This is a genomic window from Halorubrum californiense DSM 19288, from assembly GCF_000336875.1.
GTDB lineage: Archaea > Halobacteriota > Halobacteria > Halobacteriales > Haloferacaceae > Halorubrum > Halorubrum californiense.
On record NZ_AOJK01000036.1, the window covers coordinates 113,215 to 226,199 of the forward strand.

Here is a 112,985-nt window from a genome sequence, read left to right on the forward strand (position 1 = left end):
TGATCCTCGCCAACGTCCGCACGCCGGACGAGCGCGAGGCGGACCTCCGAGCGCAGCGTGCCGCGAACGCCCGCGCGGAGGAGCGCGTCGGCGAACTCCTCGACGAACACGGAGCCACGCTGTTCGACGCCTTCGACGCCGTCATCGACTACTCCCGCGACCGGATCGAAGCCGAGGTCCGGGAACTCCCGGACGGCACCTATCGAGCACGAGACGTTCTGGAGGGGGACGGCGTCACCGACGCGGAGATCCCTGTCGCGGTCGCCGTCACCGTCGACGGCGCCGCGATCGACGTCGACTTCGCTGGCACCGCCGATCAGGTGGAGGGGAACCTGAACGCCCCGTTCTCGGTCGCGAAGAGCGCGGTGTACTTCGTCGTCCGCGCGATCACCGACCCGGAGATACCGCCGAATCACGGCTGTTACGAGCCCGTATCTATCTCGGCGACGGAGGGGTCGCTGCTCGACCCCCGGCCGCCGGCCGCGGTCGTCGGCGGGAACGTCGAGACGAGCCAGCGCGTCACCGACGTGACGCTGGAAGCGCTCGCGGCGGCGGTTCCAGACGTCGTTCCCGCCGGCGGACAGGGGACGATGAACAACCTGATCATCGGCGATCGCGGCGGCGAGTTCACCTACTACGAGACCATCGCCGGCGGCTTCGGCGGCCGGCCGACCAAGGACGGGATGGACGGCGTCCAGGTCGCGATGACCAACACGCTCAACACGCCGGTCGAGGCGCTGGAGACGGCGTACCCGCTTCGCGTCGAGCGCTACGCGCTGCGCCCGTCGAGCGGCGGCGACGGCCGCCACCGCGGCGGCCTCGGAATCGAACGGGCCGTCACCGTCGAGACCGACGCCACCGTCTCGCTGCTGACCGAGCGGCGGCGGACCGCCCCGCGCGGCCTCGACGGCGGCGGGGACGGCGCGCTCGGCGAGAACCTGATCGACGGCGATGCGGTCCCGGCGAAGGCGTCCGTCGACGTCGCGGCCGGGACGACGGTCTCGATCCGTACCCCCGGAGGCGGCGGCCACGGCGACCCCGCCGAGCGCGACCCGGAGGCTCGCGAGCGAGACCGGCGAGACGGGAAAGTCGAGGACTGACAAGTAGAGCGCGGACCCGGCGCCCGGCCTACTTGAACCGGAACGTCTCCAGGTTCTTCGGCGCGAACGTCCGCATGTTGTAGTCGTGGTACAGCGCCGAGGAGAGGTCCTGAACGGAGCTCTCGTCGCCGTGGACGCAGAGCACCTTCTCCGGGCGCGGGTTCATCGTTTTCACGAAGTTCTCCAGCCCCTGTCGGTCGGCGTGGCCGGAGAAGCCGTCGACGACCTCGGTGCCCATCTCGAGGGTGAGCGTGTCGCCGCGGCTCCCGCCGCCCCAGCCGTCGACCGGGATCTCGTCCCAGCCGTTCTGGATCCGGCGGCCGAGCGTCCCCTGCGCCTGATAGCCGACGAAGACGAGGTTCGAGTCCGGGTCGGGGCCGATGTGGCGGAGCCACGACATGATCGGGCCGCCCTCGATCATCCCCGACGTGGAGATGACGATACACTCGTCGCCGTCGGCGACCTCCTGCCGCTCGTCCTCGCCGGCGTCGATGTGGTTGAACTGGTCGGCGAGGAACGGGTTCTCGTCCTCGTGGAAGATGCGGTCGCGGAGGTCGTCGCGGAGGTACTCGGGGTAGGTGGTGTGGATCGCGGTCGCCTCCCAGATCATCCCGTCGAGGTGGACGGGCATCTCCGGGATCTCCCCCTTGCGCATCGCCTCCTCCAAGACGAGCATGATCTCCTGTGACCGCCCCACGGCGAAGGCGGGGATGACGACCTTCCCGCCCTGCTCGTACGTCTCGTTGATGACCTCCTTCAGCGCCTCCTCGGAGTCCTCCTGATCGGTCTGGTAGTCGTTGCGGCCGCCGTAGGTGGACTCCAGCACGAGCGTCTCCACGCGCGGGAAGTCGTTGACCGCGCCGTTGAACAGGCGGGTGTCCTCGTAGTGGATGTCGCCCGAGAACGCGACGTTGTAGAGGCCGTCGCCGATGTGGAAGTGGGTGACGGCGCTGCCGAGGATGTGGCCCGCGTTGTGGAACGTGAGCTTCACGTCCGGGGCCACGTCGGTCACGTCGCCGTACTCCAGCGGAATGGTGTGTTTGATCGCCTCGCGGACCTGCGACGACTCGTACGGCGGCGTCCGGCCGTCCTTGGCGGCGACGTCGAGGTAGTCGAGGGTGAGCAGGCCCATCAGGTCGCGGGTCGGCTCCGTCGTGTAGATGGGGCCGTCGTACCCGTACTTGAACAGCAGCGGGACCAGCGCGGAGTGGTCGAGGTGGGCGTGGGTCAGGATGACCGCGTCGAGCGTCGCCGCGCCCGCGCCGAGCGCCTCGGGCACCTGAAGGTACGGGACCTCGCCCTCGGCGCCGGGCTTGTCGCCGCAGTCGATGAGGATCCGCGTCTCGGGCGTCGAGAGGATGAAGGCCGCACGGCCGACCTCGCGGCAGCAGCCGAGCGTCGTGATCCGGACCCACTCGTCGTCGGACATCTCCTCACGGTGGATCTGCCGGCCGACGCGTTCGAGGATGTCGCGGCGCTCCTCGCGCTCGTTCTTCAGGAAGCCGCGGACGTTCGAGACGGTGGAGGACTCGATGGGCGGCGTCCGGACGACCTCGGGGGTCCACCCCACCTCTTGGGTGATCTCCCGGAGCGTCGAGCCGCGGCGGCCGATCACCATCCCGGGCTTTTCGGCCTCGATGACGACCTCGCCGGTGTCCTCGTGGAAGTCGAGGGAGGTCACGCCGGCGTCGTCGGGGATCACGTCGCGGACCTCGTCTTCGGCCCGCGCCGGCGGCGAGAGGGCGCTCGGGTCCGGGCGGACCGTGATCCGCTTGCGGAGCTTCGAGGCGAGCCGGCGGATCAGGTCGCCGTCGCCCGCGAAGCGCTTGGGGTCGCGCGTGTACACGACCAGCTCCGGCCCCTCGTATTTCACGTCGGTGACCGTGATGTCGTTCGGAATCTCCTGTTCGATCTCTGATTTCAACGTATCGAGTTGCTTGTCGACTTGACTCATATCTCACTGCGGGTCGTCGAGGCCGCCGTCGTCGTCGAATCGCGTCGCGCGTCGCGCGGCGACTCGCCGCCGATCGATCGACCGTGACGGGGTAGGCATAGTGGAAGTACTGTCCGTACTGGTTCCGTGCGCGGGAACAGCCAGCGAAAACCCGCTTGGATCAGGGTACTTCCCCGCCGTTATAAAACCCTTCGCAAAGGGCAAGCCGACGGCGGGCGAAGCCGCTCCATGCGCGTCACGCCGCAGACGGTCCGCGACGAACACGCTTGGGTCCGCGACCGCGCCGACGTCGTCGTCCCGATACTCAACGACACCCGCGACCGCCTCGGCCGGCTCTTCGAGACGGACGTAGACGCGGTGGCGCCCGACGCGTACCGCCGCGAGGTCGACGCCGTCTTCGCCGACGGCGAGGTCGCCGTCAACGTCGCCGCCTGCGTCGCGCTCCTCCGCGACCTCGACGTGGCCGGCGACTACCCCGGGTTCGTCGTCGACGAGGTCCTCGGCCGGGAACTGGCGGCGACGATAGCGGGCGGCCGACCCCTCTCGCTGCTCGCGCAGGCGACGTTCCACGTTGCCGACCTCTACGTGGACCGGGACGCCACGGCCGACGCGGACCGGGCCGGCGCCGGCACCGCCGGCGCGGACGACCTCGACGCCGCGCTCGCGGCGGGGTTCCAGACGCGGCTCCCGGGGTGGAACTGGCGGGAGGAAGAGAGCCCGTTCGCGGTCGACGCGGACGGTGACGCCGGTGATTCGGACTGAACCGGACTACGACGTGAAGTTCCTGACGAGCCGGTACGCCTTGTCGAGCAGCGCGTCGGGGAGGAAGCGCGCGAGGGCGCCGACGCGCGCGACGGTACCGGGCTGGACACGCGCCGGCGGTCGCGTCGCGCTCGCGGCGTCGTAGATGGCGTTCGCGACGAGTTCCGGTTCGACCGACCCGGGGCCGTCGCCGCCGATCAGCTGCGCGTCCTCGAACATCGCGTAGAACTCGTCGTACGCCTCGGTCCGCTCGATCCCCTCGCGCTCCTCGGGGTCGGCCTCCGACGCCGCGCGATCCGAGAAGTTCGTCTTCACGGGACCGGGCTCGACGACGACCACGTCGATCCCGAGGTCCGCGACCTCGTTGCGGAGCGCGTCCGACATCGCCTCCAGCGCGAACTTCGAGCCGCTGTACACGCCGCCGCCGGGCATCGACACCCGGCCCGCGACCGACGAGACGTTGACGATGGTCCCGTCGCGCTCGCGGCGCATCGCGGGGAGGACCGCGCGGATCAGCCGGTGGGGGCCGTACACGTTCACGTCGAACTGGTCGTGGACGCGGTCCGTGGTGACGTCCTCGATCGGTCCGAACTGGCCGTAGCCGGCGTTGTTGATCAGGGCGTCGATCGCGCCCTCCTCGTCCAAGACGCGGTCCACGACGCGGTCGATGTCGTCCTGGTCGGTGACGTCCAGCGTGGCGAGTTCACAGCCCGCCTCGCCGAGCGCCTCGATGTCCGCCGGGTTCCGCGCGGTGGCGTACACGGTCCATCCCTCGTCGAGGAACGCGTGCGCCGCGGCGCGGCCGATGCCCGAGGAACAGCCGGTGATGAGTGCCGTCTTCTGCACGCCTCTCCGGTCAGTCTCCGACGGCATAACTCTCCCGACCGGCGGCGAAACGCCTCCGGCGGCCGGGAAGAAGAGGCGCGTTACTCCTCGTCGCTCTCGCCGTCGTCGGCCTCGTCCTCGTCGGTCGCGAGCAGGCCGCGCTCGTCGAGGACCGACTCGATCTCGTCGGTCGATTGCTCGGTGTACTGCGGGTCGTCGACGGTGATCGTGGCGACGCCGACGCCGTCGGGCGACAGTTCGCCGTCGTTCGACTGCGCGAGGGTGTCGAGCGCGAGCCCGACCGCCTCCTCGGTCGAGATGCCCTCCTCGTACTCCGCTTCGAGGTAGTCGCGGAGGTCGCTGCGGTCCGAGCCGATGGAGAGCGCCTGCCACTCGTAGGGGGTGCCCGAGGGGTCCGTCTCGAACAGGCGCGGCTCGCCGTTCTCGACGCCGCCGACGATCAGCGCGACGCCGAACGGGCGCGCGCCGCCGACCTGCGTGTACTGCTGGATGTGGTCGGTGATGTTCTTCGTCAGCGTCTCGATGCCGACCGGCTCGCCGTACCGGAGCTGGTTCACCTGCGCCTGCCGGCGCGCGAAGTCGATCAGCTGGCGGGCGTCGGCGACGTGGCCCGCGCTCGCGACGCCGACGTGGTCGTCGGCCTTGTGGAGCTTCTCGATGCTCTCCGGCTCCATGAGGGGGGAGCGGGCGCGCTTGTCGGCCGCGAGGACGACGCCGTCCTCGGCGCGGACGCCGACGCTCGCCGTCCCTCGCTTCACCGCCTCCCGGGCGTACTCGACCTGGTAGAGTCGGCCGTCCGGAGAGAAGATTGTGATGCCGCGGTCGTACGCCTGCTGTTGGGATTGTCCCTGCATGGTATCACTCGGTGTCGAACGTCGTCGCGCCGACGCGCGCCGACTCGACCCGCAGGTCGCACGCGTCTCCGCGCGCGAATCCGGGCCGCTCGGCGCCCTCGAACGCGACGTCTCGCTGTGTCGAACTGGCGGTCGCGCGACCCATATATCTTTCTTCACAGGCACGCACCGTCCCCGAAATCCCGCGTACGCGGATTCCGACCGGCTCGCCGTCGACCTCGCTCACGCAGGCGACCGCCGCGCGCGCGTCGTCGACGTGCCCGTGTCTGACGCGGACGACGGCCTCGCCGGTCCCGTCCGCGTGCGCGAACGACAGGAGCGTGAGGTCGGCGTCGGCGCTGCCCGCGTCCCCGAGGAGGTTGCCGGCGCTGTACCACAGCGCGCGCTGGAACGCCCGCCGGCCGACCTCGGCGTCCGCCCACGACTCGATCCCGACCGCGAGGTAGCGCCACCGCGGCCGGAGGTGTTTGGGGAGGTGCTTCACGGCTGGATCACGCCGGCAGCTCGCGGATCCGCTCCGCGACGATCACCGCCACTTGGTCGTGGACGCGCTCGACGGCCGTCACCGCGAACCCCTCCGCGGTGAACGCCTCGACCAGCGTCCCGACCGTCGCCGGGTCGTCGACATCGGGGGTGTAGAACGGCGCGTCGGGGTCCGGCTCCTCGAAGAAGGCGACGTCGCCGAGGACGATCCGACGGGCGCCAGTCTCGGCCATCACGCCGATGGCCTCGCGCTTCTCGTCGTCCGCGAGGTGGTGGAGCGCGAAGTTCGAGGTGACGACGTCGACCCGCTGGCCCGGGTCGAGCCGGGGGTCGCGGAACTCGCCGTACGCGAACTCGACGTCGTCGAGGCCGCGCTCCGTGGCCTTCCGACGCCCCTCTTCCATCATCCCCTCGCTGATGTCCCGCGCGAGGACGCGCTCGGCGTCCTCGGCGAGCGCGAGCGCGATGGCGCCGGTCCCGGCGCCCAGATCGAGGACGACATCGTCCGCGTCGGGCGCCGCGTGGTCGATCACGAGGCTCGCGCAGGCGTGGTACGCGTCACTCTTCGAGTCGTCGTACTCGGCCGCCTTCTCGGAGAACCGCTCGGCGTGCTCCTCAACCGTCTTCTTCATACCTGCCACGTCGGACCCCCGGCTCTATGAAGCCCTCGGAGCGCCGCTCCCGGTTGCGCTCGACGAGGTCGCCCCACGCTCGGAGCCCCTCGCGGACCGCCTCGGCGTCGAACCCGATCGCCTCGCCGGCCGCAACCAGTTCGCGTGGTGCCCGGAGTTCGAGGTGCGACCGCGCGTTCGCGCTCACGACGTACGGTGCGTCGTAGTGGGCGACGATCTCGCGCAGCTTCCGGAGGTCGGCGAGCGCGCGGACCCGCTTCCCGCCCGTGGCGCGCAGCGCCGGCCCGAAGTCGAACTCCACGCGGACGCCGTTGTCGCGCGCCGCCTTCGCGAGGACGTGGTTGAAGTCGCCGCCGCTCGCCATCGGCCGGACGAGCACGTCGACGCGGGCCTGCTCGACCGCGAACCGGTTCAACGCGTCGTCGCCGCCGATCACGCAGACCACGCTTCGGTCCGACCGGTAGTTCCCGACCGCGCCCGAGGCGCTCGTCGGGTCGTCGGCGTCTATCTCGACCGCGTCGACGACGTCGATCCCGTACTCCTCGCTGAGCGCGGCCGGGTCGCGGACGGGACTCTCGTCGCGGGCCGCCGCGGTCGATCCGTCGCCGCCCGTCGCGGCCGATTCCTCCCCGCCGACGGCCGGATCCAGCGCGTCGCGCGTCCGCACCACGATCCCGTCGTAGCCGCGGCGAGCGGCGGTGGCGGCGTGGCGCGCGACGGTCGCCTCCCCGTCGGGGTAGGCGTGAACGGCCTCGTACATGGGGCCCCGTTTCGCGGCCGAGCGTATCGGCGTTGCGCTTTCGGGGTCGCGACGGCGCCCGTGTCCTGTCCCCTCGCCGCGTTCGCTTCCCTCCCATCGTCGACGCGACCGCGCCTCGCGTCGTCAGTCGTCTCCGACGGACTCCTCGTCCTTCTTCCAGTCGCGCCTGGCGTCCTCGCCCGTGAACCACGTCGCGATCCCGTCCGGGTCGTCCTCGAGGAAGGCGCGCCGCCGGCTCCACTCGACGGTCGCCTTCCCGAGCGCGATCGGGAGCAGGTACGGGAGGAGGAGGACCTCGACGCCGACCGCGTCGGCGACGGCGTCGAGCAGGCCGGGAGCGAGCGCCGCCTCGATCACGGCGATTCCGGCGGTCACCGAAACCCCCGTCAGTACCGCGACGACGAAGTAGAAGAAGACGACGCGCTGGGCGGCCTCGACGACCATGTACGGCGATTGCTCCTCGTAGGCGCGCTCCGCGAAGAACTCCCGGCGCACCTCCGCGACCTGCGCACCGCAGACGCTCAGCGTCGCCAGCCCGACCGTGGGCGTGAGGTACGAGAGCGCGTCCCAGCCGACAGGGAAGAGCGGGAACAACATGAACGCGAAGATCCCGAGCGACCGGCGGACGACGCGGAAGTTCCGGCGGTAGATCGGCGGGAGCCACGAGACGAGCCGGATCGGCTCCGGATCGCGCTCCCACACTTCGTCGCGCTCGGCGTCCTCGTCGTAGCCCGTGATGTAGAACGAGCGGTCTTCGAGTCGGATCGGTCGCTCGGCGAACATCGCGGCGGCGGCGTGGGCCACCACCAAGACGGCGACCTCGATCCAGTACACCGCGAGCAGTTCGCCGACGCGCCAGCCGAATCCGACGACACCGGCGAGCGGGAGGAGGTTCGTCGCGGCCACGAGCGCGAGGGCGGATCGACTCCCTGCGGGAGGGCGGGGCTTCATCGGTCGAGTCCACGGGGTCGCGAGAGGTAAAACTCTCGTCGCACCCCGGCCGCTTTTGCCTGCCCGACGGAAGGGACGCGTATGCCCGCCGACTTACAGGAGAAGACGGACCGCTACGAGCGGATGCTCGCGGACGCGCTGGCGGTCGCGGAGCCGCGTCCGCCGGCCGACACGCCGCTGGGCGAGGCCGCGGCCGACGTGACCGAGATGGCCGAGTCGTACCTCGACGACGGTCGACACTTCCGCGACGACGGCGACCCGGTGAACGCGCTCGCATCCTACTCGTACGGCTACGGCTGGCTCGACGCCGGGGTCAGGCTCGGGCTGTTCGCGGTGCCCGACGACACGGAGCTGTTCACGACGTGAGGGCCGGGCCGACCCGGCGCTCGCGCTCGGCGCGCGCCCGCGAGACCGGAGCGAGGGACGCGCTTAAGCGGTGACGGCCGCGACTGACGGCATGGACGAACTCGCGGACCTGACCGAGCGGCTCGTCTCGATCCCCTCCCACGAGGACGAGACGGCCGCCGGCGACGCCATCGAGGAGTGGCTGCGCGCGGAGACCGACGCGAGGGTCGAACGCGACGACGCCGGTAACGTCCTCGCGTTCGCGGGCGCGACCGACGACCCCGCCGCCGACTCGCTCGCCCTCGTCGGCCACCACGACGTCGTGCCGCCGGCGCCCCAGCAGACGACGGGCGAGGGGCTCGACGGCGAGTACGTCGTGGAACGCCGCGAGGGACGTATCTACGGCCGCGGCACCGCCGACATGAAGGGGTCGGTCGCGGCCGCGATGCTCGCGTTCCGGGACGCGACGCCGCCCGCTGACCGCGAACTGATATTCGCCTCGTTCGTCGGCGAGGAGGTCGGCGGCGAGGGCGCGCGGCACGCGATCGACGCCGGGTTCGCGCCGGACCGCGCGGTCGTCGCCGAGGGGTCGACGGACTACTCGAAGCCGGGCGTCACTGACGTCGTCGTCGCCCACCGCGGACGGCGGGGGTCGCGGCTCGTCGCGCACGGGGAAGCCGCGCACGCTTCCGAGCCGGAGGCGGGCGAGAACGCCATCTATCGGGCCTGCGACGCCATCGACGGCGTGCGGGAACTCGACACGCCGCGGGCGACGGTCTTGGGGAACGACGTGTCGGGGTCGCTCGCGGTCACCGTCGTCGACGGCGGTGACACGTGGAACGTGATCCCGGAGCGCTGCGAGGCGACGGTCGACGAGCGAACCGTCCCCGGCGGCTACGCCGACCTGTCGGGCGTCGCCGACTCGGTGCCGGGCGTCGAACTCGTCGTCGATCAGGACCTCCCGCCGATGGCCTGCGGTGACGCCGCGTTCGCCGACGCCGCGCTCGACGTCGCCCGCGCGGTCCACGACGAGCGCGGCCTCGACGCGCCCGACCACGTCACCAAGCCGCACGCGACCGACGCGGGATGGCTCGCGGAGGCCGGGACGGAGTGTCTGGTCTGCGGCGCCTCCGAGCCGGGGGAGGCCCACACCGACACCGAGAGCGCGAGCCTCGACGTTCTCGACCGCTGTTACCGGATCTACGCCGGGATCGCCGAGCGGGAACTGTAGCGGTCTCTGAGGGAGTCGCGGTCGGCGCCGCTGTGTCTCGCGTTCGGCGGCCGCCGGTCGGGCCCGACGAACGCGTCACGCGGCGGCCCGCGGCCGTCTCGCGCGACCCCGTATGGAAGGGGTTTTATGCGCTCCGCGGAAAGTGTGCGCCACTATGGGAGACAAGTCGAAGGCTCAAAAGAAGCGTCTGGCGAAGGCGGAGCGCCAGAACACCCGCGTCCCCGCGTGGGTCATGATGAAGACGGACATGAACGTGACGCGAAACCCCAAGCGGCGCAACTGGCGCCGGAACGACCTGGACGAGTAAATGTCGACGAACGACTTCGAGGAGCGCGTCGTCACCGTCCCGCTCCGCGACGCGAAGGACAAGCCCGTCCAGCAGCGCGCCGACTACGCCATGAAGATCACGCGCCAGCACCTCGCGAAGCACTTCTCCGTCGACGAGGACGACGTGATCATCGACGGCTCCGTCAACGAGGCCGTCTGGAAGAACGGGCGACAGAACCCGCCCAGCACGGTGCGGGTCCGCGCGGCTCGGTTCGTCGAGGACGGCGAGCCGGTCGTCGAGGCCGAACACGCCGAGTAACGTGTTACGGGCGACCTTCACCGGCTCGTCGTACGTGGGCGTGTTCGCCCGCGCCGTCGACGACCTCCTGCTGGTCCGACCGGACGTCGACGAGGAACTCGCCGAGGACCTCGGGACGGAACTCGGCGCAGAGCCGCTGCTGACGACGGTCGGGAGGTCCAACACGGTCGGCGCGCTCGCGACGGGCAACGAGAGCGGTATCCTCGTCTCTTCGCGCGCGACCGAGCGCGAGAAGGACCGCATCGCCGACGCCGCCGGGACGCCGGTCCACGAACTGCCGGGCGAGATCAACGCCGCCGGCAACGTCGTCCTCGCGAACGACTACGGCGCGTACGTCCACCCGGACCTCTCGCGCGAGTCGGTCCAGACGATCAAAGACGCGCTCGACGTCCCCGTAACCCGAGGTGACCTCGGCGACGTCCGCACGGTCGGCACGGCGGCGGTCGCCAACAACACGGGCGTGCTCTGTCACCCGCAGTCGACGGAGTCGGAGCTTCAGGCGGTCGAGGACGCGCTCGACGTCCGCGCCGACCTCGGCACCGTCAACTACGGCGCGCCGCTCGTCGGCTCCGGCCTCGTCGCCACCGACGAGGGGTACGTCGTCGGCGGGGACACGACCGGTCCGGAACTCGGCCGCATCGAGGAGACGCTGGGCTACATCGACTGAGCCCCCTTCTTCTCGCCCGAGCCGGCTGTTCTCCTCGGTTGAGCCGCCCGCTTTCCTCCGCGTACTCTCACATTTAAAGGCCGCAGCGGAGTTGGGGGCGGTATGCCCGCTATCGAGTGTCGCGGCCTCTCCAAGTACTACGGCGACGTCCGAGGGATCGAAGACGTCTCCTTCAGCGTCGACGACGGCGAGGTGTTCGGCTTCCTCGGCCCGAACGGCGCGGGGAAGACGACGGCGATCCGAACGCTGCTGGGATTCCTGTCGCCGACGAGCGGCGGCGCGACGCTGCTCGGCCGCGACGCGACCGACCCGGTGGAATCGCGTCGCGCCCGCGAGCGGATCGGGTTCCTCCCCGGGGACCCGGGACTCGACCGCGACCGCACCGCGGGAGCGTTCCTCGACCACCAAGCGGCGCTGCGCGGCGAGTCGAGCCGCATCGCCGACCTCTCACGGGGGAACCGGCAGAAAGTGGCGCTGGTGGCGGCGTTCATACACGACCCGGACCTGCTGTTGCTCGACGAGCCGACCTCCGGGCTCGACCCGCTGCTTCAAGAAGAGTTCGCCGCCTTGGTGCGCGAACGAGTCGACGACGGGGCGAGCGTCCTGCTCTCGTCGCACGTCCTCGGCGAGGTGGCCGCGCTGTGTGACCGCGTCGGCGTCCTCCGACAGGGCCATCTCGTCGCGGTCGAGTCCGTCTCCGAACTGCGGTCCCGAGGCGGGAAGCAGGTCCGCGTCCGCGTCGCGGAGGACGTCGAGCGCGCCGACTTCGAGGTCCGTGGGATCATGAACCTCCGCGTCGGCGACACCGTCTCGTTCACGTGGACCGGCGGAGTCGCCCGCGGGGTCGGGGGGTGACGCCCGATGAGCGACCGCCGGACGCCGTGGCTGGCGATCGCGCGGTACGACGCCGCGGGCCGGGCCCGTGGGTCGGCCGTGGTGACGGGCCTGCTCTCCGCGTTCCTCCTGCTGTTCCTCGCCTTCTTCCCGTCTCTGGCGACCGCGGACGTCGACCTCGATGCGTACGTCGAGGCGTTCCCGCCAGCGCTCCGGGAGGCGTTCGGGATCATCGCCATCTCCTCGATAGAGGGGTTCCTCGCGGTGGAGTTCTATCAGTTCGCGTGGCTGCTCTTGGTGGGCCTCTACCTCGCGTACCTCGCCGGCGGGACGATCGCCGGCGACGTCGCCTCCGGCCGGGTGGACCTCACGCTGTCGGCGCCGGTCGCGCGCCGCGACGTGGTAGTCGGGCGGTTCCTCGGACTGGTCCCGCTCGTCGTCCTCCTGAACGTCGTGCTCCCGCTCGTCGCGTACGTCGGCGTCCTCGTAGTCGGGGAGACGATCGCGGTCGAGCGGCTGCTCGCGGTCCACGCGCTCGCGGTACCGTACCACCTGACCTGCGTCGCGGTCGGGGTCGCCGTGTCGATGCTCGTCTCGCGGCCGGGGATCGCCCAGCGCGTCGCCCTCGGCGCGCTGTTCGCGTTGTTCATGTTCGAGTCCGTCGTCGCGAGCATGGACTACGCCGAGGGGGGGAGACCTCAGCCCGACGGCGCATTACGACCCCTCCGCGGTCCTCGTGCTGGGCGAGTACGACCTCACAGGGGCGGCGGTCCTGCTCGCGGCGACGACCGTCCTCGTCGCCCTCGCCGTCGTCCGGTTCCGCCGCGCGGATCTCTCGGGATAAAAATCCGGGATTCGAGGCCGCTCCGTGCCGTCCGCGGCGGCGTCGTCGCCTGTCCCTTTTTAGGAAGATACTTCCCTGTCCCTGCCGGATCGGGGAACATGAGTACCTACACGGTGAGTGGACGGTTCCAGAGCCGAGACGGCGACCAGCCGTTCACGAAGGACGTTGAGGCGGAAAACGAGGACCTCGCCCGCGAGCGGATCTACACCACGGTCGGGAGTCAGCACAACCGCAAGCGTACCCAGATCGACATCGAGGAGGTGTCCGAGGCATGATGGGTGGCGGACAACAGCAGCTCCAGCAGCTCTCGCAGGAACTGCAGGAACTCGACGAGGAGATCGAGGCGCTCGAAGCCGAGATCGCGGACTACCGCGAGGAGAAGGCCGATATCGACGACGCGATCGAGGCCATCAAAACGCTCGACACGGGCGCGACCGTTCAGGTCCCGCTCGGCGGCGGCGCGTACCTCCGCGCGGAAGTACAGGACATCGACGAGGTCATCGTCTCGCTCGGCGGGAACTACTCCGCGGAGCAGGAGCAGGACGACGCCATCGACGTCCTCCGGCGCAAGCAGGAGGCGCTCGACGACCGCATCGAGGAGACGCAGGAAGAGGTCGACGAGCTCGAGTCCGAGAGCGACGAGCTCGAACAGCAGGCCCAGCAGATGCAACAGCAGATGCAGCAGCAGCAGATGCAGCAGATGCAGCAGGGGCAGGAAGACGACGGGGAGTAACACGAGGACCCGACCGTGTTCGACGGACTGAAAGACAAGCTCTCCGGCTTCCGGGAGGACGTCGAGGAGTCGACCGAGGCCGAGGAGGAATCGGCGCCAGACGACGAGTCGGCCGCCGAGAGCGACGCGACCGACGCTTCGGCCGACAACGTCGGAGACGAGGACGACGTCGCCGCGGTCGAGACCGACGCCGACGAGACCGCGGACGGCGACTCGTCGTCGAGCGACGACGAGCCGAGTACCTTCCAGCGCGCGAAGGCGTTCGCGACCGGCCGGATCATCATCGAGGAGGAAGACCTCGAGGAGCCGCTGTGGAACCTCGAGATGGCGCTGCTCGAAAGCGACGTGGAGATGAGCGTCGCCGAGCAGATCCTCGACAGCGTCCGTGAGAGCATGCTCGGCGAGTCGCGCAAGCAGGTCGAGACGACCGGCGAGCTCGTCGAATCCGCGCTTCACGACGCCCTACTCGACGTTATCGCAGTCGGGCAGTTCGACTTCGAGCAGCGGATCGCCGAGGCGGACAAGCCGGTCACCATCGTCTTCACCGGCGTCAACGGCGTGGGGAAGACGACGAGCATCGCGAAGCTCTCGGAGTGGCTCGCGGACCGCGGCTACTCCTCGGTCCTCGCGAACGGTGACACGTACCGCGCGGGCGCGAACGAGCAGATTCAAGAGCACGCTGACCGACTCGGTCGCGACCTGATCAGCCACGATCAGGGCGGCGACCCGGCGGCCGTCATCTACGACGGCGTCGAGTACGCGGAGGCGAACGACATCGACGTCGTCCTCGGCGACACGGCGGGGCGGCTCCACACGAGCGACGACCTGATGGCGCAACTGGAGAAGATCGACCGCGTCGTCGACCCGGACATGACGCTGTTCGTCGACGAGGCGGTCGCGGGCCAGGACGCCGTGAACCGCGCGAAGGAGTTCAACGACGCCGCCGCCATCGACGGCGCAATCTTGACGAAGGCCGACGCCGACTCCTCGGGCGGCGCCGCAATCTCCGTCGCGTACGTCACCGGCAAGCCGATCCTCTTCCTCGGCACCGGACAGGGGTACGACGACATCACCCGATTCGACCCCGAGGACCTCGTCGAGAGCCTGCTCGACGGGGAGTAGCGACCGTCAAGCAGCGTTCGCTTTCTCGCGTCGTTTCCTTTCTCGACTCGGAGCGGCGCGACAGCGAACTCACGACGCGTCGGTCGCGTCAGTCGTCGTCGGAACGCCCCTCCGGCGTCGCGCGGTCGAGGGTATCGATGTCCGCGACGACGGGGGAGGTCTCGACGCGTGACACCAGCCGCGTCGCGGCCGCGAGCGAGCCGACCCCGAGGGCGACTCCGACGACGCTGTCGGCCGCCCAGTGGATGCTAGCTAGACGCGGTGTGCGGGCGATCCTCGTGCGATCCTCGGCGGTTCGTTCCGTGCCCAGCGTTGATCTCTTCCGGTCCGAACTGCGATAAAAAGGTTTTTCACGCTTTTTTATTACTCGCAGTGCCGATGAGTATAGTGGACAATTATTTATGTTATTCAGGGACCGGTTAGTTTGAGGCGAACGTTATGTCAGACAGCGATAACCACGGGGATGGGTCGACGCACAGCCCAGAAAAAACCGCGTCCAATCGCGGATCGCAGCGCCGCGATATTTTAAAAATGGGCGCCGGGGCAGTAGGGATCGCCGGACTCGCTGGGTGCCTCACCGACGACGGCTCGGATGGCTCGGACGGCTCTGATGGTTCGGACGGCTCGGACGGCTCTGATGGTTCGGACGGCTCGGACGGTTCCGACGGCGGAAGCGAGACGACGAACGTCGCCATCGTCTCCAGTCCGGCGGGGTTCGGCGACCAGGCATTCAACGACCTCGCGCTCGACGGCCTCCAGAATGCGGCTGAGGAGTACGACATCGAGATCCAGCAGGTCGAAGAGACCAACCAGTCGAACTACCAGACGGTCCAGTCGCAACTCGCCGAGAGCGGCGATCCTGACTACGACCTCATCGTCTTGGTCAGTTACAACCACACGCAGGCGCTTCAGACGAACGCCGAGGAGTACCCTGACCAGAACTGGATGCTGATCAACGCGTCGGTCGATCAGCCCAACGTGGCGGGGTACACGTGGGCGAACCACCAGATGTCCTTCCAGGCGGGCGTGTTGGCGGGGACGATGACCACGCGCGAACTCTCCCACGAGGGCAACTCGCTCGACCCCGAGGAAAACGTCGTCGGGTTCGTCGGCGGCGTCGACGGGTCGCTCATCAACGCGTTCGAGCGGGCCTACCGCGCCGGAGTGGAGTGGGTCGACGAGGGGATCGAAGTCAACGTCGGCTACATCGGGAATTACACCGACACCCAGACCGCGAACAATATCGCCACCTCGCAGTACGACGCGGGCGCCGACATCGTGTATCACGCCGCCGCGGCGGCCGGCCAAGGCGTTTTTCAGGCCGCACAGGAGACCGATCGGTTCGCGATCGGCGTCGACGCCGACCAGTCCGTGACCCTCCCGGACTACCAAGACGTCATCATGGCGTCGGCGGTGAAGTACATCAACGAGGGGACCTACGAGGTCGCCGAAGCGGTCGTCGAGGACGACTGGTCCAGCGTTCAGGGGTCGAACGTCCTCGGCCTCGAATCCGAGGCCGTCGACGTCGTGTTCGGACAGGCCATCGGAGACAGTCTCCCAGCCGTCGCGGCCGAGAATCTTGAAGAGAGCAGGCAGGCGATCATCGACGGGGAGATCACGGTCCCCTGTAGCGCCGGCGGTTGCTGACAGCGGGCGGTGCCCGCGAGNATCTTGAAGAGAGCAGGCAGGCGATCATCGACGGGGAGATCACGGTCCCCTGTAGCGCCGGCGGTTGCTGACAGCGGGCGGTGCCCGCGAGTATTTTTCCACTATGCCAGAACCCACAGACAACACGCCCGCCGTCGAACTCACCGACATTACGAAACGGTTCGGCGACGTCGTCGCGAACGACAGTGTCGACTTCTCCCTCGCGAACGGGTCCGTCCACGCCGTGGTCGGCGAGAACGGCGCCGGGAAAACGACCCTGATGAAGGTGCTGTACGGTCTTTATGACCCCGACGAGGGGACGGTGAGCGTCGACGGTGAGCCGCGGACCTTCGAGTCGCCGCGCGACGCGATCGGCGCCGGCATCGGAATGATCCACCAGCACTTCCAATTAGTGGACACCATGACCATCCTCCAGAACATCGTCTTAGGTCACGAGCCGTCGAGAAACGGGCTCGTCGACGATCGCGAGGCCCGCGAGCGCGTCGGGGAGATCTGCGATGCCTACGGATTCTCCGTCGACGAACACCTCGACACGGATGTCGAAGACCTCGGTCTCGGCGTCCAGCAGCACGTCGAGATCGTAAAGAGCCTCTACCGGGGCGCCGAGACGCTCATCTTCGACGAGCCGACGGCGGTGTTGACCCCACAGGAGGTCGAGGGCCTGTTTGACGTCATGGACGCGCTCACCGCCGACGGGCGGTCCCTCGTCTTCATCACGCACAAACTCGACGAAGCGATGGCAGCGGCCGACGAGATAACGGTTCTCAGGGACGGTAGCGCCGTCGGTACGGTCGACGCCGACGAAACGTCGCGGAACGAACTCGCCCGGATGATGGTCGGTCGAGAGGTGCTCTTCGACGTCGAACCGCGGTCGCAGTCCCCCGGTGAGGTCGCGCTCTCCGTCGAGGGCGTCTGCGCGGACGACGAGCGGGGGATCCGCCAGGTCGACGGCGTGAACTTCGCCGTCAGGGAAGGAGAGATTCTCGGTATCGCCGGCGTCGAGGGCAACGGACAGCGGGAGTTGATCGAGACCATAACCGGCATGCGGGGCACGGAACGGGGCGCCGTGGCTTTGTTCGGGGACGACATCACGGGGCTGAGTCGGCGGGAGCGTATTGAGTCCGGAATCGCGTACGTTCCCGGCGACCGAACGCGGGAGGGGCTCGTTCAGGAGTACAGCCTCGTCAAGAACGCGCTGCTCGGCAACCAGACCGTCGAACCGTTCGCGGACGGCGCCTTTCTCGACTGGCAGGCGATCACCGACCACGCAGACGCCGTCGTCGAGGAGTACGACGTCCGGCCGGCCGACGCGGACGCGACGGCCGAGTCGCTGTCCGGCGGGAACCAACAGAAGTTCGTCGTTGGTCGCGAACTCGAACGAGACCCGTCGCTCCTCGTCGCGGCGCATCCGACGCGAGGCGTCGACATCGGGTCGATCGAGTTCATCCACGAGCGACTCCGCGAGATGCGCGACGACGGAGTCGCCGTGATACTGGTCTCCTCGAAGCTCGACGAGGTCAAACGGCTCTCCGACCGAACGGCAGTCATGTACGAGGGAGAGTTCGTCGACGTGGTCGATCCCGGCGACGTGACCGAGGAAGAACTCGGGCTGATGATGGCCGGGCGGTCGCTCGAGGAGCCTGACACCGTCGCGCTCGATGCGGGGGGAGACGCGTGAGCGACGCCGGTGCTTCGCACGTTCGGACCGCACTCGATCGGATAGTTGATCGTATGCTCCGAGCGACCGTGCTGGAGCGGATCGTCATCGCGATCGTCTCGACGACGCTCGCGCTCGTTATCGGCGCGGGCATCGTGGCTCTCTCCGGGTACGACGCCGTCGAGTTCGTCTACTCGCTCGTGTACGGGGCGGTCGGTGAGCTTTCGAACGTCGCCTTTACCCTCCGGCAGTCGACGATGCTCATCTTGGCAGGCGTGGCCGTCGCCGTCGCGTTCCGCGCCGGCGTGTTGAACATCGGCGTTCAGGGGCAGTTTGTGGTCGGTGGATTCGCTGCCACTCTCGCGATCCTGTTTTTGACGCCGCTGCTGCCCGAGAACATGTTCGTCGGTGTCGTTCTGATGACCGTCGCCGGCGGAGCCGCCGTCGTCGCCGGCGGGGCGTACGGCGCGCTTCCCGGGTTGATGAAGGCGTACGCGGGGGCGAACGAAGTCATCACGACGATCATGTTGAACTTCATCGCCTCCGGGGTCGTCTACTTCCTCTTGGACGCGTATCTGCGTCCACCGGGGGCGGCGGCGCCGAACACGGAGTCGTTCCCCGACTACGTCGACCTACCAGGATTCGCCTTCGGGAGCCCGTCGTTTTCGGTCATCGGGTTCGGGATCGCGCTGGTGACCGTCGCCGTCGTGTACGTGTACATGACGCAGACGGGCTCCGGCTACGACCTTGTCACCAGCGGCTACCAAGAGCCCGCCGCGAAGTACTCCGGCGTCGATCCGAATCGAATGATCGTCCGGACGATGACGCTCTCCGGAATGATCGCTGGACTCGCCGGGGCGCTGTTCGCCGTGATGATCCTAGGGTACTACAGCGACCCGAACACGTTCCCGACGTTCGGCTTCGACGCCATCGCTGTGAGCCTCCTGGCCGCCAACAACCCGCTCGGGGTGATCCCGGCCGGGCTCCTCTTCGGCGGGCTCGACGCCGGCGGACAGTACATCGGCTTCACGCTCGACGTGCCCAGCGAACTGGTCGACGGCGTGATCGGGCTGATCGTCCTGTTCGTCGCGGCGCCGGAGCTGTTTCGCGCCGCCGGACGGTACACGGGTCTCGGAGGTGACACCGGATGAGCGCCGTCCGCGACGCGACAGGCGGCCGTTCCACGGTTATCGGCGGTTTCGCGCTGCTTGTGGCGGCGCTGCTCGCGTTCCTCATCGCCGACATTCCCGGCTCCGACCTCGTAACGATCGGCGCGATAGAACGGGCGCTTCAGGCTGCGACGCCGATCGCGTTGGCCGCCATCGGCGGGCTCTACGCCGAGAAGAGCGGCGTGTTCAACATCGGGCTGGAGGGGTTCATGATATTCGGCGCGCTGTTCGGAGCGGTCACGGCCTGGGCCGTGTCCGGCGGCGACGGCATCGGCCAAGCGGACCTGTGGCTCGGCGTGTTGGCCGCTGTTCTCGTTTGCGGCCTGCTGGCGGCGCTGTTCGCGGTTCTCCTGATCCGCTATGAGGCCGACCAGATCGTTGCCGGGCTGGCGGTGTGGTTCATCGGGCTGGGCTTTGGTCCATTCATCTCCACGGTCGTCTGGGGCGGCGTTTCGAGCCCGTCCCTCCCGAACATCGACAACGTGGTCGTGCCCGTCCTCTCCGAGGTCCCGATTGCGGGACGGCTGTTCTTCGACGCGTCGCCGCTTGTCCTGTTCACGATCCTCGTCGCGGTCGGCGCGTGGGTCGTGCTGTTCCGGACCCGATTCGGCTATTGGGTACAGGCGGCCGGAGAGAACCCGGAGGCGCTCGACACGGCCGGGGTCGACGTGAACCGCGTCCGCTACGCCACTCTTATCTTCTCGGGAATCATGGCCGGCCTCGGGGGTGCGGTGCTGTCGATAGGTATCGGAAGCGGCTTCACCGGCACCGGGGTGACGATGGTCGACGGTCGCGGCTGGATCGCGATCGTCGCGTACCTGTTCGGCAACTACAACCCGCTCGGTACGTACGGAGCGTCCCTGCTGTTCGGTGCGATGGACATGCTCCAGATTCAGCTACAGACCATCGGCATCTCGCTTCCCGGAAGCATCACGGGGCTGTTCCCGTACGTCGCCGTCCTCGTCGTGCTCGTCGTTGTCGGGTACACGCGGGTTCCGGCAGCCGTCGGCGAACCGTACACGAAGGAAGACTGACGGTCGGTCCGAGTTCTCGGACCGTCCGGGCACTTCATTACCTGCCCTGTCGAAAGGCGGCGTCATGAGCGGATCCGATCCCGGACTCCGGGACCAACTGAAGTCGTTCGGGTTCTCCGACAAGGAGGTCGACACGTACACCACTATCCTGACTCTCGGCGAGGCCAAAGCGAGCGCGATCGCCGAGGGGGCCGACGTGTCCAAGCGGTACGTCTACAACGTATTGGGGGAGTTTGAAGACCGCGGGCTCGTCGAGATACACGACCACGAAACGCCGACGACCGTTCGGGCGCTGGATCCGTCGGCCGTCGTCGACCGACTCTCCGACACCCTCTCGACACTCGAACAGAATCTCGACGCGCTCTACGACCCCGGCCCAGAAGTCGACCGGCGATACGAGGTTATCAAATCGACGGCAACGGTCAGAAAGCGTATCTCGCGGCTGCTCCGAGAGGCGGAAAACGAGGTCAGTCTCTCCGTCCACGCGTCGATCGTCTCCGACCTCGCCGCCGACCTCAGGTCCGCGGTCGACCGCGGCGTGCTCACTCTCGTACTGGTCAACGATAACGGGACTGACGCGGTCGAGAGAGACTGCTTCGACGGGCTGGGCAGCGTCGTCCGGATCTGGGACCACACCGGACCGATGATACTCAGCGTCGACCGAACCCATGGCCTGTTCTCTCCGCCCGAGGTCGTCGTCGGGTCTCCCACCGACCAGCAGGCCATCGGCTTCACCGAGGACCGACTTTCGCCGGCGCTGGTCGGCTCCTTTCTCGGAAACTACTGGCCCCTCGCGACGGAGGTCTACGTCGACGAGCCGAGCGAGCCTCCGGAGACGTACGATAGGTTCAGACACGCGGTGTTGGACGCGACGCTCCACCGCCGCCGCGACCGCGAACTGATCGCGGAGGTGTCGGTGCGTCCGTCCCGGTCCTCCGAGTCATTCGAGACACGGTGCGGACGAGTAACCGCTGTGCGGCAAGGGCTCGTCGAACCGACGACGAACAACATCCCCATCGAGAACGCGTTGGTGCTGGACGACGGAAACGAGGAGTTCACCGTCGGCGGCCCGGGGGCGATCATGGAGACCTACGAGGCCAGACGGGTCAGCCTCAAAATCTCCGAGACGACCGATCAGTCCGTCTCCGAACTGCTCGCCTCCTCCTCGAAGGTGTAGTCGAGAGTCCGTCTGTTTCGCGGCCTCGTCCCGCACCCGACCACTCGGCGCGCGTTTTCGGCCATTCGACATCCGTGCGAGCCCCTGTGGCGCCCGCTGCCATCGAACCGTCGCTTCGAACGGTGTCACTCAACCTGCCCGGTTCAGCGCCCAAACGAGCCGCTCCGGTTCGGCGCACTCGCCCCAGATTTGTGTATCGCGATATGCCATTTATTAGTCTCATGCCATACAAATATCTGACCGATCGAAATCAACGAAAATATACCGAGTCGGTGACTCGCTCAGATACCCAGTCGATAAACGTTCGCCTCGTAGACCTCTCGCACCTGATCCCCCCAGTTGTGCGTGTAGGTGTCGATCACGTCGTCAGCGACGTCGCCGCGCAGGTACTTCACCACGCCGCGGTCGCCGGTCCTGTCGCGGAGGTGCGTCGTGAAGAAGTGCCGGAAGTAGTGGGGCGTCACGTTCTCGTCGGCGCCGCCGCCCGTCCGGTACCAGCCCTCCTCGCGGGCGTACCGCTCGACGGCGTGTCTGACCGCTTGCGGACGAAGCCGCTCACCCCATCCCTCCGCCGTGCCGACGAACAGCGGCTCCGTGGGCGACGGCGAATCCGGACGCACTGCGAGCCACCCTTTGAGGGCCCGACGGAGCTCGTCGTCGACCGGGATCACGGTCCCGCGCTTTCGCTTGTTCGCGGCCGTCCGGACCTCGCCGTTCAACTCCTCGCCGACGGTCGCCTCGGCGGTGACGAATATCGAGTCCGGCCGCTCGGACAGCGCCGGACGCCCGCCGAGCGGATACGCCGCTTCGAGTTCCGGATCGGCAACCGACAGATCCCGGAGGTCGAGGTTACACAGCTCGCCGACCCGCATTCCGGTCTTCAACAGCGTCACCACGAGCGCCCGGTGGAGCGGATGGCGGATCCCGGCCACGAACGACCGCATCGCCGGAATCGAGACGTCCCGACGAGCGGGGTCTTTGTCGACTGTCTCGTCCATCTCTTCCATCACCAGCGTCATCGGATTGCCGTCGAAGGCGCCAACCTCCGTCATGTACCCGAAAAAGCGGTGGAGATAGGCCGCGTACGTCGCCACCGTGCTGTCGGCGACGTGGCCCCGCAGCGAGTGGACGAACGACATGCAGTCGCGGTGGGTCGCGGAACCCGGTTCCGTGCCGTCGAGGAACTCCTCGAACCGCCTGAGGACGCGCTCGTACGCCGCTCTGGTCCGGTCGGTCTTCCCGTGGTAGGTGAGGTCTTCCAGGAAATATCCGACCGGGTCGTCGGGATCGGGAGACGCGCGCGTGCTACTCATCGGTCAGCACGTATCCTCCCTCCCGACCGCTGTAGCGAATTCGGTTTCGTTCCTGGAGGTCGTCGAGGGTCGCCTCCAGTTCGTCCTCGACATCGCTGACTACCGCCTCGACGAGTTCGTCCCACGAGCAGGGGCCCGATTCGAGAGTCGTCCGGACGCCACTTTCGAGGTCGTGACCCCCAGGGTCGGAGCCCTCGGAAGCGGGTTCCTCGAAAGCCCCCGAATCGGTCGGTACGAACCCCCGCCGCCCGGCCTGAACCATCGTCCTGACGAACTCGCTCAGCGACATGTCGAGTTCGTCGGCGTGATCGCGCCACAGTTCCTTCTGTTCCGTCGGTACGTACGTCTTCACCGACTGTCGATCGCCTCCCATCGTTCTCGGACGACGCTTCTTGCGGGCGGGACTTCAATCTATCCCAGATTTGCGGATAAGTAACCTTATCTCGGAGAGTAAACCCCTATTCACGCGGCCACTATTCATATATCAATAATTCTGATACCCTAAATCGCGCATCTTGGTCATACAGTACAGGATATACAGCACAGCGAAAAGCGTCCATCGAGAAACTCCCGGGAACCACCGATCCGAACGGCTCGGGCCAGTTCGGTCCGCAGGAGCGCACGGACCGAACGTCGATCCACGGCCGGTCGTCGCTACAGCGAGTGGCCGAAAGAGATCGTGGCGCTTTCGGCGCGGACAGTCGGTCGATCAGTGCGACTCGTCGTGAGTCGAGGTCGTGCGTCGGGACCGGAATCCGTCGGTGCTCGCACGTGTATATCTCATGTCGCTATAGAATACGCAGAGTCAGACACGGATCTCCGAGTCGGCCGCCTCGCGTTCGAGCGCCCGGAGGACGCGGGAGACGGAATCGTCCGTCTCGGCCGCGTTGCGCATCAGGACCGTCTCGCTGGGGAAGAGGTGTTCGCCCACGGAGAGGCCGTGTTCGCGCGCCGTGGAGCCGGTGACGGTGAGATACACGCCGAGGCCGACCCGGGTGATGGCGGCCTCTTCCTCCTCGTCCGGCTCGGGATAAACGAACTCGACGCCGTCGAGCGCGTCGGTGCCCAACACCGCGGTGACGAGGCGCTCGTACCGCGGCGAGATACACAGCGGCCCCTCGTAGTCGGCGAGGTACGCGCGGTCGAACGTCGTGTTCGGCGCCCGCCGGTCCTCGCGTCCCATCAGGGTGTGATACACGGTGTCGCCGAGCCCGGTCACGACGCGCACGTCGGTGTCGACGGGGTCGATGCGGTCGTTGATGTCCGAGATATTGCCGAGCCCGCTCTCCCTGATACCGACTACCTCCTCGAGGACGAGGTCCGCGGAATCGAAGCCGAGCGCGAACTCGTGGGTCCGAAGCGCGCGGAACGGCTCTTCGCGACCGACGAGCTTCACCGTCACGTCGCCCAGATCGACCGTCGCGGCGTCGAAGACGATCCGGCGCGGCTTCCCGTTCCGGTCGTCGCGCATCAGCGTGAACTCCGGCTCCGCCGGCGTCTCCGAGTCCGAGTACTCGACGAGCCGCTCGTAGGGGCCCGCGTCGGCGTCGACGGACCCCTTCGTGACGGCCTTCTCGTATCGGAGCGTGTTGCTGACGCCGTCCGCGAGCCGGTCGAGGCGGTCGTCGGCCGAGACGGCCGCGATCCGCTCTAACACCGCTTCGAGCGGGCGTCCCTTGCGGGGGACGGCGACCGGAACCGGATCAGTCATTGACCGATCTGCGGCCGCGCGCGTAAAACGGGTTGCGTTTCCGAACCGGATCGACGGGCGGCGGCACCGCCGGCCGTATTTCGTCGAAACCCGTCGATTCAGGGACCGAAGGCCTCGTTGAGGCGAGTCCGGAACTCGTCGAGCTCGTCGAGGTGGTCGTTTATCTCCTCGATCTCGGCGGTGACGTCGTCGAGGTCGTCGCCGAGACGGCTCTCGATGTCGGTGAGCCGCGAATCGACCTCCGCGAGGTCGTCCCACAGGTCGTCGAACTCCTCGTCGAAGCGGTCGAGCCCGGATTCCACGTCGTCGATGCGCTCCGCGGCGTCTGCGGCGCGGTCCTCGGCGCCCTCGGCCCGTTCCTCGGCGTTCTCCGCGCGCTCGGCCGCCCTGTCGACCTCCTCGTACAGCGTCTCGACGTCGTCGCCCAGGTCGTCGACCGTGTCTTCGACCGCGTCGGCCTGCCCTTCGACACGGCCGACGTCGGCGGCGAGGTCGTCGACGGTGCCCTCGACGGCGTCGACGGCGTCTTGAACCGATTCGACGCTCTCGTCGACCGATTCCACGTCCGCCTTGACAGCTTGGACGTCGTCCTCGACGTCGCGCACGTCGCCGTCGACCGTCTCCACGTCGTCCTCGACGGCGTCCACCCGTTCGTCGACCGCGTCGACCGCCTCGGAGGTGGATTCGACTGCGGAGTCGACGCGGTCGACGTCAGAGGCGATCGTGTCGCGCTCGTCGTCGGCGGCGTCGAGCCGGTCGTCGAGGGCGTCGACCTCGGACTCGACGTCGTCGACACGCTCGTCGATCCCGTCGAGAATCTCTCGCGCCGTCCCCTCGCCGTCGATGAACTCCGCGAGCGCGTCGGCGTACGCCTCGATGTCGGCCACGCTCGACTGTAAGCGGGCGATCCGCACGTCGACGCTGCGCGGCACGCCGCCCCCGAGGGCCTCCTCGATGGTCTCGATATCCTCCTCGTCGGCCGCGCCGGATCGGATCTCGGCCGCCAACGCCGCCGCGAGGCCGCCCTCGCCCGGCAGATTCGCGGTCTCGGCGTGCTCGTCCGCTGCCGTCCCATCATCAACGTCGCGCTCTCGTTCCTCGTCGAGCGGGTCCTCAGCACCCGTCTCTCCGGTGCCAGGCGCTTCGTCGGGCTCCTCGTCTATCGGTTCGGGTTCCACTTCAGTCTCCGCCTCCGTCGCTGCGCCGACCGGGTCGCCCTCGTGAGCGGTCACCGCTGCGGTGCCCTCGCTGACGGCACGGGGTTCGGGAGCGTCGGACTCGTCGTCGAGTTCCGATTCGTCGTCGACATCCGGCTCCTCCCCGTCAGCGCCGGGCTCCTCGTCGTCAGCATCCGGTTCCACGCTGACTTCCGGCGCCTCGGCGGGCTCCGCGTCGGCTTCCTCGGTCTCGTGCGCCTCAGTAGGCTCTTCCGCGGGATCTTCCGGCAACAGTTCGTCGTCTTCCGCCATCCCGGGGAGGGTCGCGCGGTCGCCGGAGAGTACCTCACGGACCGCGTCCGTGTCGCCGGCGCCGAGGACGTCCTCTATCTCCTCGCCGGCCGGGACGTGTTCGATCACCGGCGTCCCGAGGAACCCGTCGAGGTCGGGGTCGTCGTCGCGGATCCCGAACACCGTCTCGACGGTCTCGTCGGGGTCGATCACCCGTTCGAACTCCACCCGGTGGTCCTTGTACGCCGTCCAGTTCTCGCTCTCGTACTCCGGGTGGAACCCCACCCGGTCCATCGGGAACGACTCCGGGATCCGGTCGACGATACGCGCGCGCACGGGGTCCTCGCGGTGCGAGGAGAGGGTGTACATCACCGCGGGCACGGGGAACGCGTCGTCCGTGAAGGATTTCTCGACGCGGATGCCGTCCTCGTCGACGGTCGTGGCCGCCTCTGCCGTCCGTTCGCTCATACTTCACGGTCCCGGAGCAGGGGCTTAAATTCCACGGGCCGGCTTTCGTGGGTGATAACCGAACCGCCGCGGAAACGCCCGCTCGACTCCGATTTACAGGTCGATTCGGTCGCCGATCTCGACTATCTCCAGTCGGCTCGGCGACTCGTAGCTCCGCACGTGGTCGTGGAGCGCGGTCGGGTCGGCGGTCAACCCCTTCCACATGTCCCAGTGGGTCGGCACCAGCCGGTCGAGGCCGAGGTCGTTCGCGGCCGCCGCGATTTCGTTCTCGTCGCTGTACCACTTCGTCTGTACGGGCTCGCCCGTCTCCTTGTCCGGAACTGTGCCCTCGGAGCCGAACGCGAGGATCCCGAGGTCGACGTCGAATCGCTCCGCGAGCCCCGCGAACGACGGCGAGGGCTTGCTGTCCCCAGCGTGGAACACCGTCCCGGCCTCGTGTTCGATCACGTAGCCAACGGGATGCGTGGCGTCCGAGTCCTGTGTTTCGACGACGTGAACCGTGAACTCGCCGATCCGCAGCTCGTCGCCCTCCGTCACCTCGGTGAACTGGGCGTCGTCGACCGCGTACTCGTCGGTCCACGCCTCCTCCTCGCGCGCGACCGCGAGCGAGTCGTCGGGCGCGATCAGGTCGGCGTCGGTGTTCTCCAAGATTGGCGCTTGCGACGGCCCGTGAACGTGATCCGTGTGTTCGTGGGTGGCCAACACGGCGTCCGCCGTGTCCACGTCGGCCGGATCGAAGGGAACCGGGATCATCCTGATCGTCCGCGGCGGGTCGCCCGTACCGACGTACGGGTCGATCCAGAGGACGGTCCCCTCGCTCCCCTTGATCGCGAAGCCGTTACAGCCCAGGTACCACAGTGCCACCGTGTCGGGATCGGCGTCCGCGACCGCGCGCGGCAGCCAGTCGCCCCAGTCGGAGTCTGTCATATCCGGTGCTGCGTGAGCGCCGATGGTAATAATTCCGGAGTGAGCCCGAGTTCGCTCGGGTGGATCCAAATCTGTCGCATATGAGACAACAGAAATGTGCCCGAGACGGAACGTGTAAATTCTATATCGCTATATTTAATTGGGCTATCGAGCGACGGGAGAACACCCAGTCTCGAACGGACCCAGAACGGCCGCGACGGAGGTCGCTACCGTCGACGGTCACCCGCGAAAGAGGTTGACGACTTCGTCGACGACGTCCGACTCGACGGCGAGGATGTACTGCTCCGACGGTTCGAGCAGCGTGTCGGGACCGGCGAGCGACTCTCGGTCTGACGTGGAGATGAGGAGGCTCCCGGCCGGAAGGGCGATCTCGTCGAGGCGACGTCCCGCGACGGGGGCCGACTCGGCGACCGTCACCTCGATGATGTCGAGGTCGGCCGTGGGGAACACCAGCTTCCGGATCTCTTCGCCGGTGAGCATATCGGCCGCGTGGTCACCGCCGAGCGACTGCGGGAGCAGCGTGGCGTCGACGACCTCGTCGTGCCCCCCACCGGTCCGGGACTCCGACCTGGCGAGGGTCCGGATGGTCGGCGCGAGGTGGTGTGCGGTCAGACAGATCTCCATGTTCGTCTCCGTCTCGTCCGTCAGCGCCGCGATCGCGTCGGCGCGCTGGACATCGGCCTGTCTGAGGATCGACTGCTCGGTGGCGTCCCCGTGGATCACCGGCCCGAGGTACGCGTCGGCGAGCTCCTCGACGCGGTCCTCGTCGATCTCGATCAGCAACACCTCGTGCCCCTGTTCGGTGAGGTTCTCCGCGGTCTGGAGTCCGACGCGCCCGCCGCCGCCGATGACGAACCGTTTCGACTGGGCCATCGTGTCGCGACTCGGCGGCCGGCTCCTTTAATTCGACCTCGATTCCTGTGCGTCCGGAACTGGGCCGGTGGGCGCCTCACCGCGCGAGGTGTATCAGTTTCCCCCACGATTTCGAGAATCCCGAACTCACCCGAGGCATAAAGTGCAAAGAATACGGTAGCTCGGAGCGTACGATGGACGACACGGGACACGACGACCCCGACCGATGAGCGGGAGCCAGACCCGGTCCCCCGAGGCCGAACTCGGATTGCTCGACGCGACGATGATCGGCATGGGGGCGATGATCGGTGCTGGCATCTTCGTACTGACCGGACTCGCTGCGGAGATAGCCGGTCCGGCGGCGATCGTCGTCTTCGCGCTGAACGGAGTCGTCACCGCGTTCACCGGGCTCTCGTACGCCGAACTCGCCAGCTCGATCCCGAAGAGCGGCGGCGGGTACGCGTTCGTCCGGGAGATATTCGACGACCTCTCGTCGTTCATCATGGGGTGGATGCTCTGGTTCGCGTACATGATCGCCGGCGCCCTCTACGCGCTGGGGTTCGCGCCGAACTTCCTCGAACTGCTCCACGTCTACGGGGTCGTCGCCCCGCCGGACGAGATCGGGGCCGTCGCCCTTCCGGTGGTCGACGCGGCGGTCGCGCCCGCCTTCCTCTTGGCGTTCGTCGCCGTCTTCGCGTTGGTGGCGCTCAACGCCGTCTCCACGGCCGCCAGCGGAAAGGCCGAGACGGTGTTCACGGTCATCAAGGTGAGCATCCTCGTGGTGTTCGTCGGCTTCGGGGTGGCGTCGCCGATGTTCTCGGGCGCCGAGTTCCAGCCGCTGTTCCCCGCCGCCAGCGGCGCGGGCGCCGTCCTGCCGGCGATGGGGCTCACGTTCATCGCCTTCGAGGGGTACGACCTCATCACGACCGTCACCGAGGAGGTGAAGAACCCCCGAGAGAACATTCCGAAGGCGATCTTCGTGAGCCTCGCCGTGACCGTGGTCGTCTACTTGGCCGTGGTCACCGTCGCCGTCGGGACGCTCGGGGCCGACGGGCTCGCCGAGGCGGGAGAGGCCGGGATCGCCACGGCGGCGACGTCGTTCATGCCGACCGGGCTGCCGATCATCCAGAACGGGGGCGCGCTGGTCGTCTTCGGCGCGGTGTTCTCGACGCTGACGGCGCTGAACGCGGTCGTGATCGCCTCCTCGCGGGTCGCGTTCTCGATGGGACGCGAGGGGCAGCTGCTCCCCTCGTTCGGCCAGATTCACCACCGGTACGGGACGCCGTTCGTCGCGATCCTCGCGAGCGCCGTGGTCATGTTGGGCTCCGTCGCGCTACCGACCCAGAGCGCGGGCAACATGTCGAGCCTCTTCTTCCTGCTCTCGTTCGTCATCGTCAACGTCGCCGCGATCCGGCTGCGACGGGAGCGACCCGACATGCACCGGCCCTACGAGATGCCGTTCTATCCGGCTCCGCCGCTGATCGGCATCGCGCTCAACTTGGTCTTGACCGGGGTCCTCGTGGAGTACCTGCTGCGGACGGACCCGCTGGCGCTGGCGCTCAGCGCGGCGTGGATCCTGCTCGGCGGTGTCGCGTACCTCGCGCTCAACAGACTACGGGCGGACCCGGACGCGGACTCGCCGGCGACGGAGGCGACCCCCGCGCCGAACGCGGAGGACTGAACTCATGACAGGCTCACTCGACATTGTGATCGCGGGCGGCGGGCGCGTCGGCTTCCAAACGGCTGAGATCCTCGCGGACCGCGGCCACGAGGTGACGATCGTCGAACGCGACGAGCGCGTCGTCTCCGAGATCGCCGACGAGTACGTCGCGACGGTGATCCGCGGCGACGCGACGAACCCCGACATCATCGAGCAGGCGGGCATCGAGCGGGCGGACGCCGTCGCGGCGCTCACCGGAGAGACGGGGCTGAACCTCGCCGTCTGTCTGGCCGCCGCGGAGCTGTCCCCCGAGATCCGGACGGTCGCTCGCATCGACCGCGAAGCCGGCGAGGCGTACACGCGGTTCGTCGACGCGGTGTTGTTCCCGGAGCGAGCCGGCGCCCGCGTGGCGGCGAACGAGGTTGTCGGCGACGACGTCCAAACGCTGGCGGACGTGACCGGGAACCTCGACATCATGCTCGTCCGCGTCGCGGAGGGCGCGCCGGCCGCCGGCAAGTCGCTCTCGACGGTGCGGTTCCCGACCGGGGCGGTGGTCGTCTCAGCCGCAGACGCGCACCGGGTCGCCGGCTCCGACACGACGCTCACGCCGGGGAAGCGCTACGTCGTCGCCGTCGAGCCGGACGTCGCCGACGAGGTGCTGAACCTCCTTCAAGGGTGAAGAGAGCCCGGAGGCGGTCGCGGTCGCCTACCTCCGGCCGGGCGTCCACTCGGCGCCGTCGAGTTCGCGGTGGGTGAAGGGAACGGCGTCCTCGCCGCTGTAGCTGGCGACGAGGTGGCCGTCGCCCTCGAGGTAGTACTTGTACGTGGTGAGGCCCTCCAGTCCGACCGGGCCGCGGGCGTGGATCTTCCCGGTCGAGATGCCGACCTCCGCGCCGAGCCCGTAGCGGTAGCCGTCCGCGAACCGCGTGGAGGCGTTGTGGAAGACGCTCGCGGCGTCGACGCCCGTCATGAACGCCTCCGCAGTCTCCGCGTCCTCGGTGAGGATCGACTCGGTGTGTTTCGAGCCGTGGTGGTTGACGTGTTCGACCGCGGCGTAGGTGTCGTCGACGACCCTGATCGACAGTTCGAGGTCGCCGTACTCGGTGTCCCAGTCGTCGTCGGTCGCGGGGTCGACGTCGACGACCTCCCGGGTCCGCTCGTCCCCGCGCAGTTCGACGCCCGCTTCCTCGTAGCGCGCGACGAGGCCGGGGAGGAAGTCGTCCGCGACGGACTCGTGGACGAGCAGCGTCTCGACGGCGTTGCACACCGCCGGGTACTGGACCTTCGCGTCGAAGGCGACCTCCTCGGCCATCTCCAAGTCGGCCGCCTCGTCGACGTAGACGTGGCAGATCCCCTCCGTGTGGCCCAGCACGGGGATCTGCGTGGTCTCCTGAATATAGGAGACGAACTCCGAGGAGCCGCGCGGCATCACGAGGTCGACGCGGTCGTCGAGTTCGAGGAGCCGGTCGACCTCTTCGTGGGCCTCGATGAGCGCCGCCCACCCGTCCGGCAGGTCCGCGGTCGCCTCGACGATCGCCTCGTGGAGGACCCGGTTCGACTCGCTGGCTTCGCTGCCGCCCTTGAGGACGACGGCGTTGCCGGACTTCAGCGCGAGCGCCGCGATCTGGACCAAGGCGTCGGGGCGCGACTCGAACACCGTCGCGACGACGCCGATCGGGACGGCGACCCGGTACAGCTCCAAGTCCTCGTCGAGCTCGCGCGCCGACAGCGTCTCGCCGAGCGGGTCGTCCTGCTCTGCGACGGACTCGACCATCGACGCTATCTCCTCGACCTTCGTCGCGTCGAGCTTCAGGCGGTCGACGAGGGCCTGCGTGTACTCGCCGTCCGCGAGCATCGCCTCGGCCTCCTCGACGTCGACGGCGTTCGCCGCCAAGATCTCGGCCTCCCGCTCGCGGATCTCGTCGGCGATCGACCGAAGCGCCTCGTTCCGCGTCGCCTCGTCGGCGTTCGCGAGCCGCAGGGCCGCTCGCTCGGCCCGGCGTGCCAGTTCGTCGGTGCTCCCTTCCACGTCCGTGGTGTGGCTCTCACTCATGTTCGTCACCCGTCTTCGGCACGAATAGCGTGCCCGTCGGCTTACCCGCTGCGATCTGCGCTAACACGTCGCGTTCGGCCGATCCCGCGATGATCGCCGGGATTCCGTTACGGCTCACGTCGTGGGCGCCCTCAACCTTCGTCCGGATGCCGCCGAAGTCCGTCTCGGTGCCGTCGCCGACGATCTCGCGGAGCCGCTCGTAACCGTCGTCGACCGCCTCGATCAGCTCCGCGCCGTCGTCGCGCTTCGGGTTCCCGGTGTAGACGCCGTCGACGTCGGTGAGCGTCACGAGGAGGTCGGCGTCGAGCCCGATCGCGATCGACGCCGACAGCATGTCGTTGTCGCCGATCCGTAGCTCGTCGGTCGCCACCGCGTCGTTCTCGTTGACGACCGGAACGACCCCCCACGACAGCAGCGTCTCGACGGTGTTGGTGAAGTTGTCGAAGCGCTCGGGCGCGTCGAGGTCGGTCCCGGTCACGAGTATCTGCGCCACGTCCTGGTCGAACCGCTCGAAGCTCTGCGTGTAGTGACGCATCAGCAGCCCCTGCCCCACCGTCGAGAGCGCTTGGCTCTCCGCGATGGAGTCGACGCCGTCGCGCGACTCCGGCCCCTCGTCGAGCCGGCCCGTCCCGGCGCCGACGGCCCCCGACGACACCAGCACGATCTCCGTGCCGCGCTCGCGGAGGTCCATCACGTCGGCGACGAGCTTGTCGAGCTTCACGCGGTCGAGCCGGGAGTCCTCGTCGGTCAGGGAGTTCGTTCCCGCCTTGACGATCACGCGGTCGGCCGCGGCCGCCTCCCGTCGGGCCGCCTCGACCCGCTCGCCGTCGGTCGCGCCGACCCGCTCGACGCCCGCGTCTTCAGGCATCGTCGAACTCCGCGGCGAGTTCGCGGGACCGGCGCTCTGCGGCCGCGACGGCGTCCTCGACCGCCGCGTCGGCGTCGCTGTCCCACAGCACGTCCATCCCCTCTATCGTCGTCCCGTTGGGCGAGCAGACCGCGTCGATAAGTTCGTCGACGCTGCGGTCGTCGCGCAACACCGTCTCCGCGGCGCCCTTGAACGTCTGCGCGGCCAGCGTCTCCGCCTGCTCGGGGTCGAGCCCGCTGTCGATCCCGCCCTGCTTCATCGCGTCGATCAGGTAGAAGGTGAAGGCGGGTCCGCTGCCGTTGACCGCCGTCGAGACGTGCATCAGCGACTCGTCGACCTCGACGAACTCGCCGACCGCGTCGAGCATGGCGCGGACCTCGTCGGTGAGGCCCTCGTTCGTCGCCGCCGCGGCCATGTCCCCAGTCTCCGCCGCGAGGTTGGGCATGATCCGGACGACGGGCGCCTCCGTGCGCTCGGCGACGAACTCGCGGGGGAGCCCCGCGGCCAGCGTCACGATATGCTGGTCAGCGCGGAGTTCCAGGTCGTCGAGGACGGCCGGCGCCACGTCGGGCTTCACCGCGAGGACGACGATGTCGGCGTCGCGCGCCGCCGACACGTCGTCGGTCGTCTCGTCGACGGCGTCTTCGATCGCGGCGAGCGCCTCGGGGTCGAGGTCGATCGCCGTGAGGTGGTACCCCTCCGCGCGGGCGAGGCCCCGCAGCAGGGCGCCCCCCATGTTCCCGCAGCCGATAACGCTCACTCGAGTCATTTGCCTCTACGGAGGCGGTCGGGGGGCATACCAACTGCGGTTTTCGCAATTTTCCGAGACCGGCGGCCAGTCGGCCGCTCGGCGCCGCCTACAGCAGCTCCGCGTACAGCGAGCGGTACCGGTCGGCGATCGCGTCGAGCGCGAACGCCTCGCTGCGTGCGGCGGCGGTCGCGCCGAGTTCCGCCCGGCGGTCGGCGTCGCGAAGCTCGTCTATCGCGTCGACGAACCCCTCGACGTTGTCGCCGGGGGCGTCGGTGACGCCCGCGCTCGCGGCGCCGTCTCCGCCGCCCTCGCTGTCCACCTTCAGGCACTCCTCGCCGGCTTCCAGCCACGAGAACGTCTCGATGTCGCGCACGACGAGGGGTTTCCCGGCCGCCATCGCCTCCAGCAGCGCGATCCCCTCGTTCTCCTCGTGGGTCGGGAAACAGAACACGTCGCCCGCGGCGTACGCGCCCCGGATGTCGTCGACGAACCCCGTGAACGTACAGTTCGACGGCGCCTCGTCGATGAGTCGCTTCGTCTCGCGGCCCTTCAGCGACCGGTCGACGTGGCCGAACCACGCGAAGTCGACGTCTGGCATGCGGTGGGCCGTCTCGACGAACGTCTCCAGCCCCTTCCGCTTGATCACGTGGCCGACCATGAACACCGTCGGCGGGTCGAGGTCGTAGCGCTCGCGGTACTCCCCCTCCAGCGACTCGAACCCGTCGAGCTTCTCGCGGTCGACGCCGTTCGAGACGACCGTCGTCGGCACGTCGGTGTATCCGCGGATCACGTCGCGGTTGTACTCCGAGGGGCAGACGAGCCGGTCGGCGAGCCCGTACGCGCGCCGGAGGTACGGCTTGAGGGGGCGCGCGAGCGCGTTCGTAAATCGGAAGCTGTCGCCGAAGTCCTCGGCGGTGACGTGCGTGTGCGCGACGACTGGGATGCCCGCCTTCCGAGCGCGGCGCGCGTACCAGACCGAGCGCGGCCCCATCAGATTGAGGTGGAGAACGTCGGCGTCCAGCGTCGGCTCCGTGGTGTACTCGATCCCCGCCAGATCGAACATCTTCCGCTGGTGGTCGACGGACGCCGCCATGCCACCGGTGACGTGCTCCTCGAACTCGAAGTAGTGGCTGACCTTCATCGGTGGAGGACCGCTCGCGGCCGCCGCGCTGCGTCGGTGCCTTCGGCGCCGTTCCGGCCGATCACTCGACTTCCAGCCACGGGACCTCCATCAGCGCGGGGATGTACGTCTCGATGTGGTGCTCCCAGACTCCCTCCTCGCCGAACGCCTCGCCGTGGTCCGCGGTGACGACCACGTCGCCGTCGAGTTCCTCGACGAGTTCCGACACGCTCTCCAAGGCGATCCGGAGGTTCTCCTCGTACATGCTCAGGGCCGTGACGCGGGTGCCGTCTTTCACGAGGTCCTTCGGGTCGAGTTCGAGCCACAGGCCGGCCTTCTGCGCGAACTCGCTGTCGTCCAGCCGGCTCTCGATCTTCGGCCGGACGGTGTCGCTGAGCGAGGAGAGCAGCCCGCCGTCGTCGTCGCCGGCACCGTCGGCCGCCTCTTCCTCTCCCTGCTCTCTGATCCCCTTCTGTATCTGCTTGAGCTTCTGTCCCTTCCCGCGGGAGAGGTAGGGGGCGTGCGGCTGCATGTAGTGGAGGACGGTCCGGTCGGCGCGCTCGACGGCGTCCTGATTGCGGTGGAACGCGTCCGCGAGCCCTTCCGGCGGGACCGTCCCGAGGTCGTCGTCCCAGTCAGTCTTCCAGACGTCGTGGATGTCGCTGATGTGCTCCGAGGCCGTCCACTCGTAGTCGCAGCTGGCGCCCCACTTCAGCTCGTTCAGCGGGATCCCGAGGTCGTTGATGAACGGGTTCCCGGAGAAGTACGCGATGTCGTGGTCGCCGGTGAACGTGCGGTAGGCCCACTCCGGCGTCGACGAGCCGACGCTCTCGCGCTTTTCGAGCGTCCCGTCGAGGTACTCGTCGTACACGTCCGCGAACACGTCGTACCGGCACGCGTCGAGCACCAGACAGTAATCCCACTCCGACTCGAGGAACCGCTGGTCTTCCATTGGGTGGGTCGTCGGCCCGGCGGTACGTATGTATTCTCATTCTTGCTACCGGGCGGCGCGCCCCGCGGCTCGACGCGAACCGCGGGCCCGCGAGGGGAGGAGAACCTCAGGGAGAGGCGAAAATCCGGCCCCGCGGCGGCCGCGAAGCAGACGTTTCAAGTTCGCTACCGACCCACCCCGTCTATGGAAGGCCCACAACGGCGCGCGCTGATCCTCGGGGCGGGCGGCGCGGTCCTCCTCCTCGCGGTGCTGTTCGTCGTCGTCGGGGTCGACCGCGTCGTCGACGCGCTCGCCCGCGCCGATCCGACGCTCGTCGCGGCGGCCGCCGGGCTCGGCCTCTGCTGGCTCACGGCGTGGAGCCTCATGCTCCGCGCCGTGTTGGGCGCGCTCGACGTCGAGATGTCGGTCTGGACCGCGTTCCTCGTGTACAGCGGCGCCGCCTTCGCGAACAACGTCACCCCGTTCGGACAGGCGGGCGGCGAGCCGGTCGCCGCGGCGCTCATCTCGAAGGTGGGCGAGGCGCGGTACGAGACGGGGCTCGTGGGCATCGCGAGCGTCGACGTGCTCAACGTCGTCCCCTCGGTGTCGCTCGTGTTCCTCGGCGTGGGGTCGTACGCGGCCACCACCGCGGTCGGCGACCGCGTCGGGTTCGCCGTCGCGAGCGCGGTCGCGCTGATCGCCGCCATCGTCTCTGCGATCGCCTTCGTCTGGCGCTACCGCGTCGCCGTCGTCGACCGCGTCCCGGGCGCGATCGGCCCGTTCCTCGGCCGGTTCGACCGGTTCGACGCCGAGACGATCGAGGCCGGGCTCGCCGACCGGCTGGGGAACTTCTTCGCCGACATCGAGCGCGTCGGCACCGACCGCCCGCGGCTCCTCGGGATCGTCGCGCTCTCGCTCCTCGGCTGGCTCTTTCAGGCGGCCGCGCTCACGGTCGCGTTCGCCGCGATCGGTCACCCGATATCGCCGCTGATCCCCGTCTTCGTCGTCCCGCTGTCGTACGTGGCGGGCGCGACGCCGCTCCCCGGCGGACTCGGGGGTATCGAGGCCGCGCTCGTCGGCCTGCTCGTCCCCACGACCGGCGTCGCCGCCTCTGCGATCACCGCCGCAGTCCTTGTCTTCCGCGGCGCGGTCTACTGGCTCCCGATGGTGATCGGCGGCGCGTCCGCCTCCGCGCTGGGCGTGGAGGCGTTCGAGTAGTGGTTTCTCCGGTTCGAGTAGGGCGTGGGGCTCACGGGCGTTCGGTTTACACCGAGCGACGACGCAGCAGCGCGCCCAGCGCGAACGCCGCGCTCCCGAGCGTGAGCGCGAGGGCGAGCGCGACGACCGGGCCGAGTTTGAGTCCAGCCAGCAGTTCCGCGCGGGGGTCCAGAGCGACCGCCGACGGACGCGGCACCGCGTGCCCGCCGTCGCCGAGCGTATCGCCGTGGGCGAGCGCCGCGAGCGGCGGGACGACGAAGATCCAGAGGCTCGCGAGGAACACCGATCCCCAGCCGGCGAGGAGGCCGCTCCGGTGACGGCCGGCGTACCCGGCCGCGACGACCGCGACGCCGACGAGAGCCGCCCAGAGCGGGTACCGCCCGGCGGTCCGTATCGGCTCGACTGGGAGCGCGATCAGGGCCGACGCGGCGACGGAGGCGACGGCGACCGCGCCGAGCGCGCGGGTGGCGGTCCGGCCCGTGCCGACGAGGGCGTTCGAAGGCACGGTTCGCGCTTGCGGCGGGAGGCAAAAAGCGCTCTGGCGACGCCGAGAGATCGCAGTCACGCGCGGCGGCGGACCCTCAGAAGAACAGCCAGAGTATGAGCAGCGCGTACAGCGTCACGAGTGAGATGAGCGTCAGGCGGATGAGGATGTTGACGCTGAACACGAGCCCGTTGTAGTCGTTCTTCAAGAGCTTCACCGGCTCGGTGCGGCGGCTCTCGAACCCGACCGTTGCGGGCGCGACATCGTCGACGGCGCGGTCGACCGCGCGCTCGATGGCGTCGGTGTCGGACTCGCGCATGTTCGCAAGCTCGTGGATCGACGCGTGCGTGTCGGTCGAGAAGGGGATCACCGCGTCGAACTCGTCGCGGTACGCGTCCGCGGTCGCCCGCACGTCCGGGGTGAGCCCGTTCGTGTCGACGCCGATCCAGAGGACCTCCTGCCCGTCGACGGACTCGACCATCGCGAGCGCGTCCTGTCCGGTCCGCGACACCTCGAACCCGGCGGCGTAGTCGTCGACGAGGGGCGCGTCGGCGAGCCGGTCGCGGAAGTCGTCGAACGCGCGCTTCAGGCGGTCGGCCTCGGCGGAGCCGTACTGTATCTCGACGTCCGGCCCGTTCTGGATGTCGTGCCTGTGCTGGTCGATCAGCAGCACCTCGTCGTGGTCGACGTCGCGCATGAACACGCCGGTGTCGTAGTCGTCGATCCCCTCTCCGTGGAGGACGATCACTTCCTTGTCGCCGATCCGGCGGCCGTGGAATCTGACGTCCGCGTACCCCTCCCGCTCGCCGTAGGACTCCGTGACGAGCCGGGAGGCGCGGTCGGTCAGGTCCGGCGCCGCGACCGCGTCGAGGATCCGCTCCGCGTCCGCCGGGTTCGAGAGGTCCTCCTTGTGGGTACACGGGACGTGGAAGAAGAACCCAGTCGAGCCGTCCGCGGGGGTCTCGACTCCGCCGTCCGCGGTGCCCCCGCCGTCGCCGTTGAGCGCGTCGATCAGGTTCCCGCTCAGCTGGCCGCCGCCGAACCCGCCGAGCGGACCGGGGTGGACCCACGGCGCCGCGACCGTGAGGCGGTCCCCGTTGTCGACCGCGAACGTCTCCACGGACGGGCGGGCCTCGACGCCGAGGTCGAGCGACTCCCGGTCGTTCCGGAGCAGCCCGGAAGTGAGCGCGAACGCGGAGACGTCGGTGTTGCTCCTGATCAGGTAGTCGACGACGACGAGGACCAAGACGAGGAAGCCCGCCGCGATGAGCAGCGAGGCGAACGCGAACACGTGGCGGTACGTCGAGAAGCCGAAGTCGCTGCCGCCGAGCGCGTAGAAGGCCGCGATGAGCAGGGCCGGTTCGGCGAGCGACGCGAGGAGAATGCGGTCGGAGCGGTCGATCCCCGTCGAGACGACCAGCACGAGGATGTTGATCAGGTACAGCGTGATGAAGCTCAGCCAGATGATACTCCACGCGTTCCCGACGTTATCCGCCCCGGAGAGCACCAGTGCGTACACGAACAGGACGAACTGTGCGGTGAGCGCGAGGAAGTAGCTCCACGACCGGGGGTAGCCGTCGAGGACGCGTGGGAACAGCTCCGCGGCGACGACGAACGGGACGAAGAAGATGAGGACGGCGACGGGGACGATGCGAGACGGGTCCGGAGCCAACGGCGTGAAGAGCGTCAGCGCCGCGACCGTCGCGCTCCCGTATACGGCGCTGAGTAGGACGAGCGCGGCCGCCTGAATCCGGAGCCGAGGCACCGAGAACACGAATCGCTGGAATGCGTCGACGTTGTCCGCGCCCATCTACGCGGTCACCCCGTATATCGACTCGAGCTCGTCTATCGTCTGTTCCACCGAGAACCGCTTGACCGCGGAGCGGGTGTCCCTGTCGCCGTCGAGGCAGTCGCGGACCGCGCGCTCCATGTCGTCGAGGTCGCCGAACGCGAAGCGGGCGCCGTTCTCGGGACCGATCGTCTCGTCGAACGGCGCTACGCCCGCGGCGGCGACCGGGGTGCCGCAGGCGTTCGCCTCCAGCGTCGAGAGGCCGAGCGTGTCGCAGGTCGACGCCGTGACGAAGACGTCGAGCGCGGCGTAGAAGCCGGGGAGTTCCTCCCGCGGGAGGAAGTCGTGGAACCGGACGTTCTCGGGCGCATCGGCCTCCAACTCCGCGCGGACGGGACCTTCGCCGACCAGTTCGAACCGGACCTCGGGGAGCCGCTCGGCGAGCCGCAGGATCTCGTCGACGTTCTTCTTGTGGGTCATCCGGCCGCTGTACCCGACCACCGACGCGTCGGGCGCGGTCGGGCCGCCGTCGGTCGCGAGCGCGGCCACCCGGGCGCCCTCGCGCGGGCGGAACCGGTCCATCTCGATCCCGACGGGAAGCTGGTACGGCTCCACGTCGCGACGGATCCGCGAGGTCGAGGCCGTGACGCAGTCGAACGCCTTCAGGAGGCGGTTCTCGTAGCCGACGTACGCCCGTCCGGCCAGCGACGCGAGGCGCTCCGACTTGAGCCCCTGAACGAAGTAGTCCTCGACGGGGGTGTGGTGGGTGTACACCGATCTCGCGCCGTACCGCTTCGCGTACCGGAGCCCCATCAGGCCGGTCGATGCCGGGCCGTGACAGTGGACGATGTCGAGGTCTGGGAGCGTCGACAGGCGGCGGTAGGTCGGGAGGCGGTACTGTCGGTAGAAGGGGTTCGGCAGCGACGGGACCGGTATCTCCCGCTCGTCCGGCTCGTGGCTGCTCTCCGGATACACGACGTACACGTCGTGGCCCCGGGACTCGAGGCGGTCGCGCCACGCCTGAATGGTGTAGGTGACGCCGTCGATGCCGGGGAAGTAGCTGTCGGTGAAGAAGCCGATGTTCATGGTCGCGTCTGTCGGTCGGGGGGGTGCCGGCGGCCGGAGCCGGCGCAGAGGGGGCTGTCGGCGGGGACTGCGCCGGCCGGAGCGGGGCTCGGGTCGTCGTCCGCGCCGACGGCTACTGCGAGTACCACGGTTGTTCGCCGAGTTCATCACCTGACCGCTTCAACATTTTCATTTCCGGAGACGGCGCTCCGGGGCCGGCAGCGGGCGGAGCGCGCCGACCCCGCGCGCTTAATCCGTCGGCCCCCGAATCGACGGGCATGATCACGACCGACCGCATGGCGGCCGTCGACGCCAACGCGGCCGCGCTCGGCGTGCCCCGGAAACAGCTGATGGAGTCGTCCGGCAATGCGATCGCCCGCGAGGTGCGGGCCGTCGCAGAGCCCGGCGCGACCGTCCCGCTCGTCTGCGGCCGCGGGAACAACGGCGGCGACGCCCTCGTCGCGGCCAGGTTCCTCGACGAGTACGACGTCGCGGTCGCCCTCCTCGGCCGCCCGGAGACGATCCGGACGGACATCGCGCGAGAGAACTGGGAGGCCCTCGAAGCAGCCGAGATACCGGCCGAGACCGTCACGGACTCCCGCGATTTCGACCTCACCCGTCCCGACGGCGACGATCCGGACGTGATCGTCGACGCGATGCTTGGCTCGGGCGTCTCGGGCGGCCTCCGCGAACCGGAGCGGACCGCCGCGGCGGCGATCAACGCGAGCGACGCGCCGGTGGTCGCGGTCGACGTTCCCTCCGGAATCGACGCCGACACGGGCGAGCCGACGGGGGGGTCGGAGTCGACCGCCGACGGCGGAGAGGCGGTCGCCGTGAACGCCGACCGCGTGGTGACGTTCCACGACGAGAAGCCCGGGCTGGCCTCGCTCGACGCCGAGGTCACGGTCGCCGACATCGGGATACCCGCCGCCGCGGAGCGGTTCACCGGGCCGGGCGACCTGCTCGGACTGGACCGCGACCCGGACTCGCACAAGGGCGACAACGGCGAGGTGCTGATCGTCGGCGGGGGGCCGTACACCGGCGCGCCGACGCTGTCGGCGCTCGCCGCGCTCCGCGCTGGCGCCGACCTCGTCCGGGTGGCCTGTCCCGAGTCCGTCGCGAGCGAGGTTCAGGGGTTCTCCCCGAACCTCATCGTCCGCGCGCTGCCGGGCGACCGCGTCGGGCCCGCCCACGTCGACCGGGTCGCGTCGCTCGCGGCCGGGGTCGACACCGTCGTCCTCGGGCCGGGCTTCGGGGGCGGCGACGGGACCGAGGCGTTCGTCCGCGGGTTCCTGACGGCCTACGCGGGCCGTGCGGTCGTCGACGCGGACGCGCTCCGAATCGTCCCCGACGTCGACACGGACGCCGACCTGATCTGTACGCCGCATCAGGGTGAACTCGTCGGCATGGGCGGCGAGACGGCGTCTGATCCCACCGAACGCACCCAACTGGTCCGCGAGTTCGCGGCCGAGGTGGGCCACACGCTGCTCGTGAAGGGCGCGGTCGACGTGATCGCCGACGGCGACGACGTCCGGCTGAACCGCACCGGGAACCCCGGGATGACCGTCGGCGGGACCGGCGACGTGCTGGCGGGGACGGTCGGCGCACTGGCGGCCGTGACCGAACCGTTCCGCGCGGCCGCAGTCGGCGCGTACGTCGTCGGGCGCGCGGGCGACGCGGCCGCCGAGGCGAACGGCAGCGGACTGGTGGCGACGGACTTACCCGACCGGCTGCCGGAGGCGATGCGTAATGAGTGAGGAGGAGGAAAACGGCGGGGGCGCCGGACCGAGCGCGGATTCCGCGGGGACGGACGCGCTGACCCACACCGACGACTCCGGCGACGTCCAGATGGTCGATGTCGGCGCGAAGCCCGACAGCAGCCGGCGAGCGGTCGCTCGCGGCGAGATCCGGCTGACGCCGGAGACGGTCGCCGCGGTCGAGGCCGACGCGGTCGAGAAGGGCGACGTGCTCGCGACCGCCCGGATCGGTGCCGTTCAGGCCGTCAAACACACGTGGGAGACGATCCCGATGTGCCACCAGATCCCGATCACGAACGTGGACACCGAGTTCGCGGTCGGCGACGACCGGATCGAACTGACGGTCGCGGTCGAGACCACCGGGAAGACGGGCTGCGAGATGGAAGCGCTGGAGGGCGTCACGACCGGCCTCAACACCGTCTGGGACATGGTGAAGGCGGCCGAGAAGGACGCCGACGGCGGGTATCCGGACACGCGGATCGCGGACGTGGAAGTGGTCGAAAAGCGGAAGGAGCGCGTCGACGCTTAGCCGCGCCCCGGAAGGTTGCCGCGGACCCCGCTCAGCGGTCGAGGAACGGCGGGATCACGACCTCGGCGCGCTTCTCGTCGCCGCGCACGACGACGCTCACCTCGGTGCCGGCGTCGGCGAACGACTTGTGGAGGTAGCCGAGTCCGATCGGCTCGTCGAGCGTCGGGCTCATCGTCCCGGAAGTCAGCTTCCCGACGCGCGTGAGGTCGCCGTCGGTGACGGCGTACCCGTTCCGGGGGACGCCCCGTTCGAGCAGCCGGACCCCGACGAACTTCTCGTCGACGCCCTCTCCCTTCTGGGTCTCCAGCGCGTCGCGGCCGACGAACTCGGTGTCGAGCTTCACGACGAAGCCGATCCGCGCCTCGTAGGGCGTTCTGGGTTCGTTCTCGGGATCGAAGTCCTGTCCGGAGAGCAGGAATCCCATCTCGGTGCGGAGCGTGTCGCGGGCGCCGAGTCCGCACGGTTGCGCCTCGCGGTCGTCGACGAACGCGTCCCAGACGGCCTCGGCATCGTCGGCGGGACACATCAACTCGAAGCCGTCCTCGCCGGTGTAGCCGGTGCGCGCGACCCAGCTTTCGGTGCCGGCCACGGCCGCCGTCGTCGCCTCGAACTTCGAGAGGTCGACGACGCGGTCGCGCGGCGTCGCCTCGTCGAGGGCGTCGGCCGCGTCGGGGCCCTGGACCGCGAGCATCGCCCAGTCGTCGGTGGCGTTGGCGACGGTCGCGTCGAGGTCCCACTCGTCGCGGTGGGCGGTCCACCGGTCGTACATCTGGCCGTCGTGGCCCGCGTTCGGCACGAAGAGGTACGCGGGGTCGCCGCTCGGCGCGTCGAGGTCGCCGTCGTGGGCGTCTTCGAGGTCCGCGAGCGAGGCGGCCGCCTCGCCGGCCGCGGTGCCGTCGGGGAGCCGGTAGACCACAGTGTCGTCGAGCAGCACGCCCTCCTCGTTCGTGATCGCGGCGTATTGGGAGTCGCCAGGGTCGAGCGCGCGGACGTCGTTGGTCGTGAGCCGGTTCATGAGGGCGGTCGCGTCCGGGCCGGACACCTCGACCTCGCCCATGTGCGAGACGTCGAAGACGCCGACCGACTCGCGGACCGCGGCGTGTTCGGTGCGGATCGAGTCGAACTCGACGGGCATCTGCCAGCCGCCGAAGTCGGTGAACTTCGCGCCGCGCGCGTCGTGGGCGTCGTGGAGCGGAGGGAGGCGATCGGTCATACTCGCACCTCTCCGGGACGAACCTAAGGCTTTGTGACATCGGCGGTCCGCTCGGCGAGGGCGTCGCGTCCGGGGCGGTCGTCGCCGGACCCCGGACCGTCCCGTCCGACAGCCTCAAGCGGTCGCCGGTCCCCGTATCGGGCGTGAGCAGCCGTCGCCCCGATCGGACCGGTCTCGTCGCACCCGCGGTCGCGGTCCTCCTGATCGCGCTGCTTCTCGGCGCGCTCGTCGGGACCTGGCCGCCGTTCGTCGCGGTCGAGAGCGGGAGCATGGCGCCCGGCGTCGAGCGCGGCGACCTCGTCGTCGTCACCGCGACCGACCGGGCGCCGTGGGGCGACCTCTCGACCCACGCCGATCCGGAGGCGCCGACGCGCCTCGGCGAAACGGGCGACGTGGTCGTCTACACGGTTCCGGGCGCCGGGGGGAGACCGGTGTTCCACCGCCTCGCGTTCCCCGTCGAGGCCGGCGAGGACTGGACGGAGCGCGCCGACCCGTCCCTCCTCGCCGGCGACTGCGCGGAACTGACGACGTGTCCCGCGCCCTACGACGGGTACGTCACGCGCGGCGACGCGAACGGGCTGTACGACCAGAGCGCCGGCATCGCGCCGGTCGTCCCCGAGGAGTGGATCGCCGGCAAGGCATTGTTCGCAGTGCCGAACCTCGGCTGGATCCGCGTGGGGATCGACGCGGCGGCAGCCCGGTACGGCGGCGTCGCGACCGGTGTCGTCCTAGTCGGATCGGCCGGGCTGGCCGGCGGAGTCGGCGCGCTACTTTTGGGTGGGCTTCGGCGGAGAGGACGGCGGTAAATCGGCTCTGTGGCAGGGGAGATACGCTGTTTAAATACTCGGAACGGCAGCGGAGATACTGATAATCAGCAGTGCGGTCGGCGCGCGCCTCCGAGTGGCCGCAGGCCACGAGTAGTGAGAGACCGGAGGTCTCTCAGACAGCCGGCGGCGAAGCCGCCGGCGAGAGCGCGTGCGAGGGAGGCGCGGTCGCCGGAGCAACGCGGAGGCGACCGCAACGAGGCTGGGGAGGTGTGAGGTGCGGGGCTGTGCGGTGCGGGGTGGGACTCAAAGGGGCAGTCGCGAGGACAGCACAGGCGACGCAAGCACCGCAGGAACGAGCGTAGCGAGTGACAAGGAGCGCAGCGAGCGTGTGCTGTCCTCGCGACTGGGGCTTTGTCGGTGTCCTCCGCGGTGGCAATAACGTGGTACTAAGCGGCTGATGCGTTAGAAGCGCTCACCGTGGAACCGTCGCCCGTTTATAAAATTCGTCCGACGAAACCACTTACCCGCTATTTTGTTGAGGCCGATTCGGCGTCCGTCTCGTCGCCGTCACGTCCGGCAGCATCGTCCTCGTCACCGTCGAGCGTCACCGACCCGTTGGCGGCGTTCCGCAACGCGTCCGAGCGGCCGAACTCGCCGGGCGCGATGGCGAGCGTCCGGATCCCGTAGCCGTTCGCGGTCTCGACGACGGGCTTGAAGTCCGTATCACGGGAAGCGATCGCGAGGGTGTCCATCCGGCCCTCGGCCGCGAACCGCGCGGCGTCGACCGCGAGCTTCACATCCACGTCGCCGCTCGTGATCACGACCTCGAAGCCGCGCGCCTCGGCGGCCTGAATGAGCCCCGGCGTCGCGTGCTCGTCGAGGTAGAGCCGGGTGATCACCAGCGGGCCCTCGGCCTCGCCGGCCCGCCGCACGTCGTCGAGGTCGACGTCGAACTCCTCGCGCAACACGTTGGGGCCGTCGACGAACAGCGCCACGCCGCCGGCGTCTACGTCCGTCACGCCGTCCGCGTCCCTCACGGATTCGGCGGTCGGCTCGCCCTCCGGCCCGTCGCCTCGGTCCATGGCCGCCCTTCGCCGCCGCCGGGAATAGGTATGTTGATCCGCCGCGGTCTCGGAGCGGTCGTCCCAGAACCCGTCTCGATACGTCGCGTGTACAGTAATCGACCGAATTCCTCACGATCGTTGAGGAGTTTAACACCTTATATCGATATTACGACCTGACTCACGTCCGTAGTGGGTATACGGAGAATTGAAGTAGGGTGTCCAAGAATAACGAGATAAGATGTCACAATCGAACGCGTACACCGTCATTTCCGCACAGAACGATCATGATTGTACCACGGTACGTGCCCATCCGCGCAACGAGACGTACCACGTCGTCGAGTACGCCGACGAGGACGCCCGCGAGCGCGTGGCCGACCTGCCGGTGGGCTCGGTCGTGAAGATGGAGCTGTCGCGCGCCGGCCGCCGCAGCAACGTCTGGTGCGCCGAGTCGGTCAAGACCGCGCAGACCGACGGCGGGACGAGCGACGCGTAATCCGAGTGGACCGCGGTGAGGTGGAAATTCGGATTTGTTGAGATCCTCTAGCATAAGTGACCGACTGCGTTGCGGAGAACACCGGCAAAACCCCTGCCGCGAGGACTCGCGCGGCTCGCTCCGGTCCTCACTCGGTCGCTCACTCCGTTCGCTCTCTCGTTGTGGTCCTTGCGCCGCCGCGCTTCGCCCTCGCGGCAGCGTGGCGCGACGCGCCACGAGCAACCGGCGGCGGAGCCGCCGGTGACTGCTCATTTGAGTCCCACTCCGCCCAGCACAGCACCGCAGCCTCACGCCTCCCCAGCCTCGCCGCTCGCTCCCTCCGGTCGCTCGCGGCGTCCCTCGCGCGTACCCCTCGCGCCCGATGGGCGCTCGGAGGCACGCGCCACGGCCTATGTTAAATCCGAAAACGACTGCTTGTTTCGTCTATAAGTCCCGCGTAAGTCGCGGGTTCGTCACTGCGCCGTCCGCGGCGGAGGCGAAGTCGCGGCCGTACTTCGCGAGGATGCCGCCCTCGTATGGCGGTTCGGGCGCGTCCCACGCCTCGCGTCGCTCCTCCAACTCCTCGTCCGAGAGGTCCACCTTCAGGTCGCGTTCGGGGATGTCGACGGTGATGTGGTCCCCGTCCTCGATGAGGCCGATCGGGCCGCCCGCGGCGGCCTCGGGCGCGACGTGGCCGATCATCGGGCCGCGGGTGCCGCCCGAGAAGCGGCCGTCGGTGAGCAGCGCCACGTCGTCCTCGTGGCCTGCGCCGACGACGGCGGCGGTGACGCCGAGCATCTCGCGCATTCCGGGCCCGCCGCGGGGCCCCTCGTTGCGGATGACGATCACGTCGCCGGACTCGATACCGCCCGACTGGACGTACTCCATCGCCGCCTCCTCGTTCTCGAACACGCGGGCGGGCCCCTCGTGGTAGAACTCGTCGTCGCCGGTCACCTTCAGCACCGAGCCGTCCGGCGCGAGGTTGCCGTCGAGGATCTTGATCGCGCCCTCCTCCTCCTTCGGGTCGTCGACGGTGTAGAGGAAGTCGGCCTCGATCGCCTCGTCGTCAGGCAGGTCGCCCTGCTCTTCCAGCGCCGCGATCTCCTCGGCGAGCGTCCGACCCGTCACGGTCATCGCGTCGCCGTGGAGCAGGTCGGCCTCCAGCAGGCGCCGGAGCACGACCGGCACGCCGCCGATCTCGTGGAGGTCGTTCATCACGCTGGTCCCGCCGGGCTGGAGGTCCGCTATCTTCGGGGTGCGCCGCGATATCTCGTCGAAGTCCTCGATCGAGAGGTCGACGTCGGCCTCCCCCGCGAGCGCGAGCAGGTGGAGGACGGCGTTCGTCGACCCGCCCATCGCGGTCTGGGCCGCGATCGCGTTCTCGAACGACTCGCGCGTGAGGATGTCCGAGGGGCGGCGGTCGTTCTCGATACAGTCCATCGCCAGCTCGCCGGCGCGCTCGGCGACCGCGTAGCGCTCCTCGTCCTCGGCGGGCGGGGAGGCGGAGCCGAGCGGCGCCAGCCCGAGCGCCTCCGAGAGCGACGCCATCGTGTTCGCGGTGAACATCCCGCCGCAGGAGCCCGCGCCGGGGCAGGCGTTGCGCTCCAAGTCGTCGAGCTCGTCGGCGTCCATGTCGCCCTGCGCGTACGTGCCGACGCCCTCGAACACCTGGACGATGGTCACGTCCCGGCCGTCGTGTTGGCCGGGCATGATCGAGCCGCCGTAGAGGAAGACGCTGGGGAGGTCGGTCCGGATAGCGGCCATCATCATCCCGGGGAGGTTCTTGTCGCAGCCCGCGACCGTCACCAGCGCGTCCATGCGCTCGCCGAAGGAGACGAGTTCGACGGAGTCGGCGATGACCTCCCGCGAGATGAGGCTCGCCTTCATCCCCTCGGTCCCCATCGAGATGGCGTCCGAGATGGTGATCGTCCCGAACTCGATAGGCATGCCGCCCGCGGCGTCGATGCCGTCGAGCGCGGCGTCCGCCACGTCGTCGAGGTGGACGTTACACGGCGTGATGTCGGCCGCTGGGTTCGGCACGCCGATGATGGGCGAGGAGAGGTCCTCGTCGTCGAACCCCATCGCGCGAAACATCGCGCGATGCGGCGCTTTGTCCGGCCCCTCGGTCACCTCGCGGCTCCGCAGTTCTCCTTCTTTTCCGCCGGCGAATCGGTCCGTGTCCTCCCGGCGACGCCGCCGCTCGTCGTCGTCGGATTTCGGCTGCTGTTCGCTCATACCCGACCCTGTCGCTCGGGGGTCTTAAACGACCGCGTCGGGGCGAGGGTTGCTCGGTGAGACGAACTGGTTCGGGGCGGGGTTGCCGACCGATCGTCTCTCACACTCGCGCCTTCAGTTCGACCCGGTAGCCGAAGGGGTCGCGGACGTACACCGCGCACGCCTCGCCGGTCGCACCGAGCGGCGAGTCGAGCGTCTTCTCGACCGCGACCCCGGCGTCCGCGAGTTCAGACTCGATCTCCTCGACCGACTCCTCGACGACGACCGCGACGTGGTCGTAGTTCGTCTTCGTCGGCGCCTCGAACTCGCCGGTCGGCCACAGGTGGATCACCGCGGTCGCGGAGAGCCGCACGTCGAAGAACGGCTTCTCGCCGGCCGCGTACAGCGCGTCCTCGATGCCGAACCCGAGCGCCTCGCCGTAGAACTCGCGGGCGTCGTCGGCGCCGCCCTCGGGGATCCGGAGATTGACGTGGTCGATGTGGCGTGCCTTCACGGGGGTCAGTTCGGGATCCGGGCGCAAAAGTCGTTGGGCGGAACGACGTTCGCCGCCGAACCGCGACGGCGTGTCGACCGGCAACGGCGGAGCGCGCTCCCGCGCCACGCGAACGGTCGCGAGGTATTTATGGACAAACGTGTGGTTATTACACATGACTACTCTCGAACCCCTCGGAACCGCGCCGCTGATGGGCGGCATGGCCGGTTCGGGGATGGCGGGCGGGATGGGCGGCTGGATGGTCCTCTTCCCGCTCATCGCGCTGCTCACCGTCGCGGCGCTGCTCGTCGTGGGCGTCGTCGGAATCAGGTCGCTCGCGAACGAGACCGACGACGGATCGACGCAGAGTGAGCCCGACGAGGACCCGGTCGAACGCCTTCAACGACGGTACGCGGAGGGGGAGCTCAGTGAGGCGGAGTTCGAACGGGCGCTGGAGCGGGAACTGGAGTCCGAGGAGACGGACGGGATCGAGACGGAGCCTCCACCGGAGACGGACAGGACCGGAACGGCGGAGCGGGAGCGGTAAGCGAGTGTCGAGTGAGGGGAACGGCGACCTCGGTCAGGCGAACGCTTCGAGGATCCCGGCACCGTCCGTGCTGCGACCGAGGTCCGGCAGCGTGGCGCGCTCCGGGTGCGGCATCAGCACGGCGACCGTCTCGCGCTCGCCGAGGACGCCGGCGACGTTGTCGGTCGACCCGTTCGGGTTCGCGGTGTCGGTGACGTTGCCGTCGGCGTCGCAGTAGCGGAAGAGGACGCGGTCGTCGGCGACGAGGTCGGCGTGCGCGTCCTCGCTTATCTCGAAGCGACCCTCGCCGTGGGCGATGGGGACCTCGATCACGTCGCCCTCGTCGTAGGCGGCGGTCCAGGGCGTGTCCGCGCGCTCGACGCGCAGGTGGACCGGCTCGCACTGGAAGCGCGCGGAGGCGTTCGTGGTGAACGCACCGGGCGTCAGCCCGGACTCGGAGCCTATCTGCGCGCCGTTACAGATCCCGATCACGGGGACGCCCGCCTCGGCCGCCGCGCGGACCTCCGCCATGACCGGGTCGCGCGCGGCCATCGCGCCGGCGCGGAGGTAGTCGCCGTAGGAGAACCCGCCGGGGAGGACGATCCCGTCGGGGTCGTCTGGGAGGCCGTCCTCGTGCCAGACGCGCTCGGCGTCGACGTCGAGGTGGTCGAGGGCGCGGACAGCGTCGCGGTCGCAGTTCGAGCCGCCGAATTGGACGACGGCGACCGTCACGGCGCCCACCCCGCGTGGGCGGCCGCGACCGCTGTGTCAGGGCGCGTCGCGCCGGTGACGATCGGCGTCGTCTCGACGACGGCGACCGTCATCGCTCCGCGACCGCCACGTCGTAGTCGTGGATCGTGGGGTTCGCGAGCAGCCGCTCGGCCATCTCGTCGGCGCGCGCGGCGGCCTCGTCGGCGTCGGCGGCGTCGAGGTCCACCTCGAACCGGTCCGCCGACCGGAGGTCGGACAGCTCGAACCCGAGCCGTTCGAGGGCCTGCTGGGTCGTCTCGGCCTCCGGGTCGAGGACGCCCCGCTTCAGCCGGACCGTCACCGTCGCCGTGTACGCGGTCATACCCGTTGGTGCGGAGTCGTGTGTAAAAACCGTTTTGGAACGCCGTTTATAGGCACGTTCGTGGATACCGATCGGTCGTTCGTGCGGGAGGCAGGGACCGCACGGAACGAAAGGGGCAAACCCCTCCGGCTGTTGGAAGGGGTGTATGCAGCCGCTCGAACCTGCGGAGGTGATCGTCGCATGACCCGCGAACTGACCGAGATCACGGTCGTCGGAGGAGACAAGACCGGACTCATCGCGCGGGTCACCTCCCTGCTGTTCGAGCGGGGAATCAACATCGAGGACCTCGATCAGGCGGTCCGCGAGGGCGTCTTCCGGATGACGACCCGCGTCGACGCGTCGGAGATGGAGACCTCCCGCGGCGAGCTACGCCGCGCGCTCGCCGAACTCGGCCGCGAACTCGACGTCGACATCCAAGTCCGGTTCCCGAGCGACCGCGACGCGCGACGCGTCGCCCTGCTCGTCACGAAGGAGACGCACGCCCCGGAGGCCCTGCTGGAGGCCGAGGCCAACGACGAACTGGCCGACGACGGCGCCGAGGCGGAGATCCCCGTCGTCATCGGCAACCGCGGCGACCTCCGGTCGCTGGCGGAGCGTTACGACAAGCCGTTCTACGACGTGGGCGACGGCAACGGCAACACCGACGAGGAGCGCCTGCTCGACCTGCTGGCCGAGTACGACGTGGACCTCATCGCGCTGGCCCGGTACATGCGCATCCTCTCGCCGGAGGTCGTCTTCCGGTACGAGGGCCGGATCATCAACGTCCACCCCTCGCTGCTGCCGGCGTTCCCGGGCGCGGAGGCGTACCGGCAGGCGAAGGACGCGGGCGTCCGCATCGCGGGCGTCACCGCCCACTACGTCACGACCGACCTCGATCAGGGGCCGGTCATCGCCCAGCGGGCCTTCGACGTGCCGCCGGGCGCCGACGTCGACGAGATCAAGCGCCGCGGGCAGCCCCTCGAAGCCGAGGTGCTGCTCGACGCCGTGCGCCTCCACCTCGCGGACGCCATCGCGGTCCACCGCGGCACCGTCCACGTGCGCGAGGACGCCGACGTCGACGCGCAGTTCGGGCTGAGCGACGCCGCCGTCGACGCGAACCCCGACGAGCCCGTCGACGGCGAGCCGCTCGGCCGGTCCCCCGTGTCGCCGTCGGACGACTGAGCGGCCGCGATCGGACCGGCCGAGCCGGACGACTCTGACGACTCGGGTTTCCCCTCGGTTCCTTTTATGCGGACGTGAGCGAAACGATTGACGATGACCGGGCGTCGCCCGCGGACGGAATTCCTCGCAGACACCGCCGCGGTCGTCCGCAGCGACGAGCGGCTGATCCCGCTTTTCCTGCTGCTGTCGCTCGCGGCGCTGGCCGTCTTCCTCCACTACACGACCCTGATCTTGGACGGGCTTCCCCAGCCGCTCCCGACCGAGCCGATCGGGCCGTGATCCGCCGTCTCAGTCCGGTCGGCGGTCCGCGGGTGGTTCTGCCTCGTGGTCCCCGGTCTCGCGGTCACCGGTCTCGCCGCCTTCGGCGGTCCGCGTCGCCTCGCCGCCCTCGGCGGTCCGCGTCGCCTCGCCGCCCTCGACGGTCCGCGCCCCCTCGCCGATCTCCTCCATCACGCGGGCGTGGAACTCGCGGAGGACGGCCGACTCGTCGTCGGCGATGACGGTGTCGGAGTCGACGAGCGTCGCCAGCCCGAACGCGAGCGGGCTCGGCGAGTCGACGACGCGGTGTTCGACCGTCAGGTCGCCGCCGGCGATCCGGCCGACAACGTCGCGGATTCCGTCGACGTCCAACCGGTCCTCCAACAGCTCGCGGTACGTCTCCTCCAACACGGCGAACTCCTCCAACTCGGCAGCGAACGACAGCAGCATCTCGGCGGACACCTGCTGTTCGGCGGCCGACTTCTCGTACCCCTTGTAGCGTTTCAAGATCAACAGCGCGCGCCCGGCGTTGATCCGGAAGTATCGCTGGAGCAGGTCGGTCCCCTGGACCGCCTCGCGGAGGTCCTCGCGGACGGTCTCGGGGTCGAGGTCGGCCAGAATCCCCGCCACGCCGACCTTGCGGTTCAGCGGCAGCGCGAGCGAGAACCCGCGGTCCGCGACCGCGACGGCGACGTTGGCGTCGGTCCGGTTCGCCACCGCGGCCGCGACGAGCCGCGAGAGGCCGTCGTTGAACCGCCGCCCGTAGGTCGAGTGGACGTAGAAGCGGCGCTTGTACTCGTTGCGGTCGAGTTCCTCCTCGACGACGAGGCGGTCGGGCGTCGAGACCGAGTCCGGGCCCGCGTACCGGACCTGCTCGTCGTACATACGGGCGAGCGCGCGGACCGCGTTCTCGTCGAGGGGGAAATCCCGGAGCCACGCGCGGACCGCAGCCGGGCCGGCGCTCGGGCGGTCGCCGGCCAGCCGGTCGAGGAGTTCGGCCTGAAACGCCAACACCTCGCGGGCGAGGTCCGCGGAGAGGGGGAGGCGCTCGGCGAACCACGAGGGAACCGTCGGACGCTCGCTCGTGCGGTCGACGTACACCTTCGAGCCGCGCCGGTAGCGGAACCCGAACCGCTCGCCGCCCAGGGCGAACACGTCGCCCGACTCAAGCGTGTCGAGGTACGACTCGTCGAGAGTGCCGACCCACTCGTCGTCGCGCGTGAACACGTCGCACGTGAACGAGTCGGGGATCGTCCCCACGTTCGTCATGTAGATGACCCGCGCGAGCCGCCCGCGCTTCCCGACGAGCGTCTCACCGACTGGGTACTCGGGGTAGTGGTGTTCGCCGTCGGGCGGGTCGTTCTCGTCGCGCCACACCTTCGGGTAGACGTTCTTGTCTTTCAGCCCGTCGTAGTCGCCGGTAAGATACCGGAATAGCCGCTCGTACGCCTCGTCGTCGAAATTGCGGTAGGGGTGCGCCCGGCGCAACACCTCCCGGACCTCGCTGTCGGGCCGGATCCGGTTGATGGCCATTCCGTACACGTGCTGGGCGGCCACGTCGTAGGCGCCCTCCGGCGGGAACACGCGGTCGACGAACCCGTCCTCGGCGCGAGCGAGCAGCGTCGCGCACTCGACCAGTTCGTCGCGGTCTAGGGCGAACACCCGCCCTTCGACCGTCTCGCCCGGGCTGTGCCCCGCGCGGCCGACGCGCTGGAGCAGCGCGGCGACGGACTTCGGCGAGCCGACCTGAACGACCAGATCGAGGTGGGGCATGTCGATGCCGAGTTCGAGGCTCGTCGAGGTGGTGACCACGTCGAGGTCGCCCGATTTCAACCCCTCCTCGACGCGGGTGCGCTGCGCCTCGCCGAGGCTCCCGTGGTGACAGCCGGAGTCCGACTCGTCGTATTCGAACCGCTGGCGGAGCTCTTGGAGCGCCCGCTCGGCGCCCGACCGAGAGTTCGTGAAGACGAGCGTGTTCTCGTGGGCCTCGATCAACTCGTGAAGCGACTCGTAGAAGCGGTCGGTCACCGCCGACCGCGGCGTGTGGATCAGGTCGGCGGCGGGCGTCCGGAGTTCGAGGTCGAACTCGCGGGCGAACCGGGCGTCGACCACCTCGCAGGGACGCGTCTCGAATCCCTCGGCGTCGCCGACCTCGCCCGTGTCCCGCTCGCACCCGACGAGGAACGAGGCGATCCCGTCGAGCGGTTCGACGGTCGCCGAGCAGCCGATCCGGGTGATATCGCCGGGCGCGTGCGGCTCCGGACCGTCGCCCGCGTCGTCCTCTCCAGCACCCTCGTTGCGCGTCAGTTCCGTCAGCCGCTCCAGCGACACCGAGAGGTGCGTGCCGCGTTTGTTCGCCGCCAGCGAGTGGATCTCGTCGACGATCACGTACTCGACGGTGCGGAGCTTCTCCTTGAACTTCGGCGAGTTGAGCAGGATGGCCAGCGTCTCCGGCGTGGTGTTGAGGACGTGGGGCGTCTCCGAGAGCATCGCCTGCCGGTCCGCCTTCGAGGTGTCGCCGTGGCGGATCGCCTGCCTGACGCCGGGGTCGTCGGCGCCGTCCGAGGCGGCCTCGGCATCTCCTCCCGCGTCGCGGGGCGCGCTCTCCGCCTCCGCGGCGGCGACCGCCTCGCCGATCCCCGCCAGCGGGGTCTCGAGGTTGCGCTCGATGTCGTTCGCGAGCGACTTCAGCGGCGAGACGTAGAGGCAGTAGACGGAGTTCTCCAGCTCGCCAGCGCGGTCGCGCGCGAAGAGGTCGTCGAGGACCGCGAGGAAGGAGGCGAGCGTCTTCCCGCTGCCCGTCGGCGCGGCGACGAGGCAGTTCTCCCCGTCATCGACGTGGGGGATCGCCTCGCGCTGCGGCGGCGTGAAGAGCCCGCCGTTCTCGCCCACGTACTCGCCGAACCGCTCGACCCACCAGCGCCGGACCGGCCGGGAGAGCCGGGCGAGGACGTCGGCGTCGGCGATCCGGACCGTCTCCGGGTCGAAGTCGGGGTCCGCGACCGCGCCGCGTTCGACCGCGTCGCCGAGGAGCGTCCGCGCGGCCGCCTCGGCGTCGCGGTCCGTGGTCTCGCTCACGGACTCCACGAAGGCTCCGGGAGGGAAATCGGTTGCGTCGATCCGCGTCGCCGTCCCTGCGTCCCGGCTGAGGCGCCGTTCGTCGGCCGGCGGAAACGGGTGGAACCGACTCGTTTATTTGACGCGCTTTCGTGGCGCAACACACATGAGCGGCACCTCGCCGGAGCCCGACCGACGGATCGACCGGAACCTGTTCGTCACCGTCTCCGGCCCGCCGGGCTGCGGGGCTACGACGCTCGTCGAGGGGATCGCCGAGGCGCTCGACTGCGGCTACGTCTCGGGCGGCGAACTGTTCCGCGAGATCGCCGCCGAGCGGGACATGAGCCTCTCGCAGCTGATCGCCGAGACCGGCGAGTCCGAGGAGATCGACCGCGCGCTCGACCGCCGGCTGCGCCGCATCGCGGAGAAGTGGGGCGCCGCGAACAAGGCGTTCGTGCTGGAGTCGCGGCTCGCGGGCTGGATCGCCGGCAACCGCGCCGACATCCGGATCTGGCTCCACGCGCCCGACGAGGTCCGCGCGGACCGCACGGCCGAGCGGGAGGAGATGACCTCCGAGATGCAGGTCCGCGAGGTCATCGAGGAGCAGCGCTACAAGTCCTACTACGGCATCGACCTGTCGGACCGCTCCATCTACGACCTCGTCGTCAACACGGGTCGGTGGGACGCCGAGGCGACGCTGGACCTCGCGCTCACCGGGATCGAAGGGTACGACGTCGAGGCCGACGAGGGCGCGTTCGACACGCCGGACTTCGAGATCTGAGCGGCCGCGGGGACGGAGCGACGACGGCCCCGGTCACAGCCCTTCGACGCGCCGGAGCGCGCTCCGGACGTCGCCCGGCGTCGCGTAGGGTCCTCCGCTCACTCGGTGGTCCGGCAGCAGGACGGGGATCGGATTATCGTTGAGCGCGGCGGTCACAGTTTCCAAGTCGTCCGGGTCGTCGGGGTCGAACCCGCCGAGCCGCGCGAGCCGGCTCACGGAGACCTCCTCGCCGTACGGGACGCTCCGGAGCGCCTCCAGCACCTCCCGCTGGTCGGTCGGCACGGTGAGGCCGAGCGCCACCTCGGCGAACTCGTCGCGCTCGCCGCTCAGGTACGCGTCGATCCGGTCCAACAGGTCGTGGTCGGCGTCGGCGTCTCCCGGCGGCTCGGCGGGGAACGACACCGAGATGACGCGACCGCCGGCGAAGCCCACCTGAACGGTCCGGCCGATCTCGTCGAACCCCCGGGCGAAGACGCCGGACGTACCCGCCGTATCCATATCCTTCATTGGACGGGTGAATCACTTAAGTCATCGCCCGAGGAGGAGTTCGCACCGCGGGCGCCCGGGAGGAACTGACCGTCGGCTCGAACGCGGGTACCCCCGCAAGTCTTATGAACAGATACGTACATTAGTGTATAGTAATGGACGATCCAGACGAGTTGGCGCCGGCGGTCCGGTCGATCCTGTCCGCCGCTCGGGAACGCACGGGCGCGAGGGCGGACGCGGGCGGACCCGTCTCGGTCTCGCCCCGCGACCTCTCGGCCGCGCTCGAACGGGCCGAAGCCGACGGGCGCGTCCCGCTGATCGCCGAGGTGAAGCCGACGAGCCCGACGACCGAGGGCAGCCGCGAGGACGACCCGGTCGCGCTCGCTGAGGGGATGGTCGCCGGCGGGGCGGCCGCCCTGAGCGTGCTCACCGAGCCGGAACACTTCGGCGGCAGCGTCGACACGCTCGAACGCGTGCGCGACGCCGTCGACGTGCCGGTCCTCCGGAAGGACTTCGTCGTCGACGAGGCGCAACTGGACGCCGTCGAGAGCGACGTCGTGCTCCTGATCGCGCGGTTCGTCGGCGACGACCTCCCGGACCTGCTCGCGGCCGCCCGCGACCGCGGCTTTCAGGTCCTCGTAGAGGTCCACGACCGCGACGAACTTGCGCGCGCGCTCGACGCCGGCGCGACGACGATCGGCGTGAACAACCGGGACCTCGCGGAGCTCGTCGTCGACCTCGGAACCTTCGAGTCCGTGGCGCCCCACGTTCCGGACGACGTGACGCTGATCGCCGAGAGCGGCATCGCATCGCCCGCCGATGTCCGGCGGATGCGGGCGGCAGGCGCCGACGCCCTGCTCGTCGGGAGCGCGATCATGGACGGCGACGTCGAGGCGAACACGCGCGAACTGGTGCGGGCGGAGGCCGAAGCGGGCGACCGAACGGATTCGAGCGACGAACGCGACACCCGAGACACCACGGAGACACCCACATGAGCGAGACCGACACGCGGACGACGAAGGAGATGAGTCGACGCCCCGGCCGCGAGCGCGGCCGCGACGACGGGAAGTTCGGACAGTACGGCGGCCAGTACGTCCCGGAAGCCTTGATGCCGGCGATCGAGGAGCTGGCGGACGCCTACGAGCGCTACGTGCTGAACAACGAGGACGGGTTCATGGACGAGTTCCGGGAGCGCCTCGCCGACTTCGGCGGGCGGCCGACGCCGCTCCAGCGCGCCGACCGGCTCTCGGAGCGCTACGATACCGAGGTGTTCCTCAAGCGCGAGGACCTCCTCCACGGCGGCGCGCACAAGCTGAACAACGCGCTCGGGCAGGTCCTCCTCGCGAAGTACATGGGCAAAGAGCGCATCATCGCTGAGACCGGTGCGGGCCAGCACGGCACCGCGACGGCGATGGCGGCGGCGCACCTCGACATGCCCTGTACGATCTACATGGGCGAGCGCGACATCAACCGCCAGCGCCCCAACGTGTTCCGGATGAAGCTCAACGGCTCGGAGGTGAAGCCGGTCACGACCGGCCGCGGCACGCTCAAGGAGGCCATCTCCGAGACGATGCGCGACTGGGCCGAGACCGTCGAGGACACGCATTACGTCATCGGATCGATCGTCGGCCCGCACCCGTTCCCGGTGATGGTGCGCGACTTCCAGGCGGTCATCTCCGAGGAGGCGCGCGAGCAGGCGATCGAGAAGACGGGCGGGCTCCCGACCGACGTGGTCGCCTGCGCGGGCGGCGGGTCGAACACGATGGGGACGTTCGCCGACTTCGTCGACGACGAGTCCGTCGCGCTCCACGCGGTCGAGGCCGGCGGCTCGACGCTCCAAGTCGACGAGGAAGAAGGCGTCGCGCCCAACTCCGCCTCGCTGTACACCGGCGACGAGGGCGTCCTCCACGGCGCGCGGACGAAGCTCCTCCAGGACTCGGACGGGCAGATCATGGAGAGCCACTCGATTTCCTCCGGGCTCGACTACGCCGGCGTCGGCCCGGAGCTCGCGTACCTCGTCGACGAGGGGCGCGTGGAGCCGGTCGCCGTCGACGACGACGCCGCCCTGGAGGGGTTCCACCGGCTCTCGAACACCGAGGGGATCATCCCCGCGCTGGAGACGGCCCACGCCTTCGGCTTCCTCGAAGAACACCACGAGGAACTGGGCGATCGGGTAGTCGTGAACGTCTCCGGACGCGGCGACAAGGACCTCGACGCCGCCATCGAGGAGACCGACCAGCGCGACGTGGCGAACGCGCCCGACATGTCGATGTTCACGGAGGGGATCTGAATGGCGGAGCCGGCCAACTCGGCTGCGATCGGCGAAGCGTTCGCCGACGGCCCCGCCTACGTCCCGTACCTCGTCGTCGGCGACCCGGACTACGAGTCGTCGAAGGCGTACGTCGAGGCGCTCGACCGGGGCGGCGCGGACGTGATCGAACTCGGGCTCCCGTTCTCCGAGCCGATCGCGGAGGGGTCGACGATACAGGAGGCGCTCGTCCGCTCGCTCGACGCGGGGATGACGCCCGACCGATTCTTCGCGTTCGCGGAGGAGTTGGACGTCGACGCCGCGTTGGTCTGTATGACGTATTATAATCTGATCTATCAATACGGCGAGGGCGAGGGCCCGCGTCCCTTCGTCGAGCGCGCCGCCGCAGCCGGCATTGAAGGGCTCGTCGTTCCCGACCTCCCGGCCGAGGAGGCCGACCCGCTGCGCGAGGCGTGCGACGAGTTCGGGCTCGACCTCGTCTTCATCGTCGCGCCGACGACGCGCGCGGACCGCCTCGACCGGCTCATGGAGCGCGTGTCGGGGTACGTGTACGTCCAGGCGCGGCTCGGGACGACCGGGGCGCGCGACGACGTCTCCGACCAGACCACCGACAGCCTCGACCGGCTCCGCGAGTACGACGTGCCGAAGGCGGTCGGCTTCGGCATCTCGACCGGCGACCACGCCGAGCGCATCGTCGCAGGCGGTGCGGACGGGATCATCGTCGGCTCGGCGCTCGTCGACGTGGTCGCCGACGGGGTCGAGAACGACTTGTCGACCGGGGAAGTCGCGGACCGCTTGGAGGCGCTCTCCCGCGAACTGAAGGCTGGCGCGGAGCGCGGCTACCGCTCTCGGACCGAGCCGGTCGAGTCCGCCTGAGCCGAAACGGACCAATACGTCCCCGAACGAAACCGACTTACCTTCGATTGCCACACTCTCACACAACGACCCACCCCACAATGACAGCAGGACTCTCGGCACGACTCGACCGCATCTCCACGAACGACCGATACCTCATCGTCCCGATGGACCACGGGATCACGATGGGCGCCGTCGAGGGGCTCGTCGACATCGAGTCGACTATCGACGGCGTCACGAGCGGCGGCGCGGACGCGGTGCTCACCCAACGCGGGATAGCCCCCCGAGTCCACGAGAACAAGAACGACGCGGGCTACATCGTCCACCTCAACGGGTCGACGACGATCGGCCCCGACGAGAGCGACAAGCGCGTCACCGGCACCGCCGAGGACGCGGTCCGCGCGGGGGCCGACGCCGTCTCCTTCCACATCAACGTCGGCTCGAAACACGAACCGGACCAGATCGAGGAGCTGGCGGATCTGACCGCCGACGCCGAGCGGTTGGGGCTCCCCGTCCTTGCGATGGCGTACGCGCGCGGCGAGGGCGTCGACGAGTCCGACCCCGAGGCGCTCGGCCACGCCGTCCGGCTCGCCGAGGAACTCGGCGCCGACGTGGTGAAGACGGGCTACTCCGGCGACGGCGACTCCTTCGAGCGGGTGACCGAGTCGACCCGCCTGCCGGTCGTCATCGCCGGCGGCTCGAAGGGCACCGACCCCGAGACGGTCGAGATGGTGCGCGGCGCGATGGACGGCGACGCGGCCGGCGTGTCGATGGGGCGGTCGATCTTCCAGCACGACGACCCCGAGGGGATCGCGCGAGCGGTCTCAGCGGTAGTCCACGACGACGCGGGCGTGGACGAGGCGCTGCGGGCGGGCGGGCTCATCGAGGCGTAACGGGGTATTCGCGTTCCGGGTCAGCAGGCGACGCGGACCTTCTCCTCCGCCTCGGGCTCCCCGACCGGACCGTCGGCGTCGACCGCCTGCTCGACGTGGAAGACGCTCACCGCGGTCACGTCGCGGTCCGTCCGCTCACAGAGGTACGACGCCACCGGCCGATACCGGGATTCGCCGGCGTGCTTCATTCTGAACCCGAACTGGTTCCAGAGGGTCGTCGGATACGTCTCCGCGGCGTCCGGCGGCCGGTCGTACGTGACCGCCCCGCCGTCGCGCAAGTCGATCGAGTCGCCCGATTCCAGCGTGGCGGAGACGACGTACCAGCTCGACGCGTCCGGGGGATTGGGCGCGAAGAAGGACCAGCTCACCTCCGACAGCTCGCCGGTCGACTCCGAGGCGGGGAGGTCGACGAGCCCGACCCCCGCCGCCTGCCACCACACGAGCGCGAGGAAGAAGCCCACGAGCAGCGCGGCGGTCCCCACCCTGATCCCGCGGCGGGCCCGAGACCGGGTCGGAGACGCGGCTCCGGGGTCGGTTCCGCCGTCGCTCCGGTGCGTGCGATCGGGGCCCGTGAGCGGCGCGGACTCGCGGAGTTCCGACGTGACGGCCTCGACGCGGTCCCACGCCTCGGGCGGGAGGAACAGCAGGAGGATCGCGGCCATGACGAACGGGAACACGCCGAGCCGCATCGTCGCGGCCATGCCGAGGTGCGCGGCGACGAACGCGAGGGTGGCAGCGGTCCTGAGCCGTCCGGTCGCGACGACCAGCACGGGTGACACCGAGAGGAGCGCGATCCACGACCAGTTTATCGCCGTGAGGACCGCAGCCTGCTCCGAGAAGAGCGGGCCGAGCCCGACGGTGAACTCGCCCAACTGGAAGATACGGGGGACGGCGACGCCCGACACCCACGCGTCGCTCCGGTACTTCGAGACCGCGTTCGCCGCGTATATCGACACGAGCGTCAGCAGCGTGACCGCCGTCCCGACCGAGCAGATCCGCGAGTCGAGACGACTCTGCGGGTCCGTACCGAGCGACCAGCGGGCGTCGAGCGGGAGGAAGAGGCTCAGGAGCAGGAACACGACGAGGATCGTGTTCCCGCCGTTGATCACGTACGGGTTCCGAGCGTACAGCGAGGCGAGCAGGATCAGACTGAGGCCCGTCGCCGCTCGCGTTCGATACCCGACCAGCAGGCAGCCGGCGGCGAGGACCGCGACCGCGAGCAGGCCCGTCTGTACCCACGCGGCCCCGGAGATCGCGTACAGCGAGGCCTCCGACAACAGCGGGAAGGTCTCCGCCAGCGTCGAGCGGGGAAGGACGCCGCCGTCCACGTAGAACGCGCCGACCGCCGGCAGCCGATATATCAGCAGGTCGGCGAGGACGAACAGCGCTACCGCGATCCGGAACGCGCCGAGCGCCCGCGGGTCGATACCGAAGTGCGGCGCGGCGCGCTCGCGGACGGACTCGCGAGCAGCGGCGTATCGGGACCCCGCGTTCTGGAGGGGCTGGCTCGGTGGCGTCATTCGGCAGTGTGACTCGAATGATCCAATCTCTGTGGTAAGTGCTTTGTCGTCTTCGGGCCCCCGTCGGTCGCAGCACACGACCCTTTCGCAGTTTTCAAGCCGGCGCGACGCGAGGTTTCGACAATGACACGCACGGTCTGGGTCAAGGCCGACGGCGACGTCGGCGACTGGGAGGCGCGCAAGCGACGGGTCACGACGGCCATCGAGGCCGGGGCGGACTGGGTGCTCGTCGACGAGGGCGACGTCGGCCGCGTCCGCGAACTGGGCGACGTGAACGTGGCGGCGTTCCGCTCCGACGCCGACGTGATCGACGACGCCGAGAGCGACGTCGAGGCCGACGCCTACTTCGTCGGCAAGGGCGGCGAGGGCGACGGGACGGTGTCGATGCCGGACGACTTCTCCGGGTCGGCTGACCTGACGACGCTGCGCCGCCGCGACGACCGCGCGCAGGGCGCGTACGTCCGCGTCCTCGGCACCGAGTACGAGGAGTTCGCCGAGGCCGCGGCCGACGAGGCCGATTTCACCGTGGTCATCGGCGAGGACTGGTCGATCATCCCCTTGGAGAACCTCATCGCACGGGTCGGCGACGAGACCCACCTCGTCGCGGGCGCGACGACCGCCGCGGAGGCCCGGACCGCGTTCGAGACGCTGGAGATCGGCGCCGACGGCGTCCTCCTCGACGCGGATTCGCCCGACGAGATCCGCGGCGCTGTCGAGGCCCGCGACGCCGCGGACCGCGAGACGCTGGACCTCCAGCACGCCGAGGTGACCGAGGTCGAACAGACCGGGATGGCGGACCGCGTCTGTATCGACACGGGGTCGCTGATGGACGACAGCGAGGGGATGCTCGTCGGGTCGATGTCGCGGGGACTGTTCTTCGTCCACGCCGAGACCGCGGAGTCGCCGTACGTCGCCTCGCGCCCGTTCCGCGTGAACGCCGGCGCGGTCCACGCGTACGTCCGCAACGCCGAGGGCGGCACCAACTACCTCGCGGAGCTGTCGAGCGGCGACGAGGTCCAAGTCGTCGACACCGACGGCCACACCCGCGAGGCGGTGGTGGGGCGGGGGAAGATCGAGAAGCGCCCGATGTTCCGGATCCAGGCGGAGGTCGAGACGGAGGACGGCACCGACCGGATCGAGACGCTCATCCAGAACGCCGAGACCGTGAAGATCGCGACGAGCGAGGGGCGGAAGGCCGTCACGGACGTCGAACCCGGCGACGAGGCGCTCGTCTACTACGAGGACGTCGCGCGCCACTTCGGTGAGGCCGTCGAGGAGAGCATCATCGAGAAGTAGGCGTCGCCGTCGCGCGGCGACCCACGATCACGGACTGAGAACCGGCCGGGATCGTGTCGACCAGAACGCATTTCCGAAACACTCCTGATCCCATCTCCATGGCAGTTGTTAACGAGACAGGTCGTCGTGTCGCCGAACAGGGGTTCGTCGATCGGATTCAACACCTCGCGGGCGCCGCGAACCCGGCGTTCGCGGCCGGGAGCTTCCTCGTGCCGTTGGCCTTCCTCGCCGCGAGCCTCGCGCTCGCGAGCACCGAACTGCTCTTCTACACGCACGTCGCCGCCGGCGCGGTCTGGTTCGGCTTCGCGATCATCTTCCCGGCGATCATCGGCCCGACGCTCGGCGGGCTCGACGAGGAGGCGTCGGCCGCGGTGAACCGGACGCTGATCCCGAAGGCCGTCTTCTTCCTCGTCGGCTTCTCGCTGACGACGGTGCTGTCCGGGACCGTCCTGCTGACGCCCGACCTCGGACTCGGCTACGGCTTTGGCGGCACGTGGTCCGGCCTCGCGCTCGGGCTCGGATGGGGGCTGTTCGCGTTCGGACTGGCGGTCCCGCACCGGCTCCAGCTCAGCGCGTACTACGAGACGCTGTCGCCGGACCCGGACGCCTCGCGGCTCGAATCGATCGAGAAGAAGAACCTGATCGTCGGGCTGTTCGAGGGGGCCGTGATGCTCGCGATCATCGTCCTGATGACCGGCTTCCGGCTCGGCCTGTGACCCACTCGTCCGGCCGGAGCACTCTCCGGATACGAGGACTGTAACTCGTCGGGGACAGGGCGTCGGTGCGACCGTGTGGGTCGAGCCCGATGTAATATTCATTATCCCTGGACTCGTTCCACGACCATGGGACGCGCTCGTCGGGCGGTCGTTATCGAGACGCTCCACGATGTCGCGACGACGATTCAGACCGAGGAGACCGTCACGGGCGTCTGTGAGCGGACCGTCGCGGCGGCGGCCGACCTCCTCGATTTCAACCTGTGTACCATCGTGATACGGGACGGCGAGTGGCTCGTCCCGCGCGCCACGTCCGCGGACGCGCCGTCGGACGGGAGCCAGCGGATGCGCGTCGACGAGGGGCTGGCCGGGAAGACGTATCAGACGGGGGAGTCGTACACCGTCGCCGAGGTCACGCCGGACGACGAGACGGTGCCGGCCGACGCGTCGTACAGGTCCGGAATCAGCGTGCCGATCGGCGACCACGGAGTGTTCCAAGCGGTCGAGACGACGGCGGGCGCCTTCGACGAGGACGACATCGAGCTAGCCGAGCTACTCGTCAGCCACGCCGCGACCGCGCTGGATCGGCTCGACCGGGAACGAGAGCTTCAGCGGCAGAACGAGCGGCTCGACCAGTTCGCGTCCGTGGTGAGCCACGACCTCCGGAACCCGCTGAACGTCGCCAGGGGTCGGCTGGAACTCGCCGCCGAGGACTGTTCGAGTCCGCACCTCGACCCGGTCGAGGAGGCCCACGAGCGGATGGAGCGACTCATCGACGACCTGCTGCTGTTCGCGAAGATGGGGTCGGAGACGCTCTCCGTCGCGTCGGTCGACCTCGCGACGCTCGCCGCGGACTGCTGGGACCCGTTCTCGACGGCGACGGCCACGCTCGACGTCGAGTGCGACCACGCCGTTCGCGCCGACCGCGCCCGGCTCCGCCAGCTCCTCGAGAACCTGTTCACAAACGCCCTCGACCACGGTGGCGACGATGTCTCCGTGACCGTGGGCGAGTTGCCGCAGGGCTTCTACGTGGCCGACGACGGTCCGGGAATCCCGCCCGGGGACCGCGACGACGTGTTCACCGCCGGCTACACCTCCGGCGACGACGGCACCGGATTCGGCCTGTCGATCGTCTCGCAGATCGCCGACGCTCACGGGTGGGACGTGGCGATGACCGAGAGCGCGTCCGGCGGATCTCGGTTCGAGATCCGGGGCGTCGACGTCGTCGAACAGTGAGAACGCGGGTCGCGCTCGCGCCGAATCAGATCCCGTACAGCTCGCCGTACTTCTCGTCGACGTAGTCGAGGAAGGCGTCGGCCGAGAAGTCGTCGCCGGTCGCGCGCTTCACCAGTTCGTTCGTCTCGTAGCGGGAGCCGTGCTGATGGACGTTCTCGCCGAGCCAATCGTGGAGGTCGTCGAACTCGCCCTCGGCGATCTCGTCGTCGAGGTCGTCGATCGCTTCCTCGGCGGCCTCGAACAGTTGGGCGGCCATCACGGAGCCGAGCGAGTAGGTGGGGAAGTAGCCGAAGTTGCCGTGGCTCCAGTGGATGTCCTGAAGGCAGCCCTCGCTGTCGGTTTCGGGCCGGATGCCGAGGTACTCCTCGTACTTGTCGTTCCACACCTCGGGCACGTCCTCGACGTCGAGGTCGCCGCGGATCAGGTCGCGTTCGATCTCGAACCGGATGACGATGTGGAGGTGGTAGGTGAGCTCATCGGCCTCGACGCGGATGAAGTTGTCCTCGTACACCTGGTTGAACGCCTCGTAGGCGTCCCGGACCGTCGCCTCCTCGGTCTGCGGGAAGTGCTCCTGGAAGACGGGGAGGAACTCCTCCCAGAACGCCTCGCTGCGGCCGACGTGATTCTCCCAGAGGCGCGACTGCGACTCGTGGACCGAGAGGTCACGCGACGTGCCGAGCGGCGTGCCGAAGTGCTCCTGCGGGAGCCCGAGGTTGTACTGCGCGTGGCCGAACTCGTGGACCGTCGAGCCGACGGCGCCGAGCGGGTCGGTCTCGTCGAACCGAGTGGTCACCCGGCAGTCGAACTGGTTCCCGGAGGTGAACGGGTGCGAGGAGACGTCGAGGCGGCCGCGGTCGAAGTCGTAGCCGACGAGTTCGAGCGCCTCGCGCGAGAGCGCCTCCTGGTCGTCCTCGGGGAAGGTCCCCTCGAACGTGTCGACGGCGAGGTCGACGTCCGACTCGCGGATCTCGTCGATCATCGGGACGAGCGCCTCGCGGAGCTCGGTGAGGATCGACTCCGCGCGCTCCATCGAGAGGCACGGCTCGAACTCCTCGAAGAGGACCTCATAGGGGTCCCGGTCGGGGTCGATGTGCTCCGCGTACTCCCGTTTCAGCTCGACGTGTTTCGCCAGATAAGGGGCGAACGTCTCGAAGTCGTCCTCGGCCTTCGCCTCCTCCCACGCCTGGAGCGCCTCGGAGCCGGTCTCCGAGATCTCCTCGACGAGCTCGACCGGGACGGCGTCGGCGCGCTCGTACTCGCGGCGGACCTCCCGGACGACCGCCGCCTGCTCGTCCGTGAGGTCGGCGTCGTCGAGCTCGTCGAGCAGCTCGCCCGTCTCGTCGGCAGTGACCATGTCGTGGTGGACCGAGGAGAGCGCGGAGAGCTGCTTCGACCGGGCGGGCGTGCCGCCCTCGGGCATCATCACCTGCTGGTCCCACCCGAGGACCCCGGAGGCGCTGCCGACCGCGTTCCACCGCTGGACGCGGTCGAGGAGGGCCTCGTAGGCGTCCGGTGCGCTCGCTGACTCGTCTGGCGCGGCTTCCGTTGCCATACGTTACGGATCGACCGCGGCCGTTAAGAAGGGACCGGAGTCGGAAGCGAGGGTCCGAAACGCGGACCGCGGATCCGGGCTCGTCGCGTCCGCTGTTCGCCGAGCGCGGGATATATGTCCGCCGCCGCGGAAGGGCCTACACCTGATGTCCGACGACGACTTCATCGACCTGCGGTCCGACACCGTCACGACGCCCTCCGAGGAGATGCGCGACGCGGCCGCGACCGCGGAGGTCGGCGACGACGTGTACCGCGACGACCCGACGGTCAACGAACTGGAGCGCCGAGCGGCCGAGGCGGTCGGCACCGAGGCCGCGCTGTACGTCCCCTCGGGGACGATGGCGAACCAGATCGCTGTCCACGCGCACACTGAACCGGGCCAAGAGCTCCTCTTGGAGCGCGAGTCGCACATCTACCGGTGGGAGCTCGCGGGCGCGGCCAAGCTCTCCGGCGTCCAGACGCGGACGATAGACGCCGGCGAGCGGTGCGTCCCGACGCCGGAAGAAGTCCGCGAGGGGCTCGTCGACGAAGACCTCCACCGCCCCGGGACCGGGCTCCTCTCCTTGGAGAACACGCACAACTACCGCGGCGGCGTCGCGGTTCCGGTCGACCGGATCGCGGCCGCGGCCGAGGTCGCGCGCGACGCCGACGTGCCGGTCCACCTCGACGGCGCGCGCGTGTTCAACGCCGCCGTCGCGCTCGGCGTCGACGCGAGCGATATCGTCGCCCCCGTCGACAGCGTGACGTTCTGCCTCTCGAAGGGGCTCGGCGCGCCGGTCGGCTCGATCCTCGCCGGCGACGAGGACTTCATCCAGGACGCCCGACGGGTCCGGAAGCTGTTCGGCGGCGGGATGCGGCAGGCGGGGATGATCGCCGCGCCCGCGCTCCGCGCGCTGGAGAACGTCGACCGCCTCTCGGAAGACCACGCAAACGCGGAGCGGCTCGCGGCCGGCCTCGACGCGCTCGACGGGGTCGACGCGCCCGAACCCGACACCAACATCGTCGTCGCGAACACCGAGGCGGCCGGCATCGAGGCCGAGTCGCTCTACGCGGCCTGTAAGGACGCCGGCGTCGGCTGCGTCGAGTTCGACGACTACGCGACGCGGTTCACCACGCATCTCGACGTCGACGAGGCCGACGTCGACGAGGCGGTCGACCGGATCGCGGCCGTCGTCGACGACCTGCGGGACTGAGCGCGCCGCGAGCAGCGCCGCGCCGATCGGGGGCGGCGCGACACGAAAACGTTCAATTCGACGGGCGACCTACGGTGTGACATGGACGCACAGGCAGCCGGCACGGACGCGCGGACCGGTCGAACCGTGGTGAACGCCGCCCACCCCTGAGGTCGTCGGCGTGGACATCAGCGGGCGCCACGAGGAGGACGGCGAGTACCTGATGGTCGCGGCCGCGGTCCACGCGCGGGTCGACTCCGCGCGGATCCGGTCGGTGGAGGGGATTGGGTTCGCCGCCGCGCACGAGGGGCCGACGCTGGAGGCGACCGTCGCGCTCGCCGCGGAGGCGGTCGGGGACCTCCCGGCCCCGCCGGACGGTCCGATCGTCGCGGAGGGCGGCGAGTTCTACGAGGAGCCGGCGAGCCGCGTCGGACTCAGCTTCCAGCCCGACTTTAAATACGTCGAGAGCATAGGCGAGCGCGAAACAGTGCAGGCAGCACACCACGCCGCGTACGCCGCCCGGGACCTCCTCCGATGAACGGGGGAACCGGGCGGGCGGACGCCGACGCCGAGCCGCCGACGGAGGGACGCCGCGCGGTCGTCGCGAAGCGCGTCGACTCCGGGGAGGCCGACCTCTCCGAGATCGGTCAGCTCGCGGCCGCCGCGGGCTACGAGGTGGTCGGCGAGCTCACCCAGACGCGCACCGAGGACGCCGCGTTCATGTTCGGCGAGGGGAAGGCCGCGGAGCTGCGCGACCTCGTCCGACGCGCCGACGCCGAGGCGGTGATCATCGACAACGACGTGGGCCCGTACCAGACGTTCAACATCGGGGGCGAACTCCCCGAGGGCGTCGAGGTGGTCGACCGGTTCACGCTCATCCTCGAGATATTCGGCCAGCGCGCCAACACGCGGAAGGCGCAGCTCCAGGTCGAACTCGCGGAGCTGCGCTACGAGCTCCCCCGGGCAGAGGCGAAGGCGAGCCTCGCGAAGCGCGACGAGCGCCCCGGGTTCATGGGGCTCGGCGAGTACGACGAGAGCGTCGAGCGCGACATCAAACGGCAGATCTCGGAGATCCGCGACGAGCTGGCGTCGATCGCGGAGAAGGAGGAGGCGCGCCGCGAGCAGCGCCGCGACTCCGGCTTCGACCTGGTCGCGCTCGCGGGCTACACCAACGCCGGGAAGTCGACGCTGATGCGCCGGCTCGCGGACGAACTGGCGATCGACGAGAACGCCGAGCGCCACCGCGACCTCGACACCACCGCCGAGTCGCAGGACATGCTGTTCACGACGCTCGGGACCACCACGCGCCGCGCGGAGATGGAGAAGCGCGACGTCCTCCTCACCGACACGGTCGGGTTCATCGCGGACCTCCCCCACTGGCTCGTGGAGTCGTTCGAGTCGACGCTCGACTCCGTCTACCGCGCCGACCTCGTGCTGCTCGTCGTCGACGCCAGCGAACCCGTCGAGGAGATGCGCGAGAAGCTCGTGACGAGCCACGACACGCTCTACGAGCGCAACGAGGCGCCGGTCGTCACCGTGTTCAACAAGATCGACCGGCTCGAACCGGGGGCGCTCGCGGACAAGCGCGCCGCGCTCTCCGGCGTCGCGCCCGATCCGATCGCCGTCTCGGCGAAGACGGGCGCGGGCGTCGCGGAGCTTCGCGACCGCGTCGAGGGCGAACTCCCCGACTGGGAGCGCGAGCGGCTCGTCCTCCCCGTCTCGGACGACGCGATGAGCCTCGTCTCGTGGGTCCACGACCACGGACACGTCGCCGAGGAGACGTACGCGGGCGACCAGGTGACGGTCGACTTCGAGGCCAAGCCGTCGATCGTGGCCCGCGCCCGCGCGAAAGCGGCCGACGTCTCGACGCCGCCGGAAGAGTCGGTCTGACGCCCGGGACTGGACGGAGAGCGGCGACCGTGGGCGGGGGACGCTCGGTCCGCGGGTACCCGGACAAAGTATACCTTTCTGCGCCGGCCATTGGAGGCCATGGACGACCCCGGGACCGACGGTCGGCTCGTCGAGGGGGACGAGGACGCCGTCCCGCCGTCGGCCGACTTCCGGACGCGAGCCGCCGCGGGCGACCCCGCGGTGTACGAGCGGTTCGACCGCGAGGGCCCGGAAGCGTGGCGGGCGGCCGCGGACCTCCTGACGTGGGACCGCGAGTACGAGACCGTCCTCGACGACTCTCAGCCACCCTTCTACGAGTGGTTCCCGGACGGCCGGCTCAACGCGTCGGTGAACTGCGTCGACCGCCACCTCGACGACCGCCGGAACCAGCTCGCGATCCGCTGGTTCGGGAAGCTGGGCGAGCGCCGGTCGTACACGTACCTCGACCTCCACCGCGAGGTGAACGCGGTCGCGGCCGGGCTCCGCGACCTCGGCGTCGAGGAGGACGACGTGGTCACGCTGTACCTGCCGATGATCCCGGAGCTACCGATCGCGATGCTGGCGTGCGCCCGGATCGGCGCGCCCCACAACGTCGTGTTCGCGGGGCTGTCGGCCGAAGCGCTCGCGACGCGGATCGACGCGGCTGACTCCGAGTTCCTGATCACCTGCGACGGCTACTACCGGCGCGAGGACGCCTTCAACCAGAAGTCGAAGGCGGACAACGCGCGGATCCGCGCCGAGAGCGAGCCGTCGGCCGCGGTCGTCGTCGACCGCCTCGGCGACGAGCTGGCCGTCTCGCTCGGCGACGACGAACACGAGTACGACGCGCTCGTCGACGCGCACGACGGCGAGACGGTCGAGCCGGTCGCCCGCGACGCGACCGACCTGCTGTTCGTGATGTACACCTCGGGGACGACCGGGCGGCCGAAGGGGGTCGAACACGCCACGGGCGGCTACCTCTCGCACGTCGCGTGGACGACGCGGAAGGTCTTGGACGTGCGCCCCGACGACACCTACTGGTGCGCCGCCGACATCGGCTGGATCACCGGTCACTCCTACGGCGTGTACGGCCCGCTCGCGACCGGGACGACCACCGTGCTGTACGAGGGGTCGCCCGACTACCCCGACCGCGACCGCGTCTGGGACCTGATCGAGCGCAACGCGGTGAGCGTCTTCTACACCTCGCCGACGGCGATCCGGTCGTTCATGAAGTGGGGCGCGGAGTACCCCGAGTCGCACGACCTCTCGTCGATCCGCCTGCTCGGGACGGTCGGCGAGTCGATCACCCCGAAGGCGTGGCGCTGGTACCGCGAGCACGTCGGCGGCGGCGACGCCCCCGTCGTCGACACGTGGTGGCAGACGGAGACCGGGGCCATCGCGCTCGCCACGCTCCCCGGGATCACGCCGATGAAGCCGGGGAAGGTCGGCCCGCCGCTGCCGGGGATCGACGCCCGCGTGGTCGACGAGGACGGCGAGCCCGTCGCCCCGGGCGAGTCGGGGTACCTCACGCTCGCGTCGCCGTGGCCCGGGATGCTGCGCGGCCTCCGCGAGGGCGACGAGCGCTACCTCCGGGAGTACTGGCTGGAAGGGGAGGACGGCTGGCGCTACCGGACCGGTGACGGCGCGACGGTCGACGAGGACGGCTACGTCACGATCCTCGGGCGCGTCGACGACGTGATCAACGTCCGCGCCCAGCGGTTCAACACCGGGGAGCTGGAGGCGGCCATCGTCGACGCCGACGGCGTGACCGAGGCCGCGGTCGTCGGCGACGGCGACGGGCACATCGTGGCGTACGTGACGACCAAGAGCGGCGTCGAACCCGGCGAGGCGCTCCGCGACGCCATCGCGGACCGGCTGGCGAGCGCCGTCGGCGACGTGGCCCGCCCGGACCGGATCGTGTTCACTCCCGAACTCCCGAAGACGCGCTCCGGGAAGATCATGCGACGGCTGCTGGAGGACATCGCCCGCGGCGAGGAGTTCGGCGACGTGAGCGCGCTGCGTAACCCAGAGGTCGTCGGCGAAATCGAGTCGACGGTCAAGGGAACGCGGAACTGACCGCGGCGTCCGTCGCGGCCCGCGCCCGGGCCGCGGCGCTCGCGGATCGGTATTATTTCGCAGCCGAGCTGAGAACCGAAACCGATTGCTCGGTGACTGGAACCGTGTAGCGGGTCGTCTGGACGGAGCGGCCACTCCGGCCGTTACGGTCGCGGTTACCGGAACAGTTTTGTTTCGGCTGCTTGTTGAGTTCCGAAACGAATGGTCGACGGCCTCGACGCGGACGCCTACGACGCGCTCGTCACCGCCGCGGAGACGTATCGCGCGGCGCTCGTCGTCAGGCTGGCGGGCGAGGCCGGTCTCCGCACCGAGGAGATAACCCGCGTCGCTCCGCGGCACCTACGCGAGGCGGAGTCCGTCGCGGGCGCGCGCCTCCTCGCGGTTCCCGCGGATGAAGACGAGAGCGGAGGGGGTAGCTCCCCCCGGTCTGGCGGCGAATCCGTCGACCGCGAGACAGTCGTTCCGGCGTCGCTGGCGGCCGACCTCGACCGGTACGCGACGAGCGAGGGGCTCGACGACGACGAGCCGTACGTCGACATCTCGCCCCGGCGCGTCCAGATGATCGTGCGCGAGACCGCGGCGCGGGCGGCCGGTCTCACCGACGGCGTGCTCGACGAGCGGGTCACCCCCAGCTCCCTCCGGAAGACGTTCGCGCGGCGGCAGCTCGTCGACCGCGACGTCGACCCGCGAGCGGTCCGCGACGCCGGCGGCTGGGAGTCGCTGGGCACGCTCGACCCGTACCTCGACCCGCTCGACGGCGAGGCGCTCGCGGCCGCTATCGCCGGCGACGAGCGGGCCGGCGACGCGTCCGCGGAGCGGGCCGGGACGGCCGTCTTACCGGGGTTCGAGGCGCTCGCGGACCCCGGGTCCGCGGCCCCTGCGGCGGCCGTCTCCGCCGGACTGGTCGAGGCAGACCGCTGGGCCGAGGCGTGGGTCGTCCGCCGGGCGGTCGGCGGCGAGCGGGCCGACGTGGCCACGGCGGCGGGCGTCGACCCGGAGACGCTCGCGGACCGCGGCGTGACCGCCGGTGGGCCGTGGCTGGACGCCATCGCGGACGGCGCGCCCGCGGCGACCGACGGTCGTCAGGGGACCGGGGGCCGACCCGGCCTCGCGGTCCCCGCGGCCTACGAGGGCGTGGTCCACGGTGCGCTCTGCGTCGTCGCGGCCGACGACGACCCGGTCGGCGACCCCGAACGCCGAGCGCTCGCCGCTCTCGGGGGGTGTCTCGGCCGCGCGATCACCGCGGACCGGTGGCGGGAGCTGCTCCACTCCGACGCGGTCACCGAGGTCGAGTTCCACACGACCGACGACCGCGCATTCCTCGCCCGCGCGAGCGACCGGCTGGACTGTCGGATCGAACTGGCGTCGACCGTCGACGTCGACGACGACATCTCCCGGGCGTACCTCTCCGTCGACGGGGTCCGCCCGCAAGACTTTGCGGCGGTCGTCGAGTCGTCGACGGGCGTCTCCGACTTCCGAGTGATAGAGACCGGCGAGGACGGCTGTTCGGCGTCGGTCCGCCTCGCGGACGGGTCGCTCGTCAGGGCGCTCATCGACCACGGCGCGACCGTGCGCGACGCGTCGGCAGCCGATGGCCGGGTCCGCGTCGTCGCGGACTTCCCCGAGGGGACGAACGTCCGCCCCGTCGCGGACGGACTCCGCGACCGGTTCGCGGACGTCAGGCTCGCGAGCAAGGAGTCGGTCGCGCGCTCGCCGCGCACGGAGTCGTCGCTGCGGGACGGGGTCGCCGACCGGTTCACCGACCGCCAGTGGGCCGCGCTGTCGGCGGCGTACCACGGCGGCTACTTCGACTGGCCGCGCGGGAGCACGGCCGAAGAGGTGGCCGACGCGATGGGCGTCTCGTCGCCGACGTTCCACAACCACCTCCGGAAGGCCCAGCGCGCGCTTCTCGACGGCGTCTTCGAGGACGACGCGGACAGACCGATTCGGGAGGGCGACGAGCGGGCGACCCCGCCCGGCGGGTGACATCCACTCGGGCGTGACCTCGTCCGGTGGCTGACCGACCGCCCGCTTGCGACCCCGCCCGGCGGTGCGACCTCCCTCCCGCTCGGCCGATATATATCACGATTTTTCGTATTTAGCGTCAGCGTTTATATGCCGATATCGGTTGGATACGACCGTACCATGACAGAGGGAGACGGCCAACTGGAAGCGAGACTCGCGGAACAGGAGGTATTCGAGCCGTCGGAGGAGTTCGTCGAGCAGGCGAACGTCTCCGACCCGGAGATATACGAGGAGTTCGAAGAGAACTGGCCCGAGTGCTGGGAGACGGCCGCCGACCTGCTGGAGTGGGAAACCGACTACGACCAAGTGCTCGACGACGGGAACCCGCCCTTCTACGAGTGGTTCACGGGCGGCGAGCTGAACGCGTCGGCGAACTGCCTCGACCGACACCTCGACGAGCGCGGCGACGAGGCCGCCATCGAGTGGGTCGGCGAGCCGGTCGACGAGGACGATCGCACGTACACGTACGAGGAACTCCACCGCGAGGTGAACGAGTTCGCGGCCGCCCTTCGGGAGCAGGGCGTCGAGGAGGACGACGTGGTCACGATGTACATGCCGATGATCCCGGAGCTGCCGATCGCGATGCTGGCCTGTGCGCGCATCGGCGCGCCCCACAGCGTCGTGTTCGCCGGGTTCTCGGCCGACGCGCTCGCGACGCGGATGAACTCCGCGGACTCCGAGTACCTCGTCACCTGCGACGGCTACTACCGCCGCGGCGACCCGCTCGACCACCTCGACAAGGCGAACGAAGGGCTCGCGGGCGTCGACCACGACACGACCACGGTGGTCGTCGACCGGCTCGGGCCGAACGGCGACGACTTCGGCCACGACCTCGGCGACGACCAGATCGACTACGACGACCTCGTCGCGGAACACGAGGGCGCCGAGGTCGAGCCGGTCACCCGCGACGCCGAGGACATGCTGTTCCTGATGTACACCTCGGGGACGACCGGACAGCCGAAGGGCGTGAAACACACGACCGGCGGCTACATGTCGTGGGTGTCGTGGACCTCGCAGTCGGTCCTCGACATCAAGCCGGATGACACGTACTTCTGTTCGGCCGACATCGGCTGGATCACGGGGCACTCGTACATCGTCTACGGGCCGCTCTCGCTCGGAACGACGACGATGATGTACGAGGGGACGCCGGATCACCCGGAGCGCGACCGGCTCTGGGAGATCGTCGAGGAACACGAGGCGACCCAGCTGTACACCGCCCCGACGGCGATTCGGGCGTTCATGAAGTGGGGCAAGGAGTTCCCCGACCGTCACGACCTCTCCTCGCTGCGGCTGCTCGGCACGGTCGGCGAGCCGATCAACCCCCGCGCGTGGAAGTGGTACTACAAGCACATCGGCGACGAGGAGTGCCCCGTCGTCGACACGTGGTGGCAGACCGAGACCGGCGGGATGATGGTGACGACGCTGCCCGGCGTCAAGGACATGAAGCCCGGCGCCGCGGGACCGCCGCTGCCGGGGCTCGACGTTCAGATCCTCGACACGCTCGGCGACGAGGTAGAGCCCGGAAAGGCCGGCTACCTCACGGTACAGAAGCCGTGGCCCGGCATGCTCCGGACGCTGTACAACAACGACGAGCGCTACATCCAGGAGTACTGGGCGGAGTACTCCGACACCGACAGCGACGACCCCGACGACTGGGTGTACTTCCCGGAGGACGGCGCGAAGATCGACGACGACGGCTACATCACCGTCCTCGGTCGCGTGGACGACGTGCTCAACGTCTCCGGCCACCGGCTGGGGACGATGGAGATCGAGTCGGCGATCGTCGGCGTCGAGGGCGTCGCCGAGGCCGCGGTGGTCGGCGGGAACCACGACATCAAGGGCGAGGCGGTGTACGCCTACGTGACGACCGAAGACGGTTACGAGGGTACCGACGACCTCCGCGACGCGATCGTCGCGGGCGTCGAGGACGCCATCGGCCCGATCGCCCGGCCGGAGCAGGTCGTGTTCACCCCTGACCTGCCGAAGACGCGGTCGGGGAAGATCATGCGTCGCCTGCTTGAGAACATCGCCGACGGCGAGGAACTCGGGAACACGAGCACGCTGCGGAACCCCGAGATCGTCGAGGAGATCCAGCGGAAGGCCGACGCCGAGTAGCGCTCGGCGAACCGTTTTTCCCTGTTCCACCCACGACCACGCCGGACCACACGACGACAATCATCACGAAAGAATCACACAAACGAACTCACAACACACGCCAAAACATGACAGATAATACCTCACGCGAACGAGACGACGGCGTCACTGATGGTGGCCGCGCAGTTGACGACGCGGCCGCCGAGGGTGACCGCGCAACTGACGACGCGGCCACCGACGGCGGCGTCGCCTCCGCCGGGGCCGCACAGACGCACCACAACACCGACTACCTCGGAGCGGAAGTGAACATCCTGAACCCGAGCACGCCGTACATGCGCGATCACCTGCGCATCGTGTGGTCGGGCTTCGCTATCTGGGTCCTCGCGGTGTGGGGGCCGGTGACGCTGACGCGGCTCGCCCCGGAGGGGATGACGAGCCAGATGCCGATCCTCCAGTTCCCGCTCCACTACTTCCTCGTCGCGTTCGGGGCACCGACCAGCGCGCTCATCTTGGCGTTCTGGTACTCGCGCAAGCGGGACGCGCTCGACGAGAAGTACGGCATCGAACACGGTGACGTCGCGGCGACCGACGGAGGGACCGACGAATGACGGCGAGCTCGCTCCTCCTACAGAGCGACCTCCTGCCGGAGGCGCTCAACATCTCGTTCAAGATCGGGCCGGCGCTGCTCGTGATCGGGATGCTCGGGCTGTTCCTCACCATCGGGTTCGTCTTCCGCGTGGCCGACACCGACGACATGTGGGTCGCCGGCCGTTCCATCGGGAACGTCGAGAACGGGATGGCGATCGGTGCGAACTGGATGTCGGCGGCATCGTACCTCGGCATGGCCGCGTCGATCGCGCTGGCCGGCTTCTACGGCCTCGTGTTCGTCGTCGGCTGGACGACGGGCTACTTCATCCTGCTCATCTTCCTCGCCGCGCAGCTGCGCCGGTTCGGGAAGTACACGGCGCCGGACTTCGTCGGCGACCGATTCAACTCCGACACCGCGCGCGCAATCGCGGCGGTGACGACGTTCCTCATCGGCTTCGTCTACGCCATCGGGCAGGCGAAGGGGATGGCGCTGGTCGGCCTGTACATCTTCGGTAACTACGGCGGTCTCATCCCCGGTCTGGACGGGTATCAGGTGATGGTCGTCGCCATGATGGTCGTCACCGTCGGCTACCTGACGCTGTCCGGGATGCTGGGCGCCACGAAGAACCAGGCGGTCCAGTACGTCATCCTCATCCTCGCGTTCGTCGTCGGGCTGTTCGTCGTCGGCTGGACGAACGGCTACTCGACGGTGCTGCCGCAGTTGGAGTACGGCGCGCTGATCAGTCAGCTCGGTAGCGAGTTCTCCCAGCCGTTCGCCTCGTCGGGCTACTACCTCTGGGTCGCGACGACGTTCTCGCTGATCGTCGGCACCTGCGGGCTCCCGCACGTACTCGTCCGGTTCTACACGGTCGAGAGCGAGCGGACGGCCCGCTGGTCGACTGTCTGGGGACTGTTCTTCATCTGCATCCTCTACTGGAGCGCGCCCGCGTTCGCGGCGTTCGGGACCGACCTCTACTCGCAGAACGTCGGCGCGACGTACGGCGACCCCGGCATGACGGGCGCGGCCAGCGAGGTCATCGTCGTGCTTGCGGCGCAGCTGTCCGGGCTCCCGTCTTGGTTCGTCGGCATCGTCGCGGCGGGCGGTATCGCCGCGGCCATCGCGACGGTCGCGGGGCTGTTCATCGCCGGCTCCTCGGCGATCAGCCACGACATCTACACGAACATCATCAACGAGGACGCGACGCAGCGCCAGCAGATCCTCGTCGGCCGCCTCTCGATCGTCGCGCTCGGCGCGCTGACCACGCTGGCTGCGCTCAACCCCGCGTCGTCGATCGCGGCGCTCGTCGGGTACGCGTTCTCGCTCGCCGGCTCCGTCCTGTTCCCGATGTTCTTCCTCGGCATGTGGTGGGAGAACGCCAACCGCCAGGGCGCGCTCGCCGGCATGACCACCGGGCTCACGCTCTGGTCGATCCCGATGATCAACCAGATCGTCCCGACGTACATCGGCTCGCTCGAAGCGCCGCTGTCGACCGGACTCGCGCAGGCGATGCCCGCCATCGGCTCGGCGCTCATCACGCTCCCCGTCGTGTTCGTCGTCACCATCGTCGTCTCGATGGCGACCGACGAGCCGTCGCTGGAGACGAAGCGGATCGTCCGGCAGTGTCACAGCCCTGAGCCGATGGGCCAGCAGGAGACCGCCGAGGACGTCGTCGCCGACGGTGGCGAAGACGTGGCGACCGATGGTGGCCGCGCAACTGACGACGCGGCCGCCGAGGGCGACCGCGCAACTGACGACGCGGCCACGGAGACGGAGGAGTAATCCATGTACGAACGCATCCTCGTCCCCACGGACGGCAGCGACGTCGCGGAGGCCGCCGTCGACCACGCGCTCGACCTCGCGGAGAAGTACGACGCCGAGGTCCACGCGCTGTACGTGGTCGACATCGACTCCGTGAACTTCAGCCTGGGCACCGAACAGGTCGACCGGCTCAAGCAGGGCCGGTTCGACGAGATGGGCGAACTGAAAGAGCAGGCCGACGAGGCGACCGGCGTGGTCGCCGACCGCGGCGCCGAACGCGGCGTCGACGTCGTCGAACACGTCTCGGGCGGTCGGCCGCACAAGGTGATCGCCGACTACGCCGAGGACAACGACGTGAGCCTCATCGTCATGGGGAGCCACGGCCGCGCGGGCGTCCGCCGCGCGCTGCTCGGGAGCGTCACGGAGCGCACCCTGCGCTCGACGCACGTCCCCGTCCTCGTCGTCGACTACCTCGACGAGGACTGACCCCCGAGGGTCGGCTCACTCGCCGACGGACGCATCGCCTCGCCGCGCGGCCGACGCCGCCCGGCTTCGCAACACCGACGTACCCCTCTCGTACACAGTCATATCATGCCCGACTCGGACGCCGCGAAGACGCCGGACGACCAGCAGACCGACCCGAGCGTCGCCGACCGCGCCCGGCACGTGCTCAGCGAGAACGGCACCGGAATGTTACAGGACCTGCTGTTCGCGCTCGTGTGGGTGGGGCTCGCGTCGGCGCTGTACGACTTCGCCTTCCCGACGGCCCCCCAGTGGGTGCTGTACATGTTCATGCTCGCGGGAATCCCGGCGTACTTCGGCTTCTTCATCTCGCTGGAGATGGCGAAGGAGCGCAGCGCGCGCTGACGCGGCGGCCGCTTCTCTCCTCGCCGTTCACCCGGCGAGTTCGCGGATGTCGCCGACGTCGAGCAGCCGCTCGCCCGGGTCGAGCGCGGCGCGGTACGTCGCCCGCGCGACGGTATCGACGGAGAGCGGTCGGGACTCGCCGAGCCGCGAGGCGAGCGGCGGCGCGCTCGCGACGAACCGGAGGATACGGTCGACGACGCCGGGGACGTGCGGCTGCCCCTCGCCATAGACGGGGCCGGGACGGAGGGTGACCACGTCGAGGTCGAGGTCGGCGATGGACGCCTCGGCGCGCCGCTTGGCCGTCAGGAAGGCGTTACGAATCCGCGGCGGCTTCGCCGCCGCGGAGAGGAAGACGAACGCGTCGACGCCCGCGCGTTCCGCCTCCAGCGCCGTGAGAAGGGCGGCGTCGCCGTTGACGCGCTCGAAGGTGACTCCCTCCGTCGGCGCTTCGGTGAGCGTCCCGACCGAGTGGACCACGGCGTCGACGCCGTCGAGGCGGTCGCGCCACGCGTTCGGGCGGAAGAGGTCGGCGCTCGTCCACGAGACGGCGTCCGCCCACGCCTCGTCGATGTCGGGCCGGCCGCTCCGCGAGACGCTGCGGACCTCGTGGTCGTCGCGGACCGCGAACCGGCAGACGTCGCGTCCGATGAAGCCGCTGCCGCCGACGACGAGGAGGGTAGCCATACGGTCGCGTACGCGCCGCCCCGTCTTGGGGTTTCGGGACGGGCGCGGCGGGGGCCGGCGGGTCGTTAGCGCCGGAGGAACCCGAAGAGCGCGTAGTCCTCGTCGGGGTCGTACCGGCGGAACAGGAGGCTGTTCGTCAGCACCGACACCGAGGAGAACGCCATCGCCCCGGCCGCGAGGACGGGCTGGAGCAGCCCGAGCGACGCGAGCGGGATCATCGCCGTGTTGTAGCCGAGCGCCCACACGAGGTTCTGTTTGATCTTCCGGAGCGTCGCGTCGGAGACGCGGATCGCCTTCACGACGTCGAGCGGGTCGTCGCGCATCAGCGTCACGTCCGCGGCCTCGATGGCCACGTCGGTCCCGCTCCCGATGGCGGTGCCGACGTACGCGACCGCGAGCGCCGGCGCGTCGTTGACGCCGTCACCGACCATCATCGCCCTCCGGCCGTCGGACTGGATCGCCTCGACCGCGTCGGACTTGTCCTCGGGGAGGACGCCGGCGCGGACGTTCTCGGGGTCGATCCCGACCTCCTCGGCGACCGCGCGCGCGGTGCGCTCGTTGTCGCCGGTGATCATCATCACGTCGATAGCGCGGTCGCGGAGCTGACTCACCGCGTCCGTCGCGCTCGGTTTCACCGTGTCCGCGTCGGCGACGACGCCGAGGAGCTCCCCCTCGTCCGCGCCGGCGGGCACGCGGGCGACGAGCATCGCCGTCTTCCCCTCGCTCTCCAGGCGTTCCATCGTCTCCGCGGCGGTCGAGGGATCGATCCCGTTGTCACGCAGCAGCTTCCGGTTGCCGACCAGTATTCGGCTTCCTTCCACGGTCGCTTTCACCCCGTGTCCGGGAACGTTCTCGAAGTCCTCGGGATCGCCGAGGGCGAGGCCGCGCGCCTCCGCACCGTCGACGATGGCGCGGGCGAGGGGGTGTTCGCTGCCCCGCTCCGCGCTCGCCGCGAGCCGGAGGACCTCGTCTTCGTCGGCCCGCGCGTCGGTCGCGGCGTCGTCGCCGGTGACCGGCGCGTCCTCGCCCTCGGCGACCGCGCCGCCGTCGGGGACGCGCTGGTCGCCGAGGGCGACCGCGTCCGTAAGCTCCATCTCGCCCGCCGTGAGCGTCCCCGTCTTGTCGAAGACGACGGTGTCGACGTCCTTCGCGCGTTCGAGGACGTCGCCGCCCTTGAACAGGACGCCGTGTTGCGCACCGATGGTGGTGCCGACCATCGTCGCGGCCGGCGTCGCGAGGCCGAGCGCGCAGGGACACGCGATCAGGACCGAGGAGGCGAAGACGACGACTGCGAACTCGAACACTGAAACGGTCCCGCCGACCGGCGCTGGCCCGCCCGCGACCTGTCCCCACAGCGGGAGCCGGTCGACGAACGCCGCAAGCGTCTCGGGGAAGAGGAACCAGACGACGCCCCACACCAGCGCGTTCGCGATGACCGCGGGGACGAAGTACGCGGAGATCCGGTCCGCGAGGTTCTGGATGTCGGGCTGGCGGGACTGCGCCTCCTTCACCGTCTGGACGATCTGCTGGAGCGCGGTGTCCGCGCCGACCTTCGTCGCCTCGACGACGAGGAGCCCGTTCTCGTTGATGGTGGACCCGACGACCTCGTCGCCCTCGCTCTTCTCGACCGGGACCGACTCGCCGGTCACCATCGACTCGTCGACGGCGGATTGCCCCTCGACGACGACGCCGTCGGTGGGGATCCGCTCGCCGGGCCGGACCTTCATCCGGTCGCCGACCTCGACCTCGTCGATAGGGACCTCATCCTCGTTGCCGTCCTCGTCGACGAGCGTGGCGGTGTCGGCCTCCATCTGCAAGAGCTTCCGGAGCGCTTCGCCCGCCTGCCCCTTCGAGCGGGCTTCGAGGTAGTTCCCGAGCGTGATGAACACGAGGATCAGCGCGGCCGTGTCGAAGTAGACGCTCCCGGCGATCAGATCGAGGAGGACGGCGACGGAGTAGACGTACGCCGTCGTCGAACCCAACGCGATCAGCACGTCCATGTTGGCGCGCCCGTTCGTGACGAGCGCCTTGTAGGAGTTCACGTAGAACGGCCGCCCGAGCACGATTTGGACCGGCGTCGCGAGCGCGAACGCGACCCAGTGAATGTCGAGGCCGAAGACGCCGTCCGGCACGATCGCACCCCCGAGGAGGAGGTTGTCGACGAGGAAGAAGAGCAGCGGCGCGGACAGCGCGGCGCCGAACAGCGTCAGCCGGCGCTGCTTTCGTATCTCGGCGTTCCGCGCCGCGTCGCGCGCGCTCTCGCCGGAGCCGTCGTCCTCCCCGTCGGCGCCTTCCCCGTCCGGACCCTCGCTCTCTCGGACGGGCGAGTAGCCCGCGTCCTCGACGGCGTCGTACAGCGCCGACAGCGAGGTCTCCGCGGGGTTGTACCTGACCTGCGCCTCGTCGGTCGCGTAGTTCACGTCGGCGTCGACGACGCCGGGCACGGACTCCAGCGCGTCGCGGTTGGCGTCCGCGCAGTTCGCGCACGACATGTCGGTGATCGCGACGGTCGCCGTCTCGGAGACCGCCCCGTAGCCCGCCTCCTCGATCGCGTCGTAGATCGCCGCGAGCGACGTCGCGTCCGGGTCGTACTCGACGGTCGCCTCGTCGGTGGCGTAGTTCGCGTCCGCCCGCGAGACGCCGTCTATCGACCCCACGGCGTCGCTGACGGTCGCCGAGCAGTTGGCGCAGCTCATCCCCGTGATGTCGAGGTGGGTGGTTCGGGTACTCATCTTGTGTACTACTACGGGATACACCCTTAGTGCGTTTTCCCCTTCGAAACCAAAGGTCTCGGGCGGGGATATCTTCGATTACAAAGCAGTCTCCGGCCCGTCCGGCCCGGACGTTTCGAGGAAAGACTTTGGAAGCGGCGCGTCCTACCCGCGACATGGCCCGTTTGGAGCGACTCAGGGTGTTTCCGGTGAAGGGGTTAGACGGGGTCGACGTCGAGGCCGCGACGGTCCTCGACGGCGGGACGCTGAAACACGACCGCGAGTTCGCGCTGTTCGACGCCGACGGCGACGTCGTCAACGGCAAGCGGACCGACCGGGTCCACGACCTCGCGACCGAGTTCGACCCCGAGTCGACGACGCTCCGGGTCGAGACGCCCGACGGGACCGTCCGGCGGTTCGACCTGAACGACGAGCGGGACCGCGCCGCGGAGTGGTTCGGCGAGTGCTTCGACGCGGACCTCCGGCTCCGCCGCGACGAGTCGCTGGGGTACGTCGACCGCCGAGAGATGGGCCCCTCCGTCGTCAGCACGGCGACGCTGGAGGCGGTCGCGTCGTGGTTCGACGGGATGACAGTCGACGGCGCGCGCCGCCGCCTCCGGGCGAACGTCGAGGTCTCGGGCGTCCCGGCGTTCTGGGAGGACCGGTTCGTCGGCGACGGGGCGCCGGCGTTCGAGATAGAGGGCGTGCGCGTCGAGGGCGTGACCCCCTGCGGTCGGTGCGTCGTTCCCGAGCGCGACCCCGACACCGGGGAGCCGACCCCGGAGTTCCGCGAGCGGTTCGTCCGGCGACGCGAGGCGACCTTCCCCGAGTGGGCCGACGAGGACGCGTTCGACCACTACTACACGCTGATGACCATCGCGCGGATCCCCGAGCGCGACCGCGGTGCGACGCTCCGCGTCGGCGACGAGGTCACGGTCAGCGAGTGAGAAACGGGGAGTGAAAGGCCGGGACGACTGGGAGTCGCGAGCGACCGGATCGCTCCGGCGCGAACGCCGATTTTTCCTTCGCAAGCGGCGAATACGCCCCGGAGAGCGTTCGTGGCGGCGATCCGCCGCAGCACGCAACACTTATCACACCGTCGGGAGACAGTTAGGGTGCGATGGCGACAGGCAAGGTCGACTTCTTCAACGACACCGGCGGCTACGGATTCATCGAGACTGACGACGCTGACGAAGACGTGTTCTTCCACATGGAAGACGTCGGCGGCCCGGACCTCGAAGAGGGACAGGAGGTAGAGTTCGAGATCGAGGAGGCGGACAAGGGTCCGCGCGCCACGAACCTCACTCGGCTGTAGCTCGGTCGCGGCATCCGCTACCGGCGAACTCGGACAGCTCTCGAAACACGTTCCGCGTATATTCTCACCGCGAGCGACGGCGCCGCCGTTTTGGTCGCCGGGCCGCCAACGAACCGATATGGAGGCAGACGACCCCGACGCACACGTCGCCGACCTCGACGCGTTCGTCGACGAGAACCTCGACCGCTACGCCGAGACGCAGGGCGTCCTCCCCGAACGGCTCGACGAGTTCGGCGAGCGGTACCGGTCGCAGGGACACCTGACCCGCGATCAGCTGTACGAGATCGCCTACGAGTCGTCCACGCGGAGCGCCTACCACGTCGAGAAGAACCCAGCGCCCCGGTGTCGGGAGGTGACGCGCAACGCTCGGCTCGTCGACGGCGACTTCTCGACGATCCACCTGATCACCGGCCTCGCGGGATTCAAGGCGCCGACCGCCTCGTGCGTGCTGGCCGCGCTCGACGGCGACCGCCACGCCGTCGTCGACACGCGCGTCTGGGCCTCCTTGGAGCGACTGGGCTACCTCGACGGTCGGAAGGAGAGCTTCGACGCCGCGGACTACGTCGCGATGATCGATCCGATCCGCGAGATCGCCGACGAGACCGACTCCCGCGCGGTCGACGTGGGATATGCGCTGTTCGCACACGACGCGCACGTCCGGGAGGGAACGCTCCACTGAGCCCAAGGGCGACCGAGAGCGGCGGCCGCACGGCCGCGCACGCCGCGCGCCGACCGTCTACAGCGGGTACTCGACGTCGGTCGCCTCGGTCGAGTACTCCCAGAGCTTCCGGGCGTCCTCGCGGTCGTAGGAGGCGTCGTTCGACCGGCCGACCGTCGGGTGGCCGCGCATGTTCATGAGACCGCCGGGCTCGACGTAGGCGCCGCCGTCGACGTCGGTCGTCGCCGCGAACAGCATCGGCTCGACGCCGATTTCGGGCTCCTGCCCCAGCACTGCGTTCGCGGCCTTCATGCCGACCTTCATCAGGGGGTTGCCGCTCTCGGCCGCGGTCCGCAGCTGGAGGTTCGTGTCCGTGTAGCCGGGGTGGCAGGCGACGCTGCGGATCCCCGGGTCCTCCCCCTCGTCGTCCGCCGCGTCGAGACGGCGTTCGAGTTCGTACGCGAACAGCAGGTTCGAGAGCTTGCTGCGCCCGTACGCCTTCCACTTCCCGTAGGACCGCTCCCAGTTGAGGTCGGAGAAGTCCATCTCGCCCTGCTCGTGGGCGCCCGACGACTGGGTGACGACACGGGCGTCGCCACCGATCCCCTCCGCGGCGTCGAGCAGGTCGAACAGGTGCCCCGTGAGCGCGAAGTGCCCGAGGTGGTTGACGCCGAACTGCGTCTCGAACCCGTCCTCGGTCTCGCTCCGCGGGATCGCCATCACGCCGGCGTTGTTACAGAGGACGTCGACCGCGTCGTAGTCGGCGGCGAGGCCGTCGGCGAACGACGCCACCGAGTCGAGCGACGCGAGGTCGCACTCGCGGACGTCGAGTTCGCCGTCGACCTCGCCGCCCGCGTCCGCCCGGATCTCGCGGGCCGCCTCCTCGGCGCGCTCGACGCTCCGGCACGCCATCACGACCGTCGCGCCCTTCGCGGCGAACTCGCGGGTCCCCTCGAAGCCGAGCCCGCTGTTCGCCCCGGTGACGACCACCGTCTTCCCGTCCAGCCGCGGCATCTCGTCGGCCGTCCATTCCGACATGGTCGAACGAAGGGGCGTCACGGGGAGAAACCTGTCGGCCGGTTAGATGCGGACTCTCGTGTCACACACTCTCGAACGGGTCGACGAGAGGGCGTCTGCCGCGGTGATACACTTTCACCGCGCCGCCGGTGCGTTTTTAGGTGCCTCCGGGAAAGGAGTGAGTACCGAATGACGTCCTTCCAGTCGACGATCGGCGACGAGGAGGGGATCGCGGAGGAGCTGGCCGAGGGCCAGCGCGAGATCTCCATCGCCGAGTTCTTCGAGAAGAACAAACACATGCTCGGGTTCGACTCGGGCGCCCGCGGGCTCGTCACCGCCGTCAAGGAGGCGGTCGACAACGCCCTCGACGCGACCGAGGAGGCCGGGCACCTCCCCGACATCTACATCGAGATCGAGGAGGTGGGCGACTACTACCGGCTCGTCATCGAGGACAACGGGCCGGGTATCACGAAAGAACAGCTCCCGAAAGTGTTCGGGAAGCTCCTGTACGGCAGCCGGTTCCACGCCCGTGAGCAGTCCCTGACACCGGATCAACAACTGCTCGTCAGACGGGACGGAAACGTCGAGTACATGCCTATCGGGGTACTCTGTGACGCGTACCTTCCGGGTGACGGTGATGCGACTGCTCCGGTCCCCGACGCGATTGAAGTTCCCTCGTTCAATCGTGAGACGCAGGAAATGAGCTGGCAACCGGTTACTCACGCGATTCGTCACGAGACGGACGAGCATACCTACGAGATAGAGACACAGAAGGGGAGAACGGTCGAGGTCACCGGAAATCACAGTGTGTTCAGCGTCGACTCGAACGGGAACACACGGGAGGTGAAGGCCGGTAAACTCGAATCCGGTGACACACTCCTCTCACCGCGCACGCTACCATCGACCGATCAGACCGTCGAAGAGATTAATCTCCTCGAACACGTCGACTCCGGAGCGTTTGCGGATCGGCGTGTCTACGTCTACGGCTTCGATCGGGAGACGCTCGAGCAACTCCAGACGGAAAAGACGGTTCGCCGGAAGCCCTCAGACGAAAGCGACCGAAAGCGGACGTACTACCGATACGATGGTGCCGAGATCCTGAAGGACAGCCTCGACCAGAACTACCTACAGAAAGGATATCTCCCGGCGGAGACGGTCTTGGAACTCGGTTGGGAAGAGAAGGCAGCCGACTGCGAGTTCAAGACGTACCGCGTTGGCGGCGACGAGACGACGCTTCCGGTGTCGCTACCGGCCGATGAGTCACTGGTCGAGATGCTGGCATACTACGTGTCGGAGGGCCATGCGGGACCGCGACAAGTCGGATTCACGTTCGGAAGTCACGAATCGGATCTGATCGAGGCGACAGAACAGGCGGTACAGACAATCGGTGGGGCGACGACAACGGCCGAGCGAGAGCGCAACTCGACGCGTGTGAAAGCGTTCGGTTCGCCACTAGCGCTGTTCTTGAAATCCGCCTGCGGCGATGCCGCTGAGAATAAGCGGGTTCCGGGCTTCGTATTCGACCTTGATCCGGATCTCCAGCGTCGGTTCATCGGAGCGCTCTACGAGGGAGACGGGTCCGATTCGCACCCGAGCAACGAGCTTTCCCACACGACACGCAGCGAGACGTTGGCTCGACAGCTCTCGACGCTCTGGAACATGCAGGGCGTCCTCGCGAGTACGGAGGTCTCGGAAGACAACGACGGGTACGGTGACAGTATCTCCACGAAGTATCGAACGAAGGTGTACGGTTCGGATATCGACACCGTCGATGCGCTCAAAAGCGCGGAATCTCCGCGGACACAGCAGTACAAGCGAGTCCCCACCGCGCTCCTTGACGAGGTTCGCGTCAGCGACACCGATGCTGAAACGGTGCCCGACACGATTCCCGGATTGCTGATGGCTGCCGGAATCGGATCGAGCCGGAAGCACGCTGAGACTTACGCCTCGCTGATTGAACGCGCTCTGGACGGTGATCGGATCGAGGAGCCGAGATACGCGCACAACCTACAGGAGTACGGGCTCATCGACGACGATGGCTTCGCGACTGACACACTCGAATCGCTCTGGGAGACGATCACCGATCTACATGGGATCACGGACACGGACATGTGTCTGCTCTCGGTGAAAAGCGTGAGCAAGACCGAACCGCCGGAACACGTGTACGATATCTCTGTTCCGGGTGAATCCGGAACTGACGAAAACTTCGTCGTCTCCAACGAGGGCGCACTGAGCGTGAAAAACAGCCGCGGGCAACAAGGAATCGGGATTTCAGCGGCCGTGCTGTACTCGCAGTTGACCTCCGGCCAGCCCGCGAAGATCACCTCGCGCCCGAAGGGCCAGTCGCGGGCGCAGTACTTCGAGCTCATCATCGACACCGACACGAACGAGCCGGAGATCAGCGCGGACGAGGAGACGACGTGGGACCGACCCCACGGCACCCGGATCGAACTGGAGATGGAGGCGAACATGCGCGCCCGCCAGCAGCTCCACGGCTACGTGAAACACACTGCGGTCGTCAACCCCCACGCGCGGCTCGAACTGCGCGAGCCGGGGCTCGACGAGCCGCTGAAGTTCGAGCGCGCGACCGACGAGCTGCCGGCGGAGACGAATGAGATCCGCCCGCACCCCCACGGCGTCGAACTCGGCACGCTGATCAAGATGCTGGAGGCGACGGAGTCGTACTCCGTCTCCGGGTTCCTCCAAGAGGAGTTCACCCGCGTCGGGAAGAAGACCGCCGACAGCGTGATCGACAACTTCCGCGACGTGTACTACGGCCGCGAGCTGTCGTGGTCGCCGCCGCGCGCACACGGCGACCGCGACGTCGCGAACGCGGTCTCCGAGGCCGTCGCCAACAAGGGGGCGGAAGCGACGACGGCCTTCGCGGAGGGCGTCGCCGAGACGGTGGGGAACAACGACCGGATCACCCGCTCCGAACTGGCCGAGATAGTCGACACCGTCGCGGAGACGGTCGAGGACGACACCGGCAAGACGTTCGGCGGGACCGTCCGCGAGAACGCGGTCGACGCCGCGTGGCGGGCGGTCACGGGCGGCGAGGGCGACGGGGACGACGATGCGGAAGGTAGCGACGACGAGGAGTCGCCGCTCGTCTCCGACGCCTACGCGCTGGTCGACGAGGCCACGTCGACGCGGAAGGACGACGAGGCGGTTCAGGCGATGGCCGAAGCGCTCGCGCGCCGGTTCGCGGACCTCGACGGCGACGCGTTCCGGATCACGCTCGACGACCTCGAACGCCTCGTCGCGGACGCGGCCTCGTTCGTCGCCGAGCAGCGCGACGCCACCTTCGGCGAGACCGCCCGGGGGAACGTCGTCGAGGCGTTCTGGTCGCGGGCGCGCACCGTGCCGGACGCCTCGCCGAAGGTGAAGGCGATCGGGGGCGACCGCGACGCCGCCGCCGACCTGCTCGACGCGATGCGGACGACGGACATCCTCGCGCCGCCGACGGACTGCCTCGCGCCGATCACGGCGGAGCTGGTCGAGGCCGGCCTGCGGAAGGAGTACGACGCCGACTTCTACGCGGCCGCGACCCGCGACGCCGAGGTCCACGGCGGCGACCCGTTCATCGTCGAGGCCGGCATCGCGTACGGCGGCGAGATCCCCGCCGAGGGGTCGGTCGAACTGCTCCGGTTCGCGAACCGCGTCCCGCTCGTCTACCAGCGCGGGGCCTGCGCGACGACCGACGTGATCAAGTCGATCGGCTGGCGGAACTACGGGCTCGACCAGCCCGGCGGCTCGGGGATGCCGAACGGGCCGGCCGTCATCAGCATCCACGTCGCCTCCACGAACGTCCCGTTCACGAGCGAGTCGAAGGACGCGCTCGCGAACGTCCCGGAGATCGAAGACGAGATCGAGCTCGCGGTCCGGGAGGCCGCCCGCGAGCTGAAGTCGTTCCTCAACAAGCGGCGCTCGATGCAGCAGCGCCGGGAGAAGCAGGACGTGCTCGGCCGGATCCTCCCGGAGATGGCCGACAAGGTCTCGGAGGTCACGGGCCGCCCGCGCCCCGACATCGACGGCGCGCTCGCGCGGATCATGAACAACGTCAGCGTCGAGCGCGAGGTGAACGGCGAGACGGTGACGCTCGTCGTCGAGAACCACTCAGACGTGAACGAGGAGCTGGATATCACCGACATCGTCTCGACGGAGCCGACGGACCTCTCCGACGGAACGGTGGTGGACATGGACGGCGAGTGGTTCGTCCAGTGGAAGCCCGAGGTGCCCTCGGGCGACGAGCGGGAACTGACGTACGCGGTCGACGGGGACCCCGAGTTCGAGGTCAGCGTCGGCGGCGTGGAGACCGAGAAACTCACGGTGAACGACTAAATGACGACCGAAAGCGATGCACGAGACGAGCTGATCGACCTGGCCGCCGACTTCTACGACCAGTTCGCGGCGGGGTCGATCCCGGAGATGACGCTCCCCACGCGGACGAAGAGCAACATCGAGTACGACGAGGAGAGCGGGGTCTGGACGTACGGCGACCGCACCTCGACGCGCAGCGCCAACTCGGTGCGCGGCGCGCGCAAGCTGCTGAAGGCCGCCTACACCATCGAGTTCCTCGCGAACCAGCTCGACGACGACCGCTCGTCGACGCTGCGTGAGCTGTACTACCTCTCGGAGTCGTGGGACAACGACGAGGCGCAGTTCAAATCCCAAGACGAGTCGAACGACCTCGTGGAGGACCTCGAAATCGTCACCGGCGTCACCCGCGAGGACTTCCACATGCGCCCGGAGGAGTCGGGCGCGAAGGTGATGGGACCGCTGCTCCTCCGCGAGCAGACCAACCGCGGTGAACGCGAAATCCACTGCCAGCTCGACGTGGGGCAGGGGGGCTATCAGATCCCGAACAACCCGGACACCATCGAGTTCCTCGACAACGACGCGGAGTTCGTCCTCTGCGTCGAGACCGGCGGGATGCGCGACCGGCTCGTCGAGAACGGGTTCGACGAGGCGCACGACGCGCTCGTGGTCCACCTCGGTGGCCAGCCCGCCCGCGCCACCCGCCGCCTGACGAAGCGCTTCCGCGACGAACTCGACCTCCCCGTGGTGGTGTTCACCGACGGCGACCCGTGGTCCTACCGGATCTACGGCTCCGTCGCGTACGGCTCGATCAAGTCCGCGCACCTCTCGAAGTACCTCGCGACGCCCGAGGCGCGGTTCATCGGGATCCAACCCGAGGACATCGTCGAGTACGACCTCCCCTCGGACCCGCTCTCCGACTCGGACATCAACGCGCTCGAATCCGAGCTTGAGGACCCCCGCTTCCAGACCGACTACTGGGAAGAGCAGATCGAACTCCAGCTCGACATCGGCAAGAAGTCCGAACAGCAGTCGCTCGCGAGCCGCGGCCTCGACTTCGTCACCGACACCTACCTCCCCGAACGGCTCGGGGAGATGGGCGTGCTGTAGGCGCGACCGCCGTCGCCCTCGGCTGCCCGCCGCTACTCCTCGTCTGCGGCGAGTTCGCCGACCTCGCGCCGTTTGCCGTCGGCGTCGTCGTTCGCGTACTTGTACACGACGCCGTCTTCCTCGTCGGCCGTCGCTTTGTGCGAGCCGTCACAGAGCGGCTGCGAGTCGGAGAGCCCGCACCGACAGACGTAGATCAGGCCGTCGTCGCCCTTGTCGTCGTCGTCGAGTACCGTCGGGCCCCGCTCTTCGTGCGTGACTTCGCGTGCCATGGGCGCGAGTCGGACCGCCGGCCCGATACCGTTTGGGGCGCGAACCCGGGCCCGGCGGTTCGGTCGCCGCAACCCCCTTGCCCGTGGGGCGCGTATCCAAAGTATGAGCGAGACAGACGAGCGAGACCCCGCGGAGCTGACAGACGAGGAGTGGCGCGAGCGACTCTCCGACGAGGAGTACCGCGTGCTGCGCGAGAGCGGCACGGAGGCGAAGTTCTCCGGCGAGTACGTCGACCACCACCCCGACGACGGGGAGTACAACTGTCGGGCCTGCGGGACCGTCCTGTTCGAGGCCGAAACGAAGTACGAGTCCGGCTGCGGCTGGCCCGCGTTCTACGCCGCCGAGGAGGAGTCCGTGACGACGACTGTGGACACCAGCCACGGGATGCGCCGCACCGAGGTCCGGTGTGCGAACTGCGACTCGCACCTCGGCCACGTGTTCGACGACGGCCCCGAGCCCACCGGCAAGCGGTTCTGTATCAACTCGGTCGCGATGGAGTACGACAACGAGTGAGCCGCCGCGACACGGCGCGTCGCGGGGTCACTCCGAACAGAGCGGCAGCCTGACGACGAAGACGGCGCCCTTCGGCTGGTTGTCCTCGACCCACACGTCCCCGCCGTAGATCTCGACGAGCGAGCGGACCAGGTACAGCCCGATCCCCGCGCCCGGGCTGTCGAGGCCCTTCTCTCCCTTCCCGAATATCTCGTCGCGCTGGTCCTCGGGGATCCCAGGCCCGTTGTCGGCGACGCGGACCTCGGCGACGCCCTCGTCCTCGTCGACGGTCGCCGCCACCGTCACGGTCGGCGGGACCTCGTCGTTGTGCTGGACCGCGTTCCGCAGGAGGTTCCGGAACACCGAACTCAGCATCTCGTCGCCGACGACCTCGACCTCCGGGTACGAGCCCTCGACCGTGAAGACGGCTTCTGAGTACGCGGACCGCACCTCCTCGACCTTCTGTGAGAGGACCCGATCGAGCGCGACGCGGCTCGGCTCGGCGTCGTCCCGGAGCATCACCTCGGCGAGGTCGCGGACCGTCGTGGTGAGCGAGACGGCGCTCTGGGTGTTGCGCTTGATCACGTCCAAGTACTCTTTCCCCTCCTCGTCGACGTGCTCATCGAGCAGTTCGGCGTACGCCCCGACGAGCTGGAGGTCGTTGCGGATGTCGTGGCGCATCACTTGGTTCAGCAGCTGGAGGTCGTCGCGCTGGCGCTTGAGGCGCTCCTCCGGGCCCGCCTTGTCGCCGCCGCCCCCGAACCTCCCGTCGTCCCTCTGTTCGAGGGCCTCCTCCTCGTCCATGTCGACTCTGTGGGTCCGCCGGGAGTTTTAGATGTCGGTTGCGGAGAGACGGCCGTCCGCCGCCGACCTCACACCCCCTCGCCGAGTAGCTCGCGGGCGACGATGTTCTTCTGGATCTCGGTCGTCCCCTCGTAGATCTGGGTGATCTTCGCGTCGCGGTAGAGCCGCTCGACGTCGTGGTCGTTGACGTAGCCCGCGCCGCCGTGGACCTGGACCGCCTCGTCGGCGACCTCGACCGCGGTCCGCGAGGCGAACTCCTTGGCCATCGACGCGAGCGCGGTCAGGTCGCCCGACTCGTTGTCGACCGCCCACGCGGAGCGGTAGGTGAGCCAGCGGGCGGCCTCCGTGTTCGTGTGCATCTCCGCGAGCTTGTGTTTGATCGCCTGAAAGTCGCTGATCGGGCGGTCGAACTGCTCGCGCTCCTCGGCGTACTCCAGCGCGCGCTCGGCGGCGCCCCGGGCGATGCCGACGCCCTGCGCGGCGACCGCGGTCCGCGTCTCGTCGAAGAACTGCATGAGCTGGAGGAACCCCATTCCGCGCTGGCCGATGAGGTTCTCCTCCGGCACGCGGACGTCGTCGAAGCGGAGCTCCGCGGTGTCGCTCGCGCGGATGCCGAGCTTCCCGGTGATCTTGTCGCGGGTGAGCCCGTCGCGGTCGCCCTCGACGAGGATCTGCGAGTAGCCGGAGTAGCGGTCGTCGATGTCGGGGTCCGTCTCGCAGACGACGACGAAGTAGTCGGCGACGGTGCCGTTCGTGATCCACATCTTCGAGCCGTTGATCACCCACTCGTCGCCGTCCTTCTCGGCGCGCGTCGCGACCGAGGTGACGTCGGAGCCCGCCTGCGGCTCCGAGATAGCAGAGCCCATCACCGCGTCGCCCGCGGTCACCTCGGGAAGCACGCGCTCCTTCTGTGCCTCCGTGCCGAACTCCATCAGGGCCTCCGCGCCGAAGCCGGCGCTGGAGATACAGAGGCCGATCCCCGGGTCGGCCGCGAACAGCTCCTCGGTGAGGATGGCGTTCTCCAGCGAGGAGTAGCCGATCCCGCCGTACTCGACCGGGACGTGCGGCGCGAGCAGCCCCATGTCGGCCGCCTTGTCCATCACCTCGTGCGGGTACGCCTCGTCGACGTCGTACTCGGTGGCCACCGGCCGGATCTCCTCGTCGGCGAACTTCCGCACCTCGTCGCGCAACTGTCGTTGCTCGTCGGTTAGCTGGAACTCCATACCGGAGCGATCCATCGAATTCTACATAATCGTTCGTAAACAACCGAGAATCCGGAGCGCGTTTACCTCGGGGCCGCTGCGAACGAGCATTCGCGGCCGCGGTCATCCCAGTCAACCGACGGGTCGCTCGAACCGGTCGATAGCGAACGGCTCCGCGTCGACGGGCGGCTCCGAGTCGGTGGCGAGCGCGGCGGCGACCTCGCCGACGACCGGCGCCGTCTTGAATCCGTGGCCGGACATCCCGACCGCGACGACGACGTCGCCGGCGTCGTCGACCGCGTCGACGATGTAATGACCGTCCGGGGACTGCGACAGCACGCACGTTCTCGTTCCCAAGAGGGGACCGTCACCGTTCGGCGCGAAATCGCGCGCGAAGCCGCGGGCCGGCTCCGTCTCGGCGGGTTGCGCGGCGCGAGCGTCGTCGGGGTGGACGCGCGCTCCGCGGTCGTGCGTCGCACCCAATTTGAACCCGGGAACGCGATGTCGCGGCAGCCCGTAGAAGTGCCTCCCGTCCGCGGCGTCCATCACGAACACCGGAAACGAGTCGGGGTCGAACGCCGACGGGTTCCGGGGCCGGACCCGACAGGCGACGTGCCGCTCGCGCTCCAACAGCCCGTCCACCGCGGGGACGTGATCGGCGGCCCAGGCGCCCGAGGCGACCACGACCGAATCGGGCTCGTAGGCCCGTCTCGGCGTCCGGACGCGGACCGTCCCCGCATCCGCGGTCCACTCTACGACCGGCTCGTGGGCCCGCAGTTCGGCGCCTTCCGCTGCCGCCGCCTCGACGAGTGCGACGAGGCACCGCTCCGGATCAAGGAGCCCGCCGTCGGGCTGGAACACGGCTCGGTACTCTTGGGGCAGGTCGTAGGCGGGAAACCGGTCGTTCACTTCGTCCGCGGTCAATACCTGGTGTTTGATGCCGTGGCTCCGGCAGGTCGACCGCGCGCCGGTGAACGAGTCGCCGGATTCGGGACCGATGGTCAGCGACCCGGTCCGACGAAACAGGTCGGTGTCCGAGTCGGAGTTGAGCCGCTGCCACAGCCGCCGGCTCCGCCGAAGCATCGGCACGTACATCTCGCCCTCGTGGTAGGCGAGTCGGAAGATGCGGCTCGATCCGTACGAGGTCGCCTGCGGGTTCGGGAAGTCGCCCTGCTCGAGCAACAGCACGTCTCGACCCTCGGTGGCGAAGGCGCGGGCGGCGGCACACCCCACCACGCCCGCGCCGATGACGACCGCGTCGTACTCGGCCATACCCCTTCGTGGCGGGCGGCCGCGTTAGTCGTTTGGGGGCGCCAGACAACACCGTCCGCGAAGAATTCAGGGACGTCAGTCGCGGCCTTCGACGAACGCCGCGATCCGGTCGGTCGCCGCCTTCAGTTCGCGCATCGAGGTCGCGTACGAGACGCGGAGGTGTCCCTCGCCGCCCTCGCCGAAGACGGAACCGGGCACGACCGCGACCCCCTGAGCCTCCAGCAGCGCCTCCGCGAAGGCCTCGTCGTCGCCGCCGCACTCGGGGAACGCGTAGAACGCGCCGCCCGGCTCGAACGTGTCGAGACCCACCTCGTTGAACCGGGAGACGACGAGCCGCCGCCGGCGGTTGTACTCCTCGACCATCTCCGTCACCTCGTCGTCGCAGCGGTCCAGCGCCTCGATAGCCGCGTACTGCGGGGTCGTCGGCGCCGACAGCATCGTGTACTGGTGGATCCGGTTCATCGCGTCGATCGCGCCGCTGGGTCCCAGCGCGTACCCGAGCCGCAGTCCGGTCATCGCGTACGCCTTCGAGAAGCCGTTGACGACGACCGTGCGCTCGCGCATCCCCGGCTGGGTCGCGATCGAGGCGTGGTCGTCCCCGTACGTGAGCGCGGCGTATATCTCGTCGGCCACCACGCGGACTTCGTTGTCGCGGCAGAACGCCGCGACCTCGGCGAGCTGCCCGTCGGTCATCGTCGCGCCCGTGGGGTTGTTCGGGTAACACAGCACGAGTAGGTCAGCGTCGGCCGCGCCGGCGGCCTCCAGCGACTCCCGCGTGAGCGCGAAGTCGTCCTCGGCGTGGGTCGGAACCGTCAGCTGCTCGCCGCCGGCCAGCTCGATCCCCGGCCCGTAGGAGATGTACGTCGGCTCGTGGACCGCCACGGTGTCGCCGGGGTCGACGAGCGCGCGGAACGCGAGGTCGACCGCCTCGCTCGCGCCGGTGGTGACGAGGACCTCCGACTCCGGCTCGTACGACTGGTCGTAGCGCTCGTGGTGGTCGGCGATCCGCTCGCGGAGCGCGGCCATGCCGCGGTTCGCGGTGTAGGAGGTCTTGCCACGTTCCAGCGAGTCGATCGCGGCGGTGCGGGCGGTCCACGGCGCCGAGAAGTCCGGCTCGCCGACCCCGAGCGAGATGACGTCGTCGCGCGCCTCCGCCAGCTCGAAGAACTTCCGGATTCCGGACTCGGGGAGGGTGCGCGCGCGGTCCGACAGCCTCATGGCGACACGGAGAGGCGGTCGTCGTCGTCGCCGTCCTCGAACCGGATCCCGCCGTCCTTGTACGTCTCCATGATGTAGTGGGTCACCGTCTGGGTGACCGCCGGCATCGGCGCGACCTGCTCGGAGATGAACTCGGAGACGTCCTGCATGTTCTCGCCGAGGACTTCGACGGCGAAGTCGTAGTCGCCGGAGACGAGGTGTAAGGCGTCGACCGCGGGAAACTTCGCGATCCGGTCCGCCACCTGCTCGTACCCGGTCTCGCGGTCGAGTTCGACGTTGATCTCGACGACGGCGCGGATCTTCCCCTCGTCGACGCGGTCCCAGTCGACGACGGCCTGGTAGCCGTGGACGACGCCGTCAGCCTCCAACGCGTCGATCGCGTCCGCTACCGCCGCCGCGTCGAGGCCCGTCTGGGCCGCGATGTCGTCGATGTCCTCGCGGGCGTTCCGCGCCAACACGTCGAGTACCTCGCGCTCGGCGTCCATACCGTACGATCGCCCGGGGGCGGTTTATGAGTAGCGACGGGCGCAAGTCGGGCGAGGATCGGGTCACGCCACGCCGAGGTCGCTCCCGAGCCCCGAATCCTTATCAGTGATACCGATGTATCACAGCACATGAGTACCGACACGAATCCCGGCGACGACCGGATGGAGAAGATCAACGTCCGTGTTCCGAAGTCCCTCTTGGATCGGATCGATGAGGTGTGGGAGCGACGGGGGTACGCGAGCAAGTCCGAGGCGATCCGCGACGCGCTGCGCGACTGGGCCGAGCCCTCCGTGACGCTCTCTGAGGAAACGCTCTCAGATCTGGCAGAGAGCCGCGAGCAGGCCGAGCGAGACGAGACGGTATCCGCCGAAGAGGCGCGTGAGCGACTAGGCCTGGATGACTGAGGTCGAGTACACCGAGCAGGCGCTCTCTCACCTCGAATCACTCGATCCGCAGGCTGCCGATCGGATACTGAACAAGGTCGACGAGGCGACGGAGTGGACCGAACACCGGTTGGAACCGCTCTCCGGCTACCCGTAGTACAAGCTGCGAGCCGGCGACTACCGCGCTATCGTCGCGTGGGATCGGGGTGCTGATCTCATCCGCGTCGAGGCCGTCGGCCACCGCCGGAACGTGTACGAGCGACACCTCCCTCCCTGAGAGCGTTCCGCTCTGCCGTCCACCTCTCCTTCCGGCATCCCCACGGCTATGGGCGTGGCGCGAGATCGATGTGCCATGGCTTCGAACACCACCAGCGAGCGCGACACGTTCGACATCGGCGGCGAGTTCACGGTCGACCGCCTCGGCTTCGGCGCGATGCGCGTCACCGGCGAGGACATCATTGGCCGACCGGACGACGAAGCGGCGGCGAAGGAGGTCCTCCGTCGGGCGGTCGACCGCGGCGTCGACTTCGTCGACACGGCGGACTCCTACGGACCGGGCGTCTCGGAGCGGCTCATCGGCGAGGCGCTCGGCGACCCCGACGACGTGGTCGTCGCCTCAAAGGCCGGCCTGCTCCGCAACCGCGAGGGCGACTGGCTCCCCCACGGCGATCCGGACTTCTTGAAAAACCAAGTGCTGTGTAGTCTCGACCGACTCGGCACCGACGCGATCGACCTCTACCAGTACCAGCGCCCCGACCCCGACACCGACTTCGAGGAGTCGGTCCACGCGTTCGCGGAGATGAAAGACGCCGGCCAGGTCGCCCACGTCGGCCTCTCGAACGTCACCGTCGAGCAGTTGGAGACCGCGATGGATGTCGTCGATGTCGCCACCGTTCAGAACCGGTACAACGTCGGCCACCGCGACGACGAGGACGTGCTGCGCGCCTGCGAGGACCACGGCGTCGGCTTCATCCCGTGGGGGCCGATGTACGCGGTCGACGACGAGGAGTCCGCCGACGCGCTCGGCGAGGTCGCCGAACGCCGAGACGCGACGACGCGGCAGGTCGCGCTCGCGTGGCTGCTCGACCACTCCGACGTGACGCTGCCGATCCCGGGCACGTCGAGCGTCGACCACCTCGAATCCAACCTCGCGGCCGCAGACCTGTCGCTCACCGACGAGGACCGCGCCGCGCTGAACGAGATCGACCCGCAGTAGTCTCGGGACGCTCGGGCGGCGCGATCGAGTACGCGTGAGTCCCGCTCGAGGGTCACTCGACGGTCTCGACCCCGGCCATCTCGGCGACCTTCAGCGCGGTCGCGACGTTGAACGCGAGCCCGAGCGGCGCTGTGACGACCGCGGCCGCGACCGCCCCGCCCGCTCCGGCGTGTGCGAGGAGGCTCACCGGGACCGAACAGACCGCCGTGACGACCGCGACGGCGAGGAAGAAGCCGAGCGGTCGGTGCTCGTCGACGAGCGCGCGCGCCCGTCGCACCGCCGACTCGATTCCCCGGTCCTCCAAGGCGAGAACGTAGACGGTCGGGAAGTACAGATACGAGACGACGACGTACGCGCCGATCAGCGGGAGGAAGAACACCGCCGACTCCACCGTGCCGAACGGGAGCGACACCGACAGCCCGCCCCCGGTCGGCGAATCGACGAAGCTCCAGAGGTCGTACCGGTAGACGGGGAACGACGCGCGCAGCGAGAGCCCGTTCGTCTGCCCCGTCGCGAGCAGGTCGCGCGCTCGGAACAGCGCCGTCGCCAGCGGGACGAGCGCCAGCGGAAGCAGCCGCGAGAGATGCGAAACGGTGCGTTCGACGATCGGTTCCGCCGGATCGGGATCGGAGGGACCGGTGGAGGGCTGCGCCATACCGGCGGCTCGCGTTCGGGCCTCAAAAGCGTCGGCCGTCAGCGGTAGCCGTCCGCACGCTGCGGTCGGCTCCCGGGCGCAGGGCGCCGACGCTACTCCTCGAACGGGTTCGTCAGCTCGACCGTCTCCTCGCGGTCGGGGCCGACGCCGACCGCGTAGATCGGGGTGTCGATCTCGTCGGCGAGGAACTCGAGGTAGTCACGAGCCGCCTCGGGGAGCGCGTCGTAGCCTGCCTCGGCGACCGCCGAGGAGTCGAACGGCTCCCAGGTGTCGAGCGTCTCGTAGATCGGCTCGCAGCGCTCCCACCGGTCGGTAGTGGTGGGGACGGTGTCCAACTCCTCGCCCTCCAGCCCGTACCCCGTACACACCTTCAGCTCGTCGAGCCCGGCGAGCACGTCGACGTGGTTGACCGCGACGCCGGTGAACCCGGAGACGCGCGCGGCGTGGCGGAGCATCGGCAGGTCGAGCCAGCCGATCCGGCGTGGGCGGCCCGTGACCGTGCCGAACTCGCCGCCCTTCTCGCGGATGTCGTCGGCGAGCGCCTCCTCGTCGGCGTCGCCGTCGAGTTCGGTCGGGAGCGGCCCCTCACCGACCCGCGAGAGGTACGCCTTCACGATGCCGACGACCTCGCCGTCGCCGACGGTCGTGACACCAACTCCCGAGCCGACCGACGCCGCGCCCGCCGTCGGGTTCGACGAGGTGACGAACGGGTAGTTCCCGTGATCGACGTCGATGTGGGTCCCCTGCGCGCCCTCGAAGAGGATCTCGTCGCCCGCTTCGCTCCGGCGGTGGAGGTAGTCGGCGCAGTTGACGGTCATCTCCTCGTCGGCGAGGCGCTCGCCGATCGCGGCGAACTCCTCGTGGAGCGCGTCGACGTCGAACGCCTCCGCCCGCTCGTCGTCGTCCCCGATTTCGAGCCCGTACACGTCCTCGACGAGCGCGCGCTTCTGTGGGACCGCGTATTCGAGCTTCTCGCGGAGCGCGTCGGGGTCGAGCAGGTCCGCGATCCGGATCCCGCGGCGGCCGGCCTTGTCCTCGTAGGTCGGGCCGATGCCGCGACCGGTAGTGCCGACCGCGTCGCCGGCGTCGTCGTCGGCCTTGACCTCCTCTTCGATCCCGTCCAGCACGCGGTGGTACGGCATGATGACGTGCGCCCGGCGGGCGACGCGCACGTCGGGGTCGAGCCCGCGCTCGCGCAAGTCGTCTATCTCGGTGAACAGCGTCTTCGGGTTGACGACGCAGCCGTTGCCGAGGATGCCGACAGTCCCCCGGACCGCGCCGCTCGGAACCAGCGAGAGTTTGTACTCCGCGCCGCCTTCGACGACGGTGTGGCCGGCGTTGTCGCCGCCCTGATAACGGACCACGACGTCCGCGTCCCCTCCCCACCGGTCGACGAGTGCGCCCTTGCCCTCGTCGCCGAGTTGGGAGCCGACGATGGTGAGTGTCATACGCCCTGCCGATTCCGCGCGCGGGGTAAAACCGATTACGGTCTGCGACCGTGAGACTGGCACAGATGTGGATCAGAAAATGGGACGACCGCTGAGAATACTCTCGTTCGTGTATTCACTCGGCGTCGCCTCGCGACGGGTCCGGTATGTGCTTTTCCCGCGCGTTGGCACACGCCCGCCGTGCCGCGATCGAACACGTTAACTACTCCCACGTCAAAGCGTGCGATCTGACGAGGCCTCCCCGGCCGGCGACAGCAACTTTTAAACGGGGGCATGACGAGTTAACATGTGCCATGATAGATCGATTAGAGAAGGAGGTAGACATGCTGGAACGTCACCTCCAAGTCCTGCGGATGGTCATCGAAAACGAGCCGATCGGCATCGTGAAGATGTCGAACGAGACCGGCTACCCGCACCACAAGGTGCGCTACTCGCTGCGCGTCCTCGAAGAGGAGAACCTCATCGAGCCGTCCAGTCAGGGCGCGATCACCACGGAGCGGACCCACGAGTTCGTCGACGAACTCGACGAAAAGCTCGACGAGACCGTCGAGAAGCTCGGATCCATGCGGATCGACGACGCCGCAGAACTCGAGAACTGACCGCGCTTTCGATTTCGACCACCGACACATCTCCCGCGTTTCTGCGCTCCGCGTAGTCGTCTCCGACGGGGACCCGCGACGGCTACAGGTCCGGGACCGTCATGTGGAACCCGCCGTCGCGCGCCTCGACGAGACAGAGGTGGTACCCTTGCTTGCGCGAGAGCTTCACGAAGCTCGCCCGCTTCGACCGGCTGAACAGGCCGCCGCCGACCGCGTCGCTCGCGGTCTCCAGCGCGCCCGGCTCGAAGAAGCTCTCGGTCACCGCGAACGCGCCGGCGAACGTCTCGTTCGACCCCGCGATGTCGCGCCCGTTCTCGACGAGCGACTCCAGCGTTCCCTCCTCGGTGGGGTCCCGGCTGTCGTTCAGGTCGGCGACGAACAGCGGGTGGCCCATCCGGTCGCGCAACACGAGGTCGAACGACCGCTGCTCACGCACCTCCTCGCCGCCCTCGCGAAGCTCGATTGACACCGTCCCGCCGATCTCGGCGCGGTCGATCTCCGGGAGCGCGTCGTAGAGGTCGCGGAGCGTCCCCTCGTTGCCGGTGCCGCGGACCTCGAACGGGAGGTCCTCGACCAGCCAGCGGGTGAAGCCGTACTCGATGGTCTCCTCGAGGAACTCCGTGAACGGGCGGCCGTCAACCGCGAGGCCGTCCGTCTCGAAGCTCGTGTGGTGTTCCATCCGGAGGTTCTCGCGGAGCGCATCGCGGTCGGCGCTCCCCTCGTGGGCGTCGGTCAGCGTCGCGCCCTCCTTCGAGTCGTACCTGATGAACAGGTTCGTCCCGTTGCGCGCCTCGGCCGGCGTGAGCGTCCGCTCCGCGTCAGGGAGCCGCTCCTTGGCGTTCGAGAGCTCACTGCGGAGCCGGTCGCGCTCCTCTCGAAGGTCATCGACCTCCGTTTCGAGGCGTTCGACCTCGTCGGCCAGCTCGTCCCGCTCCGTCTCGACCTCGTCGCGCTCGGCCGCCAGCCGGTCGCGTTCGTCCGCGAGCGACTGCCGCTCGGTCTCCGTCTCCTCTAAGGCCGCCTCGAGCTTTCGGAGGCGATCCGAGCCCGCACCGCCCTGCGCGTCGCGCGCTTCCCGCGTCGACACCGCCGACGGCGTCGACGCGGACTGCGCGGACTGCGCGGTCGAGCGCGGCGACGGCGACTCGCCGTTCGCGGTCGACTCGCTCCGCTCGGTTCCGGCTCGGTCGTCTGCCGGGCCAGAGCCCCGAGCCGACGCCGAGCGCCGATCGTCGTCCGCCGTGGGTTCGCCACTCGCTTTCGAGGGGTCAAGCGCCGGAATCGACTTCTGTTCTCTCCACTCGGCCTCCTCCGAGAACACGTCCTCGGAGTCCGGCGCGCCGGTGCGATCCGAGTCGGCGCGGTCCGAGCCGGAGGCGTCCGCGTCGCCGGCGGCCTCGGCGGCCGCCCTCTCTGACTCGGTCGCCGGCCGTCGAGCGCGCTCTGACCCGCCCGAGTCGCGGGCGTCTCCCTCGGCGGACTCGGCGTCCCCGATCTGAACCGCGCTGCGCGACGGCGGCTCTCCGTCTCCCGATGCGCCTCCGCTCGAACCGGCGTCCGCTCGCTCGTCAGCCGCGCTCGCGTCCACGCCAGCCGTCTCACTGCGCCGAGTCGACGCCGCCGGGTCGTCGTCTCGACTGTCGTCCGGCGCGCCGCCGACCGCGGCTGGGGACTCGTCGTCGTCTCCGTCCGTCCCGTCGTCACCGCCCGTTTCGGCGTCGCTCCGTTCGGACTCCGTCTCGTCGGTCGCGGCGTCAGCGGCGTCCGCAGCGTCCGCGTCGGGGACGGCGTCTGTACCGACGGCGTCGTCCGTACCAGCCGTGGTGTCCGCGTCGGCCGCGTCGTCACCCTCCGGGAGCGGTCGGACGTCGAGGTCGACCTCGTACACCGTGTAGATGCCGACCTCGTCGGCGGCGAGTTCGAAGGCGTCGTCGCCCGTCTCCAACCGCCTCGCGTTGCCGACGTACGCCGCCGCCATCGACTCGCCGCCCGTGTACGCGACGTAGTAGTCGCCGGAGAGGACGTTCTCCGACAGCTCGATGTAGCCGGTGAACCCACCCCGCGAGAGCTTCTGGTCGGCCTCATTCAGCGGCGTGTCGTTGGTGTAGTACTTCGCCCGCGGCTCGCCGCCGAGTTCCTGCATGGCGAAAAGCACCGGGAGCGCCTCGTCGGGGGCCCGGTAGATCGTCCCGGAGGCGTCCGCGAAGGCGTCGAGCGTGGCGTCCACGACGCCGACGACCCGCCCGTCCACGAGGAACAGCCACCCGGTTCCGTCGGTCGCCGCGCCGGAGAACCCGTCGTCGACGATCCGCCGGAGTCCCGCGAACCCGCCGGAGAACGAGCGGTCGTCCCACTCGGTGATCGCTTCCCTTCGCTGTGCGTCCATATTTGGGTGTATCTCGCCAACACCGACCCAAATACCTTCCGGACCGTGAGACGGCCGTCTGACGCCGCGACTCGGGGTTCGGCTCGGTCGCCCACGGGCACGATCGGGCGCTCCGAACGGCTCCTCGCTCAGCGATCGCCGACGGCGGCGATCGCCTCCCGACCGAGGTCGACGACGTCGTCCGGGAGGTCGCTCGCCGCGAGCTCCGAGGGGGTGTACCAGCGCCAGCGCGCCGGGTCGACCTCGTCGTCGCCGTCGGGGGCGATCTCCCGAGAGTCGACGCGGGCGTAGTAGAGGTGGTCGACGTGCTGGTGACCCACCGACCCGTCTTCGTGGACGTTGATGTCGTGGAGCATGAGGTGGGCCGGCTCGGGGAGCCCGCGGGTGTTCGGGCCCGTGATCTCCGACTCCGTCGCGACCAGCTCCGGCGCGAGTCCCGTCTCCTCGCGGACCTCGCGGCGCGCGGCCTCGTGCGGGAGCTCGTCGCGGTCGACGTGGCCGCCGGGCGGCAGCCGGATCCCGAGCCGCTCGTGTTCGTGAAGCGCCGTCGCCCCGTCGTTGACGATGTACGTCGTCGCCGTGAAGTGGCGAGTCGTTTCCATGTCCGCGGGTGGCGACGCGTCGACTTCGCGGTTTCGACTCGGGCGAATCGGGAGGGTTCGGGCGGGCGACGAGACGACGCCGAGCCGACCAGGAAAAGCGCGTCAGTTCAGCGCGACCGAGTCCTCGGCTTCGAGGAGCTCGTGGTACCGGTTCCGGATGGTGACCTCGCTGATGTTCGCGACCTCGCTGACCTCGCTCTGGGTCACCTTCTCGTTGACGAGCAGCGAGGCGGCGTAGACGGCGGCGGCGGCGAGCCCGACCGGCGACTTCCCGGAGTGGATCCCCTGTTCCTTCGCCGTGTCGAGCAGGCTGCGGGCGCGGCGCTCGGCCTCGTCGGAGAGGCCGAGGTCGGAGGCGAACCGCGGGACGTAGCTCTCGGGGTCCGCGGGCTGGATCTCCAGTTTCAGCTCGCGGACGACGTAGCGGTACGTCCGCGCGATCTCGTCCTTCTCGACGCGGGAGACGCCCGCGATCTCGTCGAGCGAGCGCGGCGTCCCGGCCTGTCGGGCGGCGGCGTACAGCGAGGCCGTCGAGACGCCCTCGATGGAGCGGCCGGGGAGTAGGTCCTCGTCGAGCGCGCGGCGGTAGATGACCGAGGCGGTCTCGCGGACGTTGTCCGGGAGGCCGAGGGCGCTCGCCATCCGATCGATCTCGCCGAGCGCCTGCTTCAGGTTGCGCTCCTTGGAGTCGCGGGTGCGGAACCGCTCGTTCCACGTGCGCAGCCGCTGCATCNGCCATCCGATCGATCTCGCCGAGCGCCTGCTTCAGGTTGCGCTCCTTGGAGTCGCGGGTGCGGAACCGCTCGTTCCACGTGCGCAGCCGCTGCATCTTCTCGCGCTGGCGGCTGGACAGCGACTTACCGTAGGCGTCTTTGTCCTGCCAGCCGATGTTCGTCGAGAGCCCCTTGTCGTGCATCATGTTCGTCGTCGGGGCACCGACTCGGGACTTGCTGTCCTTCTCTTTGGAGTCGAACGCGCGCCACTCGGGCCCGCGGTCGATCTCGTCCTCCTCGACGACGAGCCCGCAGTCGACGCAGACGGTCTCGCCGTGTTCCGTGTCCGTCGCGAGCTGGCCGCCGCACTCGGGACACCGCAGCTCTTCCGCTTCGCTCTCCGAGTCGGTCTCTCTCTCGTCGACGTCCTCGGTCGTGTACGTTCGAAGGTTCTCGCTCATTGGTTTGGTACGTGGAGGGAACAACGGAACCGAGAGACGGGTCTCGGTGTTTTCCTCACCTTCGGGTAAGTGACCGACGCACTTAAATGTTCGCGTGTTTGGTGCCTCGAAGACACGGCCGAAAACGGCGTGTACAACCCTGTACAATTCGGAATTCCCGACGGTGCGGGCGGAGCCGTCGTGAGAACCGATCCGACGGTGCGAGCACGAGATATGGTATATATACGTTTCGTGGGGCGGGGCGGCGCTCGGGCGACCGATCCGGACGTCAGTCCCCGGCCGCGACGGTCGCGCCCGCACCGGCGAGATAGCCGACGACCACGCCCAGTCCGGTCACCACTAGCACGGTCGCGGCGAGGTCAGGGCCGGCGGTGACGCCGGTCACCTCCGACACCGGGAGGCCGCCGCCGTCGGAGATCGGTGCCGTCCCGTCGGCCGCGTGACGCGTCAGCGGCACCCGGGAGACCGCCCACAGCGCGAGCATCGTCGGGAGATATCCGAGCGTCGCGCCCACGCCGGTCGTGGCGCCGGCGAGCGGGTCGTCGATGCCGAGGTATCGGACGGCGGCCGCGGCGGCGAGGGCGAAGGTCAGCGGGACCGCGCGGAGCGGCCACAGCGCGGCGTCGGCCTGTATCAGCGGGTGACCGATGATGACGTGGTTCGAGAGTCCGGGGCCCGTCCGGAGCCGGACCCAGTGCGCGTCGAGGAAGAACCAGATCGACCCCTCGACCGCGGATATCGGTCCGCCGACCATCCACCGGGCGACCTCGGAGTTGCCCGGCGAGACGCCGGCGACCGCGAGGCCGATCCACGTGAGCGCCAGTCCGAGCAGCGCCGCGCCGCTCCCGCAGGCGACGGCGACCGGCAGCCAGCCGGACGGGAGGTGGACGAGCGAGGGGAGGGTCGTTCGTCGCTCCGTCGACATCTCGGCCCCGTTGTTCCGGCGTGACGGGTATATGCTTTGTCGCGGGTCGCCGACGACCGGCACCCACGTCCGGCCGGTACTCCCATCCGGCCGGTTCCGTGAGGGGAACGGATTTGGGCGTCGCGCGAGCATCTCGGGTATGAACCGCACGCGACTCGACGACCGCCTCGCGGACCTCGACACGGACGGCTACCTCCTCGACGCGTCGCAGGAGGACGCCAACCAGCTGTACCTCTCCGGGTTCACCGGCCCGGACCCGTTCCTCACGCTGTACGCCGACGGCGAGGTCCACCTCCTCGTCAGCGGACTGGAGTACGGCCGCGCGACGAGCGAGGCCGCGGCCGACACCGTGGAGCGCCACGCCGACTACGACTACGAGTACGGCGGCCGCGAGGAGCGCAACGACATGTACGCCGCGTTCGTCCGCGACAAGGGCGTCGAGTCCGTCTCGATGCCGCCGCGCGGCCCGGTCGGCACCGCGGACGCCCTCCGCGAGCGCGGCGTCGATGTCGCGGTCGACGACGACGACCGACTCCAAGCGGTCCGCGCGGTGAAGACCGACGAGGAGATCGACGCGATCCGCGAGGCGCAGAAGGCCAACGAGGCCGCGATGCGGGCCGCCGAGGACCTGATCGCCGGCGCCGACGTGGCCGGCGAGGACGTCCCCGCGGACGGCGACGTCGAGCCCGGCGTCCTGCTCCGCGACGGCGAACCCCTCACCAGCGGACGCGTGACCGAGGAGATCGAGGTGACGCTGCTGCGACACGGCTGCGCGCTCGACGAGACGATCGTCGCCGGCGGCGCGCAGGCCGCGGACCCGCACGACCGCGGCTCCGGCCCGCTCCGCGCGGACGAGGCGATCATCGTCGACATCTTCCCGCGGTCGAAGGCGACGAAGTACAACGCCGACATGACGCGGACGTTCTGCGTCGGCGAACCGAACGAGACCCTCCGCGAGTGGTACGACCTCACCGAGCGCGCCCTCGACGCCGCGCTCGACGCGGTCGAGCCGGGTGCGACCGGCGAAGACGTCCACGCCGCCGCCTGCGAGGTGTACGAGGAGGCGGGCGAGCCCACCTTCCGGACCGACCCCGAGACGGAGACGGGGTTCATCCACTCGACCGGGCACGGCATCGGCCTCGACGTCCACGAGTCGCCGCGCCTCGCGAACGGCGGCGGGGAGCTGGAGCCGGGCCACGTTGTCACCGTCGAGCCCGGGCTCTACGACCCCGAGGTGGGCGGGGTTCGGATAGAGGACCTCGTCGTCGTCACCGAGGACGGCTACGAGAACCTCACCGACTACCCGATCGGGTTCGCCGCAGAGTGAATTCTCGGCGGGAGGGACACGGGGGTCGGGGGCGCCCGTCGCGCGACACCCGGCCCGTCTGACCGCGATCGGAAGCCGCTTTGACCCGCGTCCGGAACGTCGACCGTGAACTGGCGGTACGAACACACGGCGCTCGCGCTCTGTACCCTCGCGTTCACCGGCACGATGGTGGCGCGGCTGGTCGTCAGCCCGCTCGTCCCGGAGATCACGGCGCGGTTCGGCGTGACCAACGGGACCGTCGGGCTCGCGCTCAGCGGGATGTGGCTTACCTACGCGCTGGCGCAGTTCCCCTCCGGCGTCCTCGGCGACCGCTTCGGCGAGCGCCGCGTCATCCTCGCGGCGGTCGGCGCCACCGCCGTCGCGTCGGTGCTGCTCGCCGCGTCGCCCTCGATCCTCGCGTTCGGGCTGTTCGCGGCTGCGCTCGGCGTCGGGGCGGGGCTCCACTACTCGGTCGCGACGACGTTCCTCACGCGGCAGTTCGACGACACGGGCCGCGCCATCGGCGTCCACGTCGCTGGCGGGCCGCTGGCCGGGCTCGCCGCGCCGCCCGCCGCCGCGCTGGTCGGGTCGCGGTACGGCTGGCGCGCCGGCGTCCTCCTCGGCGCCGCGGTCGCGGTCCCCGTCTTCGTCCTGTTCTCGTGGAAGGTCCGGCCGACCGAGCCCCTCCGCCCTGACCAGCCGATGGGCGAACGGTTCGCGCTCGGCCCGCTCGCCGAACTGCTCTCGCGGCCGCGGATCCTCTACACGACCGCGCTGGCGACGATGGGCGCGTTCACGTGGCAGGCGACTGCTTCCTTCCTTCCAACGTTCCTCGAGGTGGGTACAGGCCTGTCGAGCGCGCTGTCGGCGCTGCTGTTCTCGGCGTACTTCCTCGTCCACGGCGGCACCCAGCCGGTGACCGGCTCGGTGTCCGACCGGATCGGGCGCGACGCCACCGCGATGGTGACGATGAGCGCCGGCGTCCTCGGTTACGGAACGCTCGTCGCGGCCGCGACGCTCGATCTGGGCCTCCCCGCCGTGGTCCCGGCCGTCGGCCTCGTCGGCCTCGCGATGTCGTGGGGCGCGCCGGTTCAGTCGCGGTTCATGGACCTGCTGTCCGACGCCGAGCGCGGCGCCGGCTTCGGACTCGTCCGGACCGCGTACATGGTGACGGGCGCCTCCGGGAGCGTCGTCGTCGGCGCCCTCTCCGATACCGCGGGATGGCCCGTCGCGTTCGGACTGCTCGCCTGCGTGATGGCGCTCGGGCTGGCGACGCTGTCGGCGAACCGGCTGCTCGGGCTGGGGTACTGAGCCGCGGTCGGGCTAAAAAGAGCGTCGACGCGCGAGCGCTCAGAGCCGGTCGTCTTCGATGCTCCCCGGGTCCTCCGCGGTGTCGAACATGTTGTTTTCGGCGCCGTCGAGCATCTCGTCGCGCGGGTCGTCGTCCACGACGCTCACGTTGTACGCCTCGATGCCGGACGCGATGAGGTCCTCCGCGGCCTGCTCCTCGGAGACGAACTCCTCGTCGGCCAGCTGCTGAAACTCCGCGTACACGTCGTCCGAGAGGTTCAGCTCGAAAGTGGGCATACCCCCCGTTCCGACCGGACGCTTTTAAATTGATCCCTGTCGAAGGACGCGGTCGGAGCGGACCGCCAATGAACGACGACGAAACCGTGGTGGAGGCGTACGACGACGGCCATCGGATCGTCCGCGAGGAGCGAAACCGCCCCGACGCGTACCATTTCGACGGCCCGGACGGACGAATCGCATCGTTCGAAATCCCGCAGGCGGCCCGGTTGTACGCCGACCTGTACGCGCTCACCGGCGGCTTTGACGAGGCGCAGACCGGCAGGCGAGGCGTCCCGCCGCTGATCGTCGGGGCCGACGAGGAGATCCGGATGACCTACCTCACCGTCCGGCTGTCGGTGACGTACGCCGCGCGGGCGTTCGACGTCGACGAGTCGGTCGTCCGTGACGCCGTCGACGAGATCCACGCGCGAGGGTCGGAGCTGCGATCGCAGGCGGACGGGAACGGCTGAGAACCGATCGGCGGCGACGCCCCGAACATCTGCGGGGGCAGGAGTACCCCGGCTGGAGACCGTTTCACGCACATGCCCAGTTTTCCGTCTCCCTTCGGCTCCGACGGCGGCGACCTGTTCGACGGCTACGACGAGTTCGTCGCCGAGAATCTCCCCGATCCGGGGCGGTTCCTCGAGGGTCACGACGTCCTCGCGGGCGCGGACCACCTCGCGTTCCACCGGCTCACCCGCGACTGCTTCGAGGAGCGGACGGTGTACGACATGACGTTCGACTACAACCTCACGCGGCTCAACCTCGACACGCGCCACGGGAGCGCCGGGTTCCGCTACGCGGTCGACCGCGTCCGCGCGGCCCCGATGCACAACCAGAGCGAGGCGGTGAACGACCGGCTCGCCGAGCTGGAAGCGACGTACACCGAAACGGGCGATATAACGGACGAAACGGCTGAGGCCGCGGGAGTCGAGTCGAATCCGACGGGGCAGAGAGGCGGCGCGAGCGCGGGGAGTCGGTCGACCGACGCACCGTTCTAATCGCGGGTCGGGGGCAGTCTCGCCGCCGCTTACAGGTCGCGCCAAGCCCCGAGGAACCGCTGGACTGCGGTGAGGTGGCCGACGACGGCGAATAGCGCGAGCAGGAGGCCGACCACGTTCAGCCCGGCGACGATCGGCGCGGCGTAGACCGCGGCGGCGACGCCGACGATCCCGGCGAGCGCGAGCCGGTCGGCCCGGCCGAGGAGCCCGCCGTACTCGCGCCCGATGCCGACCGCCTGGATCTGCGTGCCGAGATAGGAAGTGAGGAGGACGCCCGTGACGGCGGCGAAGCCGAGCGCGTACGCCTCGACACCGGCCGTGAACCCCGCGATGATCGCCACGTCGGCGTAGCGGTCGAGGACGTGGTCGAGGAAGTCGCCCCCGTCGGAGGCGACTCCCTGATGGCGCGCGAGCGCCCCGTCGACGACGTCGAGCCAGCCGTTGAGGAGGACGAGCAGCGCGCCGGCCGCGTACAGCGGACTCGACCCGGCGGCGAACGCCCCGGCGGCCGCGACGGCGAGGAGAAAGGCGATAACGCTCACCTGGTCGGGCGAGAGGCCGAGCCTGTCGGCCGCCGACACCCACGGCCCGAGCAGGCGGTCCGCCACCGAACGGTACTGGTCGAGGGTCATCTACCGTCTCGACCGTCGCGGGCGGCTCATATATAATCGATGAAGTCCACGGTGCCGGCGCTCGGCTCGCGCTCGCCCTCGACCGCCGCGCGGATCGCGTCGGCGACCGCCTCGGGGTCGCGGTCGGTCGCGTCGACCTCGTAGACGTTCTCCGCGCCGTGTTCGGCGACCGCCTCCGAGAGGATCACGTCGAGCGCCTCGCTCTCGGTGTTCTCGGCCGCGGTCTCCGCGGACTCGCCGCGCGCTTCGAGGCGGGACTCGATCGACTCGGGGTGACACCGCAACACGACCACACGGTCGACGTCGAACCGGTGCGCGAGGTGCGAGTCGAGGACGCCGGACCAGTCGCCCAGATCCTCGCGGACCGCGTCGAGGTCGGCGACGAGCGTGTCGCGGTCGTCGTCGCGCTCCGTCCAGAGGTCGTCGTCGCCCTTGATCCGATCGTTGAGGTGGATCACGTCGTACTCGCCTTCGAGCAGCGCCGTGGCGGTCGACTTGCCGGTTCCGGGGGTGCCCGTGACCGCGACTCGGTCGGCGCGGCCGCGGTCGGTTCCTTCGGCGGTGTCGGGCTCCTCCGTCACGCGCGAACACCGAGCCCGAGGTCCGCCAAGGTCTCGTTGAGCAGGTCGACCGCCTCCCGGGTCTCCTCGCGGGTGCCCGTCGAGATCCGGACGTGTTCCGGGAGCCCGAACGAGGTGCAGTCGCGGATTATCACGCCGCGCTCCTGGGCCGCCTCCGCGACGCGCTCGCCGTCGCCGACCGCGGCGAGGACGAAGTTGCCCGCGGAGTCGACGGTGGGCGCGTCGAGTTCGTCCGCGATGTACTCGCGGGCCCAGCGCGCGGACTCGACCGACCGCTCGACGTGCTCCTCGTCGTCGAGCGCGGCGATCGCGGCGCGGCAGGCCAGTTCGTTGGCCGCGAACGGCGTGTTGACGCGGGCGTACGCCTCGCCCCAGGCCTCCGGGACGACGCTGTAGCCGATCCGGAGCCCGGCGAGACCGTACGCCTTCGAGAAGGTCCGGAGGACCGCCACGTCGTCGCGCTCGTCGACGAGCGGGATCGCGCTGTCGACCGCGGCGAACTCACCGTACGCCTCGTCGACGACGACCAGCGTCTCCGGCGCGGTCGCGTCCGCGATCGCCTCGATCTCGTCGAGGGGCATGGTCGAGCCCGAGGGGTTGTGCGGGGAGGTGACGTAGACGATGCGCTCGCCCCCGTAGGCGCTCAGGACGGTCTCCGCGTCCTGTGCGAAGCCGTCGTCGGGGGCGAGGTCGTACTCCGTCACCTCGCCGTGGTGGTACCGCGAGGACATCGCGTAGTAGGCGAAGCCGGGACTCGGCACCAGCACCTCGTCGCCCGGCTCCAGCGCGGCCCGGGAGAGGTAGTCGATCGAGCCGTCGGCGCCCGGTGAAACCCACACCTGCTCGTCTTCGATCCCCCACTTCTCGGCTATTTTCGCGGTGAGATCCGTGTGCGAAGACTTCGGGTACTGGTTCACCCGGTCGGCGTGTTCGCGGATCGCCTCGACAGCCGCCGGGCTCGGGCCGTGCGGGTTCTCGTTCGAGGAGAGCTTGATGAGGTCGTCGGGGTCGAGCCCGCGTTCGCGGGCGACCTCCTCGACGCCCCGCCCGGGCACGTACGGCGAGTGATCGGAGAGATCCCGTGGTCGCATGGCCGAAACTGGGGAGCGGTCGTGCTTAAGCGTGGTCTTGGCGGACGACGCTCACGCCGGCGTCGAGGCGAATCGATCACGGAGAGGTGTCCTCGGCGCGCAGCCGCCGCGCCGCCTCGGCGACGACGTCGGGCCGTCCCGCCAAGTCGACGGCGATCGTCTCGCCGGCGTACTCGACGTCCGCGACGACGCTCCGGTCGTACGCCCACGAGAGCGCGGCCTGTGTGTCGCCGCCGTTGGGGACTTCGACAGCGGCCGTCGCCGTCGGGAGCGCGTCCGCCACCGCCGCCGCGAGGTCGGCGAGTCCCGACTCCTCACGGACGCTCACCGGAATCGGCGGCCGGAGCGCGTCCACGGCTGGCGCGTTCCGGGGGTCGAGGTCGGCGACGGCGGCCTCGTACGCCTCGACCGCGGCCGCGAGGCCGTACGCGTCGACCTCGTCCGCCTTCGACAGCACGGGGATCACCGAGCCGTCCGTCGCTTCGATGGCCCTCAGCGAAACCCGGAGCTTTCGGTGGAGGGCGGCGGGGTCGTCGCTCGTGTCGACGACGAGCAGCGCGCAGTCGGCGGCCCGGATCGCGTCCACGGTCGCGCGGAACGAGCGCACCGACTCGTGCGGCAGGCCGTCGAGGAAGCCGACCGTGTCGGTAAGCAGGGTCCGCCGACCGCCTATCTCCGCGCGGCGCGTGGTCGTCGAGAGCGTCTCGAATGGTCGGTCGGCGACCGCGAGCGCCCCGTCGTCGGCCGGATCGCCCTCTGCGCCGACGCGCTCGGCGTCAACCCGCCCGTCGTCGCGCAGTTCCGGCTCGTCCCCGAACTCGGGGTCGTCGACCTCGTCCGCCAGCCGCCGCGCCAGCGTCGACTTCCCGGCGTTGGTGTAGCCGGCGAGGGCGACCAGATCGAACCCGGCGTCGCGTCGCTCGGCTCTGCGCGCCGCCCGGTCGTCGGCGATCTCGTCGAGCGCGCGCTCGGCCGACTCGATCCGCTTCTCGACGTCGAGGACGCGGCTGTCGCCCTCGGGGCGGAGCCGCACGTCCTCGCTCGCGTCGCGAGCGACTGCCTCGCGGAGCCGCGGCAGCTCGTAGCGGAGCCGCGCCAGCTCCAGCTGTTTGTCGGCGGCCCGCGAGTCGGCCGCGTCGGCGAACAGCTTTAGGGCCAGTC

General features: G+C 69.4%; 106 protein-coding genes and 4 pseudogenes (2 of these 110 only partly in view). 59 read left to right on the forward strand and 51 right to left on the reverse strand.

The window, feature by feature from the left end; genetic code table 11:
- On the forward strand, positions 1-1,100 hold the 3' portion of the coding sequence (locus tag C463_RS07245; RefSeq protein WP_008442425.1) for a hydantoinase B/oxoprolinase family protein. It extends 523 nt beyond the left edge of the window; the window shows 1,100 of its 1,623 coding nt (coding positions 524-1,623); its start codon lies beyond the left edge, outside the window; its stop codon occupies positions 1,098-1,100.
- A 28-nt stretch (positions 1,101-1,128) separates the two neighbouring features.
- Here the strand turns inward: C463_RS07245 and C463_RS07250 are convergent, their stop codons facing one another.
- Positions 1,129-3,054, reverse strand: coding sequence for a beta-CASP ribonuclease aCPSF1 (locus C463_RS07250; RefSeq protein WP_008442426.1), 1,926 nt, complete (start codon positions 3,052-3,054; stop codon positions 1,129-1,131).
- Between the two features lie 228 nt (positions 3,055-3,282).
- On the opposite strand from C463_RS07250, the gene C463_RS07255 reads away from it, so the two are divergent.
- Complete coding sequence (locus tag C463_RS07255) at positions 3,283-3,816, forward strand: hypothetical protein (RefSeq protein WP_008442427.1); 534 nt, start codon at positions 3,283-3,285, stop codon at positions 3,814-3,816.
- A gap of 6 nt (positions 3,817-3,822) precedes the next feature.
- Here the strand turns inward: C463_RS07255 and C463_RS07260 are convergent, their stop codons facing one another.
- From C463_RS07260 to C463_RS07285, 6 genes are all read right to left on the reverse strand, one after another.
- The gene (locus C463_RS07260) at positions 3,823-4,689 is read right to left on the reverse strand and encodes an SDR family oxidoreductase (protein WP_008442428.1); all 867 of its coding nucleotides are present in this window, start codon (positions 4,687-4,689) and stop codon (positions 3,823-3,825) included.
- 53 nt (positions 4,690-4,742) lie between these two features.
- Positions 4,743-5,516: an archaeal proteasome endopeptidase complex subunit alpha gene (gene psmA / locus C463_RS07265; RefSeq protein WP_008442432.1), complete on the reverse strand. Its 774-nt coding sequence runs from the start codon at positions 5,514-5,516 to the stop codon at positions 4,743-4,745.
- A 4-nt stretch (positions 5,517-5,520) separates the two neighbouring features.
- A complete protein-coding gene (locus tag C463_RS07270; protein WP_008442433.1) occupies positions 5,521-6,000 on the reverse strand; it encodes an Rpp14/Pop5 family protein in 480 nt (159 codons plus the stop codon).
- Between the two features lie 7 nt (positions 6,001-6,007).
- Entirely contained in the window at positions 6,008-6,631 is a 624-nt protein-coding gene (locus C463_RS07275) for a class I SAM-dependent methyltransferase (protein WP_008442434.1), read from the reverse strand.
- Positions 6,615-7,391 carry an RNase P subunit p30 family protein gene (locus tag C463_RS07280; RefSeq protein ID WP_008442435.1) on the reverse strand — a complete coding sequence of 259 codons (777 nt, stop codon included), beginning with the start codon at positions 7,389-7,391 and terminating at the stop codon, positions 6,615-6,617. Before C463_RS07280 ends, C463_RS07275 begins: the two co-directional genes overlap by 17 nt.
- 123 nt (positions 7,392-7,514) lie before the next feature.
- The gene (locus tag C463_RS07285) at positions 7,515-8,342 is read right to left on the reverse strand and encodes a DUF6498-containing protein (protein ID WP_049905658.1); all 828 of its coding nucleotides are present in this window, start codon (positions 8,340-8,342) and stop codon (positions 7,515-7,517) included.
- 81 nt (positions 8,343-8,423) lie between these two features.
- Here C463_RS07285 and C463_RS07290 point away from each other — a divergent pair, with 81 nt between their 5' ends.
- The 15 genes and pseudogenes from C463_RS07290 (at position 8,424) to C463_RS07360 (ending at position 21,409) form a co-directional block, all read left to right on the forward strand.
- Positions 8,424-8,708 (forward strand): DUF357 domain-containing protein, encoded by a 285-nt coding sequence (locus C463_RS07290; RefSeq protein WP_008442437.1) that lies wholly within the window; start codon positions 8,424-8,426, stop codon positions 8,706-8,708.
- A gap of 91 nt (positions 8,709-8,799) precedes the next feature.
- Positions 8,800-9,918 (forward strand): M20 family metallopeptidase, encoded by a 1,119-nt coding sequence (locus tag C463_RS07295; RefSeq protein WP_008442438.1) that lies wholly within the window; start codon positions 8,800-8,802, stop codon positions 9,916-9,918.
- Positions 9,919-10,072: 154 nt separating this feature from the next.
- Entirely contained in the window at positions 10,073-10,225 is a 153-nt protein-coding gene (locus tag C463_RS07300) for a 50S ribosomal protein L39e (RefSeq protein WP_004050128.1), read from the forward strand.
- Positions 10,226-10,504 carry a 50S ribosomal protein L31e gene (locus C463_RS07305; RefSeq protein WP_008442439.1) on the forward strand — a complete coding sequence of 93 codons (279 nt, stop codon included), beginning with the start codon at positions 10,226-10,228 and terminating at the stop codon, positions 10,502-10,504.
- A gap of 1 nt (position 10,505) precedes the next feature.
- The gene (locus tag C463_RS07310; RefSeq protein ID WP_008442440.1) at positions 10,506-11,171 is read left to right on the forward strand and encodes a translation initiation factor IF-6; all 666 of its coding nucleotides are present in this window, start codon (positions 10,506-10,508) and stop codon (positions 11,169-11,171) included.
- Positions 11,172-11,273: 102 nt separating this feature from the next.
- Positions 11,274-11,999 (forward strand): annotated as a pseudogene (locus tag C463_RS07315) (ABC transporter ATP-binding protein); the annotation flags it as partial.
- A 33-nt stretch (positions 12,000-12,032) separates the two neighbouring features.
- Positions 12,033-12,849 (forward strand): annotated as a pseudogene (locus C463_RS07320) (ABC transporter permease).
- Between the two features lie 98 nt (positions 12,850-12,947).
- Positions 12,948-13,124: a 50S ribosomal protein L18Ae gene (gene rpl18a, locus C463_RS19990; protein WP_004595730.1), complete on the forward strand. Its 177-nt coding sequence runs from the start codon at positions 12,948-12,950 to the stop codon at positions 13,122-13,124.
- Positions 13,124-13,582 (forward strand): prefoldin subunit alpha, encoded by a 459-nt coding sequence (pfdA, locus tag C463_RS07330; protein WP_049905660.1) that lies wholly within the window; start codon positions 13,124-13,126, stop codon positions 13,580-13,582. Before rpl18a ends, pfdA begins: the two co-directional genes overlap by 1 nt.
- A 15-nt stretch (positions 13,583-13,597) precedes the next feature.
- A complete protein-coding gene (gene ftsY, locus C463_RS07335; RefSeq protein WP_008442444.1) occupies positions 13,598-14,704 on the forward strand; it encodes a signal recognition particle-docking protein FtsY in 1,107 nt (368 codons plus the stop codon).
- A 531-nt stretch (positions 14,705-15,235) separates the two neighbouring features.
- Complete coding sequence (locus C463_RS07340; protein ID WP_008442445.1) at positions 15,236-16,351, forward strand: BMP family lipoprotein; 1,116 nt, start codon at positions 15,236-15,238, stop codon at positions 16,349-16,351.
- Positions 16,352-16,475: 124 nt separating this feature from the next.
- Positions 16,476-18,050: an ABC transporter ATP-binding protein gene (locus C463_RS07345; protein WP_008442446.1), complete on the forward strand. Its 1,575-nt coding sequence runs from the start codon at positions 16,476-16,478 to the stop codon at positions 18,048-18,050.
- A complete protein-coding gene (locus tag C463_RS07350; protein ID WP_080510790.1) occupies positions 18,047-19,180 on the forward strand; it encodes an ABC transporter permease in 1,134 nt (377 codons plus the stop codon). Before C463_RS07345 ends, C463_RS07350 begins: the two co-directional genes overlap by 4 nt.
- Entirely contained in the window at positions 19,177-20,232 is a 1,056-nt protein-coding gene (locus tag C463_RS07355) for an ABC transporter permease (protein WP_008442448.1), read from the forward strand. Before C463_RS07350 ends, C463_RS07355 begins: the two co-directional genes overlap by 4 nt.
- A 64-nt stretch (positions 20,233-20,296) precedes the next feature.
- Positions 20,297-21,409 carry a TrmB family transcriptional regulator gene (locus tag C463_RS07360; protein WP_008442449.1) on the forward strand — a complete coding sequence of 371 codons (1,113 nt, stop codon included), beginning with the start codon at positions 20,297-20,299 and terminating at the stop codon, positions 21,407-21,409.
- Between the two features lie 281 nt (positions 21,410-21,690).
- Here the strand turns inward: C463_RS07360 and C463_RS07365 are convergent, their stop codons facing one another.
- The 6 genes from C463_RS07365 to C463_RS07390 form a co-directional block, all read right to left on the reverse strand.
- A complete protein-coding gene (locus tag C463_RS07365; RefSeq protein WP_008442450.1) occupies positions 21,691-22,722 on the reverse strand; it encodes a tyrosine-type recombinase/integrase in 1,032 nt (343 codons plus the stop codon).
- On the reverse strand, positions 22,715-23,095 hold the full coding sequence (locus C463_RS07370; RefSeq protein ID WP_008442451.1) for a DUF5805 domain-containing protein: 381 nt from the start codon (positions 23,093-23,095) through the stop codon (positions 22,715-22,717). Before C463_RS07370 ends, C463_RS07365 begins: the two co-directional genes overlap by 8 nt.
- 432 nt (positions 23,096-23,527) lie before the next feature.
- Entirely contained in the window at positions 23,528-24,433 is a 906-nt protein-coding gene (locus tag C463_RS07375) for a hypothetical protein (protein WP_008442452.1), read from the reverse strand.
- Positions 24,434-24,531: 98 nt separating this feature from the next.
- The gene (locus tag C463_RS07380; RefSeq protein WP_008442453.1) at positions 24,532-26,349 is read right to left on the reverse strand and encodes an alanine-zipper protein; all 1,818 of its coding nucleotides are present in this window, start codon (positions 26,347-26,349) and stop codon (positions 24,532-24,534) included.
- A 93-nt stretch (positions 26,350-26,442) separates the two neighbouring features.
- Positions 26,443-27,276 carry an MBL fold metallo-hydrolase gene (locus C463_RS07385; RefSeq protein ID WP_008442454.1) on the reverse strand — a complete coding sequence of 278 codons (834 nt, stop codon included), beginning with the start codon at positions 27,274-27,276 and terminating at the stop codon, positions 26,443-26,445.
- Between the two features lie 219 nt (positions 27,277-27,495).
- A complete protein-coding gene (locus tag C463_RS07390) occupies positions 27,496-28,149 on the reverse strand; it encodes a potassium channel family protein (RefSeq protein WP_008442455.1) in 654 nt (217 codons plus the stop codon).
- A 205-nt stretch (positions 28,150-28,354) separates the two neighbouring features.
- Here C463_RS07390 and C463_RS07395 point away from each other — a divergent pair, with 205 nt between their 5' ends.
- Together C463_RS07395 and C463_RS07400 are read left to right on the forward strand one after the other, a co-directional pair.
- Positions 28,355-29,809 carry an APC family permease gene (locus tag C463_RS07395; protein ID WP_008442456.1) on the forward strand — a complete coding sequence of 485 codons (1,455 nt, stop codon included), beginning with the start codon at positions 28,355-28,357 and terminating at the stop codon, positions 29,807-29,809.
- A 4-nt stretch (positions 29,810-29,813) separates the two neighbouring features.
- A complete protein-coding gene (locus tag C463_RS07400; RefSeq protein ID WP_008442457.1) occupies positions 29,814-30,467 on the forward strand; it encodes a potassium channel family protein in 654 nt (217 codons plus the stop codon).
- 27 nt (positions 30,468-30,494) lie between these two features.
- Here the strand turns inward: C463_RS07400 and C463_RS07405 are convergent, their stop codons facing one another.
- The 5 genes from C463_RS07405 to C463_RS07425 all read right to left on the reverse strand — a co-directional run bounded on the left by C463_RS07405 (position 30,495) and on the right by C463_RS07425 (position 35,532).
- A complete protein-coding gene (locus tag C463_RS07405) occupies positions 30,495-31,841 on the reverse strand; it encodes a glutamate-5-semialdehyde dehydrogenase (protein WP_008442458.1) in 1,347 nt (448 codons plus the stop codon).
- Complete coding sequence (gene proB / locus C463_RS07410) at positions 31,834-32,709, reverse strand: glutamate 5-kinase (RefSeq protein ID WP_008442459.1); 876 nt, start codon at positions 32,707-32,709, stop codon at positions 31,834-31,836. Before proB ends, C463_RS07405 begins: the two co-directional genes overlap by 8 nt.
- The gene (gene proC, locus C463_RS07415) at positions 32,702-33,478 is read right to left on the reverse strand and encodes a pyrroline-5-carboxylate reductase (protein WP_080510791.1); all 777 of its coding nucleotides are present in this window, start codon (positions 33,476-33,478) and stop codon (positions 32,702-32,704) included. The genes proB and proC overlap by 8 nt, the downstream gene beginning before the upstream one ends.
- An 88-nt stretch (positions 33,479-33,566) precedes the next feature.
- Positions 33,567-34,601 (reverse strand): glycosyltransferase family 4 protein, encoded by a 1,035-nt coding sequence (locus C463_RS07420; protein ID WP_008442463.1) that lies wholly within the window; start codon positions 34,599-34,601, stop codon positions 33,567-33,569.
- Between the two features lie 61 nt (positions 34,602-34,662).
- A complete protein-coding gene (locus tag C463_RS07425; RefSeq protein ID WP_008442464.1) occupies positions 34,663-35,532 on the reverse strand; it encodes a hypothetical protein in 870 nt (289 codons plus the stop codon).
- A gap of 183 nt (positions 35,533-35,715) precedes the next feature.
- On the opposite strand from C463_RS07425, the gene C463_RS07430 reads away from it, so the two are divergent.
- On the forward strand, positions 35,716-36,729 hold the full coding sequence (locus tag C463_RS07430) for a lysylphosphatidylglycerol synthase transmembrane domain-containing protein (protein WP_008442466.1): 1,014 nt from the start codon (positions 35,716-35,718) through the stop codon (positions 36,727-36,729).
- A 46-nt stretch (positions 36,730-36,775) separates the two neighbouring features.
- On the opposite strand, the gene C463_RS07435 is transcribed toward C463_RS07430, so the two are convergent.
- From C463_RS07435 to C463_RS07445, 3 genes are all read right to left on the reverse strand, one after another.
- The gene (locus C463_RS07435) at positions 36,776-37,234 is read right to left on the reverse strand and encodes a hypothetical protein (protein WP_008442468.1); all 459 of its coding nucleotides are present in this window, start codon (positions 37,232-37,234) and stop codon (positions 36,776-36,778) included.
- A 76-nt stretch (positions 37,235-37,310) separates the two neighbouring features.
- On the reverse strand, positions 37,311-39,023 hold the full coding sequence (locus tag C463_RS07440) for a DUF2070 family protein (RefSeq protein ID WP_008442469.1): 1,713 nt from the start codon (positions 39,021-39,023) through the stop codon (positions 37,311-37,313).
- Positions 39,024-40,088 carry a glycosyltransferase gene (locus tag C463_RS07445; protein WP_008442470.1) on the reverse strand — a complete coding sequence of 355 codons (1,065 nt, stop codon included), beginning with the start codon at positions 40,086-40,088 and terminating at the stop codon, positions 39,024-39,026.
- Between the two features lie 257 nt (positions 40,089-40,345).
- On the opposite strand from C463_RS07445, the gene C463_RS07450 reads away from it, so the two are divergent.
- Positions 40,346-41,824: a bifunctional ADP-dependent NAD(P)H-hydrate dehydratase/NAD(P)H-hydrate epimerase gene (locus tag C463_RS07450; protein WP_008442472.1), complete on the forward strand. Its 1,479-nt coding sequence runs from the start codon at positions 40,346-40,348 to the stop codon at positions 41,822-41,824.
- Positions 41,817-42,353: a cyclic pyranopterin monophosphate synthase MoaC gene (gene moaC, locus C463_RS07455; protein ID WP_008442474.1), complete on the forward strand. Its 537-nt coding sequence runs from the start codon at positions 41,817-41,819 to the stop codon at positions 42,351-42,353. Before C463_RS07450 ends, moaC begins: the two co-directional genes overlap by 8 nt.
- Before the next feature lie 31 nt (positions 42,354-42,384).
- Here the strand turns inward: moaC and C463_RS07460 are convergent, their stop codons facing one another.
- Positions 42,385-43,566 carry a glycine cleavage system aminomethyltransferase GcvT gene (locus C463_RS07460; protein WP_008442475.1) on the reverse strand — a complete coding sequence of 394 codons (1,182 nt, stop codon included), beginning with the start codon at positions 43,564-43,566 and terminating at the stop codon, positions 42,385-42,387.
- A 143-nt stretch (positions 43,567-43,709) separates the two neighbouring features.
- On the opposite strand from C463_RS07460, the gene C463_RS07465 reads away from it, so the two are divergent.
- Positions 43,710-44,372, forward strand: a complete 663-nt coding sequence (locus C463_RS07465; protein ID WP_008442476.1) for a S26 family signal peptidase — start codon at positions 43,710-43,712, stop codon at positions 44,370-44,372.
- A 488-nt stretch (positions 44,373-44,860) separates the two neighbouring features.
- Here C463_RS07465 and C463_RS07470 read toward each other — a convergent pair whose 3' ends face one another.
- Entirely contained in the window at positions 44,861-45,415 is a 555-nt protein-coding gene (locus C463_RS07470) for an NYN domain-containing protein (protein WP_008442477.1), read from the reverse strand.
- Between the two features lie 220 nt (positions 45,416-45,635).
- On the opposite strand from C463_RS07470, the gene C463_RS07475 reads away from it, so the two are divergent.
- Positions 45,636-45,890: a hypothetical protein gene (locus tag C463_RS07475; protein ID WP_008442478.1), complete on the forward strand. Its 255-nt coding sequence runs from the start codon at positions 45,636-45,638 to the stop codon at positions 45,888-45,890.
- 423 nt (positions 45,891-46,313) lie between these two features.
- Here C463_RS07475 and ilvD read toward each other — a convergent pair whose 3' ends face one another.
- A complete protein-coding gene (ilvD, locus tag C463_RS07480) occupies positions 46,314-48,104 on the reverse strand; it encodes a dihydroxy-acid dehydratase (protein WP_008442479.1) in 1,791 nt (596 codons plus the stop codon).
- 100 nt (positions 48,105-48,204) lie between these two features.
- Positions 48,205-48,597 carry a VOC family protein gene (locus C463_RS07485; protein WP_049905666.1) on the reverse strand — a complete coding sequence of 131 codons (393 nt, stop codon included), beginning with the start codon at positions 48,595-48,597 and terminating at the stop codon, positions 48,205-48,207.
- A 154-nt stretch (positions 48,598-48,751) separates the two neighbouring features.
- Between C463_RS07485 and C463_RS07490 the strand changes: the two genes are divergently transcribed.
- Entirely contained in the window at positions 48,752-49,123 is a 372-nt protein-coding gene (locus tag C463_RS07490) for an SHOCT domain-containing protein (protein ID WP_049905667.1), read from the forward strand.
- Positions 49,124-49,156: 33 nt separating this feature from the next.
- Here the strand turns inward: C463_RS07490 and purQ are convergent, their stop codons facing one another.
- Positions 49,157-49,834, reverse strand: coding sequence for a phosphoribosylformylglycinamidine synthase I (gene purQ / locus C463_RS07495; protein ID WP_008442482.1), 678 nt, complete (start codon positions 49,832-49,834; stop codon positions 49,157-49,159).
- A gap of 88 nt (positions 49,835-49,922) precedes the next feature.
- Positions 49,923-50,174: a phosphoribosylformylglycinamidine synthase subunit PurS gene (purS, locus tag C463_RS07500; protein ID WP_008442483.1), complete on the reverse strand. Its 252-nt coding sequence runs from the start codon at positions 50,172-50,174 to the stop codon at positions 49,923-49,925.
- A gap of 180 nt (positions 50,175-50,354) precedes the next feature.
- Between purS and C463_RS07505 the strand changes: the two genes are divergently transcribed.
- On the forward strand, positions 50,355-51,335 hold the full coding sequence (locus C463_RS07505) for a formyltetrahydrofolate deformylase (protein ID WP_008442486.1): 981 nt from the start codon (positions 50,355-50,357) through the stop codon (positions 51,333-51,335).
- 93 nt (positions 51,336-51,428) lie between these two features.
- Positions 51,429-51,614, forward strand: coding sequence for a hypothetical protein (locus tag C463_RS07510; protein WP_008442488.1), 186 nt, complete (start codon positions 51,429-51,431; stop codon positions 51,612-51,614).
- A 9-nt stretch (positions 51,615-51,623) separates the two neighbouring features.
- On the opposite strand, the gene C463_RS07515 is transcribed toward C463_RS07510, so the two are convergent.
- Positions 51,624-54,680, reverse strand: a complete 3,057-nt coding sequence (locus tag C463_RS07515; protein WP_008442490.1) for an ATP-dependent helicase — start codon at positions 54,678-54,680, stop codon at positions 51,624-51,626.
- A 136-nt stretch (positions 54,681-54,816) separates the two neighbouring features.
- Between C463_RS07515 and cmk the strand changes: the two genes are divergently transcribed.
- Positions 54,817-55,431 carry a (d)CMP kinase gene (cmk, locus tag C463_RS07520; RefSeq protein WP_008442491.1) on the forward strand — a complete coding sequence of 205 codons (615 nt, stop codon included), beginning with the start codon at positions 54,817-54,819 and terminating at the stop codon, positions 55,429-55,431.
- A 33-nt stretch (positions 55,432-55,464) separates the two neighbouring features.
- On the opposite strand, the gene C463_RS07525 is transcribed toward cmk, so the two are convergent.
- Positions 55,465-55,929 (reverse strand): MGMT family protein, encoded by a 465-nt coding sequence (locus tag C463_RS07525; protein ID WP_008442493.1) that lies wholly within the window; start codon positions 55,927-55,929, stop codon positions 55,465-55,467.
- 143 nt (positions 55,930-56,072) lie between these two features.
- Here C463_RS07525 and trpC point away from each other — a divergent pair, with 143 nt between their 5' ends.
- From trpC to C463_RS07545, 4 genes are all read left to right on the forward strand, one after another.
- Positions 56,073-56,912 carry an indole-3-glycerol phosphate synthase gene (gene trpC, locus C463_RS07530; RefSeq protein WP_008442495.1) on the forward strand — a complete coding sequence of 280 codons (840 nt, stop codon included), beginning with the start codon at positions 56,073-56,075 and terminating at the stop codon, positions 56,910-56,912.
- Positions 56,909-58,207: a tryptophan synthase subunit beta gene (gene trpB, locus C463_RS07535; protein ID WP_008442498.1), complete on the forward strand. Its 1,299-nt coding sequence runs from the start codon at positions 56,909-56,911 to the stop codon at positions 58,205-58,207. Before trpC ends, trpB begins: the two co-directional genes overlap by 4 nt.
- The gene (gene trpA, locus C463_RS07540) at positions 58,208-59,062 is read left to right on the forward strand and encodes a tryptophan synthase subunit alpha (protein ID WP_008442499.1); all 855 of its coding nucleotides are present in this window, start codon (positions 58,208-58,210) and stop codon (positions 59,060-59,062) included.
- An 80-nt stretch (positions 59,063-59,142) separates the two neighbouring features.
- A complete protein-coding gene (locus C463_RS07545; protein ID WP_008442500.1) occupies positions 59,143-59,934 on the forward strand; it encodes a 2-amino-3,7-dideoxy-D-threo-hept-6-ulosonate synthase in 792 nt (263 codons plus the stop codon).
- 20 nt (positions 59,935-59,954) lie between these two features.
- Here C463_RS07545 and C463_RS07550 read toward each other — a convergent pair whose 3' ends face one another.
- Entirely contained in the window at positions 59,955-61,454 is a 1,500-nt protein-coding gene (locus C463_RS07550; protein ID WP_008442501.1) for an HTTM domain-containing protein, read from the reverse strand.
- 123 nt (positions 61,455-61,577) lie between these two features.
- Between C463_RS07550 and C463_RS07555 the strand changes: the two genes are divergently transcribed.
- From C463_RS07555 to C463_RS07565, 3 genes are all read left to right on the forward strand, one after another.
- On the forward strand, positions 61,578-62,750 hold the full coding sequence (locus C463_RS07555; RefSeq protein ID WP_008442502.1) for a 3-dehydroquinate synthase II: 1,173 nt from the start codon (positions 61,578-61,580) through the stop codon (positions 62,748-62,750).
- 98 nt (positions 62,751-62,848) lie between these two features.
- On the forward strand, positions 62,849-63,466 hold the full coding sequence (locus C463_RS07560; protein ID WP_008442503.1) for a hypothetical protein: 618 nt from the start codon (positions 62,849-62,851) through the stop codon (positions 63,464-63,466).
- A 126-nt stretch (positions 63,467-63,592) separates the two neighbouring features.
- Entirely contained in the window at positions 63,593-64,699 is a 1,107-nt protein-coding gene (locus C463_RS07565) for a GAF domain-containing sensor histidine kinase (RefSeq protein WP_008442509.1), read from the forward strand.
- 25 nt (positions 64,700-64,724) lie between these two features.
- Here the strand turns inward: C463_RS07565 and C463_RS07570 are convergent, their stop codons facing one another.
- Complete coding sequence (locus C463_RS07570) at positions 64,725-66,251, reverse strand: carboxypeptidase M32 (protein WP_008442510.1); 1,527 nt, start codon at positions 66,249-66,251, stop codon at positions 64,725-64,727.
- Positions 66,252-66,396: 145 nt separating this feature from the next.
- On the opposite strand from C463_RS07570, the gene C463_RS07575 reads away from it, so the two are divergent.
- The 10 genes from C463_RS07575 to C463_RS07620 all read left to right on the forward strand — a co-directional run bounded on the left by C463_RS07575 (position 66,397) and on the right by C463_RS07620 (position 78,700).
- The gene (locus tag C463_RS07575; protein WP_008442511.1) at positions 66,397-67,443 is read left to right on the forward strand and encodes a threonine aldolase family protein; all 1,047 of its coding nucleotides are present in this window, start codon (positions 66,397-66,399) and stop codon (positions 67,441-67,443) included.
- Between the two features lie 160 nt (positions 67,444-67,603).
- On the forward strand, positions 67,604-67,960 hold the full coding sequence (locus C463_RS07580; RefSeq protein ID WP_008442512.1) for a DUF2209 family protein: 357 nt from the start codon (positions 67,604-67,606) through the stop codon (positions 67,958-67,960).
- Positions 67,957-69,312, forward strand: coding sequence for a GTPase HflX (gene hflX / locus C463_RS07585; protein WP_008442513.1), 1,356 nt, complete (start codon positions 67,957-67,959; stop codon positions 69,310-69,312). The genes C463_RS07580 and hflX overlap by 4 nt, the downstream gene beginning before the upstream one ends.
- Positions 69,313-69,411: 99 nt before the next feature.
- Positions 69,412-71,367, forward strand: a complete 1,956-nt coding sequence (gene acs / locus C463_RS07590) for an acetate--CoA ligase (protein WP_008442514.1) — start codon at positions 69,412-69,414, stop codon at positions 71,365-71,367.
- Positions 71,368-71,568: 201 nt separating this feature from the next.
- Entirely contained in the window at positions 71,569-73,353 is a 1,785-nt protein-coding gene (locus C463_RS07595; protein ID WP_008442515.1) for a bacterio-opsin activator domain-containing protein, read from the forward strand.
- Positions 73,354-73,512: 159 nt separating this feature from the next.
- Complete coding sequence (acs, locus tag C463_RS07600; RefSeq protein WP_008442516.1) at positions 73,513-75,507, forward strand: acetate--CoA ligase; 1,995 nt, start codon at positions 73,513-73,515, stop codon at positions 75,505-75,507.
- Between the two features lie 107 nt (positions 75,508-75,614).
- Entirely contained in the window at positions 75,615-76,094 is a 480-nt protein-coding gene (locus tag C463_RS07605; RefSeq protein WP_008442517.1) for a DUF4212 domain-containing protein, read from the forward strand.
- Positions 76,091-77,854 carry a VC_2705 family sodium/solute symporter gene (locus C463_RS07610; protein ID WP_008442518.1) on the forward strand — a complete coding sequence of 588 codons (1,764 nt, stop codon included), beginning with the start codon at positions 76,091-76,093 and terminating at the stop codon, positions 77,852-77,854. The genes C463_RS07605 and C463_RS07610 overlap by 4 nt, the downstream gene beginning before the upstream one ends.
- A gap of 3 nt (positions 77,855-77,857) precedes the next feature.
- The gene (locus C463_RS07615; protein WP_008442519.1) at positions 77,858-78,319 is read left to right on the forward strand and encodes a universal stress protein; all 462 of its coding nucleotides are present in this window, start codon (positions 77,858-77,860) and stop codon (positions 78,317-78,319) included.
- A gap of 105 nt (positions 78,320-78,424) precedes the next feature.
- The gene (locus C463_RS07620) at positions 78,425-78,700 is read left to right on the forward strand and encodes a hypothetical protein (protein ID WP_008442520.1); all 276 of its coding nucleotides are present in this window, start codon (positions 78,425-78,427) and stop codon (positions 78,698-78,700) included.
- Between the two features lie 27 nt (positions 78,701-78,727).
- Here C463_RS07620 and C463_RS07625 read toward each other — a convergent pair whose 3' ends face one another.
- Both C463_RS07625 and C463_RS07630 read right to left on the reverse strand, forming a co-directional pair.
- Positions 78,728-79,384: an NAD-dependent epimerase/dehydratase family protein gene (locus C463_RS07625; RefSeq protein WP_008442521.1), complete on the reverse strand. Its 657-nt coding sequence runs from the start codon at positions 79,382-79,384 to the stop codon at positions 78,728-78,730.
- 65 nt (positions 79,385-79,449) lie between these two features.
- On the reverse strand, positions 79,450-82,116 hold the full coding sequence (locus tag C463_RS07630) for a heavy metal translocating P-type ATPase (RefSeq protein ID WP_008442522.1): 2,667 nt from the start codon (positions 82,114-82,116) through the stop codon (positions 79,450-79,452).
- A 155-nt stretch (positions 82,117-82,271) separates the two neighbouring features.
- On the opposite strand from C463_RS07630, the gene C463_RS07635 reads away from it, so the two are divergent.
- From C463_RS07635 to C463_RS07645, 3 genes are all read left to right on the forward strand, one after another.
- On the forward strand, positions 82,272-83,042 hold the full coding sequence (locus C463_RS07635) for an MOSC domain-containing protein (protein ID WP_049905670.1): 771 nt from the start codon (positions 82,272-82,274) through the stop codon (positions 83,040-83,042).
- Between the two features lie 173 nt (positions 83,043-83,215).
- On the forward strand, positions 83,216-83,410 hold the full coding sequence (locus C463_RS07640; protein WP_004045866.1) for a cold-shock protein: 195 nt from the start codon (positions 83,216-83,218) through the stop codon (positions 83,408-83,410).
- 118 nt (positions 83,411-83,528) lie between these two features.
- Positions 83,529-84,089, forward strand: a complete 561-nt coding sequence (locus C463_RS07645) for a hypothetical protein (protein ID WP_008442524.1) — start codon at positions 83,529-83,531, stop codon at positions 84,087-84,089.
- Between the two features lie 57 nt (positions 84,090-84,146).
- Here the strand turns inward: C463_RS07645 and C463_RS07650 are convergent, their stop codons facing one another.
- Positions 84,147-85,106, reverse strand: coding sequence for an oxidoreductase (locus C463_RS07650; RefSeq protein WP_008442525.1), 960 nt, complete (start codon positions 85,104-85,106; stop codon positions 84,147-84,149).
- 168 nt (positions 85,107-85,274) lie between these two features.
- Here C463_RS07650 and C463_RS20125 point away from each other — a divergent pair, with 168 nt between their 5' ends.
- Positions 85,275-89,426, forward strand: a complete 4,152-nt coding sequence (locus tag C463_RS20125; RefSeq protein ID WP_008442526.1) for an ATP-binding protein — start codon at positions 85,275-85,277, stop codon at positions 89,424-89,426.
- Positions 89,427-90,512 (forward strand): DNA topoisomerase IV subunit A, encoded by a 1,086-nt coding sequence (locus C463_RS07660; RefSeq protein WP_008442535.1) that lies wholly within the window; start codon positions 89,427-89,429, stop codon positions 90,510-90,512.
- Between the two features lie 32 nt (positions 90,513-90,544).
- Here the strand turns inward: C463_RS07660 and C463_RS07665 are convergent, their stop codons facing one another.
- Positions 90,545-90,781, reverse strand: coding sequence for a CDGSH iron-sulfur domain-containing protein (locus C463_RS07665; RefSeq protein WP_008442536.1), 237 nt, complete (start codon positions 90,779-90,781; stop codon positions 90,545-90,547).
- Positions 90,782-90,884: 103 nt separating this feature from the next.
- On the opposite strand from C463_RS07665, the gene msrB reads away from it, so the two are divergent.
- Positions 90,885-91,295: a peptide-methionine (R)-S-oxide reductase MsrB gene (msrB, locus tag C463_RS07670; protein ID WP_008442537.1), complete on the forward strand. Its 411-nt coding sequence runs from the start codon at positions 90,885-90,887 to the stop codon at positions 91,293-91,295.
- Between the two features lie 27 nt (positions 91,296-91,322).
- Here msrB and C463_RS07675 read toward each other — a convergent pair whose 3' ends face one another.
- The 5 genes from C463_RS07675 to C463_RS07695 all read right to left on the reverse strand — a co-directional run bounded on the left by C463_RS07675 (position 91,323) and on the right by C463_RS07695 (position 96,255).
- Positions 91,323-92,078 carry a sensor histidine kinase gene (locus C463_RS07675; RefSeq protein WP_008442538.1) on the reverse strand — a complete coding sequence of 252 codons (756 nt, stop codon included), beginning with the start codon at positions 92,076-92,078 and terminating at the stop codon, positions 91,323-91,325.
- A 68-nt stretch (positions 92,079-92,146) separates the two neighbouring features.
- Positions 92,147-93,301, reverse strand: a complete 1,155-nt coding sequence (locus C463_RS07680; protein ID WP_008442539.1) for an acyl-CoA dehydrogenase family protein — start codon at positions 93,299-93,301, stop codon at positions 92,147-92,149.
- Between the two features lie 111 nt (positions 93,302-93,412).
- Positions 93,413-94,552, reverse strand: a complete 1,140-nt coding sequence (solA, locus tag C463_RS07685; protein WP_008442540.1) for an N-methyl-L-tryptophan oxidase — start codon at positions 94,550-94,552, stop codon at positions 93,413-93,415.
- 75 nt (positions 94,553-94,627) lie between these two features.
- Positions 94,628-95,770, reverse strand: coding sequence for a pyridoxal phosphate-dependent aminotransferase (locus C463_RS07690; RefSeq protein WP_008442541.1), 1,143 nt, complete (start codon positions 95,768-95,770; stop codon positions 94,628-94,630).
- On the reverse strand, positions 95,767-96,255 hold the full coding sequence (locus tag C463_RS07695) for an Lrp/AsnC family transcriptional regulator (protein ID WP_006113643.1): 489 nt from the start codon (positions 96,253-96,255) through the stop codon (positions 95,767-95,769). The genes C463_RS07690 and C463_RS07695 overlap by 4 nt, the downstream gene beginning before the upstream one ends.
- Before the next feature lie 129 nt (positions 96,256-96,384).
- Here C463_RS07695 and C463_RS07700 point away from each other — a divergent pair, with 129 nt between their 5' ends.
- The 3 genes and pseudogenes from C463_RS07700 to C463_RS07710 all read left to right on the forward strand — a co-directional run bounded on the left by C463_RS07700 (position 96,385) and on the right by C463_RS07710 (position 97,855).
- Entirely contained in the window at positions 96,385-96,660 is a 276-nt protein-coding gene (locus tag C463_RS07700; RefSeq protein WP_008442542.1) for a ribbon-helix-helix domain-containing protein, read from the forward strand.
- Positions 96,653-96,916 (forward strand): annotated as a pseudogene (locus C463_RS20130) (type II toxin-antitoxin system RelE family toxin). The gene C463_RS07700 and the pseudogene C463_RS20130 overlap by 8 nt, the downstream one beginning before the upstream one ends.
- Before the next feature lie 75 nt (positions 96,917-96,991).
- On the forward strand, positions 96,992-97,855 hold the full coding sequence (locus C463_RS07710; protein WP_008442549.1) for an aldo/keto reductase: 864 nt from the start codon (positions 96,992-96,994) through the stop codon (positions 97,853-97,855).
- A 52-nt stretch (positions 97,856-97,907) separates the two neighbouring features.
- Here C463_RS07710 and C463_RS07715 read toward each other — a convergent pair whose 3' ends face one another.
- Positions 97,908-98,510 carry a hypothetical protein gene (locus C463_RS07715; RefSeq protein WP_008442550.1) on the reverse strand — a complete coding sequence of 201 codons (603 nt, stop codon included), beginning with the start codon at positions 98,508-98,510 and terminating at the stop codon, positions 97,908-97,910.
- Positions 98,511-98,602: 92 nt separating this feature from the next.
- Positions 98,603-99,958, reverse strand: a complete 1,356-nt coding sequence (locus tag C463_RS07720; RefSeq protein WP_008442551.1) for an adenylosuccinate synthase — start codon at positions 99,956-99,958, stop codon at positions 98,603-98,605.
- 293 nt (positions 99,959-100,251) lie between these two features.
- On the opposite strand from C463_RS07720, the gene C463_RS07725 reads away from it, so the two are divergent.
- Positions 100,252-100,557 carry a hypothetical protein gene (locus tag C463_RS07725; protein ID WP_004595838.1) on the forward strand — a complete coding sequence of 102 codons (306 nt, stop codon included), beginning with the start codon at positions 100,252-100,254 and terminating at the stop codon, positions 100,555-100,557.
- Between the two features lie 82 nt (positions 100,558-100,639).
- Here the strand turns inward: C463_RS07725 and C463_RS07730 are convergent, their stop codons facing one another.
- From C463_RS07730 to C463_RS07745, 4 genes and pseudogenes are all read right to left on the reverse strand, one after another.
- Entirely contained in the window at positions 100,640-102,943 is a 2,304-nt protein-coding gene (locus C463_RS07730; protein WP_008442552.1) for a DUF7527 domain-containing protein, read from the reverse strand.
- Between the two features lie 128 nt (positions 102,944-103,071).
- On the reverse strand, positions 103,072-103,545 hold the full coding sequence (locus C463_RS07735; protein WP_008442553.1) for an NUDIX hydrolase: 474 nt from the start codon (positions 103,543-103,545) through the stop codon (positions 103,072-103,074).
- A gap of 102 nt (positions 103,546-103,647) precedes the next feature.
- A pseudogene (locus tag C463_RS20010) lies at positions 103,648-104,719 on the reverse strand (transcription initiation factor IIB).
- A gap of 268 nt (positions 104,720-104,987) precedes the next feature.
- Positions 104,988-105,644 carry a hypothetical protein gene (locus tag C463_RS07745; protein WP_049905672.1) on the reverse strand — a complete coding sequence of 219 codons (657 nt, stop codon included), beginning with the start codon at positions 105,642-105,644 and terminating at the stop codon, positions 104,988-104,990.
- 139 nt (positions 105,645-105,783) lie between these two features.
- Between C463_RS07745 and C463_RS07750 the strand changes: the two genes are divergently transcribed.
- Entirely contained in the window at positions 105,784-106,971 is a 1,188-nt protein-coding gene (locus C463_RS07750; protein WP_008442558.1) for a M24 family metallopeptidase, read from the forward strand.
- Between the two features lie 105 nt (positions 106,972-107,076).
- Positions 107,077-108,261 carry an MFS transporter gene (locus C463_RS07755; RefSeq protein WP_008442561.1) on the forward strand — a complete coding sequence of 395 codons (1,185 nt, stop codon included), beginning with the start codon at positions 107,077-107,079 and terminating at the stop codon, positions 108,259-108,261.
- 39 nt (positions 108,262-108,300) lie between these two features.
- On the opposite strand, the gene C463_RS07760 is transcribed toward C463_RS07755, so the two are convergent.
- A complete protein-coding gene (locus C463_RS07760; RefSeq protein ID WP_008442562.1) occupies positions 108,301-108,537 on the reverse strand; it encodes a hypothetical protein in 237 nt (78 codons plus the stop codon).
- Between the two features lie 68 nt (positions 108,538-108,605).
- On the opposite strand from C463_RS07760, the gene C463_RS07765 reads away from it, so the two are divergent.
- Entirely contained in the window at positions 108,606-108,989 is a 384-nt protein-coding gene (locus tag C463_RS07765; RefSeq protein WP_008442563.1) for a hypothetical protein, read from the forward strand.
- Between the two features lie 72 nt (positions 108,990-109,061).
- A complete protein-coding gene (locus C463_RS07770; RefSeq protein WP_008442564.1) occupies positions 109,062-109,520 on the forward strand; it encodes a hypothetical protein in 459 nt (152 codons plus the stop codon).
- A gap of 29 nt (positions 109,521-109,549) precedes the next feature.
- Here C463_RS07770 and C463_RS07775 read toward each other — a convergent pair whose 3' ends face one another.
- The 4 genes from C463_RS07775 to C463_RS07790 all read right to left on the reverse strand — a co-directional run.
- Positions 109,550-110,152: a CDP-alcohol phosphatidyltransferase family protein gene (locus C463_RS07775; RefSeq protein WP_008442565.1), complete on the reverse strand. Its 603-nt coding sequence runs from the start codon at positions 110,150-110,152 to the stop codon at positions 109,550-109,552.
- 26 nt (positions 110,153-110,178) lie between these two features.
- A complete protein-coding gene (locus C463_RS07780) occupies positions 110,179-110,733 on the reverse strand; it encodes an adenylate kinase family protein (protein ID WP_008442566.1) in 555 nt (184 codons plus the stop codon).
- Positions 110,730-111,824: a histidinol-phosphate transaminase gene (gene hisC, locus C463_RS07785; RefSeq protein WP_008442567.1), complete on the reverse strand. Its 1,095-nt coding sequence runs from the start codon at positions 111,822-111,824 to the stop codon at positions 110,730-110,732. The genes C463_RS07780 and hisC overlap by 4 nt, the downstream gene beginning before the upstream one ends.
- A gap of 76 nt (positions 111,825-111,900) precedes the next feature.
- Positions 111,901-112,985, reverse strand: partial view of an HflX-like GTP-binding protein gene (locus C463_RS07790; RefSeq protein ID WP_008442568.1) — the 3' portion only. 388 nt of this gene lie beyond the right edge of the window; only the last 1,085 of its 1,473 coding nucleotides appear in the window; the start codon falls outside the window, past its right edge — the gene reads right to left on this strand; it ends in the stop codon at positions 111,901-111,903.

Bases quoted from the DNA above. Each gene is read 5' to 3' on its own strand.
- C463_RS07250 (WP_008442426.1), bottom strand. From the start codon at position 3,054: ATGAGTCAAGTCGACAAGCAACTCGATACGTTGAAATCAGAGATCGAA.
- C463_RS07255 (WP_008442427.1), top strand. From the start codon at position 3,283: ATGCGCGTCACGCCGCAGACGGTCCGCGACGAACACGCTTGGGTCCGC.
- C463_RS07260 (WP_008442428.1), bottom strand. From the start codon at position 4,689: ATGCCGTCGGAGACTGACCGGAGAGGCGTGCAGAAGACGGCACTCATC.
- psmA (WP_008442432.1), bottom strand. From the start codon at position 5,516: ATGCAGGGACAATCCCAACAGCAGGCGTACGACCGCGGCATCACAATC.
- C463_RS07275 (WP_008442434.1), bottom strand. From the start codon at position 6,631: ATGAAGAAGACGGTTGAGGAGCACGCCGAGCGGTTCTCCGAGAAGGCG.
- C463_RS07280 (WP_008442435.1), bottom strand. From the start codon at position 7,391: ATGTACGAGGCCGTTCACGCCTACCCCGACGGGGAGGCGACCGTCGCG.
- C463_RS07285 (WP_049905658.1), bottom strand. From the start codon at position 8,342: ATGAAGCCCCGCCCTCCCGCAGGGAGTCGATCCGCCCTCGCGCTCGTG.
- C463_RS07290 (WP_008442437.1), top strand. From the start codon at position 8,424: ATGCCCGCCGACTTACAGGAGAAGACGGACCGCTACGAGCGGATGCTC.
- C463_RS07295 (WP_008442438.1), top strand. From the start codon at position 8,800: ATGGACGAACTCGCGGACCTGACCGAGCGGCTCGTCTCGATCCCCTCC.
- C463_RS07300 (WP_004050128.1), top strand. From the start codon at position 10,073: ATGGGAGACAAGTCGAAGGCTCAAAAGAAGCGTCTGGCGAAGGCGGAG.
- C463_RS07305 (WP_008442439.1), top strand. From the start codon at position 10,226: ATGTCGACGAACGACTTCGAGGAGCGCGTCGTCACCGTCCCGCTCCGC.
- rpl18a (WP_004595730.1), top strand. From the start codon at position 12,948: ATGAGTACCTACACGGTGAGTGGACGGTTCCAGAGCCGAGACGGCGAC.
- pfdA (WP_049905660.1), top strand. From the start codon at position 13,124: ATGGGTGGCGGACAACAGCAGCTCCAGCAGCTCTCGCAGGAACTGCAG.
- C463_RS07340 (WP_008442445.1), top strand. From the start codon at position 15,236: ATGGGCGCCGGGGCAGTAGGGATCGCCGGACTCGCTGGGTGCCTCACC.
- C463_RS07345 (WP_008442446.1), top strand. From the start codon at position 16,476: ATGCCAGAACCCACAGACAACACGCCCGCCGTCGAACTCACCGACATT.
- C463_RS07355 (WP_008442448.1), top strand. From the start codon at position 19,177: ATGAGCGCCGTCCGCGACGCGACAGGCGGCCGTTCCACGGTTATCGGC.
- C463_RS07360 (WP_008442449.1), top strand. From the start codon at position 20,297: ATGAGCGGATCCGATCCCGGACTCCGGGACCAACTGAAGTCGTTCGGG.
- C463_RS07365 (WP_008442450.1), bottom strand. From the start codon at position 22,722: ATGAGTAGCACGCGCGCGTCTCCCGATCCCGACGACCCGGTCGGATAT.
- C463_RS07370 (WP_008442451.1), bottom strand. From the start codon at position 23,095: ATGGGAGGCGATCGACAGTCGGTGAAGACGTACGTACCGACGGAACAG.
- C463_RS07375 (WP_008442452.1), bottom strand. From the start codon at position 24,433: ATGACTGATCCGGTTCCGGTCGCCGTCCCCCGCAAGGGACGCCCGCTC.
- C463_RS07380 (WP_008442453.1), bottom strand. From the start codon at position 26,349: ATGAGCGAACGGACGGCAGAGGCGGCCACGACCGTCGACGAGGACGGC.
- C463_RS07385 (WP_008442454.1), bottom strand. From the start codon at position 27,276: ATGACAGACTCCGACTGGGGCGACTGGCTGCCGCGCGCGGTCGCGGAC.
- C463_RS07390 (WP_008442455.1), bottom strand. From the start codon at position 28,149: ATGGCCCAGTCGAAACGGTTCGTCATCGGCGGCGGCGGGCGCGTCGGA.
- C463_RS07395 (WP_008442456.1), top strand. From the start codon at position 28,355: ATGAGCGGGAGCCAGACCCGGTCCCCCGAGGCCGAACTCGGATTGCTC.
- C463_RS07400 (WP_008442457.1), top strand. From the start codon at position 29,814: ATGACAGGCTCACTCGACATTGTGATCGCGGGCGGCGGGCGCGTCGGC.
- C463_RS07405 (WP_008442458.1), bottom strand. From the start codon at position 31,841: ATGAGTGAGAGCCACACCACGGACGTGGAAGGGAGCACCGACGAACTG.
- proB (WP_008442459.1), bottom strand. From the start codon at position 32,709: ATGCCTGAAGACGCGGGCGTCGAGCGGGTCGGCGCGACCGACGGCGAG.
- proC (WP_080510791.1), bottom strand. From the start codon at position 33,478: ATGACTCGAGTGAGCGTTATCGGCTGCGGGAACATGGGGGGCGCCCTG.
- C463_RS07420 (WP_008442463.1), bottom strand. From the start codon at position 34,601: ATGAAGGTCAGCCACTACTTCGAGTTCGAGGAGCACGTCACCGGTGGC.
- C463_RS07425 (WP_008442464.1), bottom strand. From the start codon at position 35,532: ATGGAAGACCAGCGGTTCCTCGAGTCGGAGTGGGATTACTGTCTGGTG.
- C463_RS07430 (WP_008442466.1), top strand. From the start codon at position 35,716: ATGGAAGGCCCACAACGGCGCGCGCTGATCCTCGGGGCGGGCGGCGCG.
- C463_RS07440 (WP_008442469.1), bottom strand. From the start codon at position 39,023: ATGGGCGCGGACAACGTCGACGCATTCCAGCGATTCGTGTTCTCGGTG.
- C463_RS07445 (WP_008442470.1), bottom strand. From the start codon at position 40,088: ATGAACATCGGCTTCTTCACCGACAGCTACTTCCCCGGCATCGACGGC.
- C463_RS07450 (WP_008442472.1), top strand. From the start codon at position 40,346: ATGATCACGACCGACCGCATGGCGGCCGTCGACGCCAACGCGGCCGCG.
- moaC (WP_008442474.1), top strand. From the start codon at position 41,817: ATGAGTGAGGAGGAGGAAAACGGCGGGGGCGCCGGACCGAGCGCGGAT.
- C463_RS07460 (WP_008442475.1), bottom strand. From the start codon at position 43,566: ATGACCGATCGCCTCCCTCCGCTCCACGACGCCCACGACGCGCGCGGC.
- C463_RS07470 (WP_008442477.1), bottom strand. From the start codon at position 45,415: ATGGACCGAGGCGACGGGCCGGAGGGCGAGCCGACCGCCGAATCCGTG.
- C463_RS07475 (WP_008442478.1), top strand. From the start codon at position 45,636: ATGTCACAATCGAACGCGTACACCGTCATTTCCGCACAGAACGATCAT.
- ilvD (WP_008442479.1), bottom strand. From the start codon at position 48,104: ATGAGCGAACAGCAGCCGAAATCCGACGACGACGAGCGGCGGCGTCGC.
- C463_RS07490 (WP_049905667.1), top strand. From the start codon at position 48,752: ATGACTACTCTCGAACCCCTCGGAACCGCGCCGCTGATGGGCGGCATG.
- purS (WP_008442483.1), bottom strand. From the start codon at position 50,174: ATGACCGCGTACACGGCGACGGTGACGGTCCGGCTGAAGCGGGGCGTC.
- C463_RS07505 (WP_008442486.1), top strand. From the start codon at position 50,355: ATGACCCGCGAACTGACCGAGATCACGGTCGTCGGAGGAGACAAGACC.
- C463_RS07510 (WP_008442488.1), top strand. From the start codon at position 51,429: ATGACCGGGCGTCGCCCGCGGACGGAATTCCTCGCAGACACCGCCGCG.
- cmk (WP_008442491.1), top strand. From the start codon at position 54,817: ATGAGCGGCACCTCGCCGGAGCCCGACCGACGGATCGACCGGAACCTG.
- C463_RS07525 (WP_008442493.1), bottom strand. From the start codon at position 55,929: ATGGATACGGCGGGTACGTCCGGCGTCTTCGCCCGGGGGTTCGACGAG.
- trpC (WP_008442495.1), top strand. From the start codon at position 56,073: ATGGACGATCCAGACGAGTTGGCGCCGGCGGTCCGGTCGATCCTGTCC.
- trpB (WP_008442498.1), top strand. From the start codon at position 56,909: ATGAGCGAGACCGACACGCGGACGACGAAGGAGATGAGTCGACGCCCC.
- trpA (WP_008442499.1), top strand. From the start codon at position 58,208: ATGGCGGAGCCGGCCAACTCGGCTGCGATCGGCGAAGCGTTCGCCGAC.
- C463_RS07545 (WP_008442500.1), top strand. From the start codon at position 59,143: ATGACAGCAGGACTCTCGGCACGACTCGACCGCATCTCCACGAACGAC.
- C463_RS07550 (WP_008442501.1), bottom strand. From the start codon at position 61,454: ATGACGCCACCGAGCCAGCCCCTCCAGAACGCGGGGTCCCGATACGCC.
- C463_RS07555 (WP_008442502.1), top strand. From the start codon at position 61,578: ATGACACGCACGGTCTGGGTCAAGGCCGACGGCGACGTCGGCGACTGG.
- C463_RS07560 (WP_008442503.1), top strand. From the start codon at position 62,849: ATGGCAGTTGTTAACGAGACAGGTCGTCGTGTCGCCGAACAGGGGTTC.
- C463_RS07565 (WP_008442509.1), top strand. From the start codon at position 63,593: ATGGGACGCGCTCGTCGGGCGGTCGTTATCGAGACGCTCCACGATGTC.
- C463_RS07570 (WP_008442510.1), bottom strand. From the start codon at position 66,251: ATGGCAACGGAAGCCGCGCCAGACGAGTCAGCGAGCGCACCGGACGCC.
- C463_RS07575 (WP_008442511.1), top strand. From the start codon at position 66,397: ATGTCCGACGACGACTTCATCGACCTGCGGTCCGACACCGTCACGACG.
- hflX (WP_008442513.1), top strand. From the start codon at position 67,957: ATGAACGGGGGAACCGGGCGGGCGGACGCCGACGCCGAGCCGCCGACG.
- acs (WP_008442514.1), top strand. From the start codon at position 69,412: ATGGACGACCCCGGGACCGACGGTCGGCTCGTCGAGGGGGACGAGGAC.
- C463_RS07595 (WP_008442515.1), top strand. From the start codon at position 71,569: ATGGTCGACGGCCTCGACGCGGACGCCTACGACGCGCTCGTCACCGCC.
- acs (WP_008442516.1), top strand. From the start codon at position 73,513: ATGACAGAGGGAGACGGCCAACTGGAAGCGAGACTCGCGGAACAGGAG.
- C463_RS07605 (WP_008442517.1), top strand. From the start codon at position 75,615: ATGACAGATAATACCTCACGCGAACGAGACGACGGCGTCACTGATGGT.
- C463_RS07610 (WP_008442518.1), top strand. From the start codon at position 76,091: ATGACGGCGAGCTCGCTCCTCCTACAGAGCGACCTCCTGCCGGAGGCG.
- C463_RS07615 (WP_008442519.1), top strand. From the start codon at position 77,858: ATGTACGAACGCATCCTCGTCCCCACGGACGGCAGCGACGTCGCGGAG.
- C463_RS07620 (WP_008442520.1), top strand. From the start codon at position 78,425: ATGCCCGACTCGGACGCCGCGAAGACGCCGGACGACCAGCAGACCGAC.
- C463_RS07625 (WP_008442521.1), bottom strand. From the start codon at position 79,384: ATGGCTACCCTCCTCGTCGTCGGCGGCAGCGGCTTCATCGGACGCGAC.
- C463_RS07630 (WP_008442522.1), bottom strand. From the start codon at position 82,116: ATGAGTACCCGAACCACCCACCTCGACATCACGGGGATGAGCTGCGCC.
- C463_RS07635 (WP_049905670.1), top strand. From the start codon at position 82,272: ATGGCCCGTTTGGAGCGACTCAGGGTGTTTCCGGTGAAGGGGTTAGAC.
- C463_RS07640 (WP_004045866.1), top strand. From the start codon at position 83,216: ATGGCGACAGGCAAGGTCGACTTCTTCAACGACACCGGCGGCTACGGA.
- C463_RS07645 (WP_008442524.1), top strand. From the start codon at position 83,529: ATGGAGGCAGACGACCCCGACGCACACGTCGCCGACCTCGACGCGTTC.
- C463_RS07650 (WP_008442525.1), bottom strand. From the start codon at position 85,106: ATGTCGGAATGGACGGCCGACGAGATGCCGCGGCTGGACGGGAAGACG.
- C463_RS20125 (WP_008442526.1), top strand. From the start codon at position 85,275: ATGACGTCCTTCCAGTCGACGATCGGCGACGAGGAGGGGATCGCGGAG.
- C463_RS07660 (WP_008442535.1), top strand. From the start codon at position 89,427: ATGACGACCGAAAGCGATGCACGAGACGAGCTGATCGACCTGGCCGCC.
- C463_RS07665 (WP_008442536.1), bottom strand. From the start codon at position 90,781: ATGGCACGCGAAGTCACGCACGAAGAGCGGGGCCCGACGGTACTCGAC.
- msrB (WP_008442537.1), top strand. From the start codon at position 90,885: ATGAGCGAGACAGACGAGCGAGACCCCGCGGAGCTGACAGACGAGGAG.
- C463_RS07675 (WP_008442538.1), bottom strand. From the start codon at position 92,078: ATGGACGAGGAGGAGGCCCTCGAACAGAGGGACGACGGGAGGTTCGGG.
- C463_RS07680 (WP_008442539.1), bottom strand. From the start codon at position 93,301: ATGGAGTTCCAGCTAACCGACGAGCAACGACAGTTGCGCGACGAGGTG.
- solA (WP_008442540.1), bottom strand. From the start codon at position 94,552: ATGGCCGAGTACGACGCGGTCGTCATCGGCGCGGGCGTGGTGGGGTGT.
- C463_RS07690 (WP_008442541.1), bottom strand. From the start codon at position 95,770: ATGAGGCTGTCGGACCGCGCGCGCACCCTCCCCGAGTCCGGAATCCGG.
- C463_RS07695 (WP_006113643.1), bottom strand. From the start codon at position 96,255: ATGGACGCCGAGCGCGAGGTACTCGACGTGTTGGCGCGGAACGCCCGC.
- C463_RS07700 (WP_008442542.1), top strand. From the start codon at position 96,385: ATGAGTACCGACACGAATCCCGGCGACGACCGGATGGAGAAGATCAAC.
- C463_RS07710 (WP_008442549.1), top strand. From the start codon at position 96,992: ATGGCTTCGAACACCACCAGCGAGCGCGACACGTTCGACATCGGCGGC.
- C463_RS07715 (WP_008442550.1), bottom strand. From the start codon at position 98,510: ATGGCGCAGCCCTCCACCGGTCCCTCCGATCCCGATCCGGCGGAACCG.
- C463_RS07720 (WP_008442551.1), bottom strand. From the start codon at position 99,958: ATGACACTCACCATCGTCGGCTCCCAACTCGGCGACGAGGGCAAGGGC.
- C463_RS07725 (WP_004595838.1), top strand. From the start codon at position 100,252: ATGATAGATCGATTAGAGAAGGAGGTAGACATGCTGGAACGTCACCTC.
- C463_RS07730 (WP_008442552.1), bottom strand. From the start codon at position 102,943: ATGGACGCACAGCGAAGGGAAGCGATCACCGAGTGGGACGACCGCTCG.
- C463_RS07735 (WP_008442553.1), bottom strand. From the start codon at position 103,545: ATGGAAACGACTCGCCACTTCACGGCGACGACGTACATCGTCAACGAC.
- C463_RS07745 (WP_049905672.1), bottom strand. From the start codon at position 105,644: ATGTCGACGGAGCGACGAACGACCCTCCCCTCGCTCGTCCACCTCCCG.
- C463_RS07750 (WP_008442558.1), top strand. From the start codon at position 105,784: ATGAACCGCACGCGACTCGACGACCGCCTCGCGGACCTCGACACGGAC.
- C463_RS07760 (WP_008442562.1), bottom strand. From the start codon at position 108,537: ATGCCCACTTTCGAGCTGAACCTCTCGGACGACGTGTACGCGGAGTTT.
- C463_RS07765 (WP_008442563.1), top strand. From the start codon at position 108,606: ATGAACGACGACGAAACCGTGGTGGAGGCGTACGACGACGGCCATCGG.
- C463_RS07770 (WP_008442564.1), top strand. From the start codon at position 109,062: ATGCCCAGTTTTCCGTCTCCCTTCGGCTCCGACGGCGGCGACCTGTTC.
- C463_RS07775 (WP_008442565.1), bottom strand. From the start codon at position 110,152: ATGACCCTCGACCAGTACCGTTCGGTGGCGGACCGCCTGCTCGGGCCG.
- hisC (WP_008442567.1), bottom strand. From the start codon at position 111,824: ATGCGACCACGGGATCTCTCCGATCACTCGCCGTACGTGCCCGGGCGG.